The organism is Streptomyces echinoruber (assembly GCF_014651135.1).
GTDB classification, from domain to species: Bacteria; Actinomycetota; Actinomycetes; order Streptomycetales; family Streptomycetaceae; genus Streptomyces; species Streptomyces echinoruber.
The window spans coordinates 113,641-226,258 of sequence record NZ_BMWH01000006.1 but is presented as its reverse complement, the minus strand read 5'-3'; the positions used below and the strand labels follow the sequence as shown (position 1 = coordinate 226,258).

At 75.2% G+C, this 112,618-nt stretch carries 102 protein-coding genes and 3 pseudogenes (2 of these 105 running past the window's edge); 56 read left to right on the top strand and 49 right to left on the bottom strand.

The window, feature by feature from the left end:
- Positions 1-1,500, top strand: the 3' portion of a protein-coding gene (locus IE225_RS11445; RefSeq protein ID WP_190057312.1) for a glycosyltransferase family 2 protein. 459 nt of this gene lie to the left of the window's left edge; only the last 1,500 of its 1,959 coding nucleotides appear in the window; its start codon lies beyond the left edge, outside the window; the stop codon is at positions 1,498-1,500.
- A gap of 4 nt (positions 1,501-1,504) precedes the next feature.
- Entirely contained in the window at positions 1,505-2,116 is a 612-nt protein-coding gene (rfbC, locus tag IE225_RS11440; RefSeq protein ID WP_190057311.1) for a dTDP-4-dehydrorhamnose 3,5-epimerase, read from the top strand.
- A 49-nt stretch (positions 2,117-2,165) separates the two neighbouring features.
- Here the strand turns inward: rfbC and IE225_RS11435 are convergent, their stop codons facing one another.
- The 4 genes from IE225_RS11435 to IE225_RS11420 all read right to left on the bottom strand — a co-directional run bounded on the left by IE225_RS11435 (position 2,166) and on the right by IE225_RS11420 (position 5,985).
- Positions 2,166-2,966: a class I SAM-dependent methyltransferase gene (locus IE225_RS11435; RefSeq protein ID WP_190057310.1), complete on the bottom strand. Its 801-nt coding sequence runs from the start codon at positions 2,964-2,966 to the stop codon at positions 2,166-2,168.
- A 102-nt stretch (positions 2,967-3,068) separates the two neighbouring features.
- Complete coding sequence (gene rfbD, locus IE225_RS11430) at positions 3,069-3,941, bottom strand: dTDP-4-dehydrorhamnose reductase (RefSeq protein WP_190057309.1); 873 nt, start codon at positions 3,939-3,941, stop codon at positions 3,069-3,071.
- Positions 3,938-4,921 (bottom strand): dTDP-glucose 4,6-dehydratase, encoded by a 984-nt coding sequence (gene rfbB / locus IE225_RS11425; protein ID WP_190057308.1) that lies wholly within the window; start codon positions 4,919-4,921, stop codon positions 3,938-3,940. Before rfbB ends, rfbD begins: the two co-directional genes overlap by 4 nt.
- Positions 4,918-5,985 (bottom strand): glucose-1-phosphate thymidylyltransferase, encoded by a 1,068-nt coding sequence (locus IE225_RS11420; RefSeq protein ID WP_190057307.1) that lies wholly within the window; start codon positions 5,983-5,985, stop codon positions 4,918-4,920. The genes rfbB and IE225_RS11420 overlap by 4 nt, the downstream gene beginning before the upstream one ends.
- Before the next feature lie 133 nt (positions 5,986-6,118).
- On the opposite strand from IE225_RS11420, the gene IE225_RS11415 reads away from it, so the two are divergent.
- Together IE225_RS11415 and IE225_RS11410 are read left to right on the top strand one after the other, a co-directional pair.
- Complete coding sequence (locus IE225_RS11415; protein ID WP_190057306.1) at positions 6,119-6,484, top strand: DUF6479 family protein; 366 nt, start codon at positions 6,119-6,121, stop codon at positions 6,482-6,484.
- Between the two features lie 78 nt (positions 6,485-6,562).
- Complete coding sequence (locus IE225_RS11410) at positions 6,563-6,751, top strand: hypothetical protein (RefSeq protein WP_373303167.1); 189 nt, start codon at positions 6,563-6,565, stop codon at positions 6,749-6,751.
- A gap of 215 nt (positions 6,752-6,966) precedes the next feature.
- Here the strand turns inward: IE225_RS11410 and IE225_RS11405 are convergent, their stop codons facing one another.
- On the bottom strand, positions 6,967-7,272 hold the full coding sequence (locus IE225_RS11405; protein ID WP_190057305.1) for a hypothetical protein: 306 nt from the start codon (positions 7,270-7,272) through the stop codon (positions 6,967-6,969).
- Between the two features lie 104 nt (positions 7,273-7,376).
- On the bottom strand, positions 7,377-9,830 hold the full coding sequence (locus tag IE225_RS11400; protein ID WP_190057304.1) for a SpoIIE family protein phosphatase: 2,454 nt from the start codon (positions 9,828-9,830) through the stop codon (positions 7,377-7,379).
- A 222-nt stretch (positions 9,831-10,052) separates the two neighbouring features.
- Between IE225_RS11400 and lanKC the strand changes: the two genes are divergently transcribed.
- The 4 genes from lanKC (at position 10,053) to IE225_RS33895 (ending at position 16,874) form a co-directional block, all read left to right on the top strand.
- Positions 10,053-12,674, top strand: a complete 2,622-nt coding sequence (lanKC, locus tag IE225_RS11395) for a class III lanthionine synthetase LanKC (protein ID WP_190057303.1) — start codon at positions 10,053-10,055, stop codon at positions 12,672-12,674.
- 36 nt (positions 12,675-12,710) lie between these two features.
- Positions 12,711-12,821 (top strand): SapB/AmfS family lanthipeptide, encoded by a 111-nt coding sequence (locus IE225_RS11390; RefSeq protein WP_190057302.1) that lies wholly within the window; start codon positions 12,711-12,713, stop codon positions 12,819-12,821.
- A gap of 94 nt (positions 12,822-12,915) precedes the next feature.
- The gene (locus IE225_RS11385; protein ID WP_190057301.1) at positions 12,916-14,946 is read left to right on the top strand and encodes an ABC transporter transmembrane domain-containing protein; all 2,031 of its coding nucleotides are present in this window, start codon (positions 12,916-12,918) and stop codon (positions 14,944-14,946) included.
- 23 nt (positions 14,947-14,969) lie between these two features.
- Positions 14,970-16,874, top strand: coding sequence for an ATP-binding cassette domain-containing protein (locus tag IE225_RS33895; RefSeq protein WP_308432481.1), 1,905 nt, complete (start codon positions 14,970-14,972; stop codon positions 16,872-16,874).
- On the opposite strand, the pseudogene IE225_RS33890 reads toward IE225_RS33895, so the two are convergent.
- A pseudogene (locus IE225_RS33890) lies at positions 16,797-17,039 on the bottom strand (LuxR C-terminal-related transcriptional regulator); the annotation flags it as partial. The gene IE225_RS33895 and the pseudogene IE225_RS33890 sit on opposite strands and share 78 nt — an antisense overlap.
- A 602-nt stretch (positions 17,040-17,641) precedes the next feature.
- Here IE225_RS33890 and IE225_RS11370 point away from each other — a divergent pair.
- Positions 17,642-19,858 carry a SpoIIE family protein phosphatase gene (locus IE225_RS11370; protein ID WP_229879444.1) on the top strand — a complete coding sequence of 739 codons (2,217 nt, stop codon included), beginning with the start codon at positions 17,642-17,644 and terminating at the stop codon, positions 19,856-19,858.
- 183 nt (positions 19,859-20,041) lie between these two features.
- On the opposite strand, the gene IE225_RS11365 is transcribed toward IE225_RS11370, so the two are convergent.
- Positions 20,042-21,475, bottom strand: coding sequence for a S1 family peptidase (locus IE225_RS11365; RefSeq protein ID WP_190057298.1), 1,434 nt, complete (start codon positions 21,473-21,475; stop codon positions 20,042-20,044).
- A 665-nt stretch (positions 21,476-22,140) separates the two neighbouring features.
- On the opposite strand from IE225_RS11365, the gene IE225_RS11360 reads away from it, so the two are divergent.
- The 9 genes from IE225_RS11360 to IE225_RS11320 all read left to right on the top strand — a co-directional run bounded on the left by IE225_RS11360 (position 22,141) and on the right by IE225_RS11320 (position 32,238).
- Positions 22,141-22,356, top strand: coding sequence for a type A2 lantipeptide (locus IE225_RS11360; protein ID WP_190057297.1), 216 nt, complete (start codon positions 22,141-22,143; stop codon positions 22,354-22,356).
- A 285-nt stretch (positions 22,357-22,641) separates the two neighbouring features.
- Positions 22,642-23,448 carry an HlyD family efflux transporter periplasmic adaptor subunit gene (locus IE225_RS11355; RefSeq protein WP_190057296.1) on the top strand — a complete coding sequence of 269 codons (807 nt, stop codon included), beginning with the start codon at positions 22,642-22,644 and terminating at the stop codon, positions 23,446-23,448.
- Between the two features lie 25 nt (positions 23,449-23,473).
- Positions 23,474-25,696, top strand: coding sequence for an NHLP family bacteriocin export ABC transporter peptidase/permease/ATPase subunit (locus IE225_RS11350; protein ID WP_190057295.1), 2,223 nt, complete (start codon positions 23,474-23,476; stop codon positions 25,694-25,696).
- Position 25,697: 1 nt separating this feature from the next.
- Positions 25,698-28,595: an NHLP bacteriocin export ABC transporter permease/ATPase subunit gene (locus IE225_RS11345; RefSeq protein ID WP_190057294.1), complete on the top strand. Its 2,898-nt coding sequence runs from the start codon at positions 25,698-25,700 to the stop codon at positions 28,593-28,595.
- A gap of 218 nt (positions 28,596-28,813) precedes the next feature.
- Positions 28,814-29,824, top strand: a complete 1,011-nt coding sequence (locus tag IE225_RS11340; RefSeq protein ID WP_190057293.1) for a Ppx/GppA family phosphatase — start codon at positions 28,814-28,816, stop codon at positions 29,822-29,824.
- A gap of 125 nt (positions 29,825-29,949) precedes the next feature.
- Positions 29,950-30,147, top strand: a complete 198-nt coding sequence (locus IE225_RS11335) for a hypothetical protein (RefSeq protein ID WP_190057292.1) — start codon at positions 29,950-29,952, stop codon at positions 30,145-30,147.
- A gap of 168 nt (positions 30,148-30,315) precedes the next feature.
- A complete protein-coding gene (locus IE225_RS11330) occupies positions 30,316-31,329 on the top strand; it encodes an iron-containing redox enzyme family protein (protein ID WP_190057369.1) in 1,014 nt (337 codons plus the stop codon).
- Positions 31,326-32,006 (top strand): HemK2/MTQ2 family protein methyltransferase, encoded by a 681-nt coding sequence (locus IE225_RS11325; RefSeq protein WP_190057291.1) that lies wholly within the window; start codon positions 31,326-31,328, stop codon positions 32,004-32,006. Before IE225_RS11330 ends, IE225_RS11325 begins: the two co-directional genes overlap by 4 nt.
- Positions 31,987-32,238, top strand: a complete 252-nt coding sequence (locus tag IE225_RS11320) for a CDGSH iron-sulfur domain-containing protein (RefSeq protein WP_308432479.1) — start codon at positions 31,987-31,989, stop codon at positions 32,236-32,238. Before IE225_RS11325 ends, IE225_RS11320 begins: the two co-directional genes overlap by 20 nt.
- Before the next feature lie 176 nt (positions 32,239-32,414).
- On the opposite strand, the gene IE225_RS11315 is transcribed toward IE225_RS11320, so the two are convergent.
- The gene (locus tag IE225_RS11315; RefSeq protein ID WP_190057290.1) at positions 32,415-32,837 is read right to left on the bottom strand and encodes a subtilase-type protease inhibitor; all 423 of its coding nucleotides are present in this window, start codon (positions 32,835-32,837) and stop codon (positions 32,415-32,417) included.
- 356 nt (positions 32,838-33,193) lie between these two features.
- Here IE225_RS11315 and abmR point away from each other — a divergent pair, with 356 nt between their 5' ends.
- Together abmR and IE225_RS11305 are read left to right on the top strand one after the other, a co-directional pair.
- Positions 33,194-33,802: an ATP-binding transcription factor AbmR gene (abmR, locus tag IE225_RS11310; protein WP_229879432.1), complete on the top strand. Its 609-nt coding sequence runs from the start codon at positions 33,194-33,196 to the stop codon at positions 33,800-33,802.
- 72 nt (positions 33,803-33,874) lie between these two features.
- Positions 33,875-35,044, top strand: coding sequence for an alpha-hydroxy-acid oxidizing protein (locus IE225_RS11305; protein ID WP_190057289.1), 1,170 nt, complete (start codon positions 33,875-33,877; stop codon positions 35,042-35,044).
- A gap of 409 nt (positions 35,045-35,453) precedes the next feature.
- Here IE225_RS11305 and IE225_RS11300 read toward each other — a convergent pair whose 3' ends face one another.
- The 4 genes from IE225_RS11300 to IE225_RS11285 form a co-directional block, all read right to left on the bottom strand.
- On the bottom strand, positions 35,454-35,834 hold the full coding sequence (locus IE225_RS11300) for a toxin Doc (protein ID WP_190057288.1): 381 nt from the start codon (positions 35,832-35,834) through the stop codon (positions 35,454-35,456).
- Between the two features lie 3 nt (positions 35,835-35,837).
- Positions 35,838-36,083, bottom strand: a complete 246-nt coding sequence (locus IE225_RS11295; RefSeq protein ID WP_190057287.1) for a hypothetical protein — start codon at positions 36,081-36,083, stop codon at positions 35,838-35,840.
- A gap of 194 nt (positions 36,084-36,277) precedes the next feature.
- Positions 36,278-38,530, bottom strand: coding sequence for a glycoside hydrolase family 9 protein (locus IE225_RS11290; protein ID WP_190057286.1), 2,253 nt, complete (start codon positions 38,528-38,530; stop codon positions 36,278-36,280).
- 123 nt (positions 38,531-38,653) lie between these two features.
- A complete protein-coding gene (locus IE225_RS11285; protein ID WP_190057285.1) occupies positions 38,654-39,016 on the bottom strand; it encodes a hypothetical protein in 363 nt (120 codons plus the stop codon).
- Positions 39,017-39,053: 37 nt separating this feature from the next.
- Between IE225_RS11285 and IE225_RS11280 the strand changes: the two genes are divergently transcribed.
- Positions 39,054-41,429 (top strand): SpoIIE family protein phosphatase, encoded by a 2,376-nt coding sequence (locus IE225_RS11280; RefSeq protein ID WP_190057284.1) that lies wholly within the window; start codon positions 39,054-39,056, stop codon positions 41,427-41,429.
- A gap of 55 nt (positions 41,430-41,484) precedes the next feature.
- On the opposite strand, the gene IE225_RS11275 is transcribed toward IE225_RS11280, so the two are convergent.
- Entirely contained in the window at positions 41,485-42,036 is a 552-nt protein-coding gene (locus tag IE225_RS11275) for an RNA polymerase sigma factor (RefSeq protein ID WP_190057283.1), read from the bottom strand.
- Positions 42,037-42,091: 55 nt separating this feature from the next.
- Here IE225_RS11275 and IE225_RS11270 point away from each other — a divergent pair, with 55 nt between their 5' ends.
- From IE225_RS11270 to IE225_RS11255, 4 genes are all read left to right on the top strand, one after another.
- Positions 42,092-43,480, top strand: a complete 1,389-nt coding sequence (locus IE225_RS11270) for a serine/threonine-protein kinase (RefSeq protein ID WP_190057282.1) — start codon at positions 42,092-42,094, stop codon at positions 43,478-43,480.
- Positions 43,481-43,597: 117 nt separating this feature from the next.
- On the top strand, positions 43,598-44,329 hold the full coding sequence (locus IE225_RS11265; RefSeq protein ID WP_190057281.1) for a DUF4232 domain-containing protein: 732 nt from the start codon (positions 43,598-43,600) through the stop codon (positions 44,327-44,329).
- Positions 44,330-44,545: 216 nt separating this feature from the next.
- Positions 44,546-45,856 carry an arsenic transporter gene (locus IE225_RS11260; RefSeq protein WP_373303166.1) on the top strand — a complete coding sequence of 437 codons (1,311 nt, stop codon included), beginning with the start codon at positions 44,546-44,548 and terminating at the stop codon, positions 45,854-45,856.
- Between the two features lie 37 nt (positions 45,857-45,893).
- Entirely contained in the window at positions 45,894-46,397 is a 504-nt protein-coding gene (locus IE225_RS11255) for a universal stress protein (RefSeq protein ID WP_190057279.1), read from the top strand.
- A gap of 14 nt (positions 46,398-46,411) precedes the next feature.
- Here the strand turns inward: IE225_RS11255 and IE225_RS11250 are convergent, their stop codons facing one another.
- Both IE225_RS11250 and IE225_RS11245 read right to left on the bottom strand, forming a co-directional pair.
- Positions 46,412-48,532, bottom strand: a complete 2,121-nt coding sequence (locus IE225_RS11250) for an RICIN domain-containing protein (protein ID WP_229879430.1) — start codon at positions 48,530-48,532, stop codon at positions 46,412-46,414.
- A 570-nt stretch (positions 48,533-49,102) separates the two neighbouring features.
- Positions 49,103-49,693 carry an NAD(P)H-dependent oxidoreductase gene (locus IE225_RS11245; RefSeq protein WP_308432477.1) on the bottom strand — a complete coding sequence of 197 codons (591 nt, stop codon included), beginning with the start codon at positions 49,691-49,693 and terminating at the stop codon, positions 49,103-49,105.
- 26 nt (positions 49,694-49,719) lie between these two features.
- Between IE225_RS11245 and IE225_RS11240 the strand changes: the two genes are divergently transcribed.
- Entirely contained in the window at positions 49,720-50,172 is a 453-nt protein-coding gene (locus IE225_RS11240) for a hypothetical protein (protein WP_190057277.1), read from the top strand.
- Here IE225_RS11240 and IE225_RS11235 read toward each other — a convergent pair.
- Both IE225_RS11235 and IE225_RS11230 read right to left on the bottom strand, forming a co-directional pair.
- Positions 50,159-50,353, bottom strand: a complete 195-nt coding sequence (locus IE225_RS11235; RefSeq protein WP_190057276.1) for a ferredoxin — start codon at positions 50,351-50,353, stop codon at positions 50,159-50,161. The genes IE225_RS11240 and IE225_RS11235 overlap by 14 nt on opposite strands.
- Before the next feature lie 12 nt (positions 50,354-50,365).
- A complete protein-coding gene (locus IE225_RS11230; protein WP_190057275.1) occupies positions 50,366-51,571 on the bottom strand; it encodes a cytochrome P450 in 1,206 nt (401 codons plus the stop codon).
- A 361-nt stretch (positions 51,572-51,932) separates the two neighbouring features.
- On the opposite strand from IE225_RS11230, the gene IE225_RS11225 reads away from it, so the two are divergent.
- A complete protein-coding gene (locus IE225_RS11225; RefSeq protein WP_190057274.1) occupies positions 51,933-52,382 on the top strand; it encodes a nitroreductase family deazaflavin-dependent oxidoreductase in 450 nt (149 codons plus the stop codon).
- A 93-nt stretch (positions 52,383-52,475) separates the two neighbouring features.
- Here the strand turns inward: IE225_RS11225 and IE225_RS11220 are convergent, their stop codons facing one another.
- Positions 52,476-53,399 (bottom strand): cation diffusion facilitator family transporter, encoded by a 924-nt coding sequence (locus IE225_RS11220; protein WP_229879428.1) that lies wholly within the window; start codon positions 53,397-53,399, stop codon positions 52,476-52,478.
- Between the two features lie 308 nt (positions 53,400-53,707).
- Between IE225_RS11220 and IE225_RS11215 the strand changes: the two genes are divergently transcribed.
- Entirely contained in the window at positions 53,708-54,802 is a 1,095-nt protein-coding gene (locus IE225_RS11215; protein WP_190057273.1) for a glutathione S-transferase family protein, read from the top strand.
- A gap of 66 nt (positions 54,803-54,868) precedes the next feature.
- Positions 54,869-55,168: a DUF4235 domain-containing protein gene (locus tag IE225_RS11210; RefSeq protein ID WP_190057272.1), complete on the top strand. Its 300-nt coding sequence runs from the start codon at positions 54,869-54,871 to the stop codon at positions 55,166-55,168.
- 187 nt (positions 55,169-55,355) lie between these two features.
- Here the strand turns inward: IE225_RS11210 and IE225_RS11205 are convergent, their stop codons facing one another.
- On the bottom strand, positions 55,356-55,748 hold the full coding sequence (locus IE225_RS11205) for a VOC family protein (RefSeq protein ID WP_190057366.1): 393 nt from the start codon (positions 55,746-55,748) through the stop codon (positions 55,356-55,358).
- A 378-nt stretch (positions 55,749-56,126) separates the two neighbouring features.
- Here IE225_RS11205 and IE225_RS11200 point away from each other — a divergent pair, with 378 nt between their 5' ends.
- From IE225_RS11200 to IE225_RS11190, 3 genes are all read left to right on the top strand, one after another.
- Positions 56,127-56,507 (top strand): anti-sigma factor antagonist, encoded by a 381-nt coding sequence (locus tag IE225_RS11200; RefSeq protein WP_190057271.1) that lies wholly within the window; start codon positions 56,127-56,129, stop codon positions 56,505-56,507.
- A gap of 187 nt (positions 56,508-56,694) precedes the next feature.
- Positions 56,695-57,378 (top strand): DUF4230 domain-containing protein, encoded by a 684-nt coding sequence (locus tag IE225_RS11195; protein WP_190057270.1) that lies wholly within the window; start codon positions 56,695-56,697, stop codon positions 57,376-57,378.
- A gap of 188 nt (positions 57,379-57,566) precedes the next feature.
- A complete protein-coding gene (locus IE225_RS11190; RefSeq protein WP_190057269.1) occupies positions 57,567-58,193 on the top strand; it encodes a VanZ family protein in 627 nt (208 codons plus the stop codon).
- Positions 58,194-58,287: 94 nt separating this feature from the next.
- Here the strand turns inward: IE225_RS11190 and IE225_RS11185 are convergent, their stop codons facing one another.
- From IE225_RS11185 to IE225_RS11175, 3 genes are all read right to left on the bottom strand, one after another.
- The gene (locus IE225_RS11185) at positions 58,288-58,524 is read right to left on the bottom strand and encodes a hypothetical protein (protein ID WP_190057268.1); all 237 of its coding nucleotides are present in this window, start codon (positions 58,522-58,524) and stop codon (positions 58,288-58,290) included.
- 95 nt (positions 58,525-58,619) lie between these two features.
- Complete coding sequence (locus tag IE225_RS11180) at positions 58,620-59,636, bottom strand: DNA topoisomerase IB (protein WP_190057365.1); 1,017 nt, start codon at positions 59,634-59,636, stop codon at positions 58,620-58,622.
- Positions 59,637-59,646: 10 nt separating this feature from the next.
- Positions 59,647-60,456 carry an SDR family oxidoreductase gene (locus IE225_RS11175; protein ID WP_190057267.1) on the bottom strand — a complete coding sequence of 270 codons (810 nt, stop codon included), beginning with the start codon at positions 60,454-60,456 and terminating at the stop codon, positions 59,647-59,649.
- Between the two features lie 401 nt (positions 60,457-60,857).
- Here IE225_RS11175 and IE225_RS11170 point away from each other — a divergent pair, with 401 nt between their 5' ends.
- The 4 genes from IE225_RS11170 (at position 60,858) to IE225_RS11155 (ending at position 65,387) form a co-directional block, all read left to right on the top strand.
- Positions 60,858-61,526: an HAD family hydrolase gene (locus IE225_RS11170; RefSeq protein ID WP_190057266.1), complete on the top strand. Its 669-nt coding sequence runs from the start codon at positions 60,858-60,860 to the stop codon at positions 61,524-61,526.
- A 200-nt stretch (positions 61,527-61,726) separates the two neighbouring features.
- Positions 61,727-62,908, top strand: a complete 1,182-nt coding sequence (locus IE225_RS11165) for an FUSC family protein (RefSeq protein WP_373303165.1) — start codon at positions 61,727-61,729, stop codon at positions 62,906-62,908.
- Positions 62,909-63,203: 295 nt separating this feature from the next.
- The gene (locus IE225_RS11160) at positions 63,204-64,178 is read left to right on the top strand and encodes an SDR family NAD(P)-dependent oxidoreductase (protein ID WP_190057265.1); all 975 of its coding nucleotides are present in this window, start codon (positions 63,204-63,206) and stop codon (positions 64,176-64,178) included.
- 180 nt (positions 64,179-64,358) lie between these two features.
- Positions 64,359-65,387, top strand: coding sequence for an SDR family oxidoreductase (locus IE225_RS11155; RefSeq protein WP_190057264.1), 1,029 nt, complete (start codon positions 64,359-64,361; stop codon positions 65,385-65,387).
- A gap of 155 nt (positions 65,388-65,542) precedes the next feature.
- Here the strand turns inward: IE225_RS11155 and IE225_RS11150 are convergent, their stop codons facing one another.
- Both IE225_RS11150 and IE225_RS11145 read right to left on the bottom strand, forming a co-directional pair.
- The gene (locus tag IE225_RS11150; RefSeq protein WP_190057263.1) at positions 65,543-65,815 is read right to left on the bottom strand and encodes a hypothetical protein; all 273 of its coding nucleotides are present in this window, start codon (positions 65,813-65,815) and stop codon (positions 65,543-65,545) included.
- 198 nt (positions 65,816-66,013) lie between these two features.
- Complete coding sequence (locus tag IE225_RS11145) at positions 66,014-67,303, bottom strand: ROK family transcriptional regulator (RefSeq protein WP_190057262.1); 1,290 nt, start codon at positions 67,301-67,303, stop codon at positions 66,014-66,016.
- 320 nt (positions 67,304-67,623) lie between these two features.
- Here IE225_RS11145 and IE225_RS11140 point away from each other — a divergent pair, with 320 nt between their 5' ends.
- The 4 genes from IE225_RS11140 to IE225_RS11125 all read left to right on the top strand — a co-directional run bounded on the left by IE225_RS11140 (position 67,624) and on the right by IE225_RS11125 (position 72,027).
- Positions 67,624-68,118: an FBP domain-containing protein gene (locus IE225_RS11140; RefSeq protein ID WP_190057261.1), complete on the top strand. Its 495-nt coding sequence runs from the start codon at positions 67,624-67,626 to the stop codon at positions 68,116-68,118.
- 184 nt (positions 68,119-68,302) lie between these two features.
- On the top strand, positions 68,303-69,556 hold the full coding sequence (locus IE225_RS11135) for an FUSC family protein (protein ID WP_190057260.1): 1,254 nt from the start codon (positions 68,303-68,305) through the stop codon (positions 69,554-69,556).
- Positions 69,557-69,624: 68 nt separating this feature from the next.
- Positions 69,625-70,695, top strand: a complete 1,071-nt coding sequence (locus IE225_RS11130; RefSeq protein WP_190057259.1) for a hypothetical protein — start codon at positions 69,625-69,627, stop codon at positions 70,693-70,695.
- Positions 70,696-70,809: 114 nt separating this feature from the next.
- A complete protein-coding gene (locus IE225_RS11125; RefSeq protein WP_190057258.1) occupies positions 70,810-72,027 on the top strand; it encodes a lactonase family protein in 1,218 nt (405 codons plus the stop codon).
- A 141-nt stretch (positions 72,028-72,168) separates the two neighbouring features.
- Here IE225_RS11125 and IE225_RS11120 read toward each other — a convergent pair whose 3' ends face one another.
- From IE225_RS11120 to IE225_RS11105, 4 genes are all read right to left on the bottom strand, one after another.
- Positions 72,169-73,017: a pentapeptide repeat-containing protein gene (locus IE225_RS11120; RefSeq protein ID WP_190057257.1), complete on the bottom strand. Its 849-nt coding sequence runs from the start codon at positions 73,015-73,017 to the stop codon at positions 72,169-72,171.
- A gap of 133 nt (positions 73,018-73,150) precedes the next feature.
- Positions 73,151-74,047 carry an RNA polymerase sigma factor SigJ gene (sigJ, locus tag IE225_RS11115; protein WP_190057256.1) on the bottom strand — a complete coding sequence of 299 codons (897 nt, stop codon included), beginning with the start codon at positions 74,045-74,047 and terminating at the stop codon, positions 73,151-73,153.
- A 30-nt stretch (positions 74,048-74,077) separates the two neighbouring features.
- Positions 74,078-74,839 (bottom strand): PIG-L deacetylase family protein, encoded by a 762-nt coding sequence (locus tag IE225_RS11110; protein WP_190057255.1) that lies wholly within the window; start codon positions 74,837-74,839, stop codon positions 74,078-74,080.
- A 179-nt stretch (positions 74,840-75,018) separates the two neighbouring features.
- On the bottom strand, positions 75,019-76,323 hold the full coding sequence (locus IE225_RS11105) for an alpha/beta fold hydrolase (protein ID WP_190057254.1): 1,305 nt from the start codon (positions 76,321-76,323) through the stop codon (positions 75,019-75,021).
- 68 nt (positions 76,324-76,391) lie between these two features.
- Between IE225_RS11105 and IE225_RS11100 the strand changes: the two are divergent.
- From IE225_RS11100 to IE225_RS11075, 6 genes and pseudogenes are all read left to right on the top strand, one after another.
- Positions 76,392-76,799: pseudogene (locus IE225_RS11100) on the top strand (FGGY-family carbohydrate kinase); the annotation flags it as partial.
- Between the two features lie 154 nt (positions 76,800-76,953).
- Positions 76,954-77,709: a (Fe-S)-binding protein gene (locus IE225_RS11095; RefSeq protein WP_190057253.1), complete on the top strand. Its 756-nt coding sequence runs from the start codon at positions 76,954-76,956 to the stop codon at positions 77,707-77,709.
- Positions 77,706-79,223, top strand: coding sequence for a LutB/LldF family L-lactate oxidation iron-sulfur protein (locus IE225_RS11090; protein ID WP_229879427.1), 1,518 nt, complete (start codon positions 77,706-77,708; stop codon positions 79,221-79,223). Before IE225_RS11095 ends, IE225_RS11090 begins: the two co-directional genes overlap by 4 nt.
- Positions 79,220-79,942 (top strand): LutC/YkgG family protein, encoded by a 723-nt coding sequence (locus IE225_RS11085; RefSeq protein WP_190057252.1) that lies wholly within the window; start codon positions 79,220-79,222, stop codon positions 79,940-79,942. Before IE225_RS11090 ends, IE225_RS11085 begins: the two co-directional genes overlap by 4 nt.
- A gap of 29 nt (positions 79,943-79,971) precedes the next feature.
- A complete protein-coding gene (locus IE225_RS11080) occupies positions 79,972-80,304 on the top strand; it encodes an ArsR/SmtB family transcription factor (protein ID WP_190057251.1) in 333 nt (110 codons plus the stop codon).
- Positions 80,305-80,596: 292 nt separating this feature from the next.
- Positions 80,597-81,505: a TIGR03620 family F420-dependent LLM class oxidoreductase gene (locus tag IE225_RS11075; RefSeq protein ID WP_190057250.1), complete on the top strand. Its 909-nt coding sequence runs from the start codon at positions 80,597-80,599 to the stop codon at positions 81,503-81,505.
- Positions 81,506-81,607: 102 nt separating this feature from the next.
- On the opposite strand, the gene IE225_RS11070 is transcribed toward IE225_RS11075, so the two are convergent.
- The 6 genes from IE225_RS11070 to IE225_RS11045 all read right to left on the bottom strand — a co-directional run bounded on the left by IE225_RS11070 (position 81,608) and on the right by IE225_RS11045 (position 87,080).
- Positions 81,608-82,993, bottom strand: a complete 1,386-nt coding sequence (locus tag IE225_RS11070; protein WP_308432476.1) for a diacylglycerol/lipid kinase family protein — start codon at positions 82,991-82,993, stop codon at positions 81,608-81,610.
- Positions 82,994-83,070: 77 nt separating this feature from the next.
- Positions 83,071-83,520 carry a DUF7144 family membrane protein gene (locus tag IE225_RS11065; RefSeq protein WP_190057249.1) on the bottom strand — a complete coding sequence of 150 codons (450 nt, stop codon included), beginning with the start codon at positions 83,518-83,520 and terminating at the stop codon, positions 83,071-83,073.
- Between the two features lie 27 nt (positions 83,521-83,547).
- Complete coding sequence (locus IE225_RS11060; protein WP_190057248.1) at positions 83,548-84,012, bottom strand: SHOCT domain-containing protein; 465 nt, start codon at positions 84,010-84,012, stop codon at positions 83,548-83,550.
- Positions 84,009-84,935 carry a YhjD/YihY/BrkB family envelope integrity protein gene (locus IE225_RS11055; protein ID WP_229879426.1) on the bottom strand — a complete coding sequence of 309 codons (927 nt, stop codon included), beginning with the start codon at positions 84,933-84,935 and terminating at the stop codon, positions 84,009-84,011. The genes IE225_RS11060 and IE225_RS11055 overlap by 4 nt, the downstream gene beginning before the upstream one ends.
- 3 nt (positions 84,936-84,938) lie before the next feature.
- Positions 84,939-86,294, bottom strand: a complete 1,356-nt coding sequence (locus IE225_RS11050) for a hypothetical protein (protein WP_190057247.1) — start codon at positions 86,292-86,294, stop codon at positions 84,939-84,941.
- Positions 86,295-86,420: 126 nt separating this feature from the next.
- On the bottom strand, positions 86,421-87,080 hold the full coding sequence (locus tag IE225_RS11045; RefSeq protein ID WP_190057246.1) for an HdeD family acid-resistance protein: 660 nt from the start codon (positions 87,078-87,080) through the stop codon (positions 86,421-86,423).
- A 195-nt stretch (positions 87,081-87,275) separates the two neighbouring features.
- Between IE225_RS11045 and IE225_RS11040 the strand changes: the two genes are divergently transcribed.
- Entirely contained in the window at positions 87,276-87,914 is a 639-nt protein-coding gene (locus IE225_RS11040; RefSeq protein WP_190057245.1) for a potassium channel family protein, read from the top strand.
- Complete coding sequence (locus IE225_RS11035; protein WP_190057244.1) at positions 87,911-89,326, top strand: DUF2252 domain-containing protein; 1,416 nt, start codon at positions 87,911-87,913, stop codon at positions 89,324-89,326. Before IE225_RS11040 ends, IE225_RS11035 begins: the two co-directional genes overlap by 4 nt.
- A gap of 27 nt (positions 89,327-89,353) precedes the next feature.
- Here the strand turns inward: IE225_RS11035 and IE225_RS11030 are convergent, their stop codons facing one another.
- The 4 genes from IE225_RS11030 to IE225_RS11015 all read right to left on the bottom strand — a co-directional run bounded on the left by IE225_RS11030 (position 89,354) and on the right by IE225_RS11015 (position 94,680).
- The gene (locus IE225_RS11030; protein WP_190057243.1) at positions 89,354-89,551 is read right to left on the bottom strand and encodes a DUF8691 family protein; all 198 of its coding nucleotides are present in this window, start codon (positions 89,549-89,551) and stop codon (positions 89,354-89,356) included.
- A 127-nt stretch (positions 89,552-89,678) separates the two neighbouring features.
- Complete coding sequence (locus IE225_RS11025; RefSeq protein WP_190057242.1) at positions 89,679-90,197, bottom strand: hypothetical protein; 519 nt, start codon at positions 90,195-90,197, stop codon at positions 89,679-89,681.
- 15 nt (positions 90,198-90,212) lie between these two features.
- On the bottom strand, positions 90,213-91,829 hold the full coding sequence (locus IE225_RS11020; protein ID WP_190057241.1) for an MFS transporter: 1,617 nt from the start codon (positions 91,827-91,829) through the stop codon (positions 90,213-90,215).
- A gap of 181 nt (positions 91,830-92,010) precedes the next feature.
- On the bottom strand, positions 92,011-94,680 hold the full coding sequence (locus IE225_RS11015) for a winged helix-turn-helix domain-containing protein (RefSeq protein ID WP_373303164.1): 2,670 nt from the start codon (positions 94,678-94,680) through the stop codon (positions 92,011-92,013).
- Between the two features lie 513 nt (positions 94,681-95,193).
- On the opposite strand from IE225_RS11015, the gene IE225_RS11010 reads away from it, so the two are divergent.
- Both IE225_RS11010 and IE225_RS11005 read left to right on the top strand, forming a co-directional pair.
- A complete protein-coding gene (locus tag IE225_RS11010; RefSeq protein WP_190057239.1) occupies positions 95,194-96,045 on the top strand; it encodes a class II glutamine amidotransferase in 852 nt (283 codons plus the stop codon).
- Between the two features lie 131 nt (positions 96,046-96,176).
- Entirely contained in the window at positions 96,177-96,683 is a 507-nt protein-coding gene (locus IE225_RS11005) for a hypothetical protein (RefSeq protein ID WP_190057238.1), read from the top strand.
- Positions 96,684-97,025: 342 nt separating this feature from the next.
- On the opposite strand, the gene IE225_RS11000 is transcribed toward IE225_RS11005, so the two are convergent.
- From IE225_RS11000 to IE225_RS10985, 4 genes are all read right to left on the bottom strand, one after another.
- Positions 97,026-97,391, bottom strand: a complete 366-nt coding sequence (locus IE225_RS11000; RefSeq protein WP_190057237.1) for a cupin domain-containing protein — start codon at positions 97,389-97,391, stop codon at positions 97,026-97,028.
- 368 nt (positions 97,392-97,759) lie between these two features.
- Positions 97,760-98,737 carry a threo-3-hydroxy-L-aspartate ammonia-lyase gene (locus IE225_RS10995; protein ID WP_190057236.1) on the bottom strand — a complete coding sequence of 326 codons (978 nt, stop codon included), beginning with the start codon at positions 98,735-98,737 and terminating at the stop codon, positions 97,760-97,762.
- Complete coding sequence (locus IE225_RS10990) at positions 98,734-99,516, bottom strand: helix-turn-helix transcriptional regulator (protein ID WP_190057235.1); 783 nt, start codon at positions 99,514-99,516, stop codon at positions 98,734-98,736. Before IE225_RS10990 ends, IE225_RS10995 begins: the two co-directional genes overlap by 4 nt.
- A gap of 265 nt (positions 99,517-99,781) precedes the next feature.
- Positions 99,782-100,213 (bottom strand): ANTAR domain-containing protein, encoded by a 432-nt coding sequence (locus tag IE225_RS10985; protein ID WP_190057234.1) that lies wholly within the window; start codon positions 100,211-100,213, stop codon positions 99,782-99,784.
- A gap of 266 nt (positions 100,214-100,479) precedes the next feature.
- On the opposite strand from IE225_RS10985, the gene IE225_RS10980 reads away from it, so the two are divergent.
- Positions 100,480-102,432, top strand: coding sequence for a PAS domain S-box protein (locus IE225_RS10980; RefSeq protein WP_190057233.1), 1,953 nt, complete (start codon positions 100,480-100,482; stop codon positions 102,430-102,432).
- Positions 102,433-102,651: 219 nt separating this feature from the next.
- Here IE225_RS10980 and IE225_RS10975 read toward each other — a convergent pair whose 3' ends face one another.
- Positions 102,652-103,350 (bottom strand): nucleotidyltransferase domain-containing protein, encoded by a 699-nt coding sequence (locus IE225_RS10975; RefSeq protein ID WP_190057232.1) that lies wholly within the window; start codon positions 103,348-103,350, stop codon positions 102,652-102,654.
- Positions 103,351-103,560: 210 nt separating this feature from the next.
- Entirely contained in the window at positions 103,561-104,013 is a 453-nt protein-coding gene (locus IE225_RS10970) for a flavodoxin family protein (protein ID WP_190057231.1), read from the bottom strand.
- Positions 104,014-104,204: 191 nt separating this feature from the next.
- Between IE225_RS10970 and IE225_RS10965 the strand changes: the two genes are divergently transcribed.
- A complete protein-coding gene (locus IE225_RS10965) occupies positions 104,205-104,660 on the top strand; it encodes a MarR family winged helix-turn-helix transcriptional regulator (protein WP_190057230.1) in 456 nt (151 codons plus the stop codon).
- A 136-nt stretch (positions 104,661-104,796) separates the two neighbouring features.
- Positions 104,797-105,453, top strand: a complete 657-nt coding sequence (locus tag IE225_RS10960) for a peptide deformylase (RefSeq protein ID WP_190057229.1) — start codon at positions 104,797-104,799, stop codon at positions 105,451-105,453.
- A 220-nt stretch (positions 105,454-105,673) separates the two neighbouring features.
- On the opposite strand, the gene IE225_RS10955 is transcribed toward IE225_RS10960, so the two are convergent.
- Positions 105,674-107,104, bottom strand: coding sequence for a dihydrolipoyl dehydrogenase family protein (locus IE225_RS10955; protein WP_229879423.1), 1,431 nt, complete (start codon positions 107,102-107,104; stop codon positions 105,674-105,676).
- Between the two features lie 189 nt (positions 107,105-107,293).
- Here IE225_RS10955 and trxA point away from each other — a divergent pair, with 189 nt between their 5' ends.
- On the top strand, positions 107,294-107,710 hold the full coding sequence (gene trxA, locus IE225_RS10950; RefSeq protein ID WP_190057227.1) for a thioredoxin: 417 nt from the start codon (positions 107,294-107,296) through the stop codon (positions 107,708-107,710).
- A gap of 101 nt (positions 107,711-107,811) precedes the next feature.
- On the opposite strand, the gene IE225_RS10945 is transcribed toward trxA, so the two are convergent.
- Both IE225_RS10945 and IE225_RS10940 read right to left on the bottom strand, forming a co-directional pair.
- On the bottom strand, positions 107,812-108,858 hold the full coding sequence (locus tag IE225_RS10945) for a LacI family DNA-binding transcriptional regulator (RefSeq protein WP_190057226.1): 1,047 nt from the start codon (positions 108,856-108,858) through the stop codon (positions 107,812-107,814).
- Between the two features lie 219 nt (positions 108,859-109,077).
- Positions 109,078-109,737: pseudogene (locus IE225_RS10940) on the bottom strand (TetR/AcrR family transcriptional regulator); the annotation flags it as partial.
- 131 nt (positions 109,738-109,868) lie between these two features.
- On the opposite strand from IE225_RS10940, the gene IE225_RS10935 reads away from it, so the two are divergent.
- A complete protein-coding gene (locus IE225_RS10935) occupies positions 109,869-110,432 on the top strand; it encodes an NAD(P)H-dependent oxidoreductase (RefSeq protein ID WP_190057224.1) in 564 nt (187 codons plus the stop codon).
- A gap of 284 nt (positions 110,433-110,716) precedes the next feature.
- On the opposite strand, the gene IE225_RS10930 is transcribed toward IE225_RS10935, so the two are convergent.
- A complete protein-coding gene (locus IE225_RS10930) occupies positions 110,717-111,709 on the bottom strand; it encodes an ArsR/SmtB family transcription factor (protein ID WP_190057223.1) in 993 nt (330 codons plus the stop codon).
- Positions 111,710-111,903: 194 nt separating this feature from the next.
- Here IE225_RS10930 and IE225_RS10925 point away from each other — a divergent pair, with 194 nt between their 5' ends.
- A protein-coding gene (locus IE225_RS10925) for an MFS transporter (RefSeq protein ID WP_190057222.1) crosses the window boundary here: on the top strand, positions 111,904-112,618 show its 5' portion. It continues 545 nt past the right edge of the window; the window shows 715 of its 1,260 coding nt (coding positions 1-715); it begins with the start codon at positions 111,904-111,906; its stop codon lies off the right edge, out of view.

Sequence of the window (112,618 nt, the reverse complement as noted above, 5' to 3'; positions counted from 1 at the left end):
CCGCACAAGATGTTCCGGCGCGCGTTCCTGGACCGCATCGGGCTGCGCTTCCCCGAGGGCAGACGCCGCCTGGAGGACCACGTCTTCGTCACCGAGGCCTACCTGCGCGCGGACAACGTCTCCGTGCTCAGCGACTACGTCTGCTACTACCACGTCCGACGCGACGACGCCTCCAACGCGGGCTTCCAACGCTTCGACCCGGCCGGCTACTTCAAGAACCTGCGCGAGGCCCTCGACGTCGTGGAGCGGTACACCGAGCCCGGGCCGCTGCGCGACCGGCTGCTGCGCCGCTGGCTGCGCAACGAGATCGTGGAGCGGATGCGCGGCCGCCGCCTGCTGGCCCTGCCCGTCGACTACCGCCGGGAGCTGTTCGACGAGATGCACACGGTCGTCGTCGAGCGCTTCGGCCCCGGTGTCGCGGCCGGGCTGCAGCCGGCCCAGCGGATCGTGGCCGCGCTGATCGCCGAGGGCCGGTTCGACGACGTGGTCGCCCTGGCCCGCTGGGAGGCCGCGCTGCGGCCCGCGGCCCGGCCGGAGCGGGTGGAGTGGCGGGGCGGCACGCTGCACGTCGGCTTCGCCGCGGAACTCACCGTGGACGGCGCCCCGCTCCGGGCGCCCGCCGAGCCCGGGACCGTCTCCTTCGACACTCCCCCGCACGACGTCGCCGAGGCGGCGGACCTGCTGGGCGCGGACGCCGCCGCCCGCCTCGCGCAGGCCAGGGTCGATCTGCTGGTGCGGGAGCGCTCCAGCGCCGCCCAGTTCTTCCAGCCGGCCGACTTCACCCGCGAGAAGGTGCCCGCCGGGGACGGCCGCGTCCGTCTGGTGCTGCGCGCCGCGGCCACCGTCGATCCGGCCGCGGCGGCGGGCGGGGTGCCGCTGTGGGGCGGCCTGTGGGACGTCTTCGTGCGGGTCCGGCTCGGCAGCTGGACCCAGGAGTGCCGGCTCGGCCCGGCCCCGCGCCAGGACCGGCCCGCGCCGTACGCCGGTGTCGTGGGCGGTCACGTCGTCCTGCCGTACTGGACCGCCCGGCAGGGCACGCTCGCGCTCGACGTCGACCGGGCGGGCAAGAGCCTCGGGCTCGGCCGTGTCCGCCCGCAGGACGTCACCGTCGCCGGCGAACGGCTGCGGGTGCCGCTGCCGCTGCACGTCCCCGGCGACACCAAGGCGCTGCTGCGGCTCACCGGACCGGCGGCGCCGCTGGAGGTGTCCGGCACCCTGTCGGCCGACGGCACCGGCGCGGTCCTTCAGGCCGCGCTGCCGCCGGCCGGGCTGACGGGCGCACCCCGGCACCCGGAGCTGTGCCTCGCCCCGGACGCCGCCGAGCCGCGCTTCCTGCCGCTGCCGTTCCTGCTGCACCGCTCCGGCTCCCGCGTCCGGGTGAGCCGTCCGCCGCGTCCCGGTGTCCTGCGGCGGCTGGCCGGCCGGGCCCGGCGCGTGCTCGGCGGCATCCGGAGGAGGGCGGCGGCCGCCGCCGGGTCACGACACGGAAGGAGGGCCTGACACCGTGCGGGCGCTGGACATCGAGGGCTCCTGGATCCTGGAGCCGAAGGTCTTCCCCGACGAGCGGGGCACCTTTCACGAGTGGTACCGCGGCCGGGAGTTCCGCGAGGCCACCGGTCACGACCTGACCCTGGCGCAGGCCAACTGCTCCGTCTCCCGCCGGGGCGTGCTGCGCGGGATCCACTTCGCCGACGTACCGCCCGGCCAGGCCAAGTACGTCACGTGCGTGCGCGGCGCGGTGCTGGACGTGATCGTCGACCTGCGGGTCGGCTCACCGGACTACGGCCGGTGGGAGGCGGTGCGGCTGGACGACGACACGCGGCACGCGGTGTTCCTCGCCGAGGGCCTCGGGCACGCCTTCCTGGCGCTCACCGACGACGCCACCGTCATCTACCTGTGCTCCACGGGGTACGCGCCCGAGCGCGAGCACCGGGTGCACCCGCTCGACCCGCAGCTGGGCATCGCCTGGCCGGAGGGCGTCGAGCCGCTGCTGTCCGAGCAGGACCTGCGGGCGCCCTCCCTGGCCGAGGCGGAGCGCGCCGGGCTGCTGCCGTCGTACGCGGACTGCACCGCCCACTACGCGCGGCTGCGCGCCGGGCAGCGGCCCGGCGACTGACGCGGCCCGGTGCCGGGCCGGCCGCGCGGACGGCCCGGCACCGCCGGGGTCAGCGGGTGACCGTCTGCTGCAGGGCGCGGCGCAGCGGCTCCCAGCCGCGGGAGCGCTTGGTGCCGCGGTTGCGGGCGCGCACCAGCGGCGCCCAGAAGCCGGCGCCCAGCAGCGTCTCGGGCTTGACCGCCGAGACCCGGCCGAGGACGGACTCGGGGACCTTCTGCGGGTCGGGCACGTCGTACTCGGCGACGATCTCGTCGTACTTGTCGCGCAGCACGGTGTTGCCGGGGTCCGCGCCGAAGACCAGCATCTGCCCGGTGGGCTGCGTGTCGACCAGGACGGTCACCAGGTCGGGGCGGTAGCGGCCGAGGATCTCGATCAGCTTGTAGACGTCGCCGGTCCAGGCGTCGGTGTGCCGGTTCCGGGCGGCCTCGTCGACGCTGCGCGGCAGCATGTCGTCGAAGACGATGACGCTGGCCCAGTCGGAGTGCCTCTCGATGTTGACGAAGTCCCGCAGCGCGTACTCGAACAGGTGCATGCCGTCGATGAACGACAGGTCCAGCGTGGTGCGCCTCCAGTACCCGAACGGGCTGCGGTTGCGGGCCAGGTTGCGCAGCGGGTGGCGGCCGCCCCTGAGGTGGGCCAGGGGGTTGTCGCGGGCGAAGAAGTCGTCGCTGGTGGCCTTCACCAGGTGCAGGTCGCAGCGCAGCTCCGTGACGACTTTGAAGGCGGGGTCGACCGCGATCGTGGGCACGCGGGACAGCCGCAGGCTGCGGCCGTCGTTGACGCCGATCTCCAGGTAGTTGCGGTTGGCGCAGACCTTGTGCAGCTCCCGCAGGAACTCGTGGCGTTTCACGGGGGCGACTCCTCGTCGGGGGATCGGGGGTTCGGGGATCAGGGGATGGTCGGTTTCCTCACGGATCACATGGGGTGCGGATCAAGCGGCTCGGTGTGCGGATCAGGCGGTTTCCTTGCGCAGGAGGGGAAGCGCCTCGTGCAGCGCGGTCCTCCAGTCCCGCAGCGGCTCCAGACCCGCCTCGCGCCACCGGCCGTGCGCGAGGGCGCTGTGGGCCGGGCGGGGCGCGGGGCGCGGGAAGGCGTCGCTGCCGACCGGGCGCACCCGGCCGGGGTCGGCGCCCAGTAGCCGGAACACCTCGCGGGCCAGGTCGTACCAGCTCGCCTCGCCGGAGGCCGTGGCGTGGAAGACGCCGTGCAGGCCGGGCCCGACCAGGGGGCCGAGGTCGGCGATGCGGGCGGCCACGTCGGCGCTCCAGGTGGGCTGGCCGCGCTGGTCGTCGACGACGTCGACGGTGTCCCGGCGCGCCTCCAGATCGATCATGGTGCGCACGAAGCTGCGGCCGTGGACGCCGTAGAGCCAGGCGGTGCGCACGATCGCGCTCGCCTCGGGCAGTTCCTCGCGCACCGCCCGCTCCCCCGCGAGCTTGGTACGGCCGTAGGCGGTGCGCGGGGCGGGCGGGTGGTCCTCGGGGTACGGGGTGGAGCGGTCCTCGCCGGAGAAGACGTAGTCGGTGGAGACGTGGATCAGGCGGGCGCCGTACGCGGCGCAGGCGCGGGCAAGCAGGCGGGGGCCGTCGCCGTTGATCCTCAGGGCCGTCTCCTCGTCGCTCTCGGCGGCGTCGACGGCGGTGTACGCGGCGCAGTTGACCACGACGTCGGGCCGGTGCCCGGCGAGGGCCGCGGCCACCCGGCCGGCGTCGGTGATGTCCAGCCCGGCCCGGTCCAGGGCGGTGACCTGTGCGCCGCGCCGGCGCAGCTCATCGACGACGTCCCGGCCGAGCATGCCGCCGGCGCCGGTCACCAGCCACCTCATGCCCGCTCCCCCAGGGCGGCGCGCCGCTTCAGCGGCTCCCACCAGGCACGGTGGTCGCGGTACCAGGCGACGGTCTCGGCGAGGCCGGCGGTGAAGTCGTGGCGCGGCCGGTAGCCGAGTTCGGTGCGGGCCTTGGTCCAGTCGACGGAGTAGCGCAGGTCGTGTCCCTTGCGGTCCTCGACGTGCTCGACCATGTCCCAGCCCGCGCCGCACGCCTGAAGCAGCAGCCCGGTGAGCTCCTTGTTGGTCAGCTCGGTGCCGCCGCCGATGTTGTACACCTCGCCGGGCCGGCCCTGGGTGCGCACGAGGTCCACGCCCCGGCAGTGGTCCTCGACGTGCAGCCAGTCCCGCACGTTGAGGCCCTCGCCGTACAGCGGGACCTTCCTGCCGTCCAGCAGGTTGGTGATGAACAGCGGGATGACCTTCTCGGGGAACTGCCGCGGCCCGTAGTTGTTGGAGCAGCGGGTGACGCGCACGTCCAGGCCGTGGGTGCGGTGGTAGGCGAGCGCGATCAGGTCGGAGGACGCCTTGGAGGCCGAGTACGGGGAGCTGGGCCGCAGCGGCGCCTCCTCGCTCGCCGAGCCGGTCGCGACCGAGCCGTACACCTCGTCGGTGGAGACGTGCACGAAGGGTGCCGTGCCGTGGCGCAGGGCCGCGTCCAGCAGGACCTGGGTGCCGACGACGTTGGTCAGCACGAAGTCGTCGGCGCCCGCGATGGAGCGGTCCACGTGGGACTCGGCGGCGAAGTGCACCACCTGGTCGGCCTCGGCCATGAGCGTGCCGACCAGCTCGGCGTCACGGATGTCGCCGTGCACGAACCGCAGCCGCGGATGCTCCGGCGGGAGGTTGTCGCGGATGCCGGCGTAGGTCAGCTTGTCCAGCACCGTGATCCGCGGCGCGCCGGGCGCGTCGTCGGCGAGCAGCGCACGGACGTAGTGGGAGCCGATGAACCCGGCGGCGCCGGTGACGAGGAGGTTCATGAACGGATCTGCACCTTGCTGTGGTCTCCGAGGACGAGTCGGTGGGCGTTGGGCGGTCCGGCGGCCGGGGTGACCTCGGCGTGCCGGCCGATCAGCGAGGACTCGATCCGGCCCACCCCGCGGATCGAGGCGTCCCGCAGGACGATCGAGAACTCCAGTTCGCTGTCGGCGACCTCGCAGTTCTCCGCGATGGAGGTGTACGGGCCGATGTAGGAGTCGGTGATGACGGTGCCGGAGCCGATGACGGCGGGGCCGACGATGCGCGAGTTGACCACGCGGGCGCCGCTTTCCACCACCACCCGGCCGACCGTCTCCGAGGCCGCGTCGACCTCGCCGTCGAGACGGCCCGGCACGGTCTCCAGGACGGTCCGGTTGACCTCCAGCATGTCGGCGACGTTGCCGGTGTCCTTCCAGTAGCCCTTGACGATGGTGGAGCGCACGGCGGCGCCGGTGTCGATGAGGTGCTGGATGGCGTGGGTGATCTCCAGTTCGCCGCGCCAGGACGGCCTGATGGCGCGCACCGCCTCGTGCACCCGCGGGGTGAACATGTACACCCCGACCAGGGCCAGGTCGCTCTTGGGGTGCGCGGGTTTCTCCTCCAGCCCGACGACCTGCCCGGAGGCGTCGAGTTCGGCGACGCCGAAGGCGCGCGGGTCGCCGACGCGGGTGAGGAGGATCTGCGCGTCCGGCCGGTGGCGGCGGAACTCCTCGACGAGGTCGGTGATGCCGCCGACGATGAAGTTGTCGCCGAGGTACATCACGAAATCGTCGTCGCCGAGCCAGTCCCGCGCGATCAGCACCGCGTGCGCCAGGCCGAGCGGCTTCTCCTGCGGGATGTAGGTGACGTCGAGCCCGAAGCGGGACCCGTCGCCCACCGCCTCCCGGATCTCGGCGGCCGTGTCGCCGACGATCACGCCGACCTCGGTGATGCCCGCCTCGGCGATCGACTCCAGCCCGTAGAAGAGCACGGGCTTGTTGGCCACCGGCACCAGCTGCTTGGCCGAGGTGTACGTGATCGGCCGCAGCCGCGTGCCGGAGCCGCCGGACAGCACGAGAGCCTTCATCTGCCTCACCTTAGCGGTGATCGTCCGGATGAGCCCTTCCTCGCCTTTACCTGTCGGTTGCGGTGGCGTGCCGCGTGTTTGTCCGGATACCGCCCGGCGGTGTTCGCCCGCGCCCCGGGGGTACCCGCACCGCATGGACACGAGCCACTGCATGCTGGCCGCGTCGGGTTCGGCGGTCGGCATGATCGCCGTGGTCGCCGGCGGTCTGATCATCGCCGCCGCCCTGGTGTGGGCCGTCCGGCTCGGCGTACGGGTGCGGCGCGACGAACCGCGCGGGCCCGGCCGGCGCGGCGCGCACCCGACGGGGCCGGAGGCCGGGCCGGTGCACGAGGGCCGGCAGATGCGCGAACCGGACGAGGTGCCGCGCTCCGAGGACGGCGAACGGCTCGGACCGCACGACCTGACCTCCGGCAGCCGGCGCAGCGACGACCAGTCCCGGCCGCGCTGGGATCCCGGCTCCAGCGGGTCGTTCGGCAGCGGCGGCTCCGGCGGCCGGTGAGCGGTGGCGGAACGGCCGGCGGGAGCCGGCGGGAACCAGCGGAAACCCGTAGGAAGCAGCAGGAAGAAGTGAGTTGACGTGATCGTCCAGTCCGAGTGCCCCACCGGTACCCCGTCCGCCCTCCGCCTGCCCGAGACGGGCTGGGCACAGGCCCACCGCCTGCGCGGCAAGGGGGTGCGCACCTGCCTGCCCGCCGTCGCCGACGGCGACCCGGCCGGCCAGGAGCGCCCGGGCGCCGAGGAGCACATCGTCCGGGGTGAGGACTGAGGCGCGGCGTCGCCCGGACGTCGGCCGACGCGTCCGGGACACCGGCCGGCGCCGCATCGCGGCGAAGGCGTGCGTCGCCCGGGCGCCGGCCCCGGACGACGATCACCCGGACGGCGGCCACCCGGACGGCGGAGGCTGACGGCGGCACCTCGGACCGCGGACGCCACGTCACCGCTCCCGCGCCTCCCCCGCACACCCCCCGCGCGCCCCGGCGGTCACTCCTCGGGCGACTGCTGCGCCGCCCGCTCCACCTCCGCCTGGACCACCGTGCGCGGCCGGCCGGCCCGGCGGGCGTACGCCTCGACCGCGGCCTGGGTCTCACGGGCCAGGTCGCGCCAGGCCCGCCACGCGGTCTCGTAGGTCTCTCGCTGCGCGCCCGTCCACGGCGCGTGCGCGGGCGGGCCGTAGGTCTCGCGCAGCTGCACGACTCTGTCGTGCGCCTCGTCGACCGCGCGCTGCCGCGCGACCAGTTCGGCGAAGCCGTCCGCGTCGAAGGTGTCCGGGTCGAAGGTGTCTGGCACGGGCAAGGACCCTAGGCGCCGGGCGGCGGGGCCCGGGGCCGACCTGCCGTGCGGGGCGCGCCGCGCACCCGGGTGGCGGGTGGGTGCGGCGGCCGGCCGCCCGGTCAGCCGCCGAGCAGGATGTCGCTCCACACCTGTTTGCCGCCGCCGGCCGGCACCGTGCCCCAGGCCGCCGACATGGCCTCGACGAGGAGGATGCCACGGCCCCCGGTGGCCTCCCAGCCGATCCTGGTCGGTTTGACGGGGGTGCGCGGCGAGGTGTCGGCGACGGCGACGCGCAGGCGGTTGCCGAGGAGGGTGAGGTAGAGGCGGACGGGGCCGTCGGTGTGCACCAGGGCGTTGGTGACGAGCTCGGAGACGACCAGCAGGATGACGTCGGTCTCCTCGCGCACGCCCCACTGGCGCAGGGTGCGCCGGGTGAAGCGGCGGGCGTGCCGGACGGCCTCGGGCACGCGCCACACCGTCCAGCTCTCCCGGAGCGGGCGCACCGCCATGCCGTCGTAGCGCATCAGCAGCAGCGCCACGTCGTCGTCGCGGCCCGCGTCGGCCAGCAGGGCGTCGGCGACCGGGCCGAGGTGGGCGGGGTCGGCGGCGGCCAGGGCGCGGGAGAGCCGGTTCAGGCCGACGTCGAGGTCGGTGTCGGCGGACTCCACCAGGCCGTCCGTGGTGAGCGCGAGCAGGGTGCCGGGGCGCAGCCGCAGCGGGGTCATCGGGAAGTCGGTCTGGGCGACCACGCCGAGCGGCAGCCCGCCCTCGACCTCGGCAATCTCCGTGCCGCCCCCGGGATGGCGCAGCACGGGCGGCAGGTGCCCGGCGCGCACGCACCAGGCGGTGCCCTCCTCCATGTCGACGTCGACGTAGACGCAGGTGACGAACAGATCGGTCTCCAGGTCGACGAGGAGGCGGTTGGCGTGGGAGACGACCACGTCCGGCGGAAGTCCCTCGACGGCGTAGGCACGCAGCGCGGTGCGCATCTGGCCCATGAGGGTGGCGGCGTCGGCGCTGTGCCCCTGGACGTCGCCGATGACCAGGGCGACGTGGTGCTCGGCGAGCGGGATCACGTCGTACCAGTCGCCGCCGACCTCCAGGCCCTGCGTGGCCGGCAGGTAGCGGGCGACGGCGACCCCGCCGGGGAGCCGGGGCAGGCGGTGCGGGAGCAGGGCCCGCTGCAGCATGCCGACGAGTTCGTGCTCGGCGTCGAAGGCGTGGGCGCGCAGCAGGGCCTGCCCGGCCAGGCCGGCGGAGGCGGTGAGCAGGGCGCGCTCGTCGGGGCCGAAGTCGTGCGGGTTGTCCCAGCCGATGAGGCAGCAGCCGGTCATGCGGCCGTCGGCGGGCAGCGGCAGGACCGCGAGGCCGCCCGGGCCGACCTCGGCGAGCGCGGGTTCCAGGGCGGTCCCGGCGGGCCATATGCGGGCGCGGCCCTCGCGCAGGGCGGCGGCGAGGGTGGGCATGGCCTGCACCGGCGCGTCGGGCCACTCGGTGCGCCACTCCAGGCGCCACAGGTCGGGCCAGGCCTCGGGGTCGGGCGGGTCGAGGACGGTGACGACCAGCCGGTCGTTCTCCAGCTCGGCCAGGGCGATCCGGTCGGCCTGCAGGGGTTCGCGCAGGGCGGCGACGACGGCCTGGCTGACGTCGCTCACCGTGCCCGCGGTGGCCAGGGCGGCGGCGAGGCGCTGGACGCGGGCGACGTCGGTGACGCCCGGGCGGACGGTGGAGACGTCGGCGACCGTGCCGGTCAGCCGGGCCGGACGGCCGTCGGCGGCCGGCTCGAAGTGGCCGCGCAGCCGCAGCCAGCGGGGCGGGCCGGCCGGCTGCAGGACGCGGAACTCCAGTTCCCGCTCGCCCAGCGACATGTGGTCGGCCTCCACCACGGACATCAGCGCCGGCAAGTCGTCGGGCACGGTCAGCCGCAGCAGTGTCTCCACCCGGCCGTCGAAGTCGGCGCGGTCCAGCCCGAACAGGCCGAGGATCTCGTCGCCGACCTCGATCCGCCCGGTGTCGACGGCGAGGCTGAAGGCGTTGGCCGGCAGTTCGCCCCCGCCGCCCTCGGCCGCGGCGGTCCCCGGGCAGGAGACGGCGTCGGCGATCAGCTCCAGGCAGGTGCGGTCCTCGCAGTCGAAGCCGCCCGGGTTCTCGCCGACGACGAGCAGGCAGCCGCCGCCCGCGCCGCGCAGCGGCAGCGCGCCGAGGCAGATGTCACCGGCCGGCATGCGGCGGCACCCGGCGCTCTCGGCCAGGTCCTGGGAACTGAGCCACACCGCCTGTCGCGTGCGGTGGGCGTCGGCCACCGGGGACCGTCCGGTCGCGGCGTAGCTGTCGCGCAGGCCGTACAGCGTCAGCGGCACGCCGGCCGACTCGCGCAGGCACAGCGGGTCGCCGCCGTCGCCGGGGCTGTACACGGCGGCGAGGGTGGCGTCGGTGAAGACGAGGGCCTGTTCCAGGACGCGGTGCAGCCGCTCCGGCGAATCCGGCTCGGCCGTGATCGACTTGAGGGCAAGTTCTACACGCATCGTTCCCGCTCTGCGTACCCCCGCACCCTCACTGACCACGTTGGCCATTACAGCGCGTATGGGCCCGGTGCGCAGCCCCTGTGGCCGGGTATGCCCTCCCGGCCGTCCCGCCCGGGAGGGGCGGCCGATGCTCCGGCGAGGCGGAGCGCTCGAACATCATCGAACATCTCTTGACTCGTGCGTTCCGCACGGTGAGGTCGTGACAGGCGTGACTGTCGGCGGCCCGCCCCCGCCTGGAAGGCTCTGGTGCAGGCCAAGGAGGGGGGCGGCATGGACAAGCGCTACGAGGTGTACGCGCTCGCCGACCGGCACTTCTACGATACGCCGGACCGGCTGCCCGGTGCCGGGCAGGAGACGGCGCCGCTGTTCGAGACGGCCCGGCGGGCGGTGCCCGAGGGCTGGGAGGCGGCCCGCATCGGCGACTGGCTGACGCTGACGCCGCTCGGCGAGGACGGCCGGCCGGTGTCCGGCCCGGCACAGGGCTGGAAGATCCACGCGTCGGCCACCCGGGAGAACGCCGAGCACATCGCGTCGGTCGTGTGGGACTACTGCGTGCCGCGCCGCATCCCGTTCAAGTTCGTGCCGTCGCCGCACCTGCTGCACCTGCGCAACGCCAAGTACGCCCCCCGCGACGGCAGCGGCAAGTTCGTCACCGTCTACCCGGACGGCGAGGAGCAGCTGCACACGGTGCTGCGCGAGCTGGGCGCGCTGCTGGAGGGCCTCGACGGGCCGTACATCCTCACCGACCTGCGCTGGCACGAGGGGCCACTGTACGTGCGCTACGGCGCCTTCGCCCGCACCTTCGTCGTCGACGAGCGCGGCTCGCTGGTGCCGGCGGTGCGCGACGGCGAGGGCCGCCTGGTGCCGGACCGGCGCACGCCGTCGTTCCACCTTCCGGAGTGGGTGACGCTGCCGGAGTTCCTGAAGCCGCACCTGGCGGCCCGCGCGGCGACGACGCTGGGCGAGCTGCCGTACCGGATCGAGAAGGCGCTGCACTTCTCCAACGGCGGCGGGGTGTACGCGGGCACCGACACCCGCGACGGGCGCAAGGTGGTGCTGAAGGAGGGCCGCCCGCACGCGGGCCTGGCCGCCGACGGCGCCGACGCGGTGGCCCGGCTGGAGCGGGAGAAGCGGGCCCTGGAGCGGGTCGCGGGCACCGGGGTGGTGCCGGAGGTGCGCGACTGGTTCGAGCTGGGCGGGCACCGGTTCCTGGTCATGGACCACGTCGAGGGGCGGCCGCTGAACTCCTTCTTCGCCGAGCGGCACCCGCTGATCACGCCGGACCCGGACCCGGAGGCGGTGGCCGCCTACACGCGGTGGGCGCTGCGCGTGCACCGGGCGGTGGAGGAGGCCGTGGCGGCGGTGCACGCGCGCGGGATCGTCTTCAACGACCTGCACGTGTTCAACATCATGGTCACCCCCGACGAGGAGTCGGTCCACCTGATCGACTTCGAGGCGGCGGCGCCCATCGAGGAGGGCGGGCGCCAGATCGTCGCCCACCCCGGTTTCTTCGCGCCGCCGGACCGCACCGGCACCGACGTCGACCGATACGCGCTGGCGTGCCTGCGGCTGGCCCTGTTCCTGCCGGTGACCACACTGTTCGTGGTCGACCGGGGCAAGGCGGCGCACCTGGCGGAGGTGATCGCGCGGCAGTTCCCGGACGTGCCGCGCGCGTTCCTGGACGAGGCCGTCGCGGAGATCACCCGCAACACCTCCCCCGGCGCGGCCCCCGTGGAGTCGCCCTCGCTGGTGGAGCCGGGCGACTGGCCGCACAGCCGGGACTCGATGGTCAAGGCGATCCTCGCCTCCGCCACGCCCGAGCGCACCGACCGGCTCTTCCCCGGTGACATCGCGCAGTTCTCCGACGGCGGCGGCCTCGGCCTCGCGCACGGCGCGGCCGGCGTGCTGTACGCGCTGGCCGCCACCGGCGCCGACCGCTACGAGGAGGGCGAGCGCTGGCTGCTGGCCCGCACCGCGCCGCCCCCGCCCGGCACCCCGCTCGGCCTGTACGACGGGCTCGCCGGCGTCGCCCTGGTCCTGGACCGGCTCGGGCACCGGCAGCGCGCCCTCGACCTCGTCGAGGCGGTGCTGAGGGAGCGGTGGCAGAACCTCTCCTCGGACCTGCGCGGCGGCCTGGCCGGGCTCGGCCTGGTCCTGGGGGCGCTGGCCGACACCACCGGCGAGAAGGAGCTCGCCGAGCGTGCCGCCGAGGCCGCCGGCCTGCTGCTGCGGCGCCTGGCCGAACCGCCCGCGCAGGCGCCCCGGCGCCGGGCCGGGCTGCTGCGCGGCGCGAGCGGACCCGCGCTGCTGCTGCTGCGCCAGTACGAGCGCACCGGCGACCGCGCCCTGCTGGACGCGGCCGGGCAGGCGCTGCGCCGGGACCTGGAGTGCTGCGTGGTGCAGAAGAAGGGCGGCGGCCTGGAGGTCGACGAGGGCTGGCGCACCCTGCCCTACCTGGGGGACGGCAGCGTCGGCGTGGGCATGGTCGTCGACGACTACCTCGCCTGCGACCCGCGGGCGGCCGAGGAGTTCGCCCCGGTCCGCGAGGGCATCCTGCGGGCGGCCACCTCCCGCTTCTACGCGCAGCCCGGGCTCTTCCAGGGCCGCGCCGGAATGATCCTGCACCTCAGCCGCACCACCACGCCCGGCGCGACCGGGCGGCGACTGGCCGAACAGGTCGCCGGGCTCGGCTGGTTCGCCATGGCCTACCAGGGCCAACTGGCCTTCCCCGGCCACCAGATGATGCGGCTGTCCATGGACCTCGCCACCGGAACGGCCGGGTGCCTGCTCGCGCTCGGCGCGGCGCTCGACGGCGCCCCGGACGCCCACCTGCCGTTCCTCCCGCCGCCGACGCGGCCCCACGAACGCGGTTCCGCATCCGCGGAATCGTGACACAACCCCGTTCCCATGGAGTCGAAAGGACACGACATGGCACTGCTCGATCTGCAGACGATGGAGTCCGAGGAGCACACCGGCAACGCCAGCACCGCCAGCCTGCTCTCCTGCGTCAGCACCACGAGCGTTCTGCTCTGCCTCTGACCCGCACCGTCGGTCCACGGCCCCGGGCGGCTCTCTCCCGACACGGGAGGGGCCGCCCGGGGTCCCGCCACATCCGGGATGCGAGGCCGTGCCCATGACGACGACCGCCACCGCCGCTCGCGCGGACACGACCGCCACCGCCCCCCGCGCCGAGGCGGCCGGGCCGCTGCTGCGCTCGGCCGTCCGGCGGGGCCGGGCCCGCTGCGCAGTCCTGTGCCTGGTCGGCGCGGCCGCCACGGGCGCGGGCCTGCTGCTGCCGGCCGTGCTGGGCCGCACCCTCGACCTGCTGCTCGCGCACGCCCCCGCGGCCCGCTGGACCCTGTACTGCGCCGCCCTGGTGGTGCTGATCGCCGTGCTGGACGTGGCCGAGACCGTGCTGCAGGGCACCACCGACGCCCGTACCGGCGCGTGGCTGCGCCGCCTGCTGGTCCGGCACGTGCTGGCCGTGGGCCCGCGGGCCGCCGACCGCTTCGGCCCCGGCGACCTGGTCGCCCGCCTCGTCGGCAACGCCGCCCAGGCCGCCACCGCGCCCGCCGCGCTGGCCGCCCTGCTCGCCGCGTCGGCCGGTCCCCTCGGGGGCGTGGTGGCGCTCGGCCTGATCGACCCCTGGCTCGCCGCCGTGTTCCTCGCCGGGGCGCCGGTGCTGGCGCTGCTGCTGCGCGCGGTCGCCCGGGACACCTCCGCGAGCGTGACCGACTACCAGGGCGCCCAGGGCCGGATCGCCTCGGCGCTGGCGGAGGCCATCGACGGCGCCCGCACCATCCGGGCCGCGGACACGCAGGAGAAGGACACGGCTCGGATCCTGGCTCCGCTGCCCGAGCTGAACCGCGCCGGGCACCGCATGTGGCGGGCGCAGGGGCGGGCCGCGGCGCGGGCGACGGCCGTGGCGCCGCTGCTGCAGCTGGGCGTGGTCGCGGTGGCCGGCGCCCTGGTCGCGCGGCACCGGATCAGCGTCGGCAACGTACTGGCGGCCTCGCGGTACGCGGTGCTGGCGGCCGGCGTCGGCGTGCTGGTCGGGCAGTTGGCGGGCCTGGCCCGGGCCCGGGCGGCGACCGGGCGGCTCGCCGAGGTGCTGGCCGAGCCCGCGCCCGCCCACGGAAACCGGCGGCTGCCGCCCGGACCCGGGCGGCTGGAGCTGCGCGGGGTGACCGCCCGGCGCGGCGGCCGCACCGTCCTCGACGGCGTCGACCTGGTGGTGCCGGGCGGGACGACGCTCGCCGTGGTCGGCCGCTCCGGCGCGGGCAAGTCGCTGCTGGCCGCGCTCGCCGGCCGGCTGGCCGATCCGGACACCGGCCAAGTGCTGCTGGACGGGGTGCCGCTCGCCGAGCTGACCCGCGAGGAGCTGCGGCGCGCCGTCGCCTACGCCTTCGCCCGCCCCGCCCTGCTCGGCACCACGGTCGAGGACGCCCTCGCCCTCGGCCTCGCCGACCCCTCCCCCGCCCGCGTCCGGGAAGCCGCCCGGGCGGCCTGCGCCGACGCCTTCGTCCGCCGCCTCCCCGACGGCTACGCCACCCCCTGCGCCGCGGCGCCCCGCTCCGGCGGCGAGTCCCAGCGCCTGGGCCTCGCCCGCGCCTTCGCCCGCGGCGGCCGTCTCCTCGTCCTCGACGACGCCCTCTCCAGCCTCGACACCGTCACCGAGCGCCGCGTCACCGACGCCCTGCTGCGCCCCGGCACCGGCACCACCCGGCTCCTCGTCGCCCACCGCACCGCCACCGCCGCCCGCGCCGACGCGGTCGCCTGGCTGGACGGCGGGCGGATACGCGCCGTGGGCCCGCACGCGCGGCTGTGGCGGCTGCCGGGGTACCGGGCGGTGTTCCGGGACGAGGGTGACGCGGAGGTTCCCGGTGGGGACGCGGAGGTTCCCGGTGGGGACGACGCGGAGCTTTCCGGCGGGGACGGGGCGGGACTTCCCGGCGGGGGCGGGACGACGGCCCTCGCCGGGGAGGCGGCGGGCGCCCCCGGCGAGGAGACGGTGGGCGCCCTCGGCGGGGAAGCGGCGGCCCTCGGCCGGGCGGATCGATTCGGCCGCCGGGACGGAGCGGTCGACGCGGACGGCGCGGACGGAGCGGGCGGCGACCGCGCACCGGGCCCGCGGCACCCCGGGACAGAGGAGCGGCGGACGTGACCGGCCGGGCGCCGGACGCCGGGATGCTGCGGCGGGGACTGCGGTTCGGGCGCGCCCGGTGGCCCGTGCTGCTGCGGCTGGCCGCCTGGTCGGTGCTGGAGGCGGGGCAGACGTTCCTCCTCGGGTACGCCCTCGCGCGGGCCCTGGACGAGGGATTCCTCGCCGGGCGGGCCGGGACCGGGTTCGGCTGGCTGGCGGTGGCCGGGCTCGGGGTGCCGGCCGGGGCGTACGGGACGGGGCGGGTCTACGGCGCCGTGGCGGCGCTGGTGGAGCCGCTGCGGGACCGGCTGGTGACGCACGTGGTGCGGCGCGGGGTGCGGGAGGCGGACCGGGGGGCGCTGTCGGGGCTCACCCAGCAGGTGGAGATCGCGCGGGAGGCCTGCGCCGGGCTGGTCATGGTCGCGCGGTCCTTCGTGTTCACCGCGGCCGGCGCCCTGGCCGGCCTCGCCTCGCTCGCCCCGCCGCTGCTGCTGGTGGTCCTGCCGCCGCTGCTCGCCGGGGTGGCCCTGTTCGCGGCCGTGCTGCGGCCGCTGGCCCGCCGCCAGGCGGCGTTCCTCGCCGCCGACGAGGCCCTCGCCGGGGAACTGGGCACCGTCTGCGCCGGGTTGCGGGACGTGACCGCGGCCGGGGCGGAGGAACGCGTCGCCGGCGACCTCACCGGGCGGATCGAGGCCGAGCTGCGCGCGGCGCACGCCCTGGCCCGCTGGGGCGCGCTGCGCGTGACGTCCCTGGCCGTCGGCGGCCACCTGCCCGTGGTCCTGCTGCTGGCCGCGGCGCCCTGGCTGCTGCGCCGCGGCGTCACCCCGGGCGCCCTCGTCGGCGCGCTCGCCTACGTCACCCAGTCCCTGCTGCCCGCCCTGCAGAACCTGGTCCACGGGCTCGGCACGAGCGGCGCCCGCCTCACCGTCGTCCTGCGCCGCCTGGCCCCCGCCGCCTCCGCCCCGCAACCGCCGACCACCCCCGCCCCGACCGTCCCGCAGCCGCCCACCGCTCCGCCCCCGCAACCGCCGGCCGCCCCCGCGTCCGGCCGCCGCCGCTCCCGCGCCCCCGCTCTCGTCCTCTCCCGCGTCACCTTCGCCTACGGCCCGCACAGCGAACCCGTGCTGCGCGACCTCGACCTCACCGTCCCCCACGGCACCCACCTGGCCGTCGTCGGCCCGAGCGGGATCGGGAAGTCGACGCTGACCGCGCTGGCCGCGGGGCTGCTGCCGCCGCGGCGCGGCGAGGTGCGCGTGTACGGCGAGCCGGCACCGGCCGCGCGGGCGCTGCGGGTGCTCGTCCCGCAGGAGGCCTACGTGTTCACCGGCACCCTGGCCGAGAACCTGGCCCACCTGCGGCAGGACTCCGTGCCGGAGGAGGAGCTGTGCGCGGCCGCCGAGGCGGTCGGGGCGGGCGCGCTGCTGGAGGCGCTCGGCGGGCCGGGCGCCCGGGTGGACCCGGCGGCGCTGTCGGCGGGCGAGCGGCAGCTGATCGCGCTGGCGCGGGCCTATCTGTCGCCCGCGCCGCTCGTCCTGCTGGACGAGGCGACCTGCCACCTGGATCCGCGGGCGGAGGCGCGGGCGGAGCGGGCGCTGCGCGAGCGGAGCGGCGGGACGCTGGTCGTCGTCGCGCACCGCATCAGCTCCGCCCGGCGCGCGGACCGGGTGCTGGTCATGGACGGCCGGCACACCGCGTACGGCGGCCACGAGGAGCTGCTGCGCCGCTCGGCCCTCTACCGGGAGCTGGTGGGGGCGTGGGAGCCCGGTGCCGGGCCGGCGCCGCCGCGGTCACACCCAGCCCTGGCCCTGCGAGATGCGGATGGCGTCGATGCGGTTGCGGGCACCGGTCTTGCGGGTGATGGCCGCCATGTAGTTGCGCACCGTCCCGTGGGACAGGTGCAGCCTCCTGGCGATCTCGGCGACGGACGCCCCCTCGGCGGCCAGGGATAACACGCTCAGTTCGCGGCGGGTCAGCGGCATCTCGGCGGCCCTGAGGAAGCCGAAGCCCAGCGAGTCGTCGACGAAACGGTCCCCCTCGGCGACCCGGCGTATGCCGCGCACCAGTCTGTCCGGCGAGCCCTCCTTGTCCACGAAGCCCGCGGCGCCCGCCTCCATCGCCCGCTTCAGCAGCCCCGGACGCCGTGTGGTGGCCAGGACCAGCAGCCTGGGGGCCGTCGCGCCGGGTCGCTGGGCGCACAGTTCGGCCAGCGGCGGCACGCCGCGCACGTCCCAGGAGTCCAGGTCGGCCGCGCACACGTCCGGCCGCACCGAGCGCACCGCGCCGGGCGCGCCGCGCCACGAGGTGTCGTACACGCCCAGGTCGGGCTCCCGGCGCAGCCACTCCGCCAGGACCGATCGCACCAGACACGTGTCGTGCACCAGAAGTACCCGGATCACTCCGCCCCCTCGGTTCGCGTTCGGTGTGTCCCCCGCTGCTGCGGGAGCGTTTGAGCGCGTGCCCAATTGTTTACGGTCCGGACACACCCCGGACATAAAAAACCGGCCAACGGGGTGCGCGGGGGCGCGCGTTCGGCGCCCGCCGCCACGGCGCGCACCGAGTGTGGGGGCATGAGTCGGGGCGGTCGGGGTATCCGCGCGGTTCTTGCGCGGCCTTCCGCATCCTCCCGCTCTTTCTCCGCACGGCTCGCTCGCCGTGCGGAGCGGGCCGCCGGGAGAGAGGCTTGATGCAGGGGGGCCGTCGCGCGGCCGTGAAGGAGGTGGTCGGCGTGTCGGACGGGGAGCCCCGGGCGGTACGGCCGACCCCGGCCGCCGGCACGCCGGTGGACCGGCCGCTGCTGTCGCGGGAACTGACCGCGGTGATGGACGAGGTGCGGGCGCACTCCGGCGCGGTCTACCTGCTGGTGCCGGGCGAGCCGGTCCTGGAGATGACGGTGATGGCGGGGCTGCCCCGGGCGTTCGCCGCGCCGTGGGAGCGGGTCGGGCTGAACGCGCCGGTCCCGGTGGCGGACGCGGTGCGCGAACGGCGGCTGGTGTGGGTCGGCGGCGACCAGGACATGGCGCGCCGCTATCCGCGCGTCGCCCTGGTGCTGCCCTATCCCTTCATGCTCGCCGCGCTGCCGGTGGCGACGGAGCGCGCCGTGTACGGCGCGGTGTTCCTCACCTGGCCCGCCGCCCACGCGCCCGACCTGTCGGAGCACGAGCGGGAACGGCTCACCGCGGCGTGCGCGCGGATGGCGCGAGGGCTGGAGCGCGCCCTGCGCCGCGACCGCCGGCCGCCCCGGGAGGCCGATCCGTCGGCCGCGTCCCCGCCGGACGGACCCGGCGCGGCCGCGTCCCCGCCGGACGGGGCGCCTGACGCGGCCGACACGGCCGACACGGCGGAGGCGGCCCGCATGGTGTCCCGGTTGCCCTACGGGCTGGTGTCGCTGGACCTGGACGGCCGGGTCGCCTACGCCAACCAGGCCGCCGCCGATCTGATGGACACGTCGGCCGACGCCCTCCCCGGCATCGAGCTGTGGTCGGCGGTGCCGTGGCTGGACGACCCGGTGCACGAGGACCGCTACCGGGCCGCGCTGGTCAGCCAGCGCGTCACGTCGTTCACCGCGCTGCGCCCGCCCGGCGAACGGCTGTCCTTCCGGCTGTACCCGAGCTACACCGGGCTGACGGTGCGCATCGACCACGCCCGGTCGGCACCCGCGCCGGACGAGCACGGACCGGACGAGCACGGACCGGACGAGCACGGACCCGGTCCGGGCGTCGGGCTGTCCCGGCTGGTGACCATCTCGCAGGTGCTGAGCCTGACCGAGGCGCTCACCCGGGCGGTGGGGGTACGGGACGTGCTGCGGCTGGTCGCGGACGACATCGCCCCGGCGGTGGGCTGCCGGGGCGTGGTGCTGCTCGCCTCCCGGGCCGGGCGGCTGCACGTCCTCGGCCACCACGGCTACGCGGACCCGCGCACCGTCGAGCAGTTCGACGGCATGCAGGTGATCACGCGGGCCCCGAACGGGCGGGCCCTGGTCGGCGGGGAGCCGGCGTTCTTCGAAACGCCCGAGGAGCTGGTGCGCGCCTGTCCGCCCGCCCGCGCCGGACTGGGGGAGTTCTCGGCCTGGGCGTATCTGCCGCTGATCACCTCCGGCCGCCCGGTGGGCACCTGTGTGCTGGCCTACCTCCGGCCCCGCCGGTTCTCCGGCGAGGAGCGGGCGGTGCTGACGAGTCTGGCGGGGCTGGTCGCACAGGCCCTGGAGCGCGCCCAGCTGTACGACGCCACGCACCGGGTGGCGCACGGTCTGCAGGGCGCGCTGCTGCCGCACTCGCTGCCGCAGCTGCCGGGCATCGAGGCGGCCGCCCGTTACCTGCCCGCCGCCCAGGACATGGACATCGGCGGCGACTTCTACGACCTGGCGCCCGCCCGGCCGCTGCCGGCGGCGATGATCGGCGACGTGCAGGGGCACAACGTGACCGCGGCCGGGCTGATGGGGCAGCTGCGCACCGCGGTGCGCGCCTACTGCTCCGCCGGCCAGTCGCCGCGGGAGGTCATGAGCAGCACCAACCGGCTGCTGATCGAGCTGGGCACCGAACTGTTCGCCAGCTGCCTGTACCTGCGGCTGGACACCGCGCACGAGGAGGCGATGGTCGCCCGCGCGGGGCACCCGCCGCCGCTGCTGCGCGACCCGGACGGGCGGGCCCGGGTGCTGGAGCCGGCCGGGGGACCGCTGCTGGGCATCGACCCGGAGGCGACGTACCCGCAGACCGGGATCGGCCTGGGGCCCGGAACGGTGCTCGTGCTGTACACCGACGGGCTCGTGGAGGCGTCGGACGTCGACCTCGACGACGCCCTGGCCGGTCTGGTCCGCTGTCTGCACGAGGCCGGTGACGTGCCGCTGGAGGAACTGGCCGACCGGCTGCTGGCGCGCAGCGACGCGGCGCGGCGGCGGGCGGACGACATCGCGCTGCTCCTGCTGCGGGCCCGGTAGGGGCCGCGTCGGGTGCCTTTCGTTCCGCCCTGCTCCGCCGCCCCCGCCGATCCGTGGCGTCCGCCCCGCAAAACGGCGGTCCGGCCCTCCCGCCGGAGGGCCGGACCGGTGCACCGTCCCGGCCGGAACCGCTGGGTGAGGCCGGGCCGGTGGCCGGTGGGGGGTGGCGTGGGGTGGGCGCGCTCAGTTGGTGGCGGTCAGCCCGGAGCCGTCCTGGGTGCCGGAGCCGTCCTGCGCGCCGGAACCGTCCTGCGCGCCGGCGCCCGTCCCGTCGCCGGGCGTCGCGGAGGCGTCGCCGCCGCTCTGGTCGCCGCCCGCCTGGTCCCCGGCGCCGTTGCCGTTGCCGGCACCGTTGCCGTTTCCGTTGCCGGCGCCGTTGCCGTTGCCGGCGCCGTTGCCATTGCCGTTGCCGTTGCCGTTGCCGGCACCGTTGCCGTTTCCGTTGCCGGCGGCGTTGCCGTCGCCGGCGCCGCTGTCGCCGAGTGTGGCGCCGGTGGCCTGCAGGGCGGTGGTGACCGGCTGGAAGAAGGTCTCGCCGCCGGCGGTGCAGTCGCCGCTGCCGCCGGAGGTGAGGCCGATCGCGCTGCCGTCCTGGGTGAAGAGCGAACCACCGCTGTCGCCGGGCTCCGCGCACACGTTGGTCTGGATGAGACCGGTGACGGTGTCGACGCCGTTGGGGTCGGTCTCGCTCTGGAAGTTGACGGTGGCGTCCAGGCCGGTGACCTGGCCGTCGTGCAGGCCGGTGGTCGAACCCATGCGGAAGACCTGCTCGCCGACGGTGGCCTCGGCTGCCTGGGTGATCTGCACCGTCTGGCCGTTGCCGACGTTGACCTCGCTGGGCGCCTGGGTGGCGGGGTCGTCGTACTTCACCAGGGAGAAGTCGCCGTTGCCGGGGAACTGGGCCTGGTCGACGGTGGCGATGGGCTGCCCGTTCTGCGTGTCGGACCACTGCTTGGCGGCCACGCCGCAGTGCCCGGCGGTCAGGAAGGCGGGGCTGCCGTCGTCGGCGGTGACGTTGAAGCCGAGGGAGCAGCGGACGGTGCCGCCGTCGGCCTGGGCGAAGATGGCGTCGCCGCCGGAGGCGAAGGTGCGGAAGGTGCCGGAGGACTTCTTCAGCGTCGCCATGCCGGAACCGAGGCTCCGCACGGTCGACTGGAGCCGGTCCCAGCGGGCGCCGGTGACGGTGCTGTCCGCGGTGACCAGGATCTTGTCGGTGCGCGGGTCGATGGCCCAGGCCGTGCCCGCCATGGTGGCCTTGGTCCGCAGCGTGCGGGCGGCGGCCTTGAGTTCGGCGGTGCTGTTGTCGACGTGGCGGACCAGGGCGCCGGCCCGCTCGGCCGCGGCGGCCGCGTTGGTGTCGTCGCCGGTCACGTTGACGACGAGCTGCCGCTTGGCGCTGTCGTAGTAGGTGCCGGCCAGGGAGTCGCCCAGCGTGCTCGCGAGCCGCGCGGCGAGGGCGGAGGCGTCCTGCGCCTTCAGGGTTCTGGGGGCCGCGTTGCCCGCGGCGCCGTCCTGGGAGGCGTTGGCGTGGGGCAGCAGCAGGGCCGCGGCCCCGAGCGCCACCGCGCTGCCCGCCGCTATCGCGGCCTTCCGCTTGGGGATTCGCTTGTGACTCAACTTCCGGACCTCCTGGGGGACGGGGTCATCTGCCGTCGTACGACGGCTTGTTGGGGCGCGCCTGGCTGGCAGGTGGTACGCACGCACTCCGCGGAGCGTTCAATTCCGTTCGCCGCCCGCGGTCGGGGGGGCGGCGATTCGGCCACGCCCGCCGTACCGCGCGCGGACCCCGAACGGGACGCGCGCCGATACGGACCGAGACGATCTCGCCACACCTGGTATCCGATCGTTCACGTTCGGTTGACGACCGCGGGCGGAATCCGGGCTTCAGTGAATCTGCACAGTGGCTTTCCAACCACGTCACCGCCGGCCCCGCGAGCGGACGCGTCCGCCGGGCCGCGCCGCGCCTTTGACGCCAAGTGCCGGATTCGCCGCGGCAGGTGCGCGCGACGGGGTGCGTCGATGCCGTGAGGCATGTGGAGGAGTTGCCGGAAAGCCGTGCCCACGTCTGCACGGTTGGCGGTCGGCAAAGGTCAATTGCCCTGGTGGGCGGGGTGGTTGATTGGAAGCGCGCGCCGGGGGCGTGCTTTGATCCATCGCACCGCGGGGGCCGGACGGGCTCCGGACACGGGCGCCCGACGCCCCCGCGACCGCGGCCGTCCATCTGTCCCCCAGAGGGGGCCGCTCCCCCCTTGTGAAACAGCCATACGAAGGGAAGTTCCATCATGAACTCCACCCCCCAGGTCGAGACCGTCGAGATCTCCGACGCCGAGCTCGACAACGTCTCCGGCGGCCTCTCCGTGAACGCCGTGAACACCGTGACCGGCGTGGTGGACAGCGTCGCCCCGGTCACCGGTCTGGTCGACACGGCGGTGAACACCGTCGAGGGCACCACCGGCCTGAACACGGCCCCGGTCACCAACCTGGTCGCCGGCCTCTGATTTCGGCCTCGCGCCACCGAGTCCCGGGGCCACCCCCCGGCTCCGGGACTCATCCCCCTTTTTTTCCGGGCTCGGTTCGCCTCCGGGCGCGGTTCGCCTCCGGGCGCGGAGAGCCGGCGCCGAGGGCGCGAGCGTGCTCGCCCTTTCGGGTCCGTGCGCTCCCCGAGCTCTCGGATGCGCTCGAACAGGGGGGACCCATGCATTTTCGACACCGACGCGTCCCCTCGGTCCCCCTCGCCGCGGGCGACCGTCGGTCGAGTCATGTCGCAGGTGAGGAAGAGGTCCGTGGAGTTCCGCCAGCAGGCCCTCGCCAAGCTGCAGTCGCCGGAGGAGCTGGATCTCCCGGTGCGTCTCGCGCGCCCGCAGGGCTGGCTCGTGCTGTCGGTGACGCTGGTGGCGATGGCGGCCGCGTCGGTGTGGGCGGTGACGGGCTCGGTGGCCTCCACGGTCACCGCGCAGGGCATCCTCACCCACGGCGAGGGCAGCTACGTCCTGCAGAGCCCGGTCGCGGGCCAGGTCACCGCGGTCCTGGCGCGGGAGGGCGAGCGGCTGCCCGCCGGCGCGCCCGTGCTGAAGGTCCGTACGAGCCGGGGCGACGAGGTCGTGCGCGCCGTCGCCGCCGGCCGCGTCACCGCGCTCGCCGCGACCGTCGGCCGGATCGTGTCCACCGGCGCGGACGTCGCCGCCGTGGAGAAGGTCGCCCACGCCTCCGACCCGCTGCAGGCCACCGTCTACGTCCCCGCGCAGAACGCGGCCTCGATCCCCGCGCACGCACAGGTCGACCTGACCGTGCAGTCGGTGCCGGCCCAGCGCTACGGCGTGCTGCGCGGCCGGGTCGTCTCCGTGGGCCGCAGCGCCCAGTCGCCGCAGCAGATCGCCGCCTACCTCGGCGACCGCCAGCTCGGCGAGCAGTTCACCCGGCAGGGCCGGCCGGTCGCCGTGCGGGTGCGGCTGGAGAAGTCCTCGTCGACGAAGAGCGGTTACCGCTGGTCGACGGCGGACGGGCCGCCGTTCCGGCTGGACTCCATGACCCTGGCCTCCGCCTCGATCCGGCTGGCCGGCCGGCGTCCCGTCGACTGGCTGCTGCCCTAGACCCCGCCCAGGAACCGCAACCGCCGTGACCACCGCCCAGGAAATCCGGGGCAGACGCCGCGCCGCCCCGCCCCGGCGCCCCGTGCCCGCGCGCCGCGGGAAGACCGTGCGCACCCCGACCGTGCTGCAGATGGAGGCCGTCGAGTGCGGCGCCGCCTGTCTGGCCATGGTGCTCGGCCACTACGGCCGGCACGTCCCGCTGGAGGAGCTGCGCATCGCCTGCGGGGTCTCCCGCGACGGCTCGCGCGCCTCCAACCTGCTGAAGGCGGCCCGCAGTTACGGCCTCACCGCCAAGGGCATGCAGATGGACACCGCCGCCCTCGCCCAGGTGCGGGGCCCGGCGATCCTGTTCTGGGAGTTCAACCACTACGTCGTCTACGACGGCATGGGCCGCCGCTTCGGCCGGCGCGGGGTGTACGTCAACGACCCCGCCAAGGGCCGCCGGTTCGTGCCGATGGAGGAGTTCGACACCAGCTTCACCGGCGTGGTGCTGGTGATGGAGCCCGGCGACGGCTTCGAGCGGGGCGGGCGCCGGCCCGGCGTCCTGGGCGCGCTGCCCGCCCGGCTGCGCGGCACCGCGGGCACCCTGCCGGCCGCCGTGCTGGCGAGCCTGCTGCTGGTGGTGGTCGGCGCGGCCGTGCCGGCGCTGAGCCGGACGTACATCGACACGTTCCTGATGCAGGGTCAGGACTCGCTGCTGCCGGTGCTGTTCACCTCGATGGGCGCCTGCGTGGCGCTCACCGTGGTGCTGACCTGGCTGCAGCAGGCCAACCTGCTGCACGGCCGCATCATCTCCTCCACCCTGACCAGCGCCCGCTTCCTGCGCCATCTGCTGCGGCTGCCGGTGACGTTCTTCGCCCAGCGCAGCCCCGCCGACCTGGTGCAGCGCCTGCAGTCCAACGACCAGGTCGCCGAGACCCTCGCCCGGGACCTGGCGGCGGCGGGCGTGGACGCGGTGGTCGTGGTGCTGTACGCGGTGCTGCTGTACACCTACGACCCGCAGCTGACGTTCGTCGGCATCGGCGTGGCGCTGCTCAACGTGCTCGCCCTGCGGGTCGTGGTACGGCTGCGCGCGACCCGCACGGCCAAGCTGCGCGCGGACACGGCGCGGCTGACCAACACCGCCTACACGGGCCTGCAGCTCATCGAGACGATGAAGGCGACCGGCGGCGAGGACGGCTACTTCCGCACCTGGGCCGGGCAGCACGCCACCACCCTGGAGGAGCAGCAGCGGCTCGGCGTGCCGAGCGCGTGGCTGGGCGTCGTCGCGCCGACGCTGGCGACGCTCAACAGCGCGCTGATCCTGTGGATCGGCGGCATGCGCGCGGTGGAGGGCCACCTCTCCGTCGGCCTGCTCGTCGCCTTCCAGGCGCTGGTGACCCGCTTCACCGCGCCGCTGACCCGGCTCAACGGCGTCGCCGGCCGCATCCAGGACTTCGCCGCCGACGTGGCCCGCCTGAAGGACGTCGAGAGCTTCCGGGCCGACCCGCTGCACGGCCGCCCCGGCGCCGGCGCGTCCACCCGCCGCCTGCACGGGCACGTGGAGCTCGAGAACGTCACCTTCGGCTACAGCCCGCTGGACAAGCCGCTGCTGACCGGGTTCGACCTGACCGTGGGGCCGGGCCGGCAGGTGGCGCTGGTCGGCGGCTCCGGCAGCGGCAAGTCCACCGTCTCCCGGCTGATCGCGGGCCTGTACACGCCGTGGGAGGGCGTCATCCGCATCGACGGGCGGCGCCTGGAGGACATCCCGCGCGGCGCGCTCGCGGCCTCCGTCTCCTTCGTCGACCAGGAGATCTTCCTCTTCGAGGGCACGGTCCGCGACAACGTCGCCCTGTGGGACCCGTCCATTCCCGACGACGCCGTGGTCGAGGCGCTGAAGGACGCCGCCCTGTACGACGTGGTCATGCGGCGGCCGGGCGGCATCCACAGCCGGGTCGAGCAGGACGGCCGCAACTTCTCCGGCGGGCAGCGCCAGCGCCTGGAGATCGCGCGGGCGCTGGTGCGGCGGCCCAGCGTGCTGGTCCTGGACGAGGTGACCAGCGCCCTGGACGCGGAGACCGAACTGGTGGTGATGGACAACCTGCGGCGGCGCGGCTGCGCCTGCGTGGTGATCGCGCACCGGCTCAGCACCGTGCGCGACAGCGACGAGATCGTCGTCCTGCAGCACGGCACGGTCGTGGAGCGCGGCCGGCACGAGGAGCTGGTGGCGCGCGGCGGCGCGTACGCCGCGCTGGTCAGGGAGCGGTGAGATGACGTCCGTACCCGAGCCCGTGCCCGAGTACGTGCCCGATTACGTACCCGGGTCCGTTCCCGAGTCCGTGCCCGGGCAGGACGTGGTCCTCGGCGCGCTCGGCGGACTGGGCGCGCCAGTGGACTGCACCGGCCTGACGCGCCTGGACCTTCAGGGGCCGCAGGTGCTGTGGCTGGTGGTCTCCGGCGCGCTGGACCTGTTCGCGGTGGACGCCGCGGCGCAGGGCCACTGGCACCACCTCGGCCGCCTGGAGCCCGGCTCGCTGCTGCTCGGCCCGGTCGCCGGGCCGCAGCACACGCTGGTGGCCCGCCCGGTGCGCGACTGCGTGGTGCGCCGCATCGGGCTGCGCGAGCTGTACCAGCCCGCGCAGACGCAGACCTGGTCGTACGACGCGTACGGCAACCCCGTGTACGTGCCGCCGCAGTCCAGCCCGCTGGAGTACGCCCTCGCGCTCGGCGTCGGCCGCGGCCTGTCCGTCCTCTTCCAGGCGCCGCTGGCCGAGGAGCGGCCCGCAAAGGACGGGGGCGGCCCCGCGGGTGTGGGGGACGACGACGTGTTCTGGATGCAGGTGCCGCCCGGCAGCGTCCAGTACGGCTCGCTGTACGGCGCTCAGGCGGCAGCCGATCTGCTGATCGACCCGGCGGTGTGGCAGGGCATGGTCGGCCAGCAGTACCGGCTGCTGTCCGCGCTGGACCGCTGGATCGAGCGGCTGGAGCGCGCCCACGAGGACCGGGCCGCGGCCGGCATCGCCGCCGGCGAGGCGGTGCGCGCGCAGGCCGACCGGACGCTGCTGGCCTCCATCGGCCGCTCCTCCGGCCGGCGCACCACGGCCGCCGACGCGGACGCCACCTACGCCGCCTGCCGGCTCGTCGCCCGCGCCTCGGGCATCGCCCTCGCCGACTCGTCGCAGCTCGGCACCGCGAGCGACCGCCTCGACCCGGTCGAACGCATCGCGCAGGCCTCCCGTGTGCGCACCCGCGCGGTCCGGCTGCGGGGCCGCTGGTGGCGGGAGAACGTCGGCCCGCTGGTCGGTCACCGGGCGCTGTCCGGGGCGCCGGTCGCGCTGCTGTGGCGGCGCGGCGGCTACGTCGCCGTGCACCCGGCGACCGGGCGGGAGACGCCGGTGGAGAAGGCCAACGCCGAGGAGTTCGAGCCGCGCGCGGTGATGTTCTACCGGCCGCTGCCCGACCGGCCGCTCGGCCCGCTCGGGCTGCTGCGCTTCAGCCTGCGCGGCACCTCGGGCGACCTGGCGAACCTGCTCCTGAGCGGCCTGGTCACGGTCGCGCTCGGGGCGCTGGTGCCGATCGCGACGGGCAAGGTGCTCGGCACGTACGTGCCGCGCGCGCAGACCGGCCTGATCGCCCAGATGTGCCTGGCGGTGATGGTCGCCGGGGTCGTCGCGGCCGCGTTCACGCTGCTGGAGAACCTCACCCTGCTGCGCCTGGAGGGCCGTATCGAGGCGACGTTGCAGCCCGCCGTGTGGGACCGGCTGCTGCGCCTGCCCACCCGGTTCTTCACCCGGCGCTCCACCGGCGAGCTGGCCGGTGCCGCCATGGGCATCAGCGCCATCCGGCGCCTGCTCGCGGGCGTCGCCCCGGTGATCGCCCAGTCGGTGACCGTCGGCGCGGTCAACCTGGGGCTGCTGCTGTGGTACAGCGTGCCGATGGCGCTGGCGGCGCTCGGCATGCTCGTGGTGATCGCCGCCGTCTTCCTCGGGCTCGGCCTGTGGCAGGTGCGCTGGCAGCGGCGCCTGGTGCGGCTCACCAACAAGCTGAACAACCAGGCCTTCCAGACCCTGCGCGGCCTGCCCAAGCTGCGGGTGGCGGCGGCGGAGAACTACGCGTACGCCGCCTGGGCGCAGCAGTTCGCGCGCAGCCGCGAGCTGCAGCAGAAGGTGGGCCGCATCAAGAACCTCACCACCGTGCTGGGCGCCGTGTACCTGCCGGTGTGCTCGCTGCTGATGTTCATGCTGCTGGCCGGGCCGGCGCGCGGGGCGATGTCGGCGGCGGCGTTCCTCACCTTCAACACCTCGGTGACGATGCTGCTGACCTCCGTCACCCAGCTCACCGGCGCCTTCGTCTCCGCGGTGGCGGCGCTGCCGCTGTTCGAGGAGATCCGGCCGGTGCTGGACGAGAAGCCGGAGGTGCGCGCGGCCGGCACCCGGCCCGGCCCGCTGTCCGGCGCGATCGAGGCGCGGCGGCTGTCCTTCCGCTACACCGACGACGGGCCGCTGGTCCTGGACGACGTGTCCTTCGCGGTGCGGCCCGGCGAGTTCGTCGCCATCGTCGGCCCCAGCGGCTGCGGCAAGTCGACCCTGCTGAGGCTGCTGATCGGCTTCGACCGGCCCACCAGCGGCAGTGTGCTGTACGACGGGCAGGACCTGGCCGCGCTCGACCAGCAGGCGGTGCGCCGCCAGTGCGGTGTCGTACTGCAGCACGCGCAGCCCTTCAGCGGCTCCCTCCTGGACGTGATCCGCGGCACCGAGCCGTGCACCCCGGAAGAGGCGATGGCCGCCGCGGAGATGGCGGGACTGGCGGAGGACATCCGGCGGATGCCGATGGGGCTGCACACCATCGTCTCCGGCAGCGGCGCGATCTCCGGCGGGCAGCGGCAGCGGCTGATGATCGCCCAGGCGCTGGTGCGCCGCCCGCGCATCCTCTTCCTCGACGAGGCCACCAGCGCCCTGGACAACGAGACGCAGCGCACGGTCATCGAGTCCACCCGCAAGCTCAACGCCACGCGCGTCGTCATCGCCCACCGCCTGTCCACGGTGCTGGACGCCGACCGGGTGATCGTGATGGAGGACGGCAGGATCGTCCAGCAGGGCACCCCCGCCGAACTGCTCGCCGACACCGGCAGCCGACTGCACGAACTGGTACGGCGTCAGATGGCGTGAGCCGGCGGGGCGGCGACGTCGGTGTGCGGTCCGGCCGGGGCGGCGGCGCGGGCCCGTGGCCGACCCCGCGCCACCCTCCCCGGCCGGGCCCCGCGACCGGTCGCGCGCCCTGACGCGCGGGGCCGCCGTCCGCAGGAAATCCGCAGAAGAACGGCGGCCTTCCGTCACCTTCCGGCAACCAACCGTTGGTGCGCAGCCGATCCGGGTACCCGCGCGGCATGCGAATCAGCGTGGTGGACGTGGGATCGAACACGGTGCGGCTCGTGGTGGCCGACGCGGAGGGCGGGGTGCCGCTGCCGGTGCACACCGCGAAGTGGCGGCTGCGCCTGTCGGAGTGGGTGCGGCCCGGCGGTCCGGTGCCCCAGGACGCGGTCGAGCGGCTCGTCGAGGCGGTGGAGCAGGCGGCCGCGACCGCCGCCCGGTGGGGTGCGGCCGAGTCCCTGGCCTTCGCCACCGCCGTGGTGCGCGGCGCGCCCAACCGGCTGGAGGTGCTGCGTGCCGTGCGCACCCGCACCGGCGTGGAGCTGTGCACCCTGCCGGGCGAGGTGGAGGCGGAGCTGACGTTCCTCGGGGCGCGGCGCTGGATGGGCTGGCGGGCGGGGCCGCTGGCGCTGCTCGACATCGGCGGCGGCTCGCTGGAGGTGGCCTTCGGCCGGGGCCGGCTGCCGGACTTCGTGGCCTCGCTGCCGCTCGGCGCGGGACGGCTGACCCACGAGTTCCTGGACGGCGGGCAGGCCCCGGCGACGCCCGAGCAGCTCAAGGCGCTGCGCCGCCGGGTCCGCCACCAGCTGCGGGACGCGGCCGCCCGCATCCGCTGGGAGGGGCCGCGCACCGCGGTGGTCACCTCCCGCACCTTCCAGCAGCTGGCCCGGCTGTGCGGGGCGGCGCCCGGACGGCACGGGCCGTTCACCGAGCGGCGGCTGCGCCGGGCGGACCTGCGCGAGGCGGTGGGCCGGCTCGCCCGGCTGCCGGCCGCCCGGCGCGCCGAGCTGCCGGGGATCTCCGCGCCGCGGGCCGCGCAGAGTCTGGCCGGGGCGGTCGTGGGGTACACGGCGATGAAGCTGACCGGGCTGAAGACGGTGACGGTGTGCCCGTGGGCGATCCGCGAGGGCGTCCTGCTGCGGCACATCGAGGAGGGCCCGTCCTGGTGGGCGGAGATGTCCCGCCTCTCCGAGGAGGACACGCCGCCGGAGCCGGTCCCGCTGCGGATCGCCTCCGGCACCGCCTGACTCTCCACCGCGCATCGCGCACCACGCACCGCGCACCGCGGCCCGGACCCGCGGACGCGGACGCGAGACGACAGACGACAGACGACACATGTACAGACGCCGGACGGCGGAAGGAGACAGTGACCGTGGCCGACGACGCCGAGCACACCCGCAAGGAGCCCGCGACCGCCCTCGAGGAGGTCCTCCGCGAGGTCGAGGACGCCGAACGGCGCGTGGAGAAGCCCTCCGCCGGCGAACCGGACCGCCGCGGGCGCGGCACCGGCGAGGCCGGGGACGCCATCACCCCCAACACCGGCGCCCAGGAGCAGGCGCACGAGGAGTGAGAGCCGGGCCGGGCGCATCCCGGCCGGCCGCCCCGGACGGGCGGCCCCGGACGGGCGGCCCCGGGCGGCCGGAAGAGCGCCGGTGACGACGCGCACCCCGGGTGGCGGGAAAGACGCCGCCCGGGGTACTCGCCGTCCATGGCACACGAGCACGCAGTCCTCGACCGGATGCAGCACGACCTCGCCGGGCCCCGCCTGCCGGCCGCCCGGGGCCCGCTGTCCGCGGCCGTCCTGGAGTACCTGCGGGGCGGTGCCGCGCCGCCGCCCGCGCGGGAGGCCGCCACCGCCGATCCGTACGGGGACGACCTGCAGCTGGCGCTGTACCTGTGCTACGAGCTGCACTACCGCGGCTTCGCCGGCGTCTCCCCCGGCCTGGAGTGGGACCCGGAGCTGCTGCGCGTCCGGGCCGCGCTGGAACGGCGGTTCCTCGACGCGCTGCGCGCCGACGTGCGCGTGCACGACGACGTCGAGACCGCCGTCGGAGAGCTCCTCGTCGAGCCCGTCGACGGCACCGGCGTCACCCACCACCTCGCCCGCGACGGGGAGTTGTGGCAGCTGCGCGAGTACGCGGCCCAGCGTTCCCTGTACCACCTGAAGGAGGCCGACCCGCACGCCTGGGTGCTGCCGCGGCTGCACGGCCGGGCCAAGGCGGCCATGGCGGCGGTGGAGTTCGACGAGTACGGCGGCGGCCGCGCCGACCGCGTCCACGCCCGCCTGTTCGCCGATCTCATGACGGACCTCGGCCTCGACCCGGCCTACGGCCGCTACCTGGACGCGGCCTGCGCCGAGGTGCTCGCCACGGTCAACCTGATGTCCCTCCTCGGCCTGCACCGCGCCCTGCGGGGCGCCCTGGTGGGGCACTTCGCCGCCGTCGAGATCACCTCCTCCCCCGGCTCGCGGCGGCTGGCGCGGGCGATGCGCCGCACCGGCGCCGGCCCGGCCGCGGAGTTCTTCTACGACGAGCACGTGGAGGCGGACGCCGTGCACGAGCAGGTGGTCCGCCACGAGGTCATCGGCGGGCTGCTGGCCGACGAGCCGCACCTGGCCGCCGACGTCGTCTTCGGCATCGACGCCACCGGGTACGTCGAGGACCGGTTCGCCGACCGCCTGCTGACCGCGTGGCGGGCGGGCCGCTCCTCCCTGCGCACCCCGCTGACCGGCGGGAAGGCGGGTGTCCGATGAGCGCGGTGGACATCCGGGGGGCCGTGCATCCCCTGGTGCTTCCGGGCGTGTACGCCCCTCAGGACGACACGGCCCTGCTGGCCGGCGCCTTCGCCGACGAGCCTCTGGAGCCCGGCGCGCACGTCCTCGACGTCGGCACCGGCAGCGGCGCCCTGGCGCTGACGGCGGCCCGCCGGGGCGCGCGCGTGACGGCGGTCGACCTGTCCTGGCGGGCGGTGTGCACCACCCGTGTCAACGCGTGGCGGTCCGGGCTGAGGGTGCGCGTGCTGCGCGGCAACCTCTTCGCACCCGTGCGCGGCCGGGTCTTCGACCTGGTGCTGGCCAACCCGCCGTACGTCCCCGCACCGCGCGGCGGCACCCGCCCGCGGGGCCGGGCCCGGGCCTGGGACGCGGGGCGCGACGGGCGGCTCGTCCTGGACCGGCTGTGCCGCGAGGCGCCCGCGCACCTGCGGCCGGGCGGCGCGCTGCTGGTGGTGCACTCCGCGCTCAGCGATCCCGGCCGCAGCCTGGCGGAGCTGCGCGCCGCGGGTCTGAAGGCCGCCGTGGTGCGGCGGCACTGGATCGGTCTGGGTCCGGTGCTGCGGCAGCGGCGGGAGTGGCTGCACCGGCGCGGTCTGCTGTCCGCCGGTGACGACAGGGAAGAGCTGGTGGTGATCCGTGCCGAACGAGTCTTCTGACGCCCCGCGCGACGACGTCCCGCGCGACGACGTCCCGCGCGGCGACGCCCCCGCCGGCCGCTGCCGGATCACGGTGCGGCGCCGGGGCCCGATCCTGGTCGAGGGGCCGGTGGAGGTGGAGCTGGAGGACGGCACCACGGTGACCTCCGACCGCTTCCGCGTGGCCCTGTGCACCTGCCGCCGCAGCCGCCGCTACCCGTGGTGCGACACCAGCCACCGCGAGCGGGCCTGAGGGTGCGGACCGGCGGGGGCCCGCACGGAAAAACCCGGGGGCGGCGGACGGCCCCACTCCGTCCGCCGCCCCCGGTACGAGACCGCGGGCGATCCCGCGCCCGAGGCTCGCACTCCCCACCTGCGAGTCTCGTGCACGGTCCCGGGAAGCCCGGGAAGCCGCGGTCCCGGTCCTCATCAGAACGCGAAGACGCCGGAGCCGTAGGCGTCCTTCGCGCAGGTGTTGCCGAAGGTCTGCTCGTAGGAGACGCGCCTGCCCTGCCACACCCCGGCCACGGTGACCACCACCGGGTCGTACTGCCGGGTGCACAGCACGTCGTCCCGGGGCCGCAGTGCGGCGGGGTCGCCGTCGGCGCCGCGCAGTTCGGCGCAGGCGAGGGCCGGGTCCGGGTGCGTGCCGGAAGGCGTCGGCGCGCAGGAGAGGGTGACGGCGCGTTCCGGGGTGGCGGTGGCCGCCTGCTCGCCGTGGCCCACGGTCAGCACCAGGGCCGAGGGCGCGTACAGTCCCGCCGGGGCGGCGAGGGCGGGTCCTGCGAGGGGGCCGCAGACGGCGGTGGCCGTCAGCCCCAGGGTTGCCGCCCAGCGCGCGGTGGTGCGCATCGTGTGCTTCCTTCCGCTCGGTTGCGTGTGTGCCGGATCCGTTCGTGCCGGCGTCCGGACCGGTGCCGGACGGGGCACGGTCGGTGCCGGCCCGGCGAGCGGTGAGTCTGCACGAGTCCGCCGTCGAACACACATCGAACCCGCAGATTTCAGTAACCTTGCGTATTGAATCAGTGGCGGGAAGTCACAGAGTCCGATCGCTCGAAGCCCGTAATTGAGCGGTCGATGGCCGATGAATCAAGCCGGATGGCCGAATCCCTCCGCTCGTTAATCGTCTTGAAACATTCCGCTTCCGCTCTCGGCGGACTCCTGGGCGACCCCTTGTGTTCATGGAGAGGGCGAGTAATCGTCATTACATGATTACGAATGAGCAGCAGGAGAGGCTGCGCGGCTGGTTCACCGGCCGCCTGCCCGACGACCTCTTCGAGGACCTGGTGGAGGTGGTGGCCGACCGGGAGGAGATCACCGTGATCGGCCGCATCCCCGGTCCCCGCCTCGCCGAGGGCGTCTCCGACGCCGAGCGGGACGCGGCCGTCCAGGGCCGCGTCCAGGAGTTCCGGGAACGCACCCGCGAGCAGCGGATGGCCGTCGCCCGCGAGGCCGAGCACCGCTTCGGGCGCAAGGTGTCCTGGGGGGTGGAGTGCGCGGGCCGCCGCGCCCTGTTCACGCACCTCGCGGCGCCCGTGATGACCCGGCTGCGCCAGCCGGAGCGCCAGGTCCTGGACACCCTGGTGGCGAGCGGCGTGGCCCGCAGCCGCAGCGACGCCCTGGCCTGGTGCGTGCGCCTGGTACGGCGCCACGCCGACGACTGGCTCACCGAGCTGCGCGAGTCCCTGGACCACGTGCAGCGGGTGCGGGCCCGGGGGCCCGACGCGCAGCCGGAGGACGACGACGCGAAGGACGGCGGTGCGGGGGACGACGACGCGGAGGACGGCGCGGACGGCGGTGCGGGGAACGGCGGGTGAGGACCGGGCGCCCCGCCGCACCTACCGGTCGGTATCGTCGGGAGCACTCGACGACGAGGCGGGGAGGCGCGGATGGCGCGGCACTGGGCCGACTTCCAGTACGAGATCTACCTGAACGGGCTGACGGGTGCCGTACCCCGGCTGCCGACCGACCTGACCCGCCTGGAGGCGCTGGCCGAGCAGCGCCTCGGCCCGGGCCCCGTCGGCTACGTCGCGGGCGGCGCCGGTGACGGCAGCACGGCCCGCGCCAACCGGGCGGCGCTGCGGCGGCGCCGGATCGTGCCCAGGATGCTGCGCGACGTGCACGAGCGGGACCTGTCGGTCGAGGTGCTGGGCCGCACGCTGCCGGCGCCGGTGGCGCTGGCCCCGGTCGGCGTGCTGTCGATCATGCACCCGGAGGCCGAGCCGGCGGCCGCCCGCGCCGCGGCCGCGCAGGGCGTGCCGTACGTCCTGTCGTCCGCCTCCAGCACCCCCATGGAGCAGGTCGCGGAGGCGATGGGGGACGCCGAGCGCTGGTTCCAGTTGTACTGGCCCAAGGACCGCGAGGTCGCCCGCAGCTTCCTGGGCCGCGCCGGGGCCGCCGGGTACTCCGTCCTGGTCGTCACCCTGGACACGCCGCTGCTCGCCTGGCGGCCGCGCGACCTCGACCAGGCCTATCTGCCGTTCCTGCACGGCGTGGGCACCGCCAACTACTTCTCCGACCCCGCGTTCCGCGCCGGCCTGGCCAAGCCGCCGCAGGAGGACATGAACGCGGCGGTGGCGCACTTCGTCGGCATGTTCGCCGACCCGTCGAAGACCTGGCCGGACCTGGCGTTCCTGCGGGAGAACTGGGCGGGCCCGATCGTGCTGAAGGGCATCCTACACCCGGACGACGCCCGGGCCGCCGCCGACGCCGGCATGGACGGGGTGATCGTCTCCAACCACGGCGGGCGCCAGGTCGCCGGCGCGGTCGCGGCCGCCGACGCGCTGCCCCGCGTGGCCGAGGCGGTCGGCGACCGGACGGCCGTGCTGTTCGACAGCGGTGTGCGCACCGGCGACGACGTCTTCAAGGCGCTCGCCCTGGGCGCGCGGGCGGTGCTCGTGGGGCGGCCGTACGTGTACGGGCTGGGCCTGGACGGGCAGGCGGGCGTCGAGCACGTGATCCGCTGCCTGCTGGCCGAGTTCGACCTCACCCTGGCCCTCGCCGGGCACGCCTCCCCCGCCACCGTCCGTGCCGCCGACCTCGTCGAGGACCCGGCGTGACCGCCCGCGGCGGCGTCACCCGGAAGCCCCCGCACTCGGGAATCCCCGGTGCGCAGCGCGCCGGCCGCGGTGCGGAAAAGGCGGTGGGCGTCCTGACGGGCCGTCCGGTGCGGGACGTGGCCGGCCAGGGTCCGCCGGCGCCGCGGGAACGCCGCCGCGCACGGCGCCAACCCGCGCTTTCCGCACCGGCGTTCGAGCGGTTGTGCGCCCCGTGTGAACCACGCGCACGCGCCGGCGCGTCACGCACCCTCCCGGCGCGCGCCCCGGCGTAGTGCACTGGGAACGGCCCTTCCTCGGAGGCCCGCGCAGGAACGGCGGCTCTCCTGCGCGCAGCGGCCGCCGGCCCCTTCCCCCGCCCCGGGCCGGCGGCCGACGGGGCGGTCCGCCGCCCCCGGCGGGTCAGATCTGCTCAGATCTGCCAGGAGCGCAGCCGGTCGGCGGCGCCGTAGACGTCGGTCTTGCCGGACATCAGGTCGCGGGCGAGGTCGACGAGGGCCCCGTAGGGCGGATCGATGCCGACACCGCTGACGAACATGTACGCCACGGCCGTCGCGCAGGCGAAGCGGGCGTTGGCGGAGGGCAGGGGCCGCAGCACGGCGAGGGTGTGCAGCAGGGCGGCGGCCCGCCAGGCCGGGTCGGAGTCCACACCCAGGCGGGGCGGGTCGACACGGTGGCGGGCGACGGCGGCCACCAGCGCGGAGAAGTCGTTGACGGTGGGCTGGTCCGGCAGCACCTCCTCGTGGCGCTGCAGCAGCCAGGGCACGTCGATGTGGATGACGGGATGGGTCATCGCTCAGGCGGCCCGTCCCTCGCCCCCGGTGGGCGGTTCGTCGTCGGGGAAGGCCGCGGCGAACTCGTCCGCGTGGGTGGCGAAGAACCGGCGGAAGGCCTCGGCGCCCTCCTGCAGGGCCCGGTGGCGGGCTATGTCGGCGGCGGCGGCCTCCCGCACGAGCGCCTTCATGGACGTACCGCGCTCCTTGGCGATCTGCCGCAGGTCCTCTAGCTCGCGGTCGCTGAACTCCACGTTGAGAGCTGGCATGCCCCCCACGGTACCGCTCGGGTACTTGCGCGTAAATAGCCGCAGGTCACAGGGCAGGAGCTCCGGTACCGCGGGTCCGCGCGCCCGGGCCCCGCCGGGCACCGGGCACCGGGCGCGCGGACCGTACCGGCCGGCGGCCGGAGCGGTGCGGCACGAGGGGCGCCGTCCGCTCCGGCCGCCGGCGCGCGCCGGGGTCAGTCCCGGCCCTGGTCGGCGGCGAAGGACGCCATGCGGGCGAGTGCCGCGTTCCAGTTGATCGCGGTCTCGTTCGTCGACCAGGACTGGATGTCGTCGATGTAGCAGAACTGGCCGACGCAGCCCTGGAGTCTGCTCTGCGCGTAGGGGTCCTGGATGCCGGAGTTGGGTCCTCCGGCGAGCGTCCCCTTCGGCGGGTCGGGCAGGTTCGGGTCGAGTTCACGGGCGTACCAGCGGCTGTGCTGGTGGTGCGAGCTGACCTCGCCGTACCCGGTGACGTAGGAGATGTTGAGCGCGTTGCGGCCCAGGACGTAGTCCATGCTCTGCAGCGCGCCGTCGCGGTACCGGGCCGCGCCGGCGAGGTCGTAGGCGGTGGCCAGGACGACGGCGTTGTTGAGGATCTGGTGGTTGGAGCCCCAGTCGTAGAGGGTGTCTTCGGGCGCGTACGGCATGCCGTACGGCTGCGAGTCCAGCGCGGCGAGGTGCTTGTCGGCGCCCTCGACCACCGACCGGCGCACCGCGTCCCGGCCGGGCAGGCGGCTGGGGACGAGGGCGAGGTCGAGCCGTCCCGCGACGGCCGTGTGTCCCCAGTCGAAGCCGCGGCTGCCGAAGATGTCGGCGGTGTGCAGCGGGGAGCCGAGGACGAAGTCGGCGAACTGCTTCTCGCCGGTGGTCAGATACAGCTCGGCGGCCGCCCAGTAGAACTCGTCGGTGGCGTCGTCGTCGGGGTAGGCGCCGCCGCCGACGCCGTCGTCGGGGTCGGCGTACACCGCGGGGTGGGCGCGGGCCGCGGTCCACGCCTTGCGCGCGGCGGTGAGCGCCCGGTCGGCGAACGCCCGGTCGTAGGGCCGGTACAGGCGGGCGGCCTGCGCGGCGGTGGCGGCCAGGTTGAGCGTGGCCTGCGTGGTGGGCGGGTGCAGTTCGCGCGGCTGCGGGTCGTCGCCGGGCAGCAGCGGCAGGCCGGTCCACTGGGCGTCGTGGATCTTGTGGTGGGCCATGCCGGCGAGCGGTTGGCCGTCCGGCACCTGCATCCTCAGCAGGAACTCCAGTTCCCAGCGGGCCTCGTCGAGGACGTCGGGGACCTTGTTGCCGCTCTCCGGGATCGCCAGGGTGCCGTCGCCGAGCCTGCCCGGCTTCCCGGTGCGGGCCAGCAGGGCGCGCTCGTAGGTGCTCAGCAGCTCCCAGGTGGCGATGCCGCCGTTGACGACGTACTTGCCGTGGTCGCCGGCGTCGTACCAGCCGCCGGTGACGTCCAGGGTGTAGGCGCAGCCGCCGGGTTGGCAGGGCACGTGCCCGTCGCCCCGGTTGGGCGCGACGTCGACGTGGCCGGCGGGGCGGCCGTAGCCGGGCCGCAGGTCGTCGCGGATCGCGATGCCGCTGCGCTGCGTGTAGTAGTACTTCAGCGAGTCCAGGCGCAGGTGCTCGTAGGCGGCGGTGCCGATGTCGAAGGGCCGGCTGGTCTCGCCGTCCGCGACCAGGGTGAAGCCGGTGCCGCGGCCGCGGTAGGCGCCGAAGTCGACGGAGTGCACGTTCTGCCCGGAGGAGGCGTCGGTGCCGCGCGGGGTGGTCCAGCCGTGCGCGACCGTGGTGCCGGAGGCGTTCTTCAACTGCCAGGGCAGCTTCCGCGTCGCCTCGGTGACGAGGGTGGCGTTCTTCGGGCCGTGGGGCAGGTAGGCGACCTGGTTGACGCGGACCCGCGGACCGGTGTCGGGCTCGTACTTCTCCGGCGGCACCCCGCCCAGCAGCGACACGTCGTCCAGGCAGAACCGCCAGGTCTGCGCGGCGCCGCCCACCTGGAAGGCGACCTGGGCCCGGTCGGTGTCGACCGGCGAGGTGAAGGTGGAGGAGTAGGTGTTCCCCGACACGCCGAGCTGGGGGCTCACCTCGTACCAGGTGTCGTACGGCTCCACCGCCAGCCCCACGACCGCCCGCACCACGTGTCCCTCGGGCGCGCCGGAGGCGGAGAAGGAGAAGCGGTACGACTCGCCCTTGGCGAGGGCGATGTCGTTCTGGCCGACGGCGGCGTCCCAGCGGTTGGCGGTGCCGCCGGGGACGTCGGCGCACAGCCTGCCGTCGGACAGGCCGGCGGTGAGGTTGCCGGTCGTCCACCAGGGGGCGCTGGTGCCGTCGAAGCCGCCGTTCTTCACCTGCTCCACCTCGTCGGCGCCGGCCGGGGCGGCGGGCAGGGCGGTCAGGGCGGCCGCGAGCAGGGCCGTCGCGCACAGCAGTGTGGTTCTGCGTCGTCGTTTCACGTCCGGGTCTCCTCGCGAGGGGGAGGTGCGGGTGGCGCCCCGACGGTATGGGAGCGCTCCCAAAAGTAGGTGCGGGCCATGCTGGTTGCCGACATGACGCCCCGTCAATGGCACGGACACGACTCAGGACACGACCGGGTGAGCACTCGTCAGATTCAGCCGGATCCGGGAGCCGCGCACCGCGTCGAAGGTGATCACCGTCGGCGTGCCGGAGGTGCCGGCCCGGTCCGCCCTGGCGCCCTCCACCGGCACGTACCGTTCGCCGTCCTCCACGGGCACCGCGGCGGACGCGGGCAGGCAGCGGGCGGCGCCGACGGTGCGGGAGACCGCGACCCGGTCGACGGTGAAGGAGACCGCACCCCGGTCGAAGGCGCGCGCCCGGTCCCGGCGGCCGCGGCGCGCACGAGCCGGGGTCGCGGCGCACGTGACCAGGGGGGTGCGGTTCGCGCCGGACGGCGACGCACTAGGCTGGAATCCACGTGACACGCTTGTCACGGACAGTGGGCGCGATGGAGTGGCGACGATGAGCCCGGACAACCCGTTCGACGATCCCGCCGCGGCCCGGGCCGTCATCGACGCCTCCGGCACCGTGGCCGGGTGGAACGAGGGCGCGCGCCACCTGCTGGGCTACTCCCCCGCCGAGATCGTCGGCCGCCCGGCCGCCGGGCTCCTGGCCGCCGGGACCGCCGTGTCCGCCCCGCCCGACGGGGAACGCTGGAGCGGCCCCCTCACGCTGCGTCACCGCGACGGGCGCGCCGTACCGGTGTGGCTGCTCGCGCACCGCATGGGCGGGGACGGCGCCTGGCTCGCCGTCTGCCCGCTGCCCGACGCCCCCGGCGGCCGGCCCGACGACCCGCTGACGGGGGCCGCCCTGTCCCAGTCCCCGTGCGCCACCGTCGTCTTCGACGAGCGGCTGCGCATCCACGGCGTGAACGAGGCGATGGCCGCCCTCATCGGCCTGCCCGCCGACCGGCTGCGCGGCCTGCGCGCCATCGACATCGGCGACCGGCCGCAGAACGCCGAGTTCGAACGGTACCTGCGCGAGGTCCTGGCCTCCGGGCGGGCCCGCGAGATGCAGACGTACCTCAAGGCCACCGGGGAGCACCGGGCGCACGCCTGGCTGGCCCGGATGGCGCCGGTCACCGACGCGCAGAACCGGGTGCGCGGGGTGTGCGTCACCGTCCACGACTTCTCCTCCCAGTACCTCGCCCGGGAGCGGCTGCAGCTGCTCAACGAGGCGAGCGTGAGCATCGGCACCACCCTCGACGTGACCCGGACCGCGCAGGAGCTGGCCACGGTGTGCGTGCCCGCGCTCGCCGACTTCGTCGGCGTCGACCTGCTCGACCCCGGGCAGTACGGCGGGGAGCCCCCGAGCCGGCCGGCCCCGCCGGTCGTACTGCGGCGGACCGCGTACCGCTCGGTGGGCCCGGACGGCCCCGAGGCGGCGACCGGGACGGGCACGGCGGAGGAGTACGCGGCGTCCTCGCCGCAGGCCGCCGCGCTGCTGGCGGGCCGGGCGGTCGTGGTCCCGGCGCCGCCGGCCGGCCCGGAGCGGTGGCCGTCCCGGGACGAGCGGCGCCACGGCGGGCCCGGGGAGCGCGACGTCCACTCCACGATGGCCGTGCCGCTGCAGGCCCGCGGCATCACCCTGGGGGTCGCCGTCTTCACCCGCTTCCGCCGCCCCGACCCGTTCACCGAGGACGACGTGCTGCTGGCCGAGGAGGTCACCGCCCGGGCCGCCGTCTGCATCGACAACGCCCGCCGCTTCTCCCGCGAACGCGAGACCGCGCTCGCCCTGCAGCGCAGCCTGCTGCCGCGCAGCCTGCCGCGCACGGCCGCGGTCGAGGCGGCCTCCCGGTACCTGCCCGCCGCCCGGGCCGGGCTGGGCGGCGACTGGTTCGACGTGATCCCGCTGTCCGGCATGCGGGTCGCCATGGTCGTCGGCGATGTCGTCGGGTACGGCGTGCAGGCCTCGGCCACCATGGGGCGGCTGCGCACCGCCGTGCGCACCCTCGCCGACATCGACCTGCCCCCGGACGAGCTGCTCACCCACCTCGACGACCTGGTGACCCGGCTGTCCGCGGAGTCCGGCGAGGAGGGCCGCCCCGGGGAGGTCGGGGCCAGCTGCCTGTACGCGGTCTACGACCCGGTCTCGCGGCGCTGCGCCCTCGCCCGGGCCGGCCACCCCTCTCCGGTGATGCTGCCGCCGGGCGGCCCGCCCCGGCCGGTGCCGTTGCCCTCCGGACCGCCGCTGGGCACGGGCGGGCTCCCGTTCGAGTCGGCCGAGCTGGACCTGCCCGAGGGCACGGTGCTCTCCTTCTACACCGACGGGCTGATCGAGAGTCACGGCCGGGACGCGGAGACCGGGCACCGGCTGCTGTGCGAGGCGCTCGCGGGGTACGAGCACGCGGCGGGCTCCCTGGAGGAGACCTGCGACCGGGTGCTGCGCACGCTGCTGCCGCCGGGCGGCGCCCCGGACGACGTGGCGCTGCTGCTGGCCCGCACCCGCGGCCTGCCCGCCGACCAGGTGGCGACCTGGGACATCCCCGCCGACCCGGCGCTGGTCGCCCCGATCCGCAAGCAGGTCGTCGACCAGCTCGACGCCTGGCGGCTGACCGAGGCGGCGTTCACCACGGAACTGGTGGTCAGCGAGCTGGTCACCAACGCCATCCGCTACGGCGCCCCGCCCATCCGGCTGCGCCTCATCCACGACGCGGCCACCCTGATCTGCGAGGTGTCCGACGCCGGCCCCACCGCGCCCCACCTGCGCCGCGCCCGCACGTGGGACGAGGGCGGGCGGGGGCTGCTGCTGGTCGCCCAGCTCACCCACCGCTGGGGCAGCCGGCACACCGCCGAGGGCAAGACGATCTGGGCGGAGCTGGGGCTGCCGGAGGAGTGAGCCCCCGGGGCGGGGCCGCGCACCGGCCGGGCCGGCGCGCGGCCCGGCGGCTGGCTCACTCCGCGCCCCCGAGGTAGGGCCGCACCCGCCGGCGGGCCTCGTGCAGCCGGGACTTCAGGGTGCCCAGGGGGAGGTCGAGGCGTTCGGCGGCCTCGGCGTACTCCAGTTGACAGATGTCCCGGTAGACGAGCGGCGCGACGAGGTGCGGGTGGTCGCGCTCCAGCCGCTCCAGCGCCTCCAGCAGGTCGACGCGGGAGCCGGCGATGACGCTGGTGGTGCGCGGGTCGACGTGCGCGGCCGGCTCGATCGCGGCCGGCTGCTCGGCGGCGCGCCGCTTCAGCTCGCGGTACTTCTGCCGGCAGCAGTTGGCGACGACGGTGTGCAGCCAGGTGGAGAAGCGGCTGCGGCCCTCGAACGTGGAGATCCGCCGGGCGACCTGCAGCAGCACGTCCTGCGCCGCCTCCTCGGCGTCCTGCCGGCACGGCAGGAACCGCCCGCAGCGGCGCACCGTCTCCGGGCCGAGCGCGCGCAGCAGCGCCTCCAGCGCCGCCGTCTCGCCCGCGGCCGCGCGCCGCGCGAGGTCCTCGGTCAGCGCCTCGTCGTGCACGGCCCGCTCCCCTCACCGCCGGTCGCCGGTGATCTCCCCTGGGCATGATAAGAGCATGCACCCGCTCGAGCGGATCGGCCGGTACCGCCTCCAACGGCCTTTGGGCACCGGCGCCTTCGCCGTCGTCTGGCTCGCCCGCGACGAGGTGCTGGACGCCCCGGTGGCCGTGAAGGTCCTCGCCGAGAACTGGGCGCACCGCCTGGACGTGCGCGAGCGGTTCCTCACCGAGGCGCGGCTGCTGCGCAAGGCCGCCTCCGACCGGGTGGTGCAGGTCCACGACATCGGTGAACTCCCCGACGGCAGGCCCTACTTCGTGATGGAGTACGCCGACGGCGGCACCCTCGCCGACCTGGCCGCCGCGGGCCCGCTGCCGGTGCCGGAGGCGCTGCGGCTCACCGCGGAGGCCGCCCGCGGCGCGGCCGCGCTGCACGAGGCCGGCATCGTGCACCGGGACATCAAGCCGAGCAACGTGCTGCTGGCCGCCGCGCCGGACGGCTCGCGGCGGGTGCTCCTCGCCGACCTCGGCCTGGCCAAGAGCCTCGCGCAGGCGTCCGGGCTCACCCAGGCCGCCGGCTCGGCCGGCTACCGCCCGCCCGAACAGGCCGAGCCGGGCACGGGCATCGACGCGCGCGCCGACGTCTACGGCCTGGGCGCGCTCGGCTACCGGCTCGTCACCGGCACCACCCCGGCCGCGCCCGGCCGGGTGGTCCGCCCGGACCGGCTGCGCCCGGGCCTCCACCCGGGGGTGCGGCGGGCGCTGCTGCGGGCGCTGGCGGTGGACCGGCGGCGGCGCTGGCCCTCGGCGGCGGCGTTCGCCGCGGAGCTGGAGCGGCTGGCGCCGCGGGCCGGTGCCGCCCGGCCGCGCGGGCGGCACCGGCTGCTCGCCGGCGCCGCCGCCGTCCTCGTCGCGGCCGGCGCCGCGGGAACGGTGGTGGCCCTGGCGGAGCGGCCCGCCGGGGGCGGCCGTGAGGTGCGCGTCGCGGACACCACCGGCCGGGTCACCGCCACGGTCCCCGCCGGCTGGGGGCGGGGGCTGCGCGGCGGCGGCTGGGACCCGCGGGTGCTGGGCCTGCCCGCCGGGCACGAGCCGGGGCTCGTCGTCGCCGACGACCCCGACCGCTGGACGGACCTGGGCGCGGCCGTCGACGGCGTCTTCGTCGGCGCCTTCACCGACGCCGGCGGGCACGGCGACCTCGCCGCCGCGGTGGCCGCCGTCACCCATCCCGGCTGCCGCTACACCGGCTCCCGCGCCTGGAGCGGCGGCCCCTGGCGGGGCCGGGTGCGCACCTGGCGCGACTGCGCACGCCCCGGCGACGTGGTCACCGAGGCCGCGCTCACCCCGGCCAGCGGCGCCCGGCGGCCCCAGGTCTACGTGCAGGTGCGCCGGCACGACGGCGCCCCGGCCGCCGACGCCGTCCTGCGCTCCGTGCGGATCCGGCGGTGAACCGGGACGGCGGGAAGGGCACGCAGACGACCGAACCGAGCGGTCCGCGAACTTTTCGGGCGGTGCGCGCATCGGAACCCGTGAAGAGACACGACGTCCCTCAGGAGGCCGGAGACCATGACCCCCTTCCGCACGTTCCGGCCCGCGCATGCCGCCGCCCTCCTCGCGGGCGCGGCGGCGCTGGGCCTGCTGACGGGCTGCGGCGACGGCGGCGCCACGGCGGGCGGGCCGCAGACCCTGTCCGGCACGGCCGCCCCCGCGACCGGCAGCGCCGGCACCGCCCCCGCCACGTCCGCCACGTCTGCCCCGGGCCGCCCGGCGGACTCCGCGCCGGGCACGCCCTCCGCCCGTACCGGCACCCCCGCCGGCCGGGGGCCCGCCGCGGGCACACCCTCCGCCTCCGCGGGCGGCGGGCGGGCCGCGGCCGGCGGCACCCGCTGCCACACCTCGGAGCTGCGCGCCTCGGTGGGCCGCAACGACCCGGGCGCCGGGCAGGAGAACTTCCCGGTCGTCCTCACCAACGTCTCGGGCCGCACCTGCACGGTGTACGGCTATCCCGGCGCCGCCTTCGTGGACGCCGCCGGCCGCCGGCTCGGCCCGGACCCGGTGCGCTCCCCCGCCCGTCCCACGCGGGTGACGCTGCCGCCGGGCCGCAGCGCCTGGGCGGGCCTGTCCTTCTCCAACCCGCAGATCAGCGGCGCCCGCACCGCCGTGCCGGCCGCGCTGGTCGTCACGCCGCCCGACGAGCGGGACCCGCTGAAGGTGGTGTGGAAGGGCGGCGAGGTACCGGTGGGCGGCAACGCGTCGTCGGTGCGGCTGACGCCGTTCAGCCCCGGCACGGGTCCCTGAGCGGGGCCGGGCCCGGGGCCGAAGCCGGGGCCGGGTCCGGCCCGGGGGCAGCTCCGGGGGTGGGTCCGGGGCCGGGTCCGGGCCGGGTCCGGGCCGGGGGCGGCCCCGGGGTGGGTCCAGGGGCGGGTCCGGTACCGGCCGAATTCCTCCGGCGGCGGTCGCGCGGGCATGCCCGTGGTCCCCCCCGCACCGCCCCGTTCTCCCGTGGGGTTTCATGTGGGGCATCACCGATCACGTCCGATCGACCCTGTTGATCCCGTCGCGGAGGACCGAGCCCTGAACACCCCGCTCGCCGAGGCCCTGTCCGTCGTCCTGCTCGTCGCCGTCCTGGCCGGCGCCGTCGTGCGGCCCTTCGGCCTGCCGGAGGCGGTGACGGCCGTACCGGCCGCCGGGATCGCCGTGGCGACCGGGGCGATCTCCCTGGACCACGCCCGGGCGGAGGCGGAGCGGCTCGGGCCGGTGGTGGGGTTCCTGGCCGCGGTGCTGGTGATGGCGCACTTCTGCGACGTGGAGGGGCTGTTCCGGGCGTGCGGGGCGTGGATGGCCCGCTGGGCGGCGGGCCGGCCCCGGCGGCTGCTGACCGCGGTGTTCGCGCTCGCCTCGGTGATCACCGCCGTGCTCAGCCTGGACGCCACGGTCGTGCTGCTGACCCCGGTCGTGTTCGCCACCGCCGCGCGCATGGGCGCCCGGCCCAAGCCGCACGTGTACGCCTGCACCCACCTGTCGAACACGGCCTCGCTGCTGCTGCCGGTGTCCAACCTGACCAACCTGCTGGCGTTCGCGGCGAGCGGACTGAGCTTCACCCGGTTCGTGGCCCTGATGGCGCTGCCGTGGCTGGCGGCGATCGGCGTCGAGTACGTCGTTCTCCGGCGTTTCTTCGCCCGCGACCTGGCGGCGGCCGCCCCGCCGCCGAACCCGGCCGAGGCACCGCGTCTGCCGCTGTTCGCACTGGTCACCGTGGTGTGCACGCTGGCGGGCTTCGTGGTGGCCTCCGCGCTCGGCGTCGAACCGGCGTGGGCGGCGCTGGCCGGGGCGCTGACGCTCGCCGGACGCGCCCTGATCTGCAGGCGGGCCACCGTGCGGACGGTGGTGAAAGCCGCGGCGCCGGCCTTCCTGGCCTTCGTGCTCTCCCTCGGCGTCGTGGTGCGGGCGGTGGTCGACAACGGTCTCGGCTCCGCCCTCCGGCACGTCCTGCCCGACGGCACGGGGCTGCCGGCGCTGCTCGCCCTCGCGGCGCTCGCCGCGGTCCTGGCCAACCTCATCAACAACCTGCCCGCGGTGCTCGTCCTGCTGCCGCCGGCCGCCTCCTCCGGCGTCGGCGCGGTGCTGGCCGTGCTCCTCGGCGTCAACATCGGCCCGAACCTGACGTACGCCGGCTCGCTGGCGACCCTGCTGTGGCGGCGTATCCTGCACCGGCACGGACACGGCGTGGACCTGAGGGAGTTCACCGCGCTGGGGCTGCTGGTCGTGCCGGGTGCGCTCGCGGCGGCCGTGGTGGCACTGTGGGGGGCGCTGCGGGTGCTGTGACCGGCGTGGACCGGCTGACGCGAGGAGGCCCGACCGGATGCGTGTGATCGCCTGGCTCGTCGAGGGCACCTGGCCCGCCTGCGTGGACGCGGTGCGCGCCCACGCGCCCGAGGACGCCGAGGTGACGCTGCTGCACGTGACCGGCGAGGACGCGCCCGCGCTGGCGCAGGGGGCACTGGCCGGGCTGCTCGGCCGGGCGGCGCGGCCCGTGCGCGATCCCGGCGAACGGGTGGCGGAGCTGAGCGGCGCGTCCGCGCGGGAACTGCTGGACGCGGCGGCCGCCCGGCTGGGGCGGGCGTGCGTCCGGCAGGAGCGCACCGGGCGCGCCGAGCGGGAGGTGGTGACCGCCGCCGAGGGCGCCGGCCTGCTGGTGCTGGCCCGCGACGGCGAGCGCCGTCGGCTGGGCCCGCACAGTCTGGGCCCGGCCGCCCGGTTCGTCGTCGACCACGCGCCCTGCCCGGTGCTGCTGGTGTGGCCCGAGGAGGCACCCGGTCTGGGGACCCTGCCGCCCTCCCCGCCGCCTCCGCCGCACCGCCGCTGAGCGGTGCGCTCCCCTCAGCGGCGGCCGTATCCGTAGCCGCCATACCCGTAGCCGCCATAGCCGTAGCCGCCATAGCCGCCATATCCGTAGCCGCCCTCCCGGTAGCCGCCGCCCGGCCCGTGGGGTCCGTAGCCGCCGCCCCAGGAGCAGGCGTACGGATCGGCGTACGAGCAGGACGCGCCGGAGGAGGCCGAGGCGGTGGGCGCCGGCCGGGTGGTGGCCGGGGCGGCCGACGGTTTCCGGGTGCGGGCGGCCGGTGTGGACGCCGGGGGCCGGGGCGTGGGCGTGGTCCGGGGCGCCGGGGTGGCCGTCGGCTCGCCGTCCCAGTCGACCGCCGCCATCTGCAGGTCGGGCTCGGAGGTGTCGATCATCCAGCGCTGGACGGGGTCGTCGGTGCGGTTCTTCAGCACCAGGGTGCCGGAGCCGTCGGTGGCGGCGGGGGTCAGGGCCAGGTCCTGGTTCCAGCGCGGGACGAGCAGGCCCTGCAGGGTGAAGTCGTAGCGCACGTTCTTCCCGTCGCTGCGGGAGGCGCCGGGGCACGGGGCCAGGCGGACCGAGTAGCCGAGGTGCGAGTCCAGGCACAGGCGGGGGGCGGTGACGTCGTGCAGCAGCCCGTCGGGCTCGTACACCCACTGCCGGGTGCGGCCGGAGGAACAGGAGGTGAGTTCGGCCTCGGCCCCTTCGACGGCCCTGCCGCCCTCCAGGCCGACGCACAGGCCGGAGGCGACGTTGTGGAGCCGGCCGTGCAGGGTCCCCTGGGACGTGTCCGACGACCCGGCGTACGAGGGGGCGGGGCTCGCCGGGCCGGAGGAGGCGCCGGCCCCGGCCGGCTCGGGCCCGGCGCCGTCGGAGGAGCCGAGCGCCGACCACAGGACGAGGGGCAGGACGACCAGCCCGCTCGCGGCGGCGACGGTCACCGCGAGGTGGCGGCGCCGGGCGGCGCGCCGGGCCCGTCGGCCCGCGCGGCGCGGGAGACCGGAGAGGTCCCCGGCGCCGCGCGGGGTGGCGGGCGGCGCCGGGTGCGTCTCGGGCGGGAGGGGACGGCGGACGTCACCGGCCGGACCGGCCTCCCGGGCGGCGGGGCCGTACGGCGTGCCGGCGGAACCGTGGGGCGGCGCGGCGGCAGGGCCGTACGGCGGCTCGGCCGGCTCGGTGAACGACTCGCCGCCGACCGGGGCGTGCGGCTCGGGCGCCGGGGACGCGGCGGGGAACCCCGGTGCCGTGCCGCCGGCGTACAGGGCCTCGGTGGCGGTCTGCGGGGAGACCGGCCCCTGCTCGGGCGCGGCGGGTTCGGCGCGGGCCCGGAGGTACTCCCCCGCCGCCCAGCCGAGCACGCCCTCGGCGAGCACGGTGCCGAGCGAGCCGACGAAGTGGGCCAGTTGGTCGGCGGTGTCGCGGCAGTGGGCGCAGTCGGCCAGGTGCTGACGCAGGTCGGGGTCGATCCCGACGCCGGGGCGCCGGTAGGTGACGTCGAGCAGCCGGGCGTAGCGGGCGCAGTCCGCGCGGGGGGCCAGTTCGCGGTGCACCTGCAGGCACTCCTCGCGCAGCCGTTCGCGGGCCCGCCGCAGGGGCAGGTGGGCGCCGTCCTCGTCGAGGCCGAGCAGGCCGGCGGGTATCGCGAGCGGTTCGGCCTCGACCTCGGTGTGCCACAGCAGGGCACGGGCGGGCTGGGGCAGGCGCGGGAAGGCCTGGGTGACGACGCGGCGCCCGGGCGGGGGCAGGAGCCGGGCGGCCACCTGCTCGGCGTCCTCCCCGGGGACGCGCAGCCGCGGGTGGAGCATCTCGCGGCGGTGGTCCCCGGCCCACTCGGCCGCGATCCGGCGGACGGCGAGCAGCAGGTGCGGGCGCCAGGAGGAGGTGGGTCCGGCCTGGCGCAGGACCTCGCCGAAGAGCCGGGTGAAGGCGGCGGTGGTGAGGATGCCGGCCGCGCTGGGGCCGTCGGTGCACAGCCGGGCGTAGGTGAAGGCCGCTTCCCAGTGCCGGTCGAGGAGTTCGCCGACGGGCCGCGGGGCGGGGGTCGCCCCGGTCCACTTCCTCAGTTCGGCGCTCAACTGCTCGTCGGTCACCTCGAACCGGTGGCCGGACGCGCCGGAGGAACCGGTTTCGGGGGAATTCGACAGGCCTGCGTCGTGCACGGCTGCATTCCTCTCAGGGCACCGCGAAATTAGTCCGTACCAGGGTTTCGGCATCCCGAACACTCATCCGCGTCGGCTCTCGTGAAGCGCGCGGGGCGGACGGGAAAGGCCTTGTGCGTGCGGCGCAACGGCCGTGGCCCGCACTTGAACGGTGCTCACCTTTGCACAGGCCGGCGAGCGGAAACAAGAGATCCGGCGGTTTCGCGCATTTCCCGCACGAAGCCCGCCTTTGACATTCTGTCAATTCCGCGGGGCTTTCTCGGAGCCCTCGGGGAAAAGTCCCGGTCCGGGCCGTCCGGCGGGCACCGGGGGCGGCCCGCGACAACCCTGGAACACCCGGCGGAAAAGGGAACGGATTGGCGAATCCGGCTGCTGGAGGGAGCGCGGGTGCCGGTCCGTGCGGCACGGGGTTCCGCGCCGCACGGACCGTCCGGGAACCGGGGCCGCGCCCCGCGCCACGGCCCGCGGAAGCGCGCCCCCGCGCCACGGCCGCTGCGGGCTCTTTCGGCAGCACCCCGGTGTCCGCCGTTCAGGCGGTGGCGAGCGCCGTCACCGCCTGCCGCGCGGCGGTCAGGGAGGCGGCGGCCAGGTGCTCCAGGCCGGCGAGCTGCGGCAGGACGTCGACGCGGGTGAGTTCGGCGGCCACCAGGTGCAGGTGGTGCGCCGGCCCGCCGAGGCGGGCGAAGTACGCCTTCCGGTAGGGCGTCTGGAAGTCGCAGTGCTCGCGCGGGGCGCGCCGGGACCGTAGCCGCCGCCGCGGGCCATGACCGCCACGACACGTGTCTCCCGCAGCGGGCTCCGCCCGCCGTCCGGGCCGGTGAACGCGTTGGGGAAGCTCACCCGGTCGATCCACGCCTTCAGCGCCGCCGGCACCGAGAAGTTGTCCATCGGCACGCCGAGCAGCAGCGTGCCGGCCGCCGCGACCTCCTCGGCCGGCGGTGCGGTCAGCGCCCACTCGCGCTCCTCGGCGGCGTCGCGCACCAGGGCGGGCACCTCGGCCGGCGGGACGAAGCCGGCCCGCTCCACCCGCCGCCCGAGCGTGGTGTACGCCGCCGTCAGCGCCGGCACCGGGGCGGCGGCCGGATCGCGGTACCGGTACCGCCCCGCCGGGTGCCGTTCGCGCCACACCGCGGCGAACCGGGCGGTCAGGCGCCGGGTCACAAAGTCGCCGGCCGTGTCGGCGCCGGGTGCGCGGCACGCCCGCCGTGCCGGAGGCGGAGCTGCGGCGGCAGCGGCGGGTGGTGGACGCCTTCCTCGCCGCGGCGCGCGGCGGCGACCTGGCGGGGTTGCTCGCCGTGCCGGCGCCGGACGTGGTGCGCCGGGCCGACCCGGCGGTGCTGCCGCCCGGGGCGCCGGCCGAGCTGCGGGGGCCCGGGCGGTCGCGAAGGGCACGGTGCTGCTGCGGGAGCGGGCCCGGCACGCGGCGCCGGCGCTGGTCGACGGCGAGGTCGGGGCCGTGGTGGCGCCGGGCGGGCGGCTGCTGTGCGTGCCGCGGGTCGAGGTCGTGGGCGAGCCGGGTGGCGGCGTACGAGGTGATCGCCGCCCCGGAGCGGCTGCGCCGGCTGAAGCCGGCGGTGCCCGGTCCGGCGGGGAAGGCCGCCGTCCGGGCACCCGGCCGCCCCGGGTTCAGCCCTCGGTGACGGTGATGGCGCCGACCGGGCAGGCCCGGGCGGCCTCGCGGACCATCGGGTCGCCGGCGCCGTCCTCGCGGCCGGGCACCAGGGTGCTGTAGCCGTCGTCGTCCTGGGTGAAGACGGCGGGGGCGGCCAGGGCGCACTGGCCGGCGCCGATGCAGCGGCCGGTGTCGATGTCGATGTGCATGGGCGGAGCCTCTTACCAGGTCACGGGGAGTTCCAGCATCCCCTGGATCGTGTCGCCGGGTTTGAACGGGATCTCCTCGGCCGGGACGGCCAGGCGCAGGCCGGGCAGCCGGGTCAGCAGCGTGCGCAGGGCGATCTCCAGCTCGGCGCGGGCCAGGTTCTGGCCCAGGCACTGGTGGATGCCGAAGCCGAAGGCGAGGTGGTGGCGCACCGGGCGGTGCCAGTCCAGGGCGTCGGGGTCGGGGTAGACGCGCTCGTCGCGGTTGACGACGGAGGTCGAGAACACCACCGGCTCCCCGGCCCGGATCGTCGTGCCCTCCACCTCGACGTCCTCCCGGGCCACCCGCAGCAGCCCGTCCGCGATCGACAGCAGCCGCAGCAGCTCCTCCACGGCGTCCGGCACCAGCCGCGGGTCGTCGCGCAGCTCGGCCAGCCGCTCGGGGTGCCGCAGCAGTGTGAAGGTGCCCAGCGAGATCATGTTGGCGGTCGTCTCGTGGCCGGCGACGAGCAGGATCAGCGCCAGGGTGACCAGTTCCGCCCGGTCCACCTCGCCCGGCATCAGCCGCTCGTGCACCAGCTCGTCCAGCAGCCCCGCCCCGGGCTCCTTGCGCTTGTGGTCGATCAACTCGCCCAGGTAGGACTCCAGTTGGCACCGGGCGTCCTCGACGTCGCGGGCCTCGGGGCCGCGCAGCAGCCGGCGCGACTGCGCCTCGAAGAACTCGTGGTCCGCGTACGGCACGCCCAGCAGGGCGCAGATCACCGTGGAGGGCACGGGCAGGGCGAACGCGCTCACCAGCTCCGCGGGCGGTCCCTGCGCGATCATGGCGTCCAGCAGGTCGTCGACGATGCGCTGGATGCGCGGCCTGAGGTCGGCGGTCCGTTTGAGGCTGAAGCCGGGGATCAGCATGCGGCGCTGGGCGCGGTGCTCGGGGTCGTCCACGCCGAGCAGCGCGGGACGGCGGCGGCGCAGCGCCGCGAACCGCGGGCTGGTCGCCGGGAAGTCCGGACGCATGCGGTCGGACGACAGCCGCGGGTCGGCGAGCAGCGCGCGGGCGGCGGCGTGTCCGGTCACCAGCCAGGCCGTGCGCCCGTCGAAGAGGGTGACCCGGGTCAGCGGGCGGGCGGCGCGCAGGGGGTCGTAGGCGGACGGCGGGTGGTAGGGGCAGGTGCGGTCCTGGGGGAAGGCGACGGGGCCGGGCTGGTGCGTCACGTCTGTCATGGATGACCTCGCAGGCTGTGGGGGGGGCGTGCCGCTGCTCATTAGATGCCCGGGGCATCCATCCGGCGACGCGAAGTTCGGCCAGATCGCGGACCCGCCGGATCTGGCCGAAGATCGTCGGTGGGTGCCGGGGGGTGCCGGGGGGTGCCGGGGGGGTGCCGGGGGGTGCCGGGGGGTGCCGGGGGCACGCTAGGCGCGCGGTCGCCTCCGGCACCGCTCCGCGCGCGGCGCGCCACCGCCCGGCCCGCCGTGGAGGAAAGCCGCGCGGCGGCGCGTTGAAGCGCCGTACGGGACAGCCCGCACAACGGGTCTTTACGACCGGCGGGCACCCGACGAGCAACCGACGAGGAGGACGGTGGCCATGCCTCTGGAGGGCGAGTACGAGCCGAGCCCGGCCGGGTGGGTGCGGGAGCAGGTGGAGCTGTACGAGAGGTCCGGCGGCACCGAGGGCACGACGCTGCGCGACACGGGACTGCCGGTGGTGCTGCTGACCACCCGGGGCGCCCGCAGCGGCAAGCTGCGCAAGACGCCGCTGATGCGGGTCGAGCACGAGGGGCGCTACGCGGTGGTCGCCTCGCAGGGCGGGGCGCCGAGGCATCCGCAGTGGTATTTCAACCTCAAAGCCGATCCCCGGGCAAAGGTGCGGGACGGGCCGGTGAAGCGGGACGTCGTCGCGCGCGAGGTCACCGGGGAGGAGCGGGCCGCGTGGTGGGAGCGGGCCGTGGCCGCTTTCCCTCCGTACGCCGAGTACCAGGAGCGGACGTCGCGGCGGATCCCGGTGTTCGTGCTGGAGCCGGCCGACGGCGGCTGACGCCCGGGAGCGGCTGGAGACGCCCGGGAGCGGCCGGATGGAAGGAATTTCCGCCCGGCGGGCATGAACCGGCGCCCGCCGGGAACGCGTGGGTCAGGCCCCGCCGTGTTCCCCCGTCGCGGCGGGGCTCTGCCGTGCCCCCCGCGCGGGCCGGTCGGTGACGTCGAGGAAGATCTGGTCCGCCTGCGGGACGGTGCGGGCGATGGAGCGCTTGATGCGCATGGAGATCTCCTCCACCCGCTCGCTGTCCAGGCCCGGCGCCAGGTCGATCCGGGCGGCCACCAGCAGCGACTCCAGGCCCATCTTCATGGTGAACAGCGCCTCGACGCTGTCGATCTCGGGCTGGGCCCGCAGCAGCGCCCGGATCCGGCCGCTCGCCTCCGGGTCGGCCGCCTCCCCGATGAGCTGGTCGCGGGCCTCCTTGCCGAGCCGGTAGGCGACGTAGACCAGGAGCACGCCGATCGCCAGCGAGGCGGACGCCTCCCACACGACCTGCCCGGTGGCCATGTGCAGGGCCATGCCGATGATCGCGAGGGTCACGCCGAACACCGCCGTGCCGTCCTCGGCGACGACCGTGCGCAGCGCCGGGTCGCGCAGACCGGCCGTGCCGCCCTGGCGGCGCACCTGGAAGACGGCGCGCAGCAGGGACACGCCCTCGGCGACGAGGGCGACGCCCAGCACGATCAGGCCCGCGACGTAGCCGCTGAACTTCTCCTCCGCGCCGCCCCGCAGCGCCTCGACGCCCTGGAAGAAGGAGAAGCAGCCGCCCATGACGAAGATGCCGACGGCCGCGAGCAGCGACCAGAAGAAGCGCTCCTTGCCGTAGCCGAAGGGGTGGCGCCGGTCGGCGGGGCGCCGGCTGCGGCGCAGCGCGGCCAGCAGGAACACCTCGTTGAGGCTGTCCGCCACGGAGTGCGCCGCCTCCGACAGCAGCGCGGGCGACCCGGCGAGGAGGCCGCCGACGGCCTTGGCGGCCGCGATGACCAGGTTGGCGCCCAGCGCCACCAGCACGGTCACGCGCGTCCTGCGGTCCGCCGCGCCCCCCTTGTCCGCACTGCTCCGACCGGTCGCCGCCCGGTCACCCGTGCGGGCGGTCTCCCGGCCTCTTCCCCGGTCCCTTCCCCGATCCGTTTCCCGGCACGTTTCCCGGTCCTTGTCCCGATCCCTGTCCGTCCTCTGCTCCGAAGGTGTGCCGCTCACGTTCGCCGGATGCCCCGGGCCGGTGCGGATCACACCGTGCCGCCGGCGGAAAACGGGGAACGCGTCCTGCGGGAAGAGATACGGCCGGGCCGGATACGGCCGCGGGCACACGGCGAGGAGGCGGCATGGGCGGCGACGCCGCAGACGGCGGCAACAGCGCGTACGGCAGGAGGCCCTTCCGGCGCTCCAAGGCGCACTTCGCGGACCGGATCACCGCCGACGGCCGGGACGGCTGGCCGGTGGAGGCGGGCCGCTACCGGCTGGTCGTCAGCCGGGCCTGCCCGTGGGCGAGCCGCGCCGTGATCTCGCGGCGGCTGCTCGGCCTGGAGGACGCCCTGTCCCTGGCGATCGCCGATCCGATCCAGGACGACCGCGGCTGGCGGTTCACGCTCGACCCGGGCGGCTGCGACCCGGTGCTCGGCATCCGGTTCCTCAGCGAGGCCTACGACCGGCGCGAGACCGGCTACCCGGGCGGGGTGAGCGTTCCGGCGGTCGTGGACGTGCCCAGTGGGAAGCTGGTCACCAACGACTACCAGCAGCTCACCCTCGACCTCGCCACCGAGTGGACGGCCCTGCACCGCGAGGGCGCGCCGGATCTGTACCCGCGGGCGCTGCGCGACGAGATCGACGCGGTGACGGCGGACGTCTACGAGGACGTCAACAACGGTGTGTACCGGGCCGGGTTCGCCACCGGGCAGGAGGAGTACGAGGCGGCCTGCACGGCCGTCTTCCGGCGGCTGGAGTGGCTGGGCCGGCGGCTGGAGCGGCGGCGCTACCTCGTCGGCGACACCCTCACCGAGGCCGACATCCGGCTGTTCACCACGCTGGTGCGCTTCGACGCCGTCTACCACGGCCACTTCAAGTGCAACCGCTGGAAACTGGCGGAGGACCGGGTGCTGTGGGCGTACGCGCGGGACCTGTTCCAGACGCCGGGGTTCGGCGACACGGTCGACTTCGACCACATCAAACGGCACTACTACCAGGTGCACACCGGCATCAACCCGAGCCGCATCGTGCCGCTCGGCCCCGATCTCGGCGGGTGGCTGACGCCGCATCACCGCGAGGAGCTCGGCGGCCGGCCGTTCGGCGACGGCACGCCGCTCGGCCCCGTGCGCCCCGCGGAGGAGGTACCGCCGCAGGGCCGGCCCCACGGCCCCGAAGGCCCCCGCCGGCCGGCCGCGGCCGGCCGACCGGCCGATCCGTCCGATCCGGTCGGCTGACCGACTGACCGACCGACCCGACCGCTCACTCCCACCGAGGACTTGTCCGTACCGAAGGAGGACCAGGTGGCCAGGAAAAAGAAGAAGCTCTCCCTCGCCTACCAGCCGCTCGGCTTCGCGCTGGGCTGGCTGAGCGGCGCGCTCGCGGGCAAGGCGTTCCAGGCGACGTGGAAGGCCCTGCGGCACGAGGAGGACGCGCCCGACGCCCTCGACCCCGAGCGCGGCTGGGGCGAGGTCCTGCTCGCCGCCGCGGTCCAGGGCGCCATCTTCGCCGTCGTCCGCAGCGCCGTGGACCGCACCGGCGCCAAGGCCATCCAGCGGTCCACCGGCGTGTGGCCCACGAAGGAGAAGGCCGGCCGCGACTGAGCGGGCGGCGGGGCGGCGGGGGCCGCACCGCGGGGCCGCGCACGGGACGCCGCCGCCCTCCGGCGGCCGTCCGGTGCGCGGCCCCTGCCGTGCCCGGCGCCGTCGGCCCCGCCGCTGCCGTGCCGGCGCCGTCAAGCCCCGCTGCTGCCGTGCCGGGGCGTCAGTCCCGCCGCTGCCGTGCGGGCCGTCAGCCCTGCTTCGGTGCCGCGGACGGGCCGAGGCGGATCGTGAACGAGTGGCCGGCGGGGTCGGCGTAGCCGCGCTCCTCGTGCGGCCCGGTGGGCTCCCTCGTCTCCAGGGGACGTCCGCCGAGGCCGACGATGCGGCGCTCGGCCGCGTCCAGGTCGGCCACCTGGAAGTCCAGGTGGGCCTGGAGGGAGTTCTCCGGGCGGGGCCAGCTGGGCGGGGTGGCGTTCACGTCGCGGCGGAGGGCGAGCCGGGTGCCGTCGGCGCCCCTGATCTCCACCCGGTTGGCCGTCGTGTGGGTCTCCTCGCCCTCCAGCAGCCCCTTGTAGAACTCGGCGAGCTTCTCGGGCTCGGCGCAGTCGAGCACGAGGAATCCCGCTGTCACCAGTGCCATGGTCTCCTCCGCGAGGTCCGGGGCGCGGGCGGTCGTGTCCCGCCGCCCGTACTCGTCCGGATATCCCGGCACGGCCGGTTCACTCGGCCACCGGACGTGTCCCGCCCCCGTGCACCTCTCCACTTCCTGATAGTTCGTCACTTCACGCGAGTGCGGCGGACGTTGGCGAAAGTCCTGGCAGGCGCTGCCGCGCTCCGGCGTGCCGCGCCCACCGCCCGCCGCTGTCCCGTAGCTGTCCCGTAGGACACGGACGAACTCGGCCGGAATTCAAAGACATATGACAATCGAACATGCTCAAATTCAGTCCGTCGAGGGTAACTTGCAGAGCGGGGGCGGTCATGCGCGTCCGGGCGCCCGCCGGTGGGAGGCGATGTCGTCGTGCAGCACGAACCCGCACCGCTCACCCGGCATCTGCGCGTCCACCGGGAGCGCGGGTACACGGTGCTGGAGTTCCACGGTGAGATCGACTTCGCCGCGGCCACCCAGATCGCCCCGTACCTGGACCGGGTGACGCAGCGGCCGGCGGCCCGGGTGGTGATCGACCTCGGCCCGGTGGAGTTCTTCGACTGCTCCGGGCTGCGCCTGCTGTACCGGGCCCGCACCCGGGTGCTGGGGGCCGGCGGCGAACTGCGGCTGGTGTGCACGCATCCGCTGACCCTGCGCGTGCTGCGGGTCACCGGCCTGAGCCGCCTGCTGCCGCCCCAGCCGACCCTGGAGGCGGCCCTGAACCTGCCGGAGACCATGTCCGGCCCCCGGTGACGCCCCCCGGCCGGCCGGTGCGCCGCCGGCCGGTCGTGCGCCGGCTCCGGGTCCGGCGCGGACCGTTCGTGCCCATGTACGCCCATGTACGCCCGCGTACGCCCGCAAGAAGGCGTATCCGGGGCCGCGGGCGGTCTGTTCGGGCCGTCGCCGGGCATGCGCAGGGGCAGGAAGGAGGACCGTCGCGATGACGACTTCCCTCAAGGACCCCGAGACCACCGGGCGTCCCGGGAAACGGCGCGTGCCCGGCTGGGTGAAGGCTCTCACCGCCCTGGTGGTGGTGCTGGTCGTGCTGTTCGCCGGGATCCGGCTGAGCCTGCTGCCGGGGCTCAGGGACCTGTTCGGCACCGAGACACGGGACCGCTCCGGTCCCGCCCTGCTGAAGTCCCTCCAGGACATGAGCCGTTACGACGCCGCCTCGGGCAACTTCCAGGTCGTCGTGGACCTGGAGAAGGACGCCAAGTACCTGCCCGACGCCATCCGCGGCACCCGCACCCTGTACGTCGGCGCGGGCACCGTGGACGCCTACGTCGACCTCGGCTCGGTGGGCGAGCGGGACGTGACGGTCGACGACGACCGCACGTCCGCCACGATCCGCCTGCCGCACGCGCGGCTCGGCAGGCCGGCGCTCGACCCCGACCACTCCTACGCCGTCTCCAAGCAGCGCGGGCTGCTCGACCGGCTCGGCGACCTGTTCTCCGACAACCCCAACGGCGAGCAGGCCGTGCAGAAACTCGCCGTCAAGCACATCGGCGAGGCCGCCAGGGACAGCGGCCTGACGGCACGCGCCGAGAAGAACACCACCGGGATGCTCCAGGGCCTGCTGCACTCCCTGGGCTTCAAGGAGGTGCACGTGACCTACGGCACCTGAGGCACCGCTCGCGCCGGCCGTGCGGGAGGGGCGGGCAGCACCACCGCCACGGCGCACGGCACGCCCGCGGGCGACCGCCCCGCGCACGGCGAAAGCAGCCGGGGACCACCGGTACGGGCGGCGGCATCGTCGGCCTCTTCGTGGGTAACCGGCGTACCACGCAAGGAAGTTGCCGACTGGAGGACCGCATGGCCCGCGCCGCCGCACGTGCCCGCACCGCCTTCCGTCTACGCGGTACCAAGACCGCGCCGCAGCCCGCACCACAGCCCCCGGAGTCGGCCGGGAGCCGCTCATGGCGCCGCGTCCTGCGCCGCCGCCCCGCCGCGCCCGCACCGGAACCGGAGCCCGCCGGGCGGCGGGGCCTGCCGTGGCCGGCGCGGCTGCTGGCGATGCTGTGCGCCTTCGTCTTCATGGTGGTGTTCGCGGTGGTGCTGGCCCGGCTCACTTTGGAGCCGTCCCCCGCGTCGGCGGCGCTGACCCACACCAACCTGCACCCGGGCCGCTCGCTGCGCGCCTACCTCGACCGGCCGGCGCTGCGCGACGCGGTCAAGCAGATCGGCGGCAACCTGCTGCTCGGCGTGCCGTTCGGCGTGCTGGTGCCGGTCGTCGCGCCGCGGACGCGCGGGCTGCTGCGGGTGCTGCTGCTGACGGCGATCGTGATGCTGCTGGTGGAGTTCGCCCAGGGGGCGCTGGTGACCGGGCGTGCCTTCGACATCGACGACGTCATCCTCAACACCGCCGGGGCGCTTGCCGGCCATCTGCTCCTGGGCCGCCGGCTCGGGCGGGCGGTGCACGCGCGGCGGCGGCACGCCTGAGGTCGCGAGGACACGGCCCGGCGAAGAGACGGCGCCCGGCACCGCCCCGCCGGGCGCCGCCGCGGTGCCGCACGGGGCGGGCCGGTGCACCGTCCTAGTGCGCCGCCCAGGTGAACTTGTCGCCCCCGACCCAGCGGATGACGTCGGGGTCGTCCAGGTCGTGGACGGGGATGCCGAACGCGGCGGCGGCCTCCAGGACGTCGGTGATCTTCCGGGCCTCGCCGACCACCTCTCCGTCGATCTCCACCACCCGGAACGGCGGGCTGCCCGGCTGCACGCCGAGCACCAGGATGCGCGGACGGGGGATGTGCGGGCTCGCGACTTCGGTCATGTCTCCGGCCTCCTCGTACGCATCCTGCGGGGAACGGGAGCCTCCTGGAACGCATCCAGAGTAGAACGGGACCGGGTCCGGCCGCGCGGCGCGTGTCAGCCCTCCAGCAGCTCCAGCACCGCGGCCTCCACGGCGCCCTGGGTCGCGGGACGCCCGAAGTGCCCGTGCTCGCCCAGCCGGGTGAGCACGGGGGCGATCGTCTCCCCCTGCTCGAACAGTTCGAAGACCCGCGGGTCGATGTAGGAGGCCCGGCACACCGCCGGGGTGTTGCCCAGGTAGCGGCTGACCTCCTTCACCGCCCGGCTGATCTGCCGGCGCCGCGCGGCGGGCGTGGCCCGGGCGTCCCGGGTGGTGACGGCGACGGCCACCGCGGCCAGCACCGTGGCGTGCCAGGTGCGGAAGTCCTTGGCGGTGATGTCGGTGCCGGCCAGCCGGCGCAGCGCCTCGTTCAGGTCGGCGCCGTGCAGGTCGTGCCAGGCGCCCCGCTCCCAGAAGGCCAGCAGCCGGTCCCCGCCGCGGCGGCGGCGCAGCAGCGCCCGTACGACGGCGTAGGCCTGTTCGTCGACGAGCGCCCGCACGAGTTCGGTGCCGCCCTTGGCCGGGTAGCAGAACGCGATCTCGCCGCGGCCGCAGGTGACGTGCTCGCGCAGCATCGTCGTCAGGCCGTAGGTCTCGTTCTGCCTGGTGTGCCGGTCGCTGCCGATGCGGAAGAAGCCCAGGCCGAGCAGGCGTACGGCGCAGGCGGTGACCCGGGCCCGGCTCAGGCCGCGTCCGGCGAGGTCGGCGGAGACCTTGGCGCGCAGCTCGGGCAGGGCGTGGGCGACCTGCCGCACGTGCTCGTGCTTGGCCTGCTCCTGCCGGGCGCGGAACTCCTCGTGGTACAGGTACTGGCGGCGACCGGCGTCGTCGGTGCCGACGGCCTGCAGGTGCCCGTTGGGCCAGGGGCAGATCCACACGTCCTTCCAGGCGGGCGGGATGGTCAGCGCGCGGATCCGGGCCAGCGTCCCGGGGTCGGTGAGCGGCTTGCCGTCGACGTCCTGGTAGCGGAAGCCGCGCCCGCAGCGGACGCGGGTGTACCCGGGCCGGTCGCAGGAGCTGGTACGCAGTCGCACGGCCATCGGCTCAGGGTCGCCGCCAGTCGTCGCCGGTCAGGTGCGAGCCGGCCATCGGGCCCATGCGCAGCATCCCGCCGTCGACGCTCCAGGAGGCGCCGGTGACGTACGACGCCTCGGGGCTCGCCAGAAACGCGATCACGGCCGCGACCTCGCGGGCGTCACCGGGCCGGCCCAGCGGCACGCCGGGGCGGTGCTCGGTGTGCACGTCGACGTCCTCCTGCCCGGTCATCGGGGTGGCGATCTCACCGGGCGCGACCGCGTTGACGGTGATGCCGTGCTCGGCGAGCTCCAGCGCCATCACCTGGGTGAGCAGGCCGAGACCGCCCTTGGCGGCGCAGTACGGCGCGGCGCCCACGCGCGGCTGGTGCTCGTGGACGGAGGTGACGTTGACGATGCGGCCGCCGTCGCCCTGCCGGATCATGCGGCGCGCCGCGCGCTGCCCGCACAGGAACGGCCCGGCCAGGTCGACGTCCAGGACGTGCCGCAGGTCGTCGAGGCCGAGTTCCAGGTAGGGCGTGGCGGTACCGGTGCCGGCGTTGTTGACCAGCACGTCGACGCGGCCGAGCCGCTCGCACAGCTCGTCGACGGTGTCGGCGGCCTCGGGCAGCCGGGTCAGGTCGACCTGGGCGACCTCGGCGCGCCGGCCGCGGGCGCGCACCTCCTCGGCGGTGCGGTCGGCGCCCTCCTCGTCGCGGTGCCAGGTGATGCCGATGTCCATCCCCGCCTCGGCCAGGCGGACGGCGGTGGCCCGGCCGATGCCGGAGTCGGACCCGGTGACGACGGCCACGCGTGTGGGGGAGTCGGTGGGGTCGGACATGCTGGCCTCCTCCGGAAGCGGATGTGCCGACGTGCCGGTGCGCCGGTGCCGGTGCTCCGGCGTGTCGGCTGTCGGCGTGTCGGCTGTCGGCGTGATACGGACGAGGCTTCGCAGTACCCGGGGGTGTAAGGGGCAAACCGGCCGCGGGTCCTGAAGGCGCGGCGGGAGCGGTGCCGTGCGGCCCGCGCGGCACCGGGGAACCCGGGCAGGGGAGGAGGGGGCGACGGATCCCCTCGAGGCGCCGGCCGGGCAGGTGCCCGGGTACCTGCGAGGGCCGGAGGCCGAGGCGGCGGCCGCCGGCCGGCGTGGCGGGCGGCTGACGTGGTACTTGGCCGTACCCGACCGTACGTGGCGTACCCGGCCGTATCCGGCTCGGGCAGCGCCGGACGAAAGGACTCCGGATGGATCGTGCCGCCGTCTTCGACGTGGACGGAACCCTCGTGGACACCAACCATCTGCACGTCGTGACCTGGTGGGAGGCGTTCCGGCAGGCCGGCCACCACGTGCCGATGCACGCCGTCCACCGGTCCGTGGGGCTCAGCGGCACCGACCTGATCGCCCGTCTGCTGGGCGAGGACCGCGACACCGGCCGGGACGCCGAACTCAACGCCGCGCACAAGGCGCTGTACGGGCAGTACTTCGACCGCCTGCCCGCCCTGCCGGAGGCGGCCCGGCTACTGCGGCGCCTGCACGGCGACGGCTGGAAGGTGGTGCTGGCCACCTCCGCGGGCGGCGCGGAGCTGTCCGCGCTGCGCCGCGCGCTCGACGCGGACGACGCCATCACCGCGACCGCCGGCGCCGACGACGTCGACGCGGGCAAGCCCGCGCCCGACCCGGTCCGGCACGCCCTGGACCTGGCCGGCGTGCCCGCCGAACGGGCCGTCTTCGTCGGCGACACGGTGTGGGACATGCGGGCCGGCAGCCGGGCCGGGGTGACCTGCGTGGCCGTCCTCTCCGGCGGCATCCCGCGCCGCGACCTGGAGGAGGCGGGCGCGAAGGCGGTGTACGACGACCCGGCGCACCTGCTGGCGGAGCTGGAGAACAGCCCCTTGGGCGACGTGCCGGGGTGACGGCCCGGCACGCGGACGCACCCGGCCACGGCACCCTGTCACGACACCCAGCCACGGCACCCGGCCACGGCACCCTGTCACGACGCCCGACCGCGGCACCCTGTCACGACACCCGGCCGCAGCACCCGGCCGTCGCGACGTGACGCATCCATCACGATCCGCGTGCTTGACACCCCCCGATCTTCGGATACCCGCATCGGATGATGCGCGCGAGGGAGACTGCGGGACGGGTGGCGGAGGCGGTGCGGGAGGAGGCGGCCGGCGTCGGGCGGGCCGCGCGGCGGGCCTGGCACGAGCCGGGCCGGGAGCGCGACCTGGTGGTGCAGTCGCTGAAGGCCGCCGGGGCGGCGCTGCTGGCGTGGCTGGTGGCGGCGGACTGGCTCGGCGACCCGATGGCGCTGATGGCGCCGTGGGTGGCGCTGGTGCTGGTGCAGGCCACCGTCTACTCCTCGCTGCGGCAGGCGGCACAGCAGTTCACCGCGCTGGCCACGGGCGCGCTGCTCGCGTCGGCCGCGCAGTGGGTCACCGGCGACACGCTGGGCGCGCTCGCGCTGTCCGTGCCGGTGCTGATGCTGCTGGCGAACTGGCCGCGCTTCGGCGACCAGGGCATCTACGCCGCCACCACCGCCGTGTTCACCCTCGCCTCCGGTGCCGTGTCGGCCTCCGCCGTCGGGCATCGGCTGCTGCAGGCGGCCCTCGGCGCGGTGATCGGGGTGGCGGTGAACGCGCTCGTGCTGCCGCCGGTGCATCTGCGGGACGTCCGGGAGAACCTGGCGGCGCTGGCCCGGGAGACGGGCGAGACGCTGTGCACGGTCGCCGCCGGCCTGCGCGACGGCGACTGGGACGCGTCGACGGCGGCCGGCTGGGCGCGGGCCGCCGACCGGCTGGAGCGGCGGCGGGAGGCGCTGCGCTCGGCGCGCGGCTGGAGCCGGGAGAGCCTCCGGCTGACCGGCGGCTGGCTGCGCGCCCTGCACCGGGTGCCGCTGCATCTCCCCGACGAGGCCGAGGACGAGCGGTGGGGCCGCGTCGCGGGGCACGTGACGGCCCTGACGCGCGCCCTGGTGGCCGCCGCCGACGACGCGCGCACGTCCGCCCCGCCCGCACAGCGCGCGCTGCGCGCCTACGCCGATCTGCTGGAGCTGATCGCCGGCTGCTGCCGCGCCGAGAGCGAGCGGCTGCTGCGGCGGCGGGACACCGCTCCCGTGGACGACCGTACGGGGCGGGCGCTGGAGGAGCTCCACCGCAACCTGCAGGACAGCCTGCGCGAGCACGCCGGGCGGAGTTCGGCGCGGACCGCGGTCCTGGGCACGCTGCTGCTGCAGGCGGAGAACATCTGGGCGGAGGCCGTCCCCGGCGACCGGCGGGAGAGCCAACCGCAGTGAGGCACCTCACCCCGAGCAGGCGCAGGTCGGGGAACACCGGACGACGCCGGCCACGTTGAACCACCCGTGGGTACGGAGGGGACAGTGTCCCCGGGCCTCACCCCTCGCCCACAGGGACGATCGTTCAGCTGAAGCCCTGTGGAGCCTTTCGCCGAGAGGCGACCGCCCTCCGTGCCCGCCCCCGAACGGCCCCGACCGGCCTTCCCCCGTCCGGTCGGGGCCTTTCCACGTCAGGGGACGTGCCGCGGGGCGTCGCCTTGACTTGGAGAGCGCTCGAATCCGTAGCGTTCCCGGCATGAACACGGACACGAATACCCCGCAGCAGAAGATCGGTTCCGGTTTCGGCCCGCGCAGCACCGCCGACGAGGTCCTGGAGGGCATCGACCTCACCAGCAGGCTGGCGATCGTCACCGGCGGCTACTCCGGTCTGGGCCTGGAGACCACCCGGGCGCTGACCCGGGCCGGCGCCCGCGTCGTCGTGCCGGCGCGGCGGCCGGCCGTGGCCCAGGAGGCGCTGGCCGGGCTGGACGGCGTGGAGGTCGACGCGCTGGACCTGGCCGACCTGGACAGCGTGCGCGGCTTCGCCGAACGGTTCCTGGCCTCCGGCCGCACCGTCGACATCGTCATCAACAACGCCGGGGTCATGGCGTGCCCGGAGACCCGGGTCGGGCCCGGCTGGGAGCTGCAGTTCGCCGCCAACCACCTCGGGCACTTCGCCCTGGTCAACCGGCTGTGGCCGGCGATCGCCCCGGGCGGCGCGCGGGTGGTGTCGGTCTCCTCGCGCGGCCACCACTTCTCCGGCATCCGCTGGGACGACCCGCACTGGCGGCACGGCTACGACAAGTGGCAGGCGTACGGCCAGGCCAAGACCGCCAACGTGCTGTTCGCCGTCCACCTGGACCGGCTCGCCCGGGACGCGGGCGTGCGCGCCTTCTCCCTGCACCCCGGCGGCATTCTCACGCCGCTGCAGCGGCACCTGCCGAAGGAGGAGATGGTCCGGCTCGGCTGGATCGACGAGGACGGCAACCTGCTGCACCCGGAGGTCTTCAAGACGCCGCAGCAGGGCGCCGCCACCCAGGTGTGGGCGGCCACCTCGCCGCAACTGGACGGCAAGGGCGGGGTGTACCTGGAGGACTGCGACATCGCCGAGCCCGCCCCGGCGAGCGGCGAGCGCGTCGGCGTGAAGGACTGGGCGACCGACCCGGAGCAGGCGGCCCGCCTGTGGCGGCTGTCGGCGGAACTGACGGGCGTGGACGCCTTCTCCTCCTGAGGGATCCGGCTCCCCCTGGTGCTCCGGCTCCTCCCGCGGGATCCCGCTCCTCTTGCGGGCCCGGCTCCCCCGCGGGGTCCGGGACCGGCGCCCGGCGCGGCGCGGGGCGCGGGCCGCGTGCCTCGCCGCCGGCCGGGGTACTCGGTAGCCCCTTCGTGGAACCGCCGAGAGGAGCCGCAGGTGAGCAGTGCAGCGGGCAGCAGGGTGGTGGTCACCGGCGCCACCGGCAACGTCGGCACGAGCGTGGTGCGGCTGCTGGGCGAGGACCCCCGGATCGCGTCGGTACGGGGACTGGCTCGCCGCATCCCGGACTGGTCGCCCCCGAAGACCGAGTGGTCCGCGGTCGACCTCTCCTCCGAACAGGCCGACCTGGTGAAGGAGTTCGCGGACGCCGACGCGGTGGTGCACCTGGCGTGGGCGTTCCAGCCCACGCACGACCCGGCCACGACCTGGAGCACCAACGTGCTGGGCGGCATCCGGGTGTTCGAGGCGGTGGCCGCGACCGGTGTGCGCACGCTCGTGCACGCCTCCTCGGTGGGCGCGTACTCACCGGGCCCGAAGGACCGCGCCGTCGACGAGTCGTGGCCCACGCACGGCTGGCCGGACGCCGCGTACTGCCGGGAGAAGGCGTACCTGGAGCGCGCCCTGGACATCTTCGAGCGTGACCACCCCGAGGTGCGGGTGGTGCGCATGCGCCCGGCGTTCCTGTTCAAACGGGAGTCGGCGAGCGAGCAGCGCCGCATCTTCGGCGGCAGGTTCCTGCCGGGCCCGCTGCTGCGCCCGGAGCTGCTGCCGTTCCTGCCCGACGTCCCCGGACTGCGAGTGCAGGCGCTGCACACCGAGGACGCCGCCCGCGCCTACCGGACGGCGGTGCTCTCCGCGGCCCGCGGCGCCTTCAACCTGGCGGCGGAGCCGACGGTGGACGCCCGGATGCTCGCCGAGATGCTCGGCGCGAAACCGGTGCGGCTGCCGCGTACGGCGGCCCGGTCGGCGATCGCCGCCGCGTGGGGCCTGCACCTGCTGCCGGCCTCCCCGCACCTGTTCGACGCGGTGCTGCGGCTGCCGCTGATGGACTGCACCCGCGCCCGCACCGAACTGGGCTGGGAGCCGGAGCACTCGGCGGCCGAGGCGTTGCAGGAGTTCCTGCGGGGCGTGCGGAACGGCGAGGGCGCGGCGACGGAGCCGCTGCACGCGGGCAAGGTCGGCTGACCCGGCCCGGGCAGGCCGAACGGGCGGGCCGGGCGGCCTGCCTGGTGCTGACCGGACGGCCTTCCCGTCTGCCCGGAGCTGACCGGACGGCCTTCCCGTCTGCCCGGTGCTGACGTACGGCCTGCCCGGTGCCGGAAGCCGCCGTGATGCCGCGGTCAGCCGGACGGCTCGTCCGGCAGCGGATGCTCCTGCTGCTCCGACACCGGCTGCTCCTGCCGGCCGGCGCCCGTCCGGGGAGCGCCCTGCCGGCCGGTGCCGCCCTCGTCGGTGTCCGGGACGTCGGTCTGTTCCTGGCCGCCGGTGCCGCCGGGGACGTTCTCGGAGGAGACCTCCCAGGGGTCCTCGCCGGCGCCGGTCTGCTGGTCGGGCAGGTCCCGCGGGATCGGCGTGCCGTTCTCGCCGGGGCCCTCGTCGCGGTGTGCGGCCACGGTGTCCTCCTTCCGAGGCTTTTGGGGTCCGGGTGTGCGGGATCCGGGGCTTCCGGATCCTCCAGGTCCTCCAGGTCGTCCGGGGCCTGCTCTCGCGGCCTGCGGCCGGTGGTGTCCGAACCCGGTGGTATTCGAACCCGGTGGTGTCCGAGGTGGTGTCCGAACAGCGCGGGTACCACCGCGGTGATCACCGAAACGTCAGTGCAGGGCCCGCTCCCCCAGCGCGGCGTGCCAGGCGGGCGGCGGGCTCGACGGGGCGGGCTCGGCGCGGCGGCCGCCGCGGGCGAAGAAGTCGGCGAGCGGCAGCACGGCGGCGCCGACGGTCACCGCGTCGGGCCCGAGCCGCCCCATGTCGACGGTCACCTTGCGGGCCGGGTGCCGCAGCGCGTACGCGGCGGCGTGCCGGCGGATCTCCGGCAGTAGCTGCGGGCCGAGGGTCAGACCGGCCCAGCCGCCGATGAGGATGCGTTCCGGCTGGAAGAGGTTGACCAGGTCGGCGAGGCCCGCGCCGAGGTACTCGGCGGCCTCCTCCAGCACCGCTTGCGCGGTGGGGTCGGCGGCGGTGCCGTCCGCCGGGCGGGCGGCGGCGGCCAGCGCGGCCAGCGCGGTCTCCTCGTCGGCGCCGGCGGGCGGCCGGCCGCCCTGCTCGCGCCAGCGGGCCAGCAGCGAGGCGGCGCCGGCGTAGGCCTCCAGGCAGCCGCGCGCCCCGCAGCGGCAGCGGCGCCCGCGCACCCGCACGGTCAGGTGCCCCCACTCCAGGGCGCGGCCGTGCTCGGCGTCCGGGGTGACCAGGCAGGCGCCTATGCCGGAGCCGAGCAGGACGACGACGGCGCTGCGGGCGCCGCGCCCGGCACCGAACCACATCTCGGCCTGGCCCAGGGTCCGGGCGCCGTTGTCGACGAAGCAGGGCACCGAGTCGGGCAGGCCGGGCCCGGCGCGCAGCAGCGCCTCCAGCGGCACCGCGTCCCAGCCGACGGTCTGCCCGTGCACGACGGCGCCCCGGTCGGGGGTGGGCTCGACGATGCCCGGCACGCCGATGCCCACGCCGAGCAGGCCGCGCGCGGCGACCCCGGTGGCGGCGAGGACCTCGGCGACACCGTCGCGGATGTGCCCGGCGACGGTGTCGGCGGCGTACGTCCGCTCGTCCAGGGGCCGTTCGGTGCGGGCGAGTTCGGTGAGGGCGAGGTCGAACAGCTCCACGCGCACCCGGGTCTCGCCGACGTCGACGCCGATGAGGTGGCCGCCGGCGGGCGAGACGCGCAGCAGGGTGCGGGGGCGGCCGCCATCGGAGCCGACGCTGCCGGCCTCCTCGACCAGCCCGTCGGCGATCAGCTCGGCGACGACGTTGCTGATCGATCCGGAGCTCAGGCCGGTCGCGGGGCCGAGGTCGAGGCGGCTGAGGGGGCCGTCGAAGTACAGCCGTTGCAGCACGGCCGCGCGGTTGCCCCGCCTGAGGTCGCGCACCGTGCGCCCGCCGCGCCCCGCCATGCGGCTCCTTCCGGACCCGTACCGCCCCGTCGATCACCTTCCGCCCGGGCACGATACCGCCGCCCGATCGCCGGACGCGAGCGCCCCGGCGCCCGGCGGCCGGCCGCCTTGCCGGCCGGGCGGACACCGAGGGCGACGCACTCGGGGCCGCGGTAGTCAGCGGTAGTCAGAGGGCGGCGCAACTCCGAGACGGTGAGGCCGTCGTCGCCGGTGTCGGTGCCGGCGAAATTCGCTGGCTCCCCTCCCTCCCGCCTTCCTACCCTAGGCGCTTGCCTAGAACCTCTAGGCGTATTCGCCCGGACAGCAGAAAGCCCTCCCTCATGAGACCCCTCACCGAGCAGGACATCCGCACCTCGTTCATCAACTGCTCGAAGGGCGAGGCCAAGCGCCTGCCGCTCCCCCGCGACCTCGCCGAACGCCCGTGGGACGACCTGGACTTCCTCGGCTGGCGGGATCCGGGCGCGCCCGAGCGCGGTTATCTCGTCGCCGAGCGGGAGGGCCGGCCGGTCGGCGTGGCGCTGCGCGTCACCACCGCGCAGCGCGGCTTTCTGCACCGCAGTCTGTGCTCGCTGTGCCTGACGGCCCATCCGCGCGGCGGCGTCTCCCTGATGACCGCGCGCAAGGCGGGCGCGGCGGGCCGCGAGGGCAACTCGGTCGGGCTGTACATCTGCACCGACCTGGCCTGCTCCCTGTACCTGCGCGGCCGGAAGGTCCCCGAGTCCGGTACGCGGTTCGAGGAGAGCCTGACCCTGGAGGAGCAGATCGCCCGCACCACGGGCAACCTCTTCGCCTTCCTCGACCAGTTGTCCCGCTGAGCCGGACACCGGCTCTCCGCAAGCCGGCGGACACCGGTTTTCCGGAAGCCGGATACTGGTTCCCGGAAACGTTTCCGGAAAACGTTCCGGGAAACCGCCCCCGCCCCACGAGGCGTCCACTGTTTCGTACGCGTATGTCCCTCCAGACGTTCACACGCCCGGAGAAGGGGAACAGTCGCTGACGATGCAAGATGTACGTGAGTGGTCGGTGTCCCTCCAGCGGTACGTGAAACGGCGCCGGGACCCGGCGGTGGTGCAGGCGCTGCGGTCCGCGACCGCGGCGTCGATCGCCTACGTCGTCGCGCTGCACCTCAGTCCGGAGCCCGCGCCGCTGACCGCCCCCCTGACCGCGCTGCTGGTCGTCCAGGTCACCCTCTACGCCACCCTCAAGACGGGCATCCGCCGCGTGAACTCGGTGGTGGCGGGCGTACTGGTCGCCATCGCCTTCAGCCAGTTGGTGGGCCTGACCTGGTGGAGCCTGGCGCTGGTGGTCGTGGCGGCGCTGGCCGTGGGCCACCTGGTGCGGGTGCACGAGTTCGTGCAGGAGGTGGCGATCAGCGCGATGCTGGTGCTCGGCGTGACCACCGTCGGCAGCACCGCGTGGGCGCGGATCGTGGAGACGCTGATCGGCGCGACGGTCGGCATGGTCTCCAACCTGCTGCTGCCGCCGCCGGTGTGGGTCGACGAGGCGGGCGAGTCGATCGAGGGGCTGGCCCGCCGGGTGCGGCGGCTGATGCTGCGCCTGGGCGAGGAGGCGGCCGGCCGCGGCACCCGCGTCGAGCGGACCACCGAGCGGCTGCACGAGGCGCGCCGCCTCGACCACGACATCGCCGAGGTGGACGCGGACCTGCGGCAGGCCGAGGACAGCCTGCGGCTCAACCCGCGGGTGCGGGAGGGCCTGCTGCACCGGGTGGTGCTGCGCACCGGCCTGGACACCCTGGAGATCTGCACGGTCGTGCTGCGGGTGCTCGCCCGCACCTTCACCGACCTGGCCAAGCAGCGCGATCCCGAACCACTGTTCCCGCCGCACATCGGCGAGGTCGTCGAGGAGCTGCTGTCGGAGGTCGCCGACGCGGTGGTCAGCTTCGCGGTGCTGGTCACCACCCATGTCAGCCGCAGCGCCGAGTCGGCCGAGGACCGGCTGGCCGCCGAGCTGCGGCAGGCCGCCGCCACCCGCGACAAGCTGGCCCAGCTGCTGCTGGAGGAGGTGCAGCGCGACGCCCGCCAGTGGCAGCTGCTGGGCGCCGTGCTGACCGAGGTCAACCGTATGCTGGACGAGTTGGACACCGAGCACCGCTCGCGCCGGCTGCTGGAGGAGCTGGACCGCCACACCCGGGAGCAGCGCGAGCGCCTGTCGCGCCTGTCCCGGCTGCGGGAGCGCGTGGGGCTGCCGCAGCGCCGGCGGGGGAACCGCGCACCGGCCGGCCGGCGTTCCTGAAGTCGAGGAAGTCGGTCCGTGTGGCCGTCGTCCGACGCCAGATGGGTACGACGTGAGGGGAGCGGCCGGTGGACGGCACGACGGTACGGGTCGACGGGAACACACTGCGGTTGCCGGGCGGGGTGGCGGTGCGCTTCGTGCGCACGCTGCGCCTGCCGGAGACGGGCACGCATCCGCTGCCGCCCGGGCTGGGCGAGTTCCCGCTGCGGCGGGTGAGCGACTTCCCGGACACCGCGCCGGAGCGGATGCGGGCCCGCGGCGGCGTGCTGCTGCCGATGTACCTGCGCGAGGCGATGTGGCTGAGCTTCGCCGGCACCGTCGAACCGGCCGCGCTGCAGGTCGGCGCGGGCAAGGTGTGCGCCGTGTCGGGTCGGCCGTGGAGCGACCGCCTCACCCGGGACCCGCAGAACTACCTCGTGCTGCCCCGGCAGCCGTGGCTGGACGGCATCAACTCCGGTACGGGCACGGTCCGTCAGTTCGTGGCCGTCCCGCTGGGCCTGGGTGCCACCGTCGAGGGCCAGGTCACCGGCGAGGAGGTGTGGGGCGGGGTGCAGGTGCAGTCCTTCCCGCTGCGGCCGGGGAAACTGGCCGCGTGGCGCGAGGCGCGCGCCGCGCAGGAGCGGGCCCGCAGGGCCGCCGCCCCTCCTGGGGGGTACGGCGGCGCGGCGTTCCCGATGGCGGCCCTTTCGGCTCCGGGGGCGGCCCCGCCGGCTCCGGGAGCGGCCCCCGCGCCGGCGGGCGGCCCGCCCCGGAGCCCCGCGTCGCTGGGTCTCGGCGTCGGCAGGTCGATGCGGCAGGAGGTGTACCGGGACGAGCGGCCGCCGGGCGACTGGGCCGAGGAGCCCGCCGGGCGGGTGTTCGTGCACCTGGTGACGCCGCCGGAGTGGCGCCGTATCACCGGCGAGGAGCCGCCGCCGTCACCGGTGGACCGCGCGGCGTACACGCGGGCCGGCCTGCCGTGGTTCGACTACTACGACCAGGACGGCGAGGACCTCTCCCCCGCCCCCGCCCTGGAGGCGGTCAAGCCGGTCGGCGACTGGCTCGGCGACGACCTCGACCCGTGGCAGCCGCCGTCCGCGCAGCAGATCACCCCGCTGAAGGACGCGCCGGGCAAACCGGTGCAGGACGGCTCGTGGTGAGCCCGCCGCGCCGGTCGCGCGGCAGGTGACACCGCCGCCCACGGGTTTGCGCCGGGCGGCCCGGACGGGCGAAGGTGTCCGGGACCGGGTGGCCGACGACCTGAGGTGCAGCGCATGGGCGGCGGGGTGGAGGAAGCGGCGGCGCACGGCGGCTGGAGCAGGCGCCGTGCCGCCGGGGCGCTCGCGGGACTGACGGCGGCGGTGCTCGTGTCCGCCTGCGACGCGGACCGGGCGGCGCCCGCGCGCCCGGCGAGCAGCCCGCGCCCCGGCACGGCCCCGCCGCGCCGCGCCGCCGGACCCTCGGGGCCCCGCCCGCTGTACCTGGGCACCTACACCTTTGCCGAAGGCGGCGGCAGCGGCATCGCGCTGGCCGCCTACGACCCGGCGACGGGCCGGATCACGCACCGGGGCACCCTCACCGGCGTCCCCGACCCGTCGTACCTCGCGGTGCACCCGGACGGGCACACGCTGTACGCCGCCCAGGAGCGGCCCGAGGGCGCGGTGACCGCGATCCGGCTCGCCGACCGCAGGATCCTGGGCACCCGCGCCACCGGCGGGGCGGGCACCTGCCACCTGTCGGTGCACCCGGGCGGGCGCTGGCTGCTGAGCGCCGACTACACCTCCGGCAGCGTGGCCGTGCACCCCGTCGACGGCTCCGGCCGGCTCGGCGAGCGCACCGACCTGGTGCGGCACACCAGCCCCGCGCCCGGCCCGGGGCAGCAGGGACCGCACGCCCACCAGGTGATCACCGGCCCGGACGGCCGCCACGTGCTCGCCGTGGACCTGGGCACCGACACCGTGTACACCTACCGCCTCGACGAGCGGGCGGGCACGCTCACCGAGGTCGCCCGGGCGCACACCCGGCCGGGCGCCGGACCGCGGCACCTGACCTTCCATCCCGGCGGGCGGTACGCCTACCTGGCCAACGAGAGCGACGACACGGTCGCGGTGTGCGCCTACGACCCGGACAGCGGCCGCCTGACCATCGGCGCGCCGCAGTCCACGGGCAGCGGGGCCGACCCCAACTACCCGGCGCAGTTCGTGGTGACGGCCGACGGCCGCCACGCGTTCCTCGCCAACCGGGGCGACAACACCATCGCCCGGTACGCCGTCCACGCGGCCGGGGCCCGGCTGGAGCTGCTGGGCACCGTGCCGGTGGCCGGCGACTTCCCGCGGCACCTCGCCCTCTCCCCGGACGGCGGGCTGCTGTTCGCGGCCAACCAGCGCTCCGGCGGCGTCAGCGTCTTCCATGTCGACGGCGCGAGCGGGGCGCTGCGCCTCGCGGGACGGCCGTTCCCCTCACCCCTCGCCGCCTGCGCGCTGCCGCGGTAGGCGGTGCGCGGGGCGTCCGCGCGTCCGCCGGGCCGGGCGGGGAGGCGTGCGGGCGCCGGGCAGGGAGGCGTGCGGGCGCCGGGCAGGGAGGCGTGCGGCGCCAGGGCGGCGGCGCACCGGAAAAGGCGCGGCACGCGGCCGTCAGCTCTGCGCGGTCCAGTGCGCGGGCCGGGCGAGCGACGCCGGCAGCCGGGTGTTGGCGCTGCCGCGGGCCGCGTCGAGCTGCGGCTGGGTGAGGAAGAACGCACCGGTCAGGTCGGCGTCCGTGAGGTCCGCATCCCGCAGGTCGGCGCCGATGAGGTCGGCGCCGGTCAGGTCGGCACCGGTGAGGTCGGCGGCGATGAGGCAGGCGCCGCGCAGGGTCGCGCCGCGCAGGTCGGCACCCTTCAGGCGGGCCCCGGCCAGGTCTGCGCCCCGGCGGTCCTTCCTCCGGCCCGGCCGGCCGCCGCCCGGGGTCGCGGCCGCGCGGATCAGTTCGCTGGTGCGCAGCAGCAGCGCGTCGACCCGCCGCCGGTGCGCGGCCACGTCCAGCGCGGCGAGCTCCGCGGGCGTGCCGAGGGTCAGGCGCTCGGTGTCGGCGAGCGCGCGGCGCAAGTCGGGGTGGACGGGGCGGGCCGCGGGCAGGGTGAGCGCCTCGGCGAGGTACCACAGCATCTCGTGCAGCTGCCGCATCACCGGGAAGACGGTGAACATCTGCCGGGCGTGCCCGGGCGGCCCGCCGCGCCAGTCGCGTCCGCCGAAGGTGACCTGGGAGACCTTCTGGCCGGCACCGAAGCAGTCGTAGACGGTGCAGCCGGTGAAGCCGCGCCGCCGCAGCACCGCGTGGATGCCGCAGCGGTGGTCGCCGCCGAGGTGCGGGCAGGGCGTCCCGGCCGGCTTGTCGAGGGCGAAGTCCGCCGACGCGGCGAACGGGAGGGCGACGCAGCACAGCCCGAAGCACCGCGCGCAGTCGCCCCGCAGCGTCTCTCGGCCGGACGTTCGATCAGGCATGGGCTCCACCCTACCGACCGGGGCGGCCCGGACCGTCGCGGGCCGCCCGAACCGGTCCGGGCGGCCCGTACCGGTTCCGACGGCCCGCACCGGTTCCGGCGGCCCGCACCGCCGCGGGAACGCGCCGCCCGGTTCAGCCGGTGGACTCCGGCAGTTCCAGGCGGGCCAGCCGCTCGGGGTCGGCCAGGATGTACAGGCCGGTGATCCGGTCGTCGGCGACCGTGGCGGCCGTGACCGACAGCGGCCGCCCCTCGCTCACCGTGACCAGCCCCACCGCCCCGTTGACCAGTACGAACCGGGCCAGGTGGGCGTAGTGGCGGAAGACGAACGCGTTCTCCGCCACGGGCCGGGCGCCGCGCACCAGCTTGGAGGCGGCCGCGCCGCGCGCGAGGACACCGGAGTCGGCGCGCAGCACCACGTCCGGGTCGAGGACGCCGAGGAGCGCCTCGAAGTCGCCGGCGCGCGAGGCGGCCAGGAAGGCTTCCAGCGCCCTGCGCTGCCGCCTGGGGTCGGGGTCGGCCGACGGGGTGGCCTCGCGCACCCGGCGGCGGGCGCGGCTGGCCAGTTGCCGGGCGGCGGCCGGGGAGCGCTCCACGATCGGCGCGACGGTGTCGAACGGCACGGCGAACAGGTCGTGCAGCACGAACGCGACCCGCTCGGCCGGTTCCAGCGTCTCCAGCACCACCAGCAGGGCGAGCCCGACCGAGTCGGCCCGCAGCGCCTCCTGCTCCGGATCGGTCCGCCCCAGGGGCCGCAGCACGGGGTCCGGGACGAAGGTGTCGTCCATGGGCTCCTCGCGGCGCGCGGCGCGCGAGCGCAGCAGGTCCAGGCAGACCCGGCCGGTGACGGTGGTCAGCCAGCCGCCGAGGTTGCGGACGTCGCCGGTGTCCGCGCTGCTGAGTCTCAGCCAGGTCTCCTGGACGGCGTCCTCCGCCTCGGTCAGGGAGCCCAGCATGCGGTGGGCCACCGCCTTCAGGTGCCCGCGGTGCTCCTCGAAGCGCTCCGCCGGCTCGTCCGTGCCCGTCGTCATGCGTCCCTCCTCACCCTCGGCCGCCCGTCGTCATCTGCTGAACAGTTCGAACGCCACCGCCGGCGTCCCGCCGAACCGCTCGCCCGCCGCGGTGGCGACGCGGGTGAGGAAGCCGCGGGCGTGGGTTTCGGGGTCCTCGTCGGTCAACGCCTCGATGTAGGTGCGGTGTTCCAACAGGGAACGCACCGCCCGCTCCAGACCGGGGCGCGCGTCGACGGCGTGCGTGGGGGTGGCGGATCCGGCGACGGCGACCCAGCGCACCCCGCCCCACGGCTGCAGGCCCTGCGCGGCGAGTTCGGGGAAGATCCACCGGTTGCCGGCGTCGGCCGCGGCGTCCAGCGTGGCCCGGCCCACGGCCACGTGGTCGGGCGTGTTCCAGGCGTTGCCGTCCCAGGTGTCGCGGTGGTTGAGGGTGACCACCAGTTCGGGGCGGTGGCGGCGGATCGCGGCGGCGATGTCACGGCGCAGGGCGGGACCGTACGCGACGACGCCGTCCCGGTGCCCCAGGAACTCCACGACCGACACGCCGACGACCGCGGCGCCGGCCCGCTGCTCCCGCTCCCGCAGCGGGCCGCACCGCTCCGGCTCCAGCGTGTCGATGCCGGCCTCGCCGCGGGTCGCGAGCACGTACGCGACCTGCTTGCCCGCGTCGGTCCAGGCGGCGACGGCGGCCGCGCAGCCGTACTCCAGATCGTCGGGGTGGGCCACCACCGCCAGGGCCCGCCGCCAGTCCTCGGGCATCGGCTCCAGTTGCGGCGGCGCAACGGGCGGATCCGGCTGCGGCTCGGTCATGGGCGCAGCCTAACCGCAGCGGGCGCCGCCCACAGGCGGAAGATCGCATTCCGCCCACGGACCGCACCGCGCCCGCGAACCACACTGTGCTCCCCCGACCACACTGCCCACACTGCGCCCGCCGACCGCACCGCGCCCGCGGGCCACGCTCCGCCCGCCGACCGCCTCGGGTGCGGCGCTCACGCCTCCCCGCGGGCGAGCGCCAGCAGCCGGTCCAGCACGCGCGGGCCGTCGGTGCGCACCCCGTCGTGCTCGAACTCGTCGGTGACCCAGGTGCGCAGGCCGCGGATCGCGCGGGCGGTGCGCAGCGAGTGGGCGGTGTCGACGTACAGGTCGTCGTGGTAGACGGCCGCGGCGACGGGCACCTCGTTGGCGGCGAGCCGGGCCGGGTCGTACAGGGGCCGCCAGTCGGTGCGGGCGGCGAGCAGTTCGGCGGTCTCGCGCAGCGGGCGCAGCGCCGGGTCGCAGTCGAACATCCAGGGGTGGACGCTCTCCCCGGTGAACAGCAGCGGCCCGTCCCCGGCGAGCGCCTTGGCCGCGTCGAACTGCGGGAACTCGGCGCGCACCCGCTCGGCGGCCCACGCGGTGGGCCGCGCGTCCTGGGCGTAGATGGCCTCGTGGAGCACGGCGTAGAGGGGGTGGCCCGCGTACGACAACAGGCCCTGGACCTCCTCCTGGAAGGCGTCGGACAGCCGTATGCCGCCGGGGGTGCGCACGAAGGCGTCCTCCAGGAGGTAGTGCAGGCGGTGACTGCCCTCGCGCCGCCCGAGCAGCGCGCCGAGGGACTGGAACGCCTCGACGGTGAGCCGGTAGCCGTTCGGCAGCACCACCTCGTGCTCCAGCAGGTGTCCGGCGATGCGGCGGGCCCGCTCCACGTCCATCGGGTAGCGGGCGTAGTGGGCGCGGACCTTGCGCTCGATGCGCGGGTAGGCGGCGCGGTAGACGTCGTCGGCGTGCGCGTCGAGGGAGGGCAGCCCGCCGGTGATCAGGGCGGTGTCCAGGCCCTCGGGGGCCAGCGACAGGTAGGTGACGGTGCAGAAGCCGCCGAAGCTCTGGCCCAGGACGGTCCAGGGGGCGCCGCCGGTCAGCCGGCGGCGGATCAGCTCGCAGTCGCGGACGATGGAGTCGGCGCGGAAGCGGGTGAGGTGGTCGGCCTGCTGCTCGGGGCCGCCGCGCAGCGGGAGCGTCTGGCGGTTGGCGGGCGTGGAGGCGCCGGTGCCGCGCTGGTCGAGCAGCAGCACGCGGAACTCCCGCAGCGCGCGGCCGAGCCAGGACTGCCTGCCGACGAAGCGGTCCGCGCCGAAACCGGGGCCGCCCTGGAGGTAGACCAGCCACGGCAGGTCCCCGGCGTCCGCCCGGTCGCTCGCGACGGCCTCGCGGGCGAACAGTTCGATCGTCTCGCCGTCCGGGTCGGCGTGGTCGAGGGGGACGGTGAAGCGGTGGTCGGTGAGGACGACGCCGGGCTGGCGGTAGCGGACGGTCAACACGGCTCCCGGGGTGGTCGGTCGGTGGTCGGGCCGCGGTCCAGTCCAGCACATGTGCCGCCCACGCCGCGATCACGTGCCGTGCCGGGGTGCCGGTTCAGCCGGTGGCGAGGCTGGAGTTGCGGACCACCCGCCGCGTCCTGGACTCCCTCGCGCTCGCCCGCCGCCGGGCCGTGCAGGACGCCCAGCGGCTCGCCGGCCACCCGGTCGACGTGGTGCACGGGGTGGGCGGCGGCACCCGCAACGCCCTGCTGTGCCACCTGACCGCAAACGCCTGCGGGCTGCCGGTGGTGGCCGGTCCCGCCGAGGCGGCCGCCCTCGGCAACGTCCTGGTGCAGGCCCGCGCGCACGGCCCGGCCGACGACCGCGCCCGCATGCGCGCACGGCCGGCCCGCACTCAGCCGCCGGCCCGGTACGAGCCGCGCGGGGACACCCACCGGTGGCGGGCCGCCGAGGCGCGGCCGGCGGCGCGGTGATCCGCATGCTCCCCTCCCTCGAGGACCGCCGTCCAAGCTTCTCCGGGACCGCCGTCCGAGCCTCCCCGGAACCACCGTCCGCATCTCCGGGGCCGTCCGGCCGCCCCGGAACTAGGCTGCGACCGATCCGATGATCGACGAACGAGGAGCCACGATGCGCGTCGCCCTGTTCCTGACCTGCGTCAACGACACGCTGTATCCGGACACCGGACGCGCCGTGGTGAAACTGCTGACCAGACTGGGCGTCGAGGTCGACTTCCCGACCGCCCAGACGTGCTGCGGGCAGGCCCACTACACCACCGGTTACCGCCACGAGGCCGAGCCGCTGGCCCGGCACTTCGGCGAGGTCTTCGGCGGCTACGAGGCGATCGTGACCCCGTCCGGGTCGTGCGGGGCGATGGTGCGCGAGCTGTACCCGCGCATGGGCGAGCGGGCGCGCGCCGAGGGGCGCGGGGAGGCGCTCGCGGCGGCGCTGGCGCCCGTGGCGGCCAGGACGTACGAGCTGACGGAGTTCCTGGTGGACGTCCTGGGCGTGACGGACGTCGGCGCCTGCTACCCGCACACGGTGACCTACCACCCCACCTGCCACGGGCTGCGCGGCCTGGGCCTGGGCGAGCGGCCCCGGCGGCTGCTGCGGGCGGTGCGGGGACTGGAGCTGGTGGAGCTGCCCGGCGCGGAGGAGTGCTGCGGCTTCGGCGGCACGTTCGCGGTGAAGAACGCCGACGTCTCGGCCGCGATGGGCACCGACAAGGTGCGCAACGCCGCCTCGACCGGCGCGGAAGTGCTGTGCGCGGCCGACAACTCCTGCCTGATGCACCTGGGCGGCCTGATGACCCGGCTGCGCACGGGTATGCGGCCGGTGCACATCGCGGAGATCCTGGCGAGCACCGAGGAGGAGCCTGCGGCATGAGCACGACCACAACGTTCGTCGGGATGCCCGCGTCCGCCCCGCCCGCCCACCCGGCCTTCCCGCAGGCCGCGCGGGAGGCCGTACGGGACGCCAGGCTGCGCGGCACCCTGCGGCACGCCACCCACACCATCCGCGCCAAGCGGGCCGCGGCGGTGGCCGAGGTCTCCGACTGGGCGGCGCTGCGGGAGGCGGGCCGGCAGATCAAGGACCACACACTGCGTCACCTCGACCGCTACCTCGTGCAGGTGGAGCAAGCCGTCACGGCGGCCGGCGGCACCGTGCACTGGGCGGCCGACGCCGCGGAGGCCAACCGGATCGTGACCGACCTGGTGAAGGCCACCGGCGAGTCGGAGGTCGTCAAGGTCAAGTCGATGACCACGCAGGAGATCGGCCTGAACGAGGCTCTGGAGGCGGCTGGCATACGCGCCTACGAGACCGATCTGGCCGAGTTGATCGTGCAGTTGGCCCACGACCGGCCCTCCCACATCCTGGTGCCCGCCATCCACCGCAACCGCGGGGAGATCCGGGACATCTTCCGCTCCGAGATGGGCGAGTGGGGCCGTCCCGCCCCCGAGGGCCTGACCGACGAGCCCGCCGAACTCGCCGAAGCCGCGCGGCTGCACCTGCGGGAGAAGTTCCTGCGCGCCCGGGTCGGCATCTCCGGCGCCAACTTCATGGTCGCCGAGACCGGCACGCTGGTCGTGGTCGAGTCCGAGGGCAACGGCCGGATGTGCCTGACCCTGCCCGAGACGCTGATCTCGGTCGTCGGCATCGAGAAGGTCGTGCCCACGTGGCGGGACCTGGAGGTGTTCCTGCAGACGCTGCCCCGCTCCTCCACCGCCGAGCGCATGAACCCGTACACGTCCCTGTGGACCGGCACCACGAACTCCGCGACCGCCGACGGGCCGCGGGAGTTCCACCTGGTGCTGCTGGACAACGGCCGCACCGACGCCCTCGCCGACACCGTCGGCCGCCAGGCCCTGCGCTGCATCCGCTGCTCGGCCTGCCTCAACGTCTGCCCGGTCTACGAACGCGCCGGCGGCCACGCCTACGGCTCCGTCTACCCGGGGCCCATCGGCGCCATCCTCAGCCCCCAGCTGCGCGGCACCGCGAGCGGGATCGACGCCTCGCTGCCGTACGCGTCCTCGCTGTGCGGCGCCTGCTACGAGGTGTGCCCGGTCGCCATCGACATCCCCGAGGTGCTGGTGCACCTGCGGGAGCGGGTCGTGCAGGGCGGGGAGGCGGTCCGGCAGGGCAACCGGGTGGTGCTGCGCCCGGCCAGGGGGCACGCCGCCGAACGGGCGGCCATGCGGGCGGCCCGCTGGGCGCTGACCCGGCCGGGCGTCCTGCGCGCCGGGCAGCGGCTGGCCGCGCGCTCCCGCCGCTTCGCCCCGCGCACCCTGCCCGGCCCCGGGCGGGCCTGGACCGACTCCCGCGACCTGCCGCCGCTGCCCGCGGAACCGTTCCGGGACTGGTGGCAGCGCACCCGCGGCGGAAAGGACACGGCACGGTGAACAGCAGGGAGCGGATCCTGGGCCGCGTGCGGCGGGCCCTGGCGGACGTACCGCACGACGACACGCCCTACGAGCGGGCGGTCGACCGCGGCTACCTGCGCGCGCACGGCGAGCGGAGCGCCGAGGAGACGGTGGAGCTGCTGGCGGAGAACCTCGCCGACTACCGGGCGGTGGTGCACCGCTGCGCGGCCGACGGGCTCCCGTCACTGATCGCCCGCCTGCTGGCACGGCGCGGCACGCGGTCGGTGCTGGTGCCGCCGGGCCTGGACGCGGACTGGCTGAGCGCGACCGGGGCGGCGCGGGTGCCGGACCGGGCGGAGAGCACCCCGCACGAACTGGACCGGGTGGACAGCGTGGTCACCGGCTGCGCGGTGGCGATCGCCGAGACCGGCACGATCGTCCTGGACGGCTCCCCCGACCAGGGCCGCCGCCGCATCACCCTCGTCCCCGACCACCACGTGTGCGTCGTGCGCGTCCCCGACCAGGTGGTCGCCTCCGTGCCCCTGGCCCTGGAACGCCTCGACCCCGCCCGGCCCCTGACGTGGATCTCGGGGCCGTCCGCCACCAGCGACATAGAGCTGGACCGGGTCGAGGGGGTGCACGGGCCGCGCACCCTGGAGGTGGTGCTGGTGACCGGCCGGGCGGACGCCGGGGCCGCGGGGCGAAAGGACACCGGGACCGCGGAGCGGCCGGACGGCGGCCGGCGGGCGGGCGGGTGACCGGCACCGGCCGACCTATACTCCGACGCATGGCGGACACTGCGATCGCACCGGACCCCGACCTGGTCGGCGCGCTGCGGGCGCTGGCGAACCCGATGCGGTTGCAGATCCTGCTGTGGCTGCGCGAGCCCGAACGCCACTTCCCCATGGACCGGGCGATCGCGGACCCGGCGGAGGTGGGGGTGTGCGTGAGCCACCTCCAGGCCAAGGCGGGGCTGGCCCAGTCCACGGTGTCGGCCTACATGGCCGAGTTGCAGCGGGCGGGCCTGGTCCGGGCGACACGCGTCGGCAAGTGGACCCACTACCGGCGCGACGAGCGGCGCATCGCGGAACTCGTGGAACTTCTGGGGCGGACCCTCTGAGGCTTCCGGCACTCCTCGCGGCGGCGTGACGGCCGCTCTTTCCTGTTCCCCCCTGTCCCCCTGTTCCGTCCCCTGTTCCTCCCCGTCCCCGGCATCGGCGGCTCGCTCCCCCGTCCCGGCCTCGGCGTCGGCGGACCCTTGCGCTTCACATCGTAAATCTGCGATATTCCGATTCATCGATGGACACCGGGTGAGACATGTCCGGCGATGCCCGGCGGACGTATCCGCGAGGGCATGTCCGAGGCGTGTCCATCGCGTTCGGACGACACGTGCGACAAGGGGATGTGACGCCATGGGCAGCCTGGAGGGGCTGGACCTCGGGACGTTCGGGGTCTACACGTTCGACTTCGAGCACCTGCCGGCCGCGCGGATGCGCGAGGCGGTGCGCGACCTGGAGGAGCAGGGCTGGCGGGCCCTGTGGTTCCCGGAGGTCGGCGGCCGCGAGGCGCTGACGCTCGCCGGGTACCTGCTCTCCTGCACCGAGCGGCTGCACATCGTGAACGGCATCGCGCAGATCTGGTCCCGGGGCGCCCGCTGGACGTACGGCGCGGCCCGGCTGCTCGCCGACGCCCACCCCGGCCGGCACGTCCTCGGCCTCGGCTTCGGGGGTGAACAGCGGCCGGGCGTCAAGCCGCTCGCCGCCATGGCCGGTTACCTCGACGAACTGGACGCCCTGCACGAGCGGACGGCCGACGGGCGGACAGCGGCCGGCGCGGCGGAGCCGGCGCCGCGGATACGGCGCGTACTGGCCGCGTACGGGCCGAAGATGCTCGCCCTGGCCCGGGACCGCGCGGCCGGCGCCCACACCTACCACGTCACCGCGGCCCACACCGCCCGGGCGCGGGAGATCCTGGGACCGGACGCCTTCCTCGGAGTCGAGCAGGCGGTGCTGTTCGAGTCCGAGCCCGCGACGGCGCGCGCGATCGCCCGCGAGCACCTGGTGCCGTACCTCACCACGCCCTACAACCTCGCCAAGTTCCGCCGGCTCGGCTACACCGACCGCGACTTCGAGGACGGCGGCAGCGACCGCCTCGTCGACGACCTGGTGTTCTGGGGCGACCTGGACACGATCGCCGGGAGACTGCACGACCACGTGAGGGCCGGCGCCGACCACGTCTGCGTGCAGGTGATCGGCACCGGACCCGGCCGGTCCTCGCTGCCGTACTGGCGGCGGCTGGGCGAGGCGCTGCTGCCGGGCTGACCCCGCGGGCGGGGCTGCCGAAGGGGGAGAAAGAAGAGGACAGCGCCGCCCACCACGAGGCCCGCGCCCGCGTGGCACGCGTCGGGCGTCACCTGCTCCTCGTCATCGCCGCGCGCTCACCGGCTCCTCCCGGTCCGGGCGGCCGAGCGCGAGCCGCGTGACGTGCGTCCAGTCGGCCGCCGGCCGGCCGAGGGGTACCCCCGGCCACTGCCGCGGCACGCGGACCCGCAGCGCTCCGGGCACGATGCGGCACACCACGGGGGCGGGCAGCACGACGTGTTCTCCGTCGATGCCGGCTTGGACGGTCTCGGTGTCCGTGTCGACGACCACGGTCCTGCCGGTCAGCCGGGTGACGTTGGCGAAGCGCCTGCCGCCCACGGCCCGCGCCGCCTGTGCGGTGTTGTCGATGTGCACGCACAGCACACCGAGCACGCCGGTGTCGAGGCGGTCCCGGCGCCAGGGATGCGGGCCGACGGCGTACCGGTAGGGATTGTTGCTGACCAGCACCGCCTGCAGCCCTTCGGCGCGGTGCCGGCCGACTCGCATCCGCAGCCGGTGGGTGCGGTCGCCCGTGAGCAGCTCGGGCAGGTCCTGGAACGCCGTGTGCACCTTCGCCCGCCGGTAGGCGGGGTTGCCGACCACGGCGGCGTACGTACCGAAGGAGGCGTTGTTGACGAACACCCGGTCGGCGGCGAAACCGAGGTCGACTCTCCGTTCGACACCGTCGGTGAGAGCGCTCAGCGCGGCCGCCGGGTCGTCGCGGTCGAGACCGAGGTCGAGGGCGAAGTGGTTGCGGGTGCCCGCGGGGATCACCGCGAAGGGCAGGTCGTGCCGGTGGGCGACCTCCGCCACCAGGGCCTGGGTGCCGTCCCCGCCCGCCACCGCGAGCAGGTCGGCTCCCTCGGCGACCGCGCGCCGGGCCAGTTCGGCCACGTCCTGCCGTCCGGCCTCGAGCACGGTCACCCGGGCGCCGAGGGCCAGGGCCTTGTCGACCAGGTGGAAGCGGTCGGCCTTGCCGCCGCCGGAGCGGGGATTCAGCAACAGCCAGGGATGGTGCGGTGCCGGGGCGGGCGTCTGCCGGCGCTCGGCGGTGTGGGCGGGAGCCAGGGCGCCGCGTGCCGCGCCGACGGCGAGGGCCCACAGGGCGAGGGAGACGAGGGCCGGGCCGAGCATGTCGTAGGCGGCGTACAGGGCGAGCACCGTGAGCGGCGCGACCACCGACACCACCACGCCGCAGGCCCGCACGACGCCGGTGTGGGCCAGGGTCCACCACAGGCCGGCCGCGGCCAGTGCCAGCCCGGCCACGCCGAGCAGCAGCCACAGCATGCTTCTCAGTCCGGCGACGGTGAGGGGAACCAGGACACTGCCCAGCAGGGCGAGCAGTGCCGTGCGCGCCTGCCAGATGTCCTTGCGGGCGGTGCCGTTGCGGGCGGTGCCGGCGCGCGGCGCCGGGCGGCTCGGGCTTCCGTCTCGGGCGGATGGCTCCACCGGTGTGTCCTCTCCGGCCGCCGCGCCGGCCGGGTGGCGCCGGGTGGTGGCGCCGCCCGGCCGGGCGGACGGTGGGTTCACAGATCGCCGCGCGGTGCGGTGTCGAAGGGATCGCCGAAGTCTTCCTTCCGGGCGACGCACAGGGCCCAGATGATGAACCCGGACAGCGCGATCATGATGACCGACCACACCGGGTAGTACGGCAGGGAGAGGAAGTTGGCGATGATGACCAGCCCGGCGATGATCACGCCCGCGACCCTCGCCCACATCGCCGCCTGGTACAGGCCGATGCTGACGATCACGGCGACCGCTCCCAGGACGAGATGGATCCAGCCCCAGCCGGTGAGATCGAATTCGAAGACGTAGTTGCGGGTGGTGAGGAAGACGTCGTCCTCGGCGATCGCCATGATGCCGCGGAAGATGTCGAGGATTCCCACGAGCGTGAGCATCACGGCGGCGAAGACCATCAGGCCCGCGGCCCACTCGTATGTCGTCGTGTGCGCCTGCGGCGCGTGTGTGGCGGCCATTCTTCTGCCTCGATTTCCTGTCCGTGCTCAGTGGCGGGAGGCGGCGACGGTGCCGGGTCCGCCCGGGGGGCCGTAGTCGCTCAGGATGAGCGACTTGGCGCGGCGGAACTCCTCGTCGGTGATGTCGCCGCGCGCGCGGATCTCGGACAGCTTGGAGAGTTCGTCCGCGCTGGTGGGGCGGCTGCCGCCACCCGCCGTCTCACGGATGTAGGTGTCGAACGCCTCCTGCTGGGCGCGGGCCTGCGCCACCTCCCGGCGGCCCATGTTCTTGCCCCGGGCGATGACGTAGACGAAGACGCCGAGGAAGGGCAGCAGAATGACGAACAGCAGCCAGCCCGTCTTGCCCCAGCCGTTCAGGTCGTCGTCGCGGAAGATGTCGCCGATGATCCGGAAGAGCAGGACGAACCACATGATCCACAGGAAGAACCACAGCATGGTCCAGAACGCGCTCAGCAGCGGGTAGTCGTAGGCGAGATACATCTGGGTGCTCATGTCGCTCCTCCGTCCCGGGCCGAGGCCCGACGGCCGTCACCGACCGCCTTCATCGTGCGCACGCCAGTACCGGGCGGCCTCACCCGAGGCGGGTGAAGTGCCGCGAACCAGGCGGAGGCCGCGATCCACCGGCCCAGGGCCAGGCCCGTCACCGCGACCAGGAAGACGGCGATCAGCCAGGACAGGAAGGTGAAGACCGGCCCCAGGGGGCCGAACTCGTCGAAGCTGCGCCGCATGGCCGTGGGCATCATCAGCTCGGCCACCCGGCTCAGTGCCACGCTGCCCGCCCCCGCCAGCACCGATCCCGGCAGCAGGCTGCGCCAGTCGACCCGGCCGCCGAGCAGCAGATGCTGGGTCCACCACCACAGCAGCGTCGCGGACAGCAGGGACAGCACCAGCCCGGACACCACTCCGGTGCCGAAGCCGCCGCGCAGCGGGGCCTGGACGAGGAGGACGGCCAGCCAGACCACGAGCCAGAGCAGCCAGCGCCAGGCCGCCGCGCGCACGGGCGCTCTGGGCAGGGACCAGCAGCGCTCGCACACCGCCTGCAGGGCGCGGCTGAAGGCCGTGGCGGAGACGAGCGTGAGCACCAGGCCCGCGGCTCCCGCCGTGTCCCGCGTCGTGCCGGTGGCGTGGAAGGTGCGGCGCACCTCCTCGAGCGTGTCCCCGCGCACCCCCAGGACGGTCGACACCGAGTCGGCGAGCAGCTCCTGCACGCTGCGCGGGGCGAAGGCCGCGACGGCCATCAGCAGGGGCAGCACCGCGATGAACGCCTGGGCGGCCAGCCGGACCGCGCCCTCCACGACGTTGACCGCCAGCAGGGCGGGCAGCAGCCGGCCGGCCGTGGTCCACAGCCGTGCCGCGGCCCGCCGTACCGCTCCACTCCGGTGCGGCGGTGCCGGTCCGGCCGCCGTCCCCGCCATGGCTCACGGTCCTGCCCGCCCCGGTTCGCCGGCTGCCGCGGCCACAGTCCGCCCCGACGCGGCGGCGAGCACCGCGAGGAGGGCAAGGACCACGACGACAAGGCCGGTCACCAGGGCCACGGCCCCGACCGTGGGACGGTTCCAGAGGATCAGGGCGAGAACCCCGCCCGCGATGACGACGCCGGTGGTCCACGGCCGGTGGGTGTCCAGCCAGCGACCGGTCGCGCCGGTGCGGGCTCCGGCGTTGCCCAGCGCGTGGCCGACCGCGCCGGTGCCGCGCCCCGCCAGGGTGCGCAGCCCGCGTGCCACCCGCCCCGGGCCGTACAGGTATGCGGCCAGCGCGGTGATCACGGCGACGACGAGCAGGGTGCGCGTGCTGTCGCGCAGGAAGCGGACGAAGGTGTCGTAGACCACCGCGGCGGCGTCGGGAGGCAGCGCCGAGGGGGGAACGGAGTCGAGGTAGACGCGGCGCAGGACGGCCAGCGCGACGAGCAGCGCGACCATCATCACGCCGACGCCCGTGGCCGTGATCAGCAGCATGAGGCGGTGTGCGGGAGCGGCCCACACGGCCAGCGCGGCGAGCAGGACGGTGAGCACGGGCAGCCAGGCGCCCACGACGTCCAGCAGCCGCAGACCCGCCTGTGCCTGGGACAGCTTGTCGGTCTCGAACAGGGTGATCTGCCGGTCCGGAGCGGGAATGGCGGCGGCCTTCTCGAAGCCGTGGTCGACGAGGCGTTGCTTGACCTCGTCGACCACCGTGCCGAGGTCCAGGGTGACGGTGTTGCCCTCGGCGCGCAGGGCCGTGCTCTTCTCGCCGGTGAGCATGTTCGTCACCGCCGCGTGGGCGCGCCGGTTGGCGCCCACCCACGCCTGCTGGAACGCGTCGCTGGTGATCACGCGGTCCACGACGCCGTGCACGGCGCTCGTGGCGGCGGCGCGCAACGGCCCGGCGAGGTCCTCGGACCGCCGCACGACGACCGGTGGCGCCCCGGCGTTCGCCAGCGCCTTGCTCAGCGACGCCGTCACGGCCTCGACGTCCAGGTTGTCCACGACGCGGTCGGTCAGCCGGTCGGTGACGGCCTTCTGCACGGCCGGCTCCGACGCCAGGGGGGCGACGGTCTGGACGTACCGGTCGGTGTCGGTGACCGTGTCGTCCACCCAGGCGGCGACGACGGCCAGCGGGGACAGCAGCAGGGCGACCAGCAGCAGCACCGACGCACCGGCGTAGCGTGCCCTTCGGTGGCGGACGGCGGCGGCGCGGCTCAGCCGTGTGTACCTGGCGTGCTCCTCGGGGGTCAGCACCACCCGGGTCTGCGCACCGTCGGAGTCCGGCGGTTCGGGAGGCGTCCTGGAGCCCATGGGACCTCCTCGGTCATCGGTGCCCGGTGGACCGGCCGGTCCACCGGGTGCGGGCACGGACGGGTGTCCGGCCTCGCCGTGGCGTCCGTGGACGTGGCACTGAGACGGCTGAGACGGAAGAGGGCCTCATGCCGCCGTCGGCGTGCCGGGCAGCGACCCGGCGCGGGCCTTGCGGAGTGCGGCCCGCCAGGCGAAGGCGACTCCCAGCTCCACCAGTCCGATCAGCACCAGCCACAGGCCGAGCAACCGGGTCAGGGCGAAGGTCGACTCGACGGGCAGGGCCAGCACCACGATGCCCGCGACGATGCCGAGGACGGCGGCGCCGAGGACGAAGCCGCGGTGGGGCAGTTCCTTGGCGGCGATGGCCGCCCAGGCGGTCAGCATGCCGGTCACCAGCCAGACGGCGCCGGTGATCAGCGACAGCGCGGCGATCGTCTGCAGCGGATGCCGCAGGCACAGCACTCCGGCCAGGACGTACAGCACCGCCACGAGCAGCGCCGGAAGCCGCTCGCCGTGCTCCCGGGCGAAGGCGGCGACGAACCGGAACGCACCCGTCACGAGCAGGTACAGCCCGATGAGCACCGCCAGGACGTGCAGGGTCTCGTCCGGCCAGGCCAGGATGAGGATGCCCGGCACCAGCGTCGTCGCCGCCGAGCCCAGCAGCCAGGTCCAGGAGCTGCCGAGTCTCGCCAGTTGCCGGTCGAGGGCGCCGTCCGGGGCGGGAGCCGCCCCGTCGGCCAGAGGTTCGGGTCCTGCGCGCGGCGCCGGACCCCGCGGCACGGTCATGGCTTCTCCTCGCATGATGCGGGCGACCGCCACCGGGCCACCGGCGGGACGGTGTGCGGCGTCCGCACGGGGTCAGCGTCCCGCGCGCCGCCGCGCGCCGGGTCACCCGTGGCGGGTGATCCGCCAAGGCCGCCGTGGCGATGGGGTGAGTGTTTGAAAAGCTCACCGGTTTCCGCAGGAACGAAGGGTCACGACATGAGTGATCCAGTCGCCGCCCGGGCGCAGGACGCCGGGTCCGAGAAGGCGGTCCCGCGGCCGGACGTGCCCGTGCACGTGCCCGTGCTCTCCGGCTGGTGGGGCGCCGTCGTGGCCACGGCACGGGCCTGCCTCGTCGCGGCCGGGCTCGTCACCGCCTCCTACCTGCTGCCCCTGGGCCGGTCCGGCACGGCCGGCACCACGGCTCTGCTCGTGTGCGGCCTGCTCGCCGTGGCCGTCGTCTTCTCCTGGGAGGTCCGTACGATCGCCCGTTCGCCCCGTCCGCGGCTCAAGGCCGTCGAAGCCCTGGCCACCACGCTGGCGCTGTATCTAGTCTGCTTCGCCGGCGCCTACTACCTGCTCGAGCAGTCGGCCCCGGGTTCCTTCAGCGAGCCGCTGACCAGGACGGACGCCCTGTACTTCGCGCTGACCGCGTTCTCCACCGTCGGGTTCGGCGACATCACCGCCCTTTCCCAGACGGGACGGGTGGTGACCATGTTCCAGATGGCCGGCGGTCTCGTGCTCGTCGGCGTCGCCGCACGGATCCTCACGCACGCGGTGCAGACGGGGCTGCGGGGGCAGGACGGACAGCCGCGGGAGCGGGAAAGGACCACGGCGGAAGGGGAGGGTGAGCCATGACGACACCGATGTCCCTCACGGCATCGCTGTCACCGGCCGAGAGGGCGGCCTACGGCAGGAACGCCCGCAAGCGCGCCTCACGGTCCTGCCACGGCTGGTTCGAGCCGGGGCAGGAGCGATTCGACCCGGTCGAGGTGGTGGAGCACCAGTCGGCCACGCGCGTACCGGAGTTGGTTCCGCTCCGCTACGGCCGCATGCTCGAGTCCCCGTTCCGCTTCTACCGGGGCGCCGCGGCGATCATGGCGGCGGACTTCGGGCAGCTCCCGAACACCGGCCTGACGGTGCAACTCTGCGGAGACGCCCACCCGCTGAACTTCCGGCTGCTGGCCTCACCCGAACGCCACCTGGTCTTCGACATCAACGACTTCGACGAGACCTTGGCCGGCCCGTTCGAATGGGACGTCAAACGGCTGGCGGCCGGCTTCGCGATCGCGGCCCGGGCCAACGGTTTCTCCGTGGCGGAACAGAACAGAGCCGTACGGGAGTGCGTGAGGGCGTACCGGACGCGGATGCGGAGGTTCGCCGGCCTGCGCGTCCTGGACGTCTGGTACGCGCAGGACGACGCCGACCGGCTGCGCGACCTGCTGGACTCGTCGGTGAGCAAGAGGGCCAGGCGCCGGGCCGCCGAGGCGGCGGCGCGGGCCCGGACCCGCACCCACCTGCGGGCCTTCGCCGAACTCACCCGGGTGACGGCCGAGGGACGGCGGATCACGCCGGATCCACCGCTCGTCACCCCGCTCCGGGACCTGCTGGCGGACCCGTCCGAGGACGGACGGGAGAAGGAGCTCCGGACCGTCCTGGAGGGGTACGCGCGCACCCTGTCGTCCGAGCACCGGCACCTGCTGCGCCGCTACCGCCTGGTGGACATGGCCCGCAAGGTGGTGGGGGTCGGCAGCGTCGGGACGCGCTGCTGGATCCTGCTGCTGCTCGGCAGGGACGACGACGATCCCCTGCTGCTGCAGGCCAAGGAGGCGCAGGAGTCGGTGCTGGCCGCGCACACCGGCGGCGGCCGCTACGACAACCAGGGCCGCCGGGTGGTGTCGGGACAGCGGCTGCTGCAGACGACCAGCGACATCTTCCTGGGCTGGACCCACGTGGCGGGCCTCGACGGGCGCGGCCGGGACTTCTACGTACGCCAGTTGCAGGACTGGAAGGGCATCGCGCGGCCGGACACCATGGACCCGGGCCTGCTCCGCCTGTTCGGGCACCTGTGCGGGGCCAGTCTGGCCCGGGCCCACGCCCGCTCCGGCGACCCCGTCGCCCTCGCCGCCTACCTGGGCGGCGGCGACCGCTTCGACCGTGCGCTGGCCGAGTTCGCGCAGACCTACGCCGACCAGAACGAGCGGGACTTCGAGGCACTGGGCTCGGCCGCCCGCTCGGGCAGGATCCGGGTGGGCGATCCCCGCCCCTGACCTGACCGGCAGGGGCGGCCGGGCAGGTCATTCGGGCAGCTGCCGCATCTCCACCACCCTCAGCCCCAGCGACTGGAAGCGGGCCAGCAGCCCGTACAGGTGGGCTTCGTCCACGATGGGCCCGTACAGCACGGTCTGGCCGGACATCACGACATGGTCCAGTTCCGGGAAGGCTTTGGTCAGCGTCTCCGAGACATGCCCGTCGACGCGGATCTCGTAGCGCATGAGCTGCTCTCCCGTCGAGAGCCGATGGCAGGCCTGTGGCGCCTTGTACGCAATCGTCCCGCCCCGTGGTGCCGTCGAACCTCACCCGGCACAGGTGACCTGCCGGCCCGGCACCTCGCGCACGGTGTCAGTGGGTCAGGACGATCTTGAGGGAGATGATCAGCAGGCCGAGGACCAGGTTGACCGAGGCGGTGAGAGCCATCAGACGCCGGGAGGCGCCGGTCCGCCGCGCCGCGGCCACCGACCAGCCCACCTGCCCGGCCACGGCCACGGCGACCGCCAGCCAGAGGGTGCCGGCCATGTCCAGGCCCAGCAGCGGGCTGACGGCCACGGCCGCGGTCGGGGGGACGGCCGCCTTGATGATCGGCCATTCGTCGCGGCACACGTGCAGGACGGTCCGGCGGTCGAGGGGGCGCTGGGCCAGGCGGGCGCCGAACAACTGGGCGTGCACGTGGGCCACCCAGAAGACGACGCCGGTGAGGAACAGCAGCACGACCAGCTCCAGGCGGGGGAAGTCGCCCAGTGTGTCGGCGCCGATCACCACGCTGGCGGCGAGCATGGAGCCGTAGACGCCGCCGGTGTAGTCGGCGTGGGCCCGGCGCTCCGTTCGGCGCTCCCGCGCGGCGACCGGGTCGGTTCTCGGCATGGCGGTCCCTCGGGGTCAGCTCAGGGCGCCGCGGACGTCGGCCCCCGGCCGCCCGGAACGCCGCGTCCGGCCCGCCGGCAGGTCGGGGGTGACCAGGAAACTGGCGAGGGTGACACCGCCGGTGGCGAGGATCGCCGCCTTCAGCCCGTCGAGCTGGGCCGAGGCGTAGGAGTCCGTGACGGCGTCGACCTGCGACGGCGGCAGTCCGGTCCGCTCGGCCGCCGCGCGGACCTGGTCGGTGGAGAGGAACGTGATGCCGGCTTCGAGCGCCACCCCGGCCTGCCGGCGGGTCTCCTCCGACAACTGCGGGTTCTCCTCCACCTGCGTGGTGAAGGCATGGGCGAGGGCGCCGATGAGCAGCGATCCGATGAGCGCGGTTCCCAGGGCGGAGCCCAGGTTCTGGGCCGTGAACTGCAGGCCCCCGGCCTCGCTGCGTTCCGCCTCGCCGGCGCTGGACTGGACGACGTTGCCCAACTGGGAGGCGAGCAGGCCCATGCCCAGGCCCAGGACGGCCATGGCCCCGGCGAACTGGGCATCGTCGATGACCGGGTCGATGGTGGCCAGCAGCCATACGACGGCCACCGTCAGGGTCGCCAGGGCGAACCGCACCACCCGGCGCGGGCTCGCCATCCGCCCCAGCCTGGAGCCGGCCATCGAGGCCACGAGCATGGTGGCGGAGACCGGGAGCAGGCGCAGTCCCGTCTCGAACGCGTCGAAGCCCTGCACCACCTGCAGGTACAGCGGGATGGTGAAGAACAGCCCCAGCAGGATGAGGTTCTGGCTCACCAGCGTCATCAGGCCGGAGCGCAGCGTGGGCCTGCCCAGCAGGGAAAGGTGCACCAGGGGTTCACTGCCCACTTTCTCCCGGTGCCGTTGCCAGCGCACGAAGACGGCCAGGAACGCCACTCCGGCACCGATGACGAACAGCGTCGGGGCGAAACCGAGGACGGTGAAGGGAGGGTTGCGGGGCTGCACCCAGCCCCAGGTGCTGCTCTGCAGCACTCCGAGCACACCGAGTCCGAGCCCGACCGCCGAGATTCCGGCTCCGACCGCGTCCAGCCGGGGGCGCGGCCCCTCGCGGGCGGACTCCACGATCACTCGGTGGAAGCACAGGACGGCGATGACGACCACGACCTCGCCGGCGAAGACCAGGCGCCAGGTCAGGTACGTCGTCACCCAGCCGCCGAGCAGGGGGCCGACCGCGATCCCCGCGCCCGCGAGCCCGCCGATGACGCCGTAGGCGAGAGCGCGGTCCCGGCCGTGGTAGGACTCCGCGACGAGGGCCGCCATGGCCGGCAGCACCAGGGCGGCGCCGAGCCCTTCGACGACCGACCAGCCCACGGCGAGCACCCACAGGGTCGGAGCGACCGCGGTCAGGGCCGATCCGGTGCCGTAGACGGCCATGCCGGTCAGGAAGACGCGCCGGCGTCCCAGCATGTCCCCCACCCGGCCTCCGGTGATCATGAAGGCGGCCATGACGAGGGCGTAGAACGTGATGACCGCCTGAATGGCGGTGACGTCCGTGTCGAAGTCGTCGACCAGCCGGCTGATCGAGACGTTCATGACGGAGGTGTCCAGGACCATCAGGAACTGGGCCGTTCCCAGAACGATCAGAGCCCGCCAGCGCCTCACGGTGTCCACCTCGCCCAGTCGGTACGGGCCGCGACACCGGCAACCCGGGCGGTGTCCGGCAGCCCGGGCGGTGGTGTCCGACAGGCCGGGCGGTGTCCGGCGAGCCCACCGCCCCTTCCATCGCACCCGGGACACTCGCCGGGCGCCTCACCCGCCGCGGAGGAGACGCGTCGGCCGGCGGTCACAGCAGCCGCAGCTCGCGGGCCCGCCGCACCGCGTCGTGGCGCCGGTTCACGGCCAGCTTCCGGTAGGCGCTCTTGAGGTGGGTCTTCACCGTGTTCACCGACACGTACATGTCGACGGCGATCTCCTCGGTCGACATCATCTGGGCGAGCCGCAGCAGCACATCGCGTTCCCGGCCGGTCAGCTGCTCCACCAGCACCGGCGCGGGCCCGGCCGGCGGACGCGGCGGATCGCCGTGTGCCGCGGGGGCCGGTGCGAGCCAGCCGGCGGCCAGGTGCCGCAGCGGTGCCGAGGCGAGGAAGGGCCCGAGCCACGGTCCGGCTTCCAGGAACGGGCGGCGCAGCCTGTCGCGCCGGGCTTCCACGAGCGCCTTGGCGATCAGTCTGCGGGCGGTGTCGTCGTCGCCCGCCGTGTGCGCGGCCTGCGCCCGCACCAGCGTGGCGCGGACGCGTACCGCCGGGCCGGCGTGCGCCTCGGCGGCGATGCTGTCGAGCACGTGGAGGGCCTCCCGCCGATCGCCTGCCGCGAGGTGCGCCCGGGCCACGCCCACGGCACACGCCGGCTGCTCGCCGGCCACCCGCCGCAGCACCTCGGCGGCCGCGTCCGGGTGCCCTTCGGCGAGGTGGGCGGCGGAGGCGATCAGGGCGGTCTGGCTTTCGGCCCAGGGCGAGGCGACGTCGGCCTTCACGGCCGGGTCCGCGGCCGCCAGCGCGGCGCGCACCTTGCCCCGGGCCAGCAGCAGCCGGGCCGTCGCGATGGACCGGCCCGCGGCCGACACCGGGTCCGGCGCCGCCGGGTCGGGCGCCCGGTCGAGGAGATCCTGGGCGCGGCCCAGTTCGTTCCGGTCGACGGCCACCGCGGCCAGGACGAGCTGTCCCAGTCCGGAGCCGCACGGCTGGGGCAGACCGAACCGTTCCGCCTCGGCCATCGCCGCGAAGGCGTTGCGCTCCGCCCTGCCCGGCCACCCGTTGAGATAGTCGATCAGCGCCAGGTGCCCCAGGGACTGCTGCCGGGGGACCGCCGTGGAGGCCCCGCCGGAGCTCTCGGCCACCGTGGTGAGAGCCGCGCGTGCCTCGTCGAAGCGCCCGGCCCACAGCCGTGCCGAACCCACATCGGTCAGCAGGAGGGCGGGAAGCTCCGGGTGCTGGTCCAGCAGGTGGGCGGGAACCTCCCGCTGCAGTTGCCGGGCCGCCTGCGCGGCCTGCTCCGCCCGGCGGGGCGATCCGGCCAGCCGGGCCGCCGCGGCCTCCAGCAGGGCACAGCTCAGCTGGGCCGCCGGGGGTTCGGAGGCATCTGCGGCCAACTGCTCCTCGGCCTGACGGAGATGGACCAGACCGCGGTCGAGGTCGTGCCGGGACAGGTCGCGAGCCGCGCGGACCAGGTGCGTCGCGGGGCTCGTCGTCCTCGCTCCCGTACGGGCGATCAGGTCGGCCCGGTCGTCGCAGCACAGGCCGGTGAACACCTGCCCGATCGCCAGGTCGTCGACCAGGGCACGGGCGGTGAACTCCCAGTCCTTCGCGGCGGCGGCGTGGGCCAGCATCTCCGGGAGGGACCCCGACCGCCGCAGCCAGCGCGCGGCCCGCCGGTGCAGTTCCGGCTCCAGACCGGGCGAGCGCTCCCGCAGATGGGCCCGGAGAATCTCCCGGAAGAGCGGGTGGAGGCGGTACCAGCCGTGTCCGAGGTCCTCCACGAACGCGTTCGCGCGGTGCAGTCCGGCGAGGATGGGCTCGGCGTCGATCCGCCCGGTCAGCGCATCGGCCAGATCGGCGCAGAAACGCTCCAGGACGCTGACCCGCAGCAGGAGATCCTGCGTCGGGGGCGGTTGCCGCTTGAGCACCTCGGCGAGCAGGAAGTCGGCGACCGTGCTGCGGCCCGCCTCGAACTCCTTCAGATAGACCTGCGGGTCCGGGCTCTGCTGCGCGGCCAGGGCACACAGCCGAAGGCCGGCCGCCCAGCCCCCGGTGCGCTCCACCAGAGCGCGCGCCGCCTCGACGGACAGGCGCAGTCCGTGCAGATCCAGCAGCGCGACCGTCTCCTCGGGGGTGAAGGCCAGCTCGGCGCCCCTGATCTCGGTCATCGCACCGGCCGCCCGGTACCGGTGCAGGGGCAGCAGCGGCTCGGTGCGGGTGACGAGGACGAGACGCAGGCGCGGCTGGGCGTGGTGCAGGACGAACCCGAGCTGTTCCGAGAGGTCCGGGCCGGTCGCCCGGTCGTACTCGTCGAGCACCACGGTCACGGTCCGGTCACTGCTGCCGAGCCGCGCGGCGAGCCGGGTGAGCAGCGTGTGGGTCACCGGGCCGGCGGCAGGGAGGCCGATCTCGTCGGGCACCGGCACACCGCTGGTGCGCAGGGACTGGAGCAGATGGGCCCAGAACATCCCCGGGTCCGCGACCGTCGCGTCGAGGGTGAGCCAGGCGACCGGCTGCGCCAGGCCCGCGGCCCAGTCGGCGACGAGCAGGGTCTTGCCCGCGCCGGCGGCCCCGTTGACCACCACCAGAGGGGTCCGCAGTGCCCGGTCGAGATGCTCGTCCAGCCGCTCGCGCCGCAGGAACGTGACGGGTTTCGCCGGCAGGGCGAACCGTGTCGGCAAGAATGGATCACCCAGCGGATCGACCGGGGAGGGGGCCTGCCCCGAAGGGGCTTTCCTGTTCGCTGTCACGGCGGTCACCGCCCCGGTCCGGAAAGGCGCTGCCCCCCTTCAGCCAACATCACCATCTTTTCACACAAACGTGTACCGGGCAGAAGGGCCACGGGGCCCCTCCCCCAGGCCCCGAAGGTCCCCGGTGACAAGGCCGCCCGGCAGCAGGGCGCGGCGGGCGGCAGCGCTTCGGTGACGCGCGTGAACGGATCGCGGACGGGGTGCGATCAGGGGGCGAACGGGTCGTGGGCGGGTCGCGAGCAGGGCGCGACCGGGTGTGTGCCGGGGCCGCACGCCCGCACCGCGCCCGGCATGCCCAGGGGGCCCGCACCAGCCATACTGGTGAGGGCTCGTATGACGAGGCCTCCGGTTCGCCGGTGCCGCATCCGAGTCCGTCCGACCCGGCATCGCGGAATGCCGCGTCCAGCACCCGCTGTGGCGTCGTCGTCGCCTTCGGCCGAGTCCGTCACCAGCCGACGCCCCCGTCGACAACACGGCCCTTGAAATCCTGAAACCTCTTGACACAGGGAATGGGGACTCGAGATGTGCCGCTGGATCGCCTACTCGGGTACACCCGTCGCTCTCAGTCAGATCCTGTTCCAGCCGGAACACTCCTTGATCGACCAGAGCCTGCACTCACGCAAGGGGGTGGAGACGACCAACGGCGACGGCTTCGGCGTCGGCTGGTACACGCAGGACACGGCCACTCCGGCAGTCGTGCGGGACGTCAGCCCGGCCTGGAACAACCGCAATCTGGAGGAGATCGCCCACCACGTCCGCTCAGGTCTGTTCTTCGCGCACATCAGGGCCTCGACCGGGACGGCCGTGCAGCAGACCAACTGCCACCCCTTCCGGAAGGGGCGCTGGATGTGGATGCACAACGGGATGATCAGAGAATTCCACCGACTCCGGCGTGACCTCGCTCTGGCCGTCGAGCCGGCTCTGTACCCCGACATCGAGGGATCCACCGACTCCGAGCTCATGTTCTTCCTCGCCCTCACCTTCGGTCTGACGGAGGATCCGCCCGGTGCCGTGGCACGTATGGCGGGCCTGGTCGAGAAGACGGGCCACGCGCACGACGTCCGGTACCCGCTCCAGATGACCGTCGCGGTGGCCGACGGCGAGCGCACATGGGCCTTCCGGTACTCCAGCGAGGGCCGCTCGCGGTCCCTGTACTTCAGCACCCATGTGGATGCCCTGCGTACGCTCCACCCGGATGCCGCTTTCCTGCGGAGCGTCTCCGACGAGACCCGCCTCGTCGTGTCCGAACCGCTGGGCAGCCTCTCCGGCGCCTGGAACGAGGTGCCGGAGAACAGTTACGGCGTCATCCAGCCGGGCCGGGACGCGCTGCATGATTTCCGGCCCGCCCTCCAGGGCGACTCGTCCCGGAACTGACCGGCACGCGCCGCTCCTCGTCGTCAAAACGGTGTTGCATCGACCGGGTGAACGGCCCCCGTCGACATGCAGCCGCAGGTCAGAAGCCTTTCACTGGAGGAGGACAACGGTCCTTTCCAGAAGGAGGCGGTATGTCAGGACGCTGGACACACGGTCTGGCAGCTGCGCTGCTGACGGCGGCCGTGGCCGCGGTGGCCGTCGGTTGCTCGGACGACAACAACCCCTCGGGCACTGCCAGCAGCGCGGCGTCCGCCGCCCCCTCCCAGATGCCGTCGGCGGCCTCCTCCCTCGCCTCGCAGGCCTCCGAGGCTCTGGCCTCCGCCAGTGCCGAGGTCGGACGGCGGCTCAGCGAGGTCAAGAACGGTGTGGACGCCAAGGACGACGTGAAGCTCGGCAAGGTCACCACCGACAGCGACGGGCACGCCGTGGTCACCGTGACCGCGCGCAACACCGCCGACTCCACGAAGTCCTTCGCCGTACAGATCAGCTACCAGGACAAGAGCGGCAACCTGCTCGACATGGTCGTCACGACGGTCAAGAACGTGGCCGCCGGCAAATCCGCCAACGCCACCGCACGCAGCAACCGCAAGTTGTCCGGCGACGTACGGGCCAAGGTCGGCATCGCCGTTCGGTACTAGGGTCCGCCTCCGCACGATCACCAGGGGAGGTGTGGGGGTGTGGGGGCGTGGTGGGGTGATACGTCGCCATCAACTCGCCGGTCAGGAGCGGAGATCGATCGCTCCGCCGATGTCGCGGGCCGCGGCGGGCGGCCCCGTTTCAGGACCCGGCGGATCACCGACGGGATGGACCACAGGATCCGGATGGGGATCCCCCGGCGGGGCCTGCCGGAACGCCGCTTCGGCCGGCTCAGGGACTTCCGCGGCATCGCCACCAGGTACGGAGAGACCGCCGCTTCGGGGGAAACGGCGGTCACCCTCACGTCGTTCCTGCCTCGGGCAAGATCTGTTCGAGGACGGACCCTAGTCGGACGGCGCCTTGGCGTACTCCTGGGCCATCTGGCCCGCGAAGTCGTAGATCACGGCCTGCTCGTCGCCGACCACCCACGCGTCGTGGCCGGGCGGGCAGACGAAGACGTCGCCGGGGCCGATCTCGGCCTCGCCGCCGTCGTCCATCTTCAGGTGCATCCGTCCCTGGGCCACGTAGCCGTTGTGGTGGATCTGGCAGCTCTCCGTGCCCGCGATCGGGCCGACGCACTCGGACCAGCGCCAACCGGGCTCGAAGGTGCCCACCGCGAAGTCGAGGCCGGTGAGGTGGACGGCCTCGAGGTGGCCGCGGGGGAAGTCCCGCCGCTCGTCGGGCTTGTCGAGGGTCTTCACTTCCAGCATGACGGTTCATCCCTTTCCGGCCGCGCCGTGGGGAGGTGTCGCGGCCGAGGCCGGGTCTCCGTCTCCCGGCGCCGTCTCCCGACGCCGCAGGGCGCATCGGCGGGGGCCTGGCCCCACGCTTTCCATCCTCGACCCGCCCGTGCGGTACCGCCATTCGGGTGACACGCCCGCCGCGGGGCGCTCATCGGGCGCGGGAGGCCGCCGCCCGGCCGCCCGCTCCGGGCCGCCGGGCGGTCCGCTGCCGCCGGCTCTCCGGTCGCCCGCTCCCGGGTCTTCCCGTGTGCCGTCCCGGCGACGCGAAGAACTGGGCGCTCGTGCCGATCAGGCCGGGTCCTCCCGTGTGCCGTCCCGGTCCTCCGCCGCGCCGGTCAGGTTCCCGTCGCACAGAGTCGGGCGAAGCGTTCGGCGTCTATGTTGCCGCCCGAGACGATCACGCCGATGCGGCCGGTGAGGCGGCCCGCGCGGCCCGCGAGCAGTGCGGCCAGCGGGGAGGCGCCGCTGGGCTCGATCACGGTCTTCAGGCGCTCGAAGGCGAACCGCATCGCATCCCGTATCTCGTCGTCCCCGACCAGCGCGATGTCGTCGACGAGCCGCCGGTTGACGGAGAACGTGAGCTCGCCGGGCGTGTCGATGGCCTGGCCGTCGGCGATGGTGCGCGGCACCGGCACGGTGACCCGGTGGCCCGCCTCCAGGGAGCGCTTGGTGTCGTCACCGGCTTCCGGCTCCACGCCGATCACGCGGATGCCGGGCAGGAGGCCCTTCGCGGCCGTGGCGCTGCCAGCGATCAGCCCGCCGCCGCCCACCGGCACCACCAGGGCGTCCAACTCCCCGACCTCCTCGAGGAGTTCCAGCGCCGCGGTGCCCTGCCCGGCGATGACATGCGGGTGTTCGTAGGGCGGGATCAGCGTCAGGCCGCGCTCCTCGGCGAGGGCCTGGGCGATGGCGGCGCGGTCGCCGGTGTAGCGGTCGTAGGTGACGATCTCGGCGCCGTAGCCGGCGGTGGCCTCCCGCTTGGAGCGCGGCGTGTCCTCGGGCATGACGATGACCGCTCGCGTGCCCAGTTCCCGGGCGGCCAGCGCGACGGCCTGGGCGTGGTTGCCGGAGGAGTAGGCGGCGATGCCGCGGGCGAGCTGCTCGGGGCCCAGCCGGGAGGCGGCGTTGTAGGCGCCGCGGAACTTGAAGGCGCCGACGCGCTGGTAGTTCTCGCACTTCAGGTGGACCTCGGCGCCGACCAGGGCGTCGAGGGTGCGGGAGTGCAGCACGGGGGTGCGGTGGGCGACACCCTTGATGCGGTCCGCGGCGTCGCGGACGTCGTCCAGGGTGACCGGCAGCGGGGTGGTGGTCACGGGTGTCCTCCGTCGGGAGTGGTGGAAGGGGCGGGAGCGGTGGAAGGGGAAGCGGTGGGGCCGGTGGCCGGTTCGGGCGGGGCGGCGGCACCCTCGCCGCCGTCCGCCGCCGTGGCGCGCGCCTGCGACAGGTAGTGGTAGGCCGACGCGCGGGAGATGCCCAGGCGGGCCGCGACCTGTTCGACCGAGCGGCGCACCGCGAACACCCCGCGGGCGTCCAGGCCGCGGAACAGCTCCAGACGCTCGGCGCGGTCGAGCTGCGCCCAGTGCTTGTGCCGGCGCAACTGGTCGGTGTCGACGATGGCGTCGATCACCGCGTCGATGTCGTTGCCGAAGGTGGTGACCGGCGGTTCCGCCGTCCCGCTGCCGGGCGCCGCGGCCGAGGCGAGCGCGCCGAGCAGGGCGTGGGCCTGGGTGACGGCGGTGACGTCCAGGTTGAGGCAGAGGGCGCCGAAGACCGCGCCGCCGGAGTCCCGCAGCAGCATCGTGGACGACTTGACCAGGGTGCCGTCCCGGGTGCGGGTGAGGTAGTTCAGGTCGTCGGCCGCCTCGTCTCCGCGGGCCAGCATCCGCATGCCGATCTCGCTCATCGCCCCGCCGGTCCGGCGTCCGGTCACCGACCCGGCGAGGGCGACGACCGACGCCTCCGGCCGGCGGTAGTCGTGCAGGACGGCCTCGCAGACCGGCCCGAACGTGGCAACGATGCCGTCGACGACCGGGGTCAGCGCGGCGAGGATCGCGTCGCGCTCCGCGTCCAGGTTCCGCTCGGGCCCCGCCATACCGCACCCCCGTCGTCCGTACGCCCGGCATGGCGCCCTTCCGGCGCCGCCCTCCACATCTCTGGACTACCCGTCCAGCGCCTGTACAAACAGTCCAATCCACGGATGCAGGCAGGGACGACAACAGGAACAGAGACAGAGAGAAGAGAAAAGAGGGCAGAGGCCCACGCGGAGGGGCTCACGTGGAGGGACTCAGGTGGAGGGACTCAGGTGGAGAGGCTCGCACGGAGGGGCTCACACGGAGCGACGACCGAGAAGCGGCGGCTCAGCACCCGGGCGGCTCCGTGGCCGACCTCCCGGAAACCCGCTCCTCCGTGGTCGACTCCCCCACCGGCTCCCCCGCCGGCCCCGTCGGGGCACTCGAGCACATCCGGTAACGCTCCATGGCCCGCACCAGCTCGGCCTTCAGCGGTTCGGGCATGGTCCCGCCCCGTGCGAAGACCAGAACGTGCTCGGCGACGGTCCGCAGCTTGGTGTTGGTGCGCTGGGAGACGTCCCGCAGCACCCGCCAGGCCTCCTCGGGCGCGACGCGCCCCAGGACGACGACCGCGCCCATGGCCTGGTCGATGACGGCGTGGGAGGTCACCGCCTGCCGGAGCTGCTCGTTCTCCAGCACGAGTCGCTCGTATTCCGCCACGAGGTCCGTGGTGGAGAGCAGGCGCAGCGGGTGCCGCCTGGATATGAAGAAGAACGCCATCGTGTCCCCTGGATGAGCGGCCGACCGGAATGACAGATTCCCCCGTGGCGCGATCGCACACGAACCGGAAATGTGGGGCGCGTCACCACGACCGGGCCGGGTACCCGTGCACTGCCCGCAAAGGAACCGACGTCGCCGCCGGTGAACCGGTACCGGGTGAATCCGGACGCGTTCGGACAGAAAGCGGCATGACGGGACGGATATGTCCCGGATGCGCCGGGATGGCCGGAAAGCGCCGGGCAGGCGCGTCGAAAGTGGGATTGGGCATGGGCACGGGAACCGGGGAACCGGCCGGCGGCAGGGCCGCAGCGGTACTCGAGAAGGGCCGGTGCTCCGGGCGCGGCTCACGCGAAGGGAAGCCCCCGGCCGCCGAGGAGTGGTGCAGCGGGCTGCTGGAGACCGCACCGGACGCCATGGTCATCGTCGACGGCACCGGCACCATCCGGCTGGTCAACGCGCAGACGGAGGCGCTGTTCGGTTACGGGCGCGAGGAACTGCTCGGCCGTCCGGTCGAGCTGCTCGTGCCGCACCGCTTCCGCGCCCACCACGTCCGGCACCGCGACGGCTACGCCGCCCACCGCCAGGTGCGTCCCATGGGCGCCGACCTGGAGCTGCACGGGCTGCGCAAGGACGGCACCGAGTTCCCGGCGGAGATCAGCCTGAGCCCGCTGGAGACGGCCGACGGGCCGCTGGTGTCCGCGGCGGTCCGGGACGTCAGCGAGCGCAGGGCGGCCGAGGCGCACATCAGCGAGCTGGCCTCGCTGGTGGAGTCCTCGCAGGACGCGATCCTCGCCGAGACCCTGGACGGGTACCTCACCTACTGGAACGCCGCCGCCGAGCGGATGTACGGCTACTCCGCCGAGGAGGTCATCGGCCGGCACGTGTCCCTGCTCGCCCCCGCCGGACTGCGCGGCGAGGTCGACACGCTGGTGAAGCGACTGCGGCACGGCGAAAGCGTGCACTCCGAGGCGGTGCGGATCACCAAGGACGGCAGGCTGCTCGACGTCGACGTCTCCCTGTGGCCGACCCGGGACACCCGCGGCCGGGTGGTGGGCGCGTGCGCCATCGCCCGGGACATCACCGACCGCAAACGGGCGGAGGCCGAACTCACCGAGCTGTACGAGCAGCAGCGGCACATCGCGCTGACCCTGCAGCACAGCCTCATGGGCACCCCGCCCGCCCTCCCCGGCCTGGTCACGGCCAGCCGCTACCGGCCCGCCACGCAGGGCGCGGGCGTGGGCGGCGACTGGTTCGATCTGATCCCGCTGGGCGCGGGGCGGATCGGGGTCCTCATCGGCGACGTGATGGGCCGCGGCCTGGAGGCCGCCGCCGTCATGGGCCAACTCCGCTCGGCCGCACACGCGTTGGCCAAGACCGGGATGCAGCCGCGTCGGCTGATGCAGGCCCTGGACTCGGTCGTCGCCGACCTGGCCGTTCCCGACCAGCTGGTGACCTGCTGCTACCTGGTGATCGCGCCGGACGTCGGCACCGTCACCGTCTGCTCGGCGGGTCACCTGCCCACCCTGCTCACCGGGCCCGACGAGGGCACGCACGTCCTGCCGGTCCCGGTGAACGCGCCCCTCGGTGTCGGCGGCGTGCTCTACGAGCAGGCGTGCACGAAGGTGCCGCCCGGCGCCGCGCTCGTGCTGTACACCGACGGCCTGGTCGAGACACCCAGCACCGACATCGAGACCCGGATCACCGAACTCACCGGCGTGCTCGACGGGTTCTTCACCGGCGGCACGGACCTGGAGGCGGCGGCCGACCACGTGCTGGGGCGGCTGCTGCCCGCCCCGGACAGCCACCGCGACGACGTCACCCTCCTGCTGGCCCGGCTGCCGACCGCGCCCCTGGCCGCGCTGACGACCACACTGCCGGCCGTGCCGGCCTCCGTGCGCGAGGGGCGGGCCTTCCTCGGCCGCGTGCTGGCCGCGTGGGGCTGCACCGCAGTCGCCGACGACGCGCTCCTGCTGCTGTCGGAGATCCTCACCAACGCCGTGCGGCACGCCGAGGGGCCGCTCACCCTGCGCCTGTGCCGCACCGTCGCCGGTCTCACCGTCGAGGTCGGCGACCGCAGCACCCACCTGCCCGAACCGCGCCAGGCCGCCGGGGACGAGGAGTCCGGGCGCGGGCTGTTCCTGGTCCGCGCGCTCGCGGAGAGCTGGGGGGTGCGGCCGACGGACGAAGGGAAGACGACCTGGTTCACGCTCCCTCTCTGAGCTCGTCCTGTGAGCTCGTCCTCCGACGTCCCGGGCCGACTGGGCGCAAAAGCGCCCAGGCCCGGTGAACGCGACCCGCGGGCGGCGGCGTATCTCGCGGGCCGGAACGACGACGGGCGCCCTCCCCCGGACGGGAGGACCAGGCCAATGGCGCCCGTCCGCCGACGGAGACCACGCGTGCGCTGCCGCCCCTTTGGCCCGCACCGCCCCGTCGTCCGCTCAGGCGGCCTGCTCCGCGGTGCAGGTGCAGAAGTGGGCGCGCACCCGTCGCAGCCACGCCTCGACGGGTGCCTCGTCGGGCCGGTCCGGCAGTACGGTCGGCGTGTCGTCGAACGCGGCCTCGAAGGCCCGCAGCAGCGGCAGCGCGGCCTGCGAGTCGGCGGCGACGCGGTCGCCGAAGTCGCGGTACTCCTGCGGGTTCTCGACGCGCAGCGTCAGCCGGCCGGTGGCGTACAGCTCCAGGCCCTGGTGGCACAGCCGTTTCAGGTGCCGGGCGTGCTTGGCGGTCCGCCGGCGGGTCCCGGGCGAGGCGTCGGCGCGGTTCTGCAGGCGCCGGAACTGCTGGGTGGCGTAACCGAGGTAGGCGTCCCGGACGCGCTTCGCGGACAGGAACGCGGTACGGATGCCGATGAGTTCGTCCCCGAGCGGGGTGCGCACCTCGTACAGCTCGTCCGGCAGCCAGACCAGTTCCATGGCGGTCGGGTTGCCGCCGAGGGCGAGCCGGCACCACTTGGCGGCCTCGTGCAGGGTGCGGTCGGGGGCCCGCGTCACATGGGACTCCCGGGGCGCGTGCAAACCGTGCAGCCGCACGGTCGGTGCCGCGAACACGCCGAGCCGGTCGACGTCGGAGCCCTCGTGGGCCAGCCCGTACGCGGTCGAGCCGACGATGCCGGACAGCAGGACGTTCGCAACGGTCATGGGGCCGCCTTTCCGGGGATGCGGGCGAGGTACGGGCGTGCCGTGCCGCCCATTGTCGAAGACGACGGCGCCGGGATCACCGGGTTTTCCACCCGCCGGGCCCGGCCGGTCGCCGCCGCTCCACGGCCCCGGACCGACCCATCGCCGCCGCCCCGCGGCCCCGGACCGGCCCATCACCACCGCTCCACGCCCCCGAGCCAACCGGTCGCCTCACTCCATGAGCCCGGCGGCGAGCGTCGCCCCCAGCTCCCAGCACGCCTCGATGCCGGCCCGGTCCGGTTCGCCGGTGACCGTCACCGGCTCCGCCGCGCGGCGCCAGCCCAGACCGGTGGTGATCGAGTCGAGAGCGCGCAGCGCGCCGGTGACGTCGCTGCCGCCGTGCACGTAGGCGCCGAAGGGCCGGCCCCGCGTGGCGTCCAGGCACGGGTAGTAGATCTGGTCGAAGAAGTGCTTCAGGGCGCCGGAGATGTAGCCCAGGTTGGCCGGCGTGCCCAGCAGGTAGGCGTCGGCCTCCAGCACGTCCGAGGCGGTGGCGGCGAGCGCCGCGCGCCGCACCACCCGTACGCCCTCGATCTCCGGTGCCGTCGCGCCGGAGACGACGGCCTCGAACAGCGCCTGGCAGTTCGGCGACGGCGTGTGATGCACGATCAGCAAGGTAGCCACACGCGTACCCTGCCCCGCCCGCGTCCCCGGCCGCAAACCGTCCGGTCGCCCCACCGGACAGCGGCTGCCGGCCCCCTGGGCGGTCCCCGGGCCGACCGGACCCGGGAGTTCACCCGCGACCTGGCGGCCCTGCTCGACGCACCGCTCTTCCACACCACCGAGACGGTCCACACCACCGAGACGGAGCAGTCATGACCGGCACCGATTCCCTCGCACCCCTCCTTAACGGCCGTGTCATCGGCCTCGCCCACTACGCCTCCCGCGCGGTCCTGGAGACCGTCCTGTCCCGCCACGGCCTCGGCTTCCAGGAGTTCGTCACGCTCAGGCCGGTGGCCGTCGCGGACGGCCCGCTCGGCCGCGACCGGCTCACCGACGCCGTCACCGGCGCCCTCAAGATCGACGCGGCGGACGTGCACCGCCTGGTCGGGAACCTGCTCCGCGCGGGCCTCGTGGCGGCGGACGGACCGGAGCGGGTACGCGTCACGGACGCCGGGCGCGAGGTCCACGGCAGGGTCTCCGCCGAGACCGCCGCCGTCTCCGCACGGATCTACGCCGGCATCCCGAGGGACGAACTGGCCGTCGCCGGGCGCGTGTTGGCCCTCGTCACCGAGCGGGCCGAGGCGGAACTGGCCGCCGCCCGCGGGTAGCGGGCGCGCCGCCCCGGACCGCACGCCCACCGGACCGCGCGCCGCCCCGGACCGCGTGCCCACCGGGCGGCAGGTCCGCCGCCCCGCTCGGTGGGCGGCCTCGCCGCGGGGGCCGGGCGGGTGGCATGCTGGCGCGATGGCAGCCGAACGTGATCACGCGTCCCTGGCCGAGCGGGTGGAGGAACTCCTCGCCACCGACGGCCCGTTGCCCATCGTCGCGGCCGGTGACCCCGTCCTGCGGCGCGGCACCGAGCCGTTCGACGGCCAACTGGGGCCCGCGCTGCTGGCGCGGTTCGTCGAGGCGCTGCGCCGCACCATGCACGCGGCGCCCGGCGTGGGTCTCGCGGCCCCGCAGGTCGGGGTGGCGCTGCGGATCGCGGTCATGGAGGACCCGGCGCCCGTGCCGGAGGAGGTCCGCATCGCCCGCGGACGCGTGCCGCTGCCGTTCCGGGTGCTGGTCAACCCCTCCTACGAACCCGTCGGCACCGGCCGGGCGGCGTTCTTCGAGGGCTGCCTGAGCGTGCCGGGCTGGCAGGCGGTGGTCGCCCGGCACGCGGCGGTGCGGCTGCGGGCGCAGGACGAGCACGGGCGGCCGGTCGACGAGGTGGTCACCGGCTGGCCCGCCCGTATCGTCCAGCACGAGACCGACCACCTCGACGGGATCCTCTACCTCGACCGCGCCGAGCTGCGCTCGCTGTCCTCCAACCGGGCGATGGCCGAGCGCTGGACCCAGCCGACGCCGCGGGAGGCCGCGGCGCAGCTCGGCTTCGACCTGCCCGGACGGGACACCTAGGGGCTGTCGTTTGGATCAGGGCGCAGGATGCCGACGGTGCCTGATCGGTGCCGGTGAGCGGGGCCTGGTGCGTGCAGCTGCAAGGCGGAGGAGGGCGTCGACGCGGAGCGTCGGCAACCGACGACAACGCCGCAGATGCGCGTGCCAGGCCCCGCGTCTGCGGCGTGATCCAAACGACAGACCCTAGCCCGCTCCCCGAGGGCCGCTTCGCGGGGCCGGGTCAGGCGTCCCGGTGGGCCTCCAGCAGCCGCAGCCACACCTCGCTGATCGTCGGGTAGGACGGGACCGCGTGCCAGAGGCGGGCGACGGGGATCTGGCCGGCGACGGCGACGGTGGCCGAGTGCAGGAGTTCGCCGACGCCGGGGCCGACGAGGGTGACGCCGCGCAGGGTCCCGGTGTCCAGGTCGACGACCATGCGGGCGCGGCCGCGGTAGCCGTCGGCGTACAGGCCCGCCCCGGCCACCGCGGACAGGTCGACGTCGACCGCGCGGACCCGGTGGCCGGCCCGTTCGGCCCCGGCCAGGGTCAGGCCGACGGCGGCCGCCTCGGGGTCGGTGAAGACGACCTGCGGGACGGCGGCGTGGTCGGCGGTGGCGGCGTGCGCGCCCCACGCGTCGGCGAGCAGCGGCTGCCCGGCGGCGCGGGCGGCGATCGCGGTGCCCGCGATCCGGGCCTGGTACTTGCCCTGGTGCGTGAGCAGGGCGCGGTGGTTGACGTCGCCCACCGCGTACAGCCAGTCGGTGCCCGGCACGCGCAGCGTGTCGTCCGCCTCCAGCCAGGAGCCCGGTTCGAGGCCCACGGTCTCCAGGCCGATGTCGTCGGTGCGCGGGGCGCGCCCGGTGGCGAAGAGGATCTCGTCGGCCTCCAGGCGGTCGCCGGCGTCGGTCACGGCGACGACGGTGCCGTTCTCGCGGGTCACCGACGCCACCGACGTCCCTGTGCGGATCTCGGCCCCGGCCTCGGTGAGCGCCTCGGCGACCAGTTCGCCGGCGAAGGGCTCCATGCGGCCCAGCAGGCTCTTGCCGCGCACCAGGACGGTGACGCGGGAGCCGAGGGCCTGCCAGGCGGTGGCCATCTCGGTGGCGACGACACCGCCGCCGACGACGATCAGCCGGCCCGGCACGGCGTGGGCGCTGGTGGCCTTCCGGCTGGTCCACGGCCGTACGTCGGCCAGGCCCGGCAGGTCGGGCAGCAGGGCCCGGCTGCCGGTGCACACGGCGACCGCGTGCCGCGCGGTGAGCGTCCGCCGGCCGTCCGGGCCGGTCACCGTCACCGTGCGCGGCCCGGCGAGGCGGCCGTGCCCGCGGTGGAGGTCGGCGCCGATGCCGTCCAGCCAGCCGACCTGGCCGTCGTCCTGCCAGTGCGCGGTGTATTCGTCGCGGTGGGCGAGCACCGCCGCCGCGTCCAGCGGGCCCCGCACCGCGGCGCGCAGTCCCGGCACCCGGCGGGCGTCGGCGCGGGCGATCGCCGGGCGCAGCAGCGCCTTGCTGGGCATGCACGCCCAGTACGAGCACTCGCCGCCGACCAGTTCGCTCTCCACGACCGCCGTCGTCAGCCCCGCCGCACGAGTGCGGTCGGCGACGTTCTCCCCCACCGGGCCGGCGCCGAGCACCACGACGTCGTACTCCCGCGCGTCCCTGTCCGTGTCCATGTCCCTGTCCGTCCCCGGGTCCGTCATGGGTTCAGTCTGGGGGGTGGTGTGCACGGGGGCCACACGGGTACGCGCGCGGGACACGGGGAAACCAGAGGAAACCAGGGGCGCAGCGGAGCGGAACAGATCGGCGCCCGGCCGCGTTGAGCCGGGGGACTCGCCCCGACACCAGGAAGCAGGGATCACGTCATGAGCAGCACCGTGGAGCTCACCAAGGAGAACTTCGACCAGACGGTCACGGAGAACGACTTCGTGCTGATCGACTTCTGGGCGTCCTGGTGCGGGCCGTGCCGTCAGTTCGCGCCGGTGTACGAGAAGGCGGCCGAGGAGAACCCGGACCTGGTGTTCGCCAAGGTCGACACCGAGGCCGAGCCGGAGCTGGCCGCCGCCTTCAACATCCAGTCGATCCCCACGCTGATGATCGTCCGCGACCGGGTCGCGGTGTACGCGCAGCCGGGCGCGCTGCCCGAGGCGGCCCTGACGGACCTGATCGGGCAGGCGCGCCGTCTGGACATGGACGAGGTCCGCCGGGAGGTCGCCGCGCAGGAGGCGCAGCAAGCACAGCAGGCGCAGCAGGGTTCGCAGGGGGGTCCGCAGGGCCAGTGAGGCGCGGCGCGTGAGGTGCCCGGTCCGCCCGGCGCGCGGGCGGGCCGGGCGGACCGGGTCGTGTCACGTGGCTGGGCCGGGCCGTGTTATGCCGGGCCGGGTCATGTGGAATCGCGCTGCACCACCGACGCCCCGAGCACCTTGTGCCGCTCGGGTTCGCCGCCCGGGTCGCGCACCGCGCGGTCGACCAGTTCGGCCAGGTCCCGCCCGGAGGGCAGTTCGATGCGGACGGTGCTCAGGCGGGGCCGCAGCAGCCGGCCGAGCAGGAGGTCGTCGGCGCCGATGACGGCCGTGTCGGCGGGGACGGCGACGCCCTCGTCCTGCAGGGCGCGCATGAGGAGCATCGCGTACTCGTCGTTGTACGCGAACGCCGCGTCCAGGCCGAGGTCGCCCCAGCGGGCGGCCAGGCGGGCGGCGGACTCCTCGGTGTAGGCGAGGGGCAGTTCGGTGACCGTGGCGGCGGTGCCGTGCAGGGCGCGCCGCACACCGGCCAGGCGCGGCCGGGAGAAGACGTCCAGGCCGCCCTCCTCCGGGACGACCACGCCGATGCGGCGGCGGCCGCGGGCGTACAGGTGGGCGCCGGCGCAGTGGCCGACGCTTTCGTGGTCCATGAGCAGGGCGTGGGCGCCTTCGACGGCGTCGGGGCCGAGGGTGACCACCGCGCGGGCGCCGGAGCGGCGCAGCAGCGCCACGCCCTCGGGGCCGAGCCCGGTGCCCGGGACCAGGACGGCGACCGGGCGCAGCTCCGCCCAGGCGCGGGCGGCCTCGTCGCCGGCCAGGCCGACGCCGCCGTACTGCACCACCGTGTAGTCGAGGCGGTGCAGGGCCCACTGCAGTTCGTAGATGAACGCGCTGTAGAGCGGGCCGGCGGGAACGGCGGGCGCCGGCATCAGCACCATGCGGCGGTGTCCGGCGCGCAGGCTGCGGGCGGCCGCGTGCGGGACGTACCCGAGTTCCTTGGCGGCCTCGTGGACACGGCGCCGGGTGGGTTCGCTGATGCGGACGGCGGCGGTGTTGTTCAGGACGTAGGAGACGGTCGCGCGCGAGACGCCGGCCAGGCGCGCCACGTCGGCGCTGGTGGGCACGGGTCGCTGCGCGGTGCGGGAGGGCGCGGGGGGTTTCGGTATCTGCACCATGACGTACGGCATCTTGGCAGAGGCCCGCCGCGGGTTTCGGGGCGAGGTCGGTGACCGGGAGTCACCGCTGGTCACGCAGCCGGAGCGGAAGAGCGCGCCCGCGTGGCGGGGTCACCGCCCCGCGCCGTCCCCCGGTTCGCCCGCCGAGTGCCGCGGTTCGCCCACCGGATCATCTCCCGGTTCGCCCGCCGGATCATCTCCCGGTTCGCCCGCCGGATCCCCCGGTTCGCCCGCCGGGTCCCGCGGGCGCGTGACCCGGGCCACCAGGTCCAGCCAGCCCGCCTCCAGGCGTTCCAGCGGCATCCCGCACTGCACGGTCCAGTGGTGGACCACGGCGGGTTCCAGGTAGCCCATGAGGGTCTGGGCGAGGAGCTCGTGGTCGGCGTCGGGGACGGCCTGCCGCAGGAGCATCGCGAGGTGGCCGCGGTGCAGGCGGCGGGCCGGCACGGAGAAGCGGCGCACCGGGGCGGGCTCGGCGGCGAGCTGGAGTTCGAGTTCCTCGGCGGTGCGGCGCAGCGCGGCGAGGCCGAAGGCGCGCAGCCGGGCGACGGGGGGCGCGCCGGGGCCCAGGGGCGGGGGGCCGCTGAGGAAGGCGGCCTGGAACTTCTTCTCGGAGTGGTCCAGCAGGGCCCGCAGCAGGCCGGTGCGGTCGCCGAAGCGACGGAAGACGGTGCCCTTGCCCACGCAGGCGGCCGCGGCGACGGCCTCCATGGTGACGCCCTGCGCGCCGTGCTCGGCGACGAGGCGGGCGGCGGCCTCCAGCAGCCGGGCGCGGTTGCGGGCCGCGTCGGCGCGCAGGCACGGCTCGTCCCCGCCCGCGCCGAGTTGCAGCAACTCGGGCTCTGCCATGGGCTCTTGGGGTGTCGGCAAGGACGGCGGACCAGCGGACATGAAGCCAGCGTAAAGCATCGGGAAGAAACTGGACCACGGTCCGGTTAAGCTGCTACAACATTAAGCGGACCTCGGTCCGGATCGTTACCGCAGTGTTTCACCAGTCTTCGACCACCCCCGGGAGAACCCCCATGTCTGTCCGCATCCTCGCGCTCGTCGGAAGCCTTCGCTCCGGTTCGCACAACCGCCAGCTCGCCGAGGCGGCCGTGAAGCTCGCCCCCGAGGGCACCGAGGTCGAGATCTTCGACGGCCTGGCCGACATCCCCTTCTACAACGAGGACATCGACGTGGAGGGCAGCGTCCCGGCCGCCGCCGCCCGGCTGCGCGAGGCCACGGCCGGCGCGGACGCGCTGATCCTGTTCACCCCCGAGTACAACGGCACCATCCCGGCCGTGCTGAAGAACGCCATCGACTGGCTGTCCCGCCCGTACGGCTCCGGCGCCCTCAGCGGCAAGCCGGTCGCCGTGGTGGGCACCGCCTTCGGCCAGTACGGCGGCGTGTGGGCGCAGGACGAGACCCGCAAGGCCGTGGGCATCGCCGGCGGCAAGGTGCTGGAGGACGTCAAGCTGGCCATCCCCGGCTCCATGACCCGCTTCGCCGAGACCCACCCGGCCGACGACGCCGAGGTCGCCGCGCAGCTGACCGAGGTCGTCGCCCGCCTGGCCGGCGGCGGCACGGAGACCGCCGCCGCCTGATCCGGGCCGCCCGCGCCCGGGCCGCAATACGTGAGGAGGGCCGCAGCCGCACCGACGGCTGCGGCCCTTCCCCGTCCTCCGCCCTCCGTTCCCTGTCCTCCCGGCCCGCACGGGCCGCCGGCCGGCCCGCCCGCACGTCCGCCTCCGTTCCCGCCTCCGTTTCCGCCGCCGCCTCCGTTCCCGTCGCCGTCGCCGGCGTCGGCGCCGAGGTCGCGATGTCCGTGGCGCCAAGTGCCGGAGTGTCCTGGAGGTCAGATGGAGGTCAGATGGAGGTCAGGTGGGAGTCAGGGCCCGTCGTCCCCGGCCGCCAGCCGGTCGCCGAGCGGGCTGCGCCGGTACAGCACGTGCCGGCCGTCGCGGGCCCGGGTGACCAGGCCCGCGGCGTGCAGCACCCTCAGGTGCTGGGAGACCGCGCTCGGGGTCACGCCGAGCCGCCGGGCGAGTTCCACGGTGGGCAGCGGGTCGGCGAGCATCCGCAGCAGGGTGGTGCGGGGCGCGCCGAGCAGGGCGGCGAGCGCGGGCGCGCCGGTCGGGGGCGCCGGTTCCCACAGGGTGGCGGCGCCCCTGCCGGGATAGGCCAGCGACGGCGGTTCCTCGGCGCTGACCGGGGGCGCGGGCTGGTGCGCGAACAGGGACGGCACCAGGCGCAGGCCCCGGCCGGCGGCCTGGACGCGGTGGCGCCCGATCATCCGCGCGATGTCCAGGACGCCGTCGTCGCGCCAGCGCAGGTGGGGGTGCAGCTCGGTGAACAGGCGGTGCGGGCCGCCGGTGGCCAACTGCCGGGCGCGGTAGGTGACGTCGGCCTCCAGCACCAGCCGCATCCGCGGCCACAGCGGCGCCAGGGCCGTCTCCCAGTAGCGGCGCAGCAGCGCCACCAGCTCCTCCAACAGCTCGGCGACCGGCGCGTCACCGGGCGCGGTCACCGCGCGCAGGGCCGGCGGCAGCGGGGCGGGCGCGTGCGCCGCCGCCAGGTCGCGGCGCACGATCTCCGGGGGTGTGGCGCGTACGGCGGCCAGCTCCTCCTCCAGTGTCGGCGCGGCGCTCACCGGTCGCGGGGTGAGGAAGTCGGGCAGGGTGAGGGCGTCGCCGACGAGGGCGGCGAGCAGCCGGGCGTCGGCCGGATCCAGCCGCCGCAGTACGTCGGCGCGCCACCGCGCGTGCAGCGGGAACAGGCCGGGGGCGCGCAGGACGCGCAGGGCCACGACGGCCTCGTGCAGCGGGGAGACGGCGAACCAGGTGTCCGCGAGGTCCTCCACCCCCAGCACGAAACTGATCATCCGATTCCTCCCCCTCTCCCCCGCTTCCCGCGCCCGCCGCCTCGATGCGGCACGGGTGCCGGACCTCCGCGCAGCAGGGATGCCGGACCTCAGTGCAGCAGGGATGCCGGACCTCGGTGCGGCACGGGCCTGAATCCTTGTAGCACGGGGCTAAATCCTTTGGCCGCGCCGGTGCGCGCGGCCACTCTCGGCGCATGACCCGCCCTCTTCCCTCGCATCACGTCGCGTTCCCGTCCGCGGGTTCCTCCCGCGTGGTCCTGCTGCTGGCGCTCGCCTGCGGCGTCGCCGTCGGCAACGTCTACTTCCCGCAGGCGGTCGGCCCGCTGGTGGCATCGGGCCTCGGCGTCTCCCCCGGTGCGGCCGCGACGGTCGTCACCGCGACGCAGTTCGGCTACGCGGCCGGGATCTTCCTGCTGGTCCCGCTCGGCGACCGGATCCCGTACCGCCGGCTGATGGTGACGCTGCTCACGGCGACCGGGGCGGGACTGCTGGCGGCGAGTGCCGCGCCGGGCCTGGTACCGCTGGCCGGGGCGAGCGCCCTGGTCGGGGTGACGACCGTGGCGGCTCCTCTGGCCGGCCCGCTGGCCGCCTCGCTGGTGCCCGCCGAACGCCGCGGCGCCGCCGGCGGCCTGCTGCTCAGCGGGTCCCTGGCGGGCATGCTGCTGTCGCGCACCGCCGGCGGGGCCCTCGGCGACGCGCTCGGCTGGCGGGCGCCGTACGTCCTGGCGGCGGTCCTCTCCCTGACGGTCGCCGGCTGCCTGGCCCGCGCCCTGCCGGCGACCGCGCCGCCCTCGTCCGCGCCCTGGCCGGTGCTGCTCGCCGAGCCGTTGCGGCTGCTGCGCACCGAGCCGGAACTGCGCCGCTCCTGCCTCTACCAGGCCCTGGTCTTCGCCGGCTTCTCCGCGGTGT

Excerpts from the sequence above, each read along its gene's own strand:
- rfbD (WP_190057309.1), bottom strand. The coding sequence starts at position 3,941 with ATGAGGTGGCTGGTGACCGGCGCCGGCGGCATGCTCGGCCGGGACGTC.
- rfbB (WP_190057308.1), bottom strand. The coding sequence starts at position 4,921 with ATGAACCTCCTCGTCACCGGCGCCGCCGGGTTCATCGGCTCCCACTAC.
- IE225_RS11420 (WP_190057307.1), bottom strand. The coding sequence starts at position 5,985 with ATGAAGGCTCTCGTGCTGTCCGGCGGCTCCGGCACGCGGCTGCGGCCG.
- IE225_RS11415 (WP_190057306.1), top strand. The coding sequence starts at position 6,119 with ATGGACACGAGCCACTGCATGCTGGCCGCGTCGGGTTCGGCGGTCGGC.
- IE225_RS11400 (WP_190057304.1), bottom strand. The coding sequence starts at position 9,830 with ATGGCCAACGTGGTCAGTGAGGGTGCGGGGGTACGCAGAGCGGGAACG.
- lanKC (WP_190057303.1), top strand. The coding sequence starts at position 10,053 with ATGGACAAGCGCTACGAGGTGTACGCGCTCGCCGACCGGCACTTCTAC.
- IE225_RS11390 (WP_190057302.1), top strand. The coding sequence starts at position 12,711 with ATGGCACTGCTCGATCTGCAGACGATGGAGTCCGAGGAGCACACCGGC.
- IE225_RS11385 (WP_190057301.1), top strand. The coding sequence starts at position 12,916 with ATGACGACGACCGCCACCGCCGCTCGCGCGGACACGACCGCCACCGCC.
- IE225_RS33895 (WP_308432481.1), top strand. The coding sequence starts at position 14,970 with ATGCTGCGGCGGGGACTGCGGTTCGGGCGCGCCCGGTGGCCCGTGCTG.
- IE225_RS11360 (WP_190057297.1), top strand. The coding sequence starts at position 22,141 with ATGAACTCCACCCCCCAGGTCGAGACCGTCGAGATCTCCGACGCCGAG.
- IE225_RS11345 (WP_190057294.1), top strand. The coding sequence starts at position 25,698 with ATGACGTCCGTACCCGAGCCCGTGCCCGAGTACGTGCCCGATTACGTA.
- IE225_RS11340 (WP_190057293.1), top strand. The coding sequence starts at position 28,814 with ATGCGAATCAGCGTGGTGGACGTGGGATCGAACACGGTGCGGCTCGTG.
- IE225_RS11330 (WP_190057369.1), top strand. The coding sequence starts at position 30,316 with ATGCAGCACGACCTCGCCGGGCCCCGCCTGCCGGCCGCCCGGGGCCCG.
- IE225_RS11325 (WP_190057291.1), top strand. The coding sequence starts at position 31,326 with ATGAGCGCGGTGGACATCCGGGGGGCCGTGCATCCCCTGGTGCTTCCG.
- IE225_RS11315 (WP_190057290.1), bottom strand. The coding sequence starts at position 32,837 with ATGCGCACCACCGCGCGCTGGGCGGCAACCCTGGGGCTGACGGCCACC.
- abmR (WP_229879432.1), top strand. The coding sequence starts at position 33,194 with ATGATTACGAATGAGCAGCAGGAGAGGCTGCGCGGCTGGTTCACCGGC.
- IE225_RS11305 (WP_190057289.1), top strand. The coding sequence starts at position 33,875 with ATGGCGCGGCACTGGGCCGACTTCCAGTACGAGATCTACCTGAACGGG.
- IE225_RS11300 (WP_190057288.1), bottom strand. The coding sequence starts at position 35,834 with ATGACCCATCCCGTCATCCACATCGACGTGCCCTGGCTGCTGCAGCGC.
- IE225_RS11295 (WP_190057287.1), bottom strand. The coding sequence starts at position 36,083 with ATGCCAGCTCTCAACGTGGAGTTCAGCGACCGCGAGCTAGAGGACCTG.
- IE225_RS11280 (WP_190057284.1), top strand. The coding sequence starts at position 39,054 with ATGAGCCCGGACAACCCGTTCGACGATCCCGCCGCGGCCCGGGCCGTC.
- IE225_RS11270 (WP_190057282.1), top strand. The coding sequence starts at position 42,092 with ATGCACCCGCTCGAGCGGATCGGCCGGTACCGCCTCCAACGGCCTTTG.
- IE225_RS11265 (WP_190057281.1), top strand. The coding sequence starts at position 43,598 with ATGACCCCCTTCCGCACGTTCCGGCCCGCGCATGCCGCCGCCCTCCTC.
- IE225_RS11255 (WP_190057279.1), top strand. The coding sequence starts at position 45,894 with ATGCGTGTGATCGCCTGGCTCGTCGAGGGCACCTGGCCCGCCTGCGTG.
- IE225_RS11235 (WP_190057276.1), bottom strand. The coding sequence starts at position 50,353 with ATGCACATCGACATCGACACCGGCCGCTGCATCGGCGCCGGCCAGTGC.
- IE225_RS11230 (WP_190057275.1), bottom strand. The coding sequence starts at position 51,571 with ATGACAGACGTGACGCACCAGCCCGGCCCCGTCGCCTTCCCCCAGGAC.
- IE225_RS11225 (WP_190057274.1), top strand. The coding sequence starts at position 51,933 with ATGCCTCTGGAGGGCGAGTACGAGCCGAGCCCGGCCGGGTGGGTGCGG.
- IE225_RS11215 (WP_190057273.1), top strand. The coding sequence starts at position 53,708 with ATGGGCGGCGACGCCGCAGACGGCGGCAACAGCGCGTACGGCAGGAGG.
- IE225_RS11205 (WP_190057366.1), bottom strand. The coding sequence starts at position 55,748 with ATGGCACTGGTGACAGCGGGATTCCTCGTGCTCGACTGCGCCGAGCCC.
- IE225_RS11195 (WP_190057270.1), top strand. The coding sequence starts at position 56,695 with ATGACGACTTCCCTCAAGGACCCCGAGACCACCGGGCGTCCCGGGAAA.
- IE225_RS11190 (WP_190057269.1), top strand. The coding sequence starts at position 57,567 with ATGGCCCGCGCCGCCGCACGTGCCCGCACCGCCTTCCGTCTACGCGGT.
- IE225_RS11185 (WP_190057268.1), bottom strand. The coding sequence starts at position 58,524 with ATGACCGAAGTCGCGAGCCCGCACATCCCCCGTCCGCGCATCCTGGTG.
- IE225_RS11175 (WP_190057267.1), bottom strand. The coding sequence starts at position 60,456 with ATGTCCGACCCCACCGACTCCCCCACACGCGTGGCCGTCGTCACCGGG.
- IE225_RS11170 (WP_190057266.1), top strand. The coding sequence starts at position 60,858 with ATGGATCGTGCCGCCGTCTTCGACGTGGACGGAACCCTCGTGGACACC.
- IE225_RS11165 (WP_373303165.1), top strand. The coding sequence starts at position 61,727 with ATGATGCGCGCGAGGGAGACTGCGGGACGGGTGGCGGAGGCGGTGCGG.
- IE225_RS11160 (WP_190057265.1), top strand. The coding sequence starts at position 63,204 with ATGAACACGGACACGAATACCCCGCAGCAGAAGATCGGTTCCGGTTTC.
- IE225_RS11145 (WP_190057262.1), bottom strand. The coding sequence starts at position 67,303 with ATGGCGGGGCGCGGCGGGCGCACGGTGCGCGACCTCAGGCGGGGCAAC.
- IE225_RS11140 (WP_190057261.1), top strand. The coding sequence starts at position 67,624 with ATGAGACCCCTCACCGAGCAGGACATCCGCACCTCGTTCATCAACTGC.
- IE225_RS11135 (WP_190057260.1), top strand. The coding sequence starts at position 68,303 with ATGCAAGATGTACGTGAGTGGTCGGTGTCCCTCCAGCGGTACGTGAAA.
- IE225_RS11125 (WP_190057258.1), top strand. The coding sequence starts at position 70,810 with ATGGGCGGCGGGGTGGAGGAAGCGGCGGCGCACGGCGGCTGGAGCAGG.
- IE225_RS11120 (WP_190057257.1), bottom strand. The coding sequence starts at position 73,017 with ATGCCTGATCGAACGTCCGGCCGAGAGACGCTGCGGGGCGACTGCGCG.
- sigJ (WP_190057256.1), bottom strand. The coding sequence starts at position 74,047 with ATGACGACGGGCACGGACGAGCCGGCGGAGCGCTTCGAGGAGCACCGC.
- IE225_RS11110 (WP_190057255.1), bottom strand. The coding sequence starts at position 74,839 with ATGACCGAGCCGCAGCCGGATCCGCCCGTTGCGCCGCCGCAACTGGAG.
- IE225_RS11095 (WP_190057253.1), top strand. The coding sequence starts at position 76,954 with ATGCGCGTCGCCCTGTTCCTGACCTGCGTCAACGACACGCTGTATCCG.
- IE225_RS11090 (WP_229879427.1), top strand. The coding sequence starts at position 77,706 with ATGAGCACGACCACAACGTTCGTCGGGATGCCCGCGTCCGCCCCGCCC.
- IE225_RS11080 (WP_190057251.1), top strand. The coding sequence starts at position 79,972 with ATGGCGGACACTGCGATCGCACCGGACCCCGACCTGGTCGGCGCGCTG.
- IE225_RS11075 (WP_190057250.1), top strand. The coding sequence starts at position 80,597 with ATGGGCAGCCTGGAGGGGCTGGACCTCGGGACGTTCGGGGTCTACACG.
- IE225_RS11065 (WP_190057249.1), bottom strand. The coding sequence starts at position 83,520 with ATGGCCGCCACACACGCGCCGCAGGCGCACACGACGACATACGAGTGG.
- IE225_RS11060 (WP_190057248.1), bottom strand. The coding sequence starts at position 84,012 with ATGAGCACCCAGATGTATCTCGCCTACGACTACCCGCTGCTGAGCGCG.
- IE225_RS11055 (WP_229879426.1), bottom strand. The coding sequence starts at position 84,935 with ATGGCGGGGACGGCGGCCGGACCGGCACCGCCGCACCGGAGTGGAGCG.
- IE225_RS11050 (WP_190057247.1), bottom strand. The coding sequence starts at position 86,294 with ATGGGCTCCAGGACGCCTCCCGAACCGCCGGACTCCGACGGTGCGCAG.
- IE225_RS11045 (WP_190057246.1), bottom strand. The coding sequence starts at position 87,080 with ATGACCGTGCCGCGGGGTCCGGCGCCGCGCGCAGGACCCGAACCTCTG.
- IE225_RS11040 (WP_190057245.1), top strand. The coding sequence starts at position 87,276 with ATGAGTGATCCAGTCGCCGCCCGGGCGCAGGACGCCGGGTCCGAGAAG.
- IE225_RS11035 (WP_190057244.1), top strand. The coding sequence starts at position 87,911 with ATGACGACACCGATGTCCCTCACGGCATCGCTGTCACCGGCCGAGAGG.
- IE225_RS11030 (WP_190057243.1), bottom strand. The coding sequence starts at position 89,551 with ATGCGCTACGAGATCCGCGTCGACGGGCATGTCTCGGAGACGCTGACC.
- IE225_RS11025 (WP_190057242.1), bottom strand. The coding sequence starts at position 90,197 with ATGCCGAGAACCGACCCGGTCGCCGCGCGGGAGCGCCGAACGGAGCGC.
- IE225_RS11010 (WP_190057239.1), top strand. The coding sequence starts at position 95,194 with ATGTGCCGCTGGATCGCCTACTCGGGTACACCCGTCGCTCTCAGTCAG.
- IE225_RS11005 (WP_190057238.1), top strand. The coding sequence starts at position 96,177 with ATGTCAGGACGCTGGACACACGGTCTGGCAGCTGCGCTGCTGACGGCG.
- IE225_RS11000 (WP_190057237.1), bottom strand. The coding sequence starts at position 97,391 with ATGCTGGAAGTGAAGACCCTCGACAAGCCCGACGAGCGGCGGGACTTC.
- IE225_RS10990 (WP_190057235.1), bottom strand. The coding sequence starts at position 99,516 with ATGGCGGGGCCCGAGCGGAACCTGGACGCGGAGCGCGACGCGATCCTC.
- IE225_RS10985 (WP_190057234.1), bottom strand. The coding sequence starts at position 100,213 with ATGGCGTTCTTCTTCATATCCAGGCGGCACCCGCTGCGCCTGCTCTCC.
- IE225_RS10980 (WP_190057233.1), top strand. The coding sequence starts at position 100,480 with ATGGGCACGGGAACCGGGGAACCGGCCGGCGGCAGGGCCGCAGCGGTA.
- IE225_RS10975 (WP_190057232.1), bottom strand. The coding sequence starts at position 103,350 with ATGACCGTTGCGAACGTCCTGCTGTCCGGCATCGTCGGCTCGACCGCG.
- IE225_RS10965 (WP_190057230.1), top strand. The coding sequence starts at position 104,205 with ATGACCGGCACCGATTCCCTCGCACCCCTCCTTAACGGCCGTGTCATC.
- IE225_RS10960 (WP_190057229.1), top strand. The coding sequence starts at position 104,797 with ATGGCAGCCGAACGTGATCACGCGTCCCTGGCCGAGCGGGTGGAGGAA.
- IE225_RS10955 (WP_229879423.1), bottom strand. The coding sequence starts at position 107,104 with ATGGACACGGACAGGGACGCGCGGGAGTACGACGTCGTGGTGCTCGGC.
- trxA (WP_190057227.1), top strand. The coding sequence starts at position 107,294 with ATGAGCAGCACCGTGGAGCTCACCAAGGAGAACTTCGACCAGACGGTC.
- IE225_RS10945 (WP_190057226.1), bottom strand. The coding sequence starts at position 108,858 with ATGCCGTACGTCATGGTGCAGATACCGAAACCCCCCGCGCCCTCCCGC.
- IE225_RS10935 (WP_190057224.1), top strand. The coding sequence starts at position 109,869 with ATGTCTGTCCGCATCCTCGCGCTCGTCGGAAGCCTTCGCTCCGGTTCG.
- IE225_RS10930 (WP_190057223.1), bottom strand. The coding sequence starts at position 111,709 with ATGATCAGTTTCGTGCTGGGGGTGGAGGACCTCGCGGACACCTGGTTC.